Here is a 115,343-nt window from a genome sequence, read left to right on the forward strand (position 1 = left end):
GAAATCGAAAGATTGAGTCATGTGTCACTCCTGTTTTCTTAATAATACTGAAATGACACAGATTTCTAAACACTACCAAGTAAATACTTATGCTCTTTTATTTATTTTTGTTTCATCACATAAAAAATTATTGATTTAGTTTTTCTTTCGCTTCTTTTACTTTTTCAAAATCTAAACCAAGTTCGTCAGTCGCTTCTTTAATAAGGTGCGGTTGAGTCATTACGACTGCCATTAGTTGCTGTAGTTTTTCTGGCGGAATACCAAGCTCTTGAACAAGCGCCATTGCCATCATTGGGTTTTGAGTAAACGCTTCAAACAATGCTTTTACTTTTTCGTCGCTTACATTGTGCTCTTTAAGTATTGCTAGTATTGGATTCATTATTAAACCTTAAGTGTTTTTTATAGGGCTTAGTATATGGGCTAAACCCTAAAATTAAAGAGTTACTCTACAAGTAAAACAACTTTACCAGCATTTTCATTACGCTCTAAAATAGCATGAGCTTCGTTTGCGTCGCTCCAAGGCAATGTTTTATACAGGTTAAAGTCGTACTTTTTAGTGGCAATATCATTGTAAAAACGCGCTACAAAGTCGTCGCGCACCTGGCGTTTAAACTCAATACTACGATTTCTAAGCGTTGAGGCATGAAACGAAATACGTTTGCGTAAAAGCGCGGCAAAATCAACTTCTGCAAAACGTCCATCTAAAAATGCAAGCATTACAATTTGGCAATCCATCGCTGCAATAGCGGCATTTTTATTTAAGTAACTCCCCGAAACAGGATCTACAATTGCATTCGCTGTTAACTCATTTGCTTTCATGTATTCTACAAAGTCAGTGGTTTTGTAGTTAATTGCATGATCGGCACCGAGTTCCTTTGCGTGTTGGCATTTATCATCCGTACCGGCAGTAATAACAACGGTTGCACCTGCGCTTTTAGCCATTTGAATTGCTGCACCGCCCACACCACTAGCACCTGCATGAATAAGTGCTGTTTGCCCTTTTTGCAATTTACCAAGCTCAAATAAAGCGCCAAATGCTGTTAGGTACACTTCGCTTATTGCAGCCCCCTCTGCCATTGTTACATCATCGGGTAATTCCATAAGCTGCTTTGCATCAACGGCTACATATTCACTGTAAGCGCCGCCTGAGCACAAGGTAAAAACACGTTTATTAAGCCAAACTCTATCAACTTTACCGCCAATATCACTAACTACACCAGCGCATTCTAAACCTAAAATTGGACTATCTCCCGCAGGAGCCGGGTATTTTCCTTGACGCTGCATGCTATCTGCACGGTTCACACCTATAGCTTCTACTTTTACGAGTACTTCATGGCTCTTTAAAACCGGTTTTTCGGTTTCATTAAATGCAAGATTGCCATCTTCATGAGAAATATATTTCATTGTCGCTCCAAGTTTAAAAACTGTAATAACATATAGATGGGGATGAACACAGATTCAAACAACCTCAAAATCGCCAACTTTGTTTATAAGGATAAACATCGGGTAGATAGCCATTATGTATTTGTTGCTGGCAGCCTTGCCAAAATGGCGCTAAAAACAAGTTACTGTGCTCGTTATTAAAATAGTTAAACGCAAGTTCGTTAGCACTAAAAAACACCTTAAATTGGCTCGGAAATATATCATTTTCGGCTATATCAAAATACGAGTGACTACCTAGCTCTTCAAGTGCATTTTGGGTTTGTGGCACCTCTCTAAAGTTGCAATCGGTCAGTGGGCAAATTTCGTCAAAGTCGTAAAATACCACTCGCCCCCATCGCGTTACGCCAAAATTTTTCATTAGCATGTCGCCCGGAAATATATTAGCGCCGGCTAACTCTTTAATTGCTTTACCGTAATCATGCATCACTCTTTCTAAGGTTTTGTTATCGCATTGGTTAATATACAAATTAAGTGGGGTCATTTTACGCTCAACGTAAACGTGCTTTAAAATAAGTGCCTTGCCCGATATAACCATACTGCTACCAATTTGGCTTTTCATCTGCTCAAGCAGCTCGTCGCTAAAACGGCTTAAATCAAACGCTAAATATCTAAATTCGTGTGTGTCTACCAAACGACCAACCCTATCGGCTTGTTTTACAAAGTTATACTTTTCTTTCACTTGTGCTTTGGTGGCTGTTTTTGGCGCACTAAATTTGTCTTTAATTACTTTATAAACGTAATCTAGCCCTTCAATAGTAAATACCAGCATTACCATACCTGGCGTCCCTGGTGCTGTAACATACTTAAAGTTGGCTGGACTATTTTTAGTCGTATCAACCTTGTGTCGATAAAACTCAGTTTTGGCGTGCTTTATAAAACCAATGGCGTTAAATAACTCAAAGCGTTGTTTATGTGGCATTAACACACTTAAGTAATCTACATAACGAGCGGGCTTATCGGTATCAACCATAAAATAGGTGCGTGCAAAACCAAATAATAAACTTAATTGATCGGCGCCCATCATTACAGCATCAAGCTTTAGTCCCTCATCGGTATTTAAAATAGCAATGGCAAAAGGCATGTTGTCGCCATTTTTAGCAATGCAGCGCCCAATTAAATAACAGGCTTTGTTTCTAAAAAATAATGAGTTGGCGTATTCAATATAACCGTCGTTTAAATTTATAAGTTCGTACACCTGTTTGCATTGCTGCTTAGCGCCTTGCATTAACGTACTTTGTAATGTGGCTACATCGCGTTCTAAATTACTAAACAGCACTCTAAATACTTGATTAGTGATAAGCGTTTTAACGGCGTTATTAAACCCATTATGTAGCGATACCCTACTCACTAAGCTTTCATAAGAGCGTGGCTCACTACGATACTTTGCTTTTAATACAAACAAATGCACAGTACGAATCTTTTTATCGTCCCAAATTGCCCCAAACGTTGAGTTAAAAAAGGTATGGGCAATGGGTTTATTTTCGTGATTTTGTACCATATCGCCGTAAATATTTTTAGCTAATTGCCACATTTGCGGGCAAGTAAGTTCAGCGTAAGCAATAACTCTCACGGCTTCACTCACGTTTTTTACTTCGCGCTCATATACCTGTAAACGTTCACGCATAGCACTTTGTACACTGTGATACTGTTGTTGCTCAAACCGGCTTTGTGCACCCAGTGTAATATTTAAAAATTGCGAAAACATCGCCTCAAATCCAGCAAAAACAGATCGTGCAAGCTTACTGGCTACTACGTGTTGTAGCGCATTATTAGATTGATTTGTTAGCCTATTTTGCATAAATACAGCACTTATATTGATGCCAGTTATGGCGGTTATTTTTTATTAATGGTTTACACCTTAGCAAGCAGGCTTTAATTTAGATAATTAATAAAGTATATAAATAGCATTTATTGGGCGTATTAACCTTTCGAGGTTAATTTTGCAGCCGTGTATTTGGTTTTTAAGCAAGGCAAAGTACATGCAGTGTGGTTACTCCCCATAAATGTACTTTAACGCTGCATAAAGGCCAAATACACACTGCCCATAGGGTTCTTTCTAGGGACGATTAACTCTTTGTTGCCTACATGGATGTCGGTAAGGGCCGTGAGCAGGACGCGGAAGCTTTGCTCGATTTTTACTTAGTCCACTAGGTGGCAAACCTCGCGCCGCGATTAAATCGCCCCTACATTGAACAAATTTCAACCCTGAAAGGCCAACACGCCCATATGAATATAAGAAATGTCGATCTTAACCTTCTCGTTTATTTAAATGTGTTAATAGATGAAAAAAGTGTGTCAAAAGCTGCAAATAAACTTGCTCTTACGCAACCGGCTATGAGTAATGCGCTAAAACGTTTGCGCGATTTATTTGACGACCCGCTACTTGTGCGTGCCGCAGGCTCTATGACGCCAACGGCAAAGGCACTTGCATTAAAGCCTGAAGTTGAGGCCCTATTAAAAATGGCTGAAGCTATTACGCAGCCTAGTGAGCAGTTTAACCCTACAACCGCTGAAGTTACCTTTAGAATAATGGCAAACGACTATATAGAGTCGACCTTAATAGCCCCTTTTATAACGGCGCAGCTTAGTAAAAACCCCGGTATTAATTTTGATGTATTGAGCCCAAGCGACGTAAACCTACAAGACATGGAAAAAGGCACTATAGATTTAGCTATAAACCGCTTTAACGGTCTCCCTCGCTCGTTTCATCAGGCCAGTGTTTGGCGCGATAACTACTGTTGTTTAACGCATCCTAAAAATACATTTTTACAACATTCAGGGTTAGACGACTACTTACAAAAAGAACATATTTGGGTAAACCGTGCAGGCTGGGGACCAGAGGCCGCTGTTACTAATAAATCAGGTAAGCAAAAATTAGGCTGGGTAGACGAAGCGCTTTGGCAACTAGAGCAAACCCGTAAAATACGTGTTTTTACTCGCCACTACATGGTCGCAAGCCTGCTTTGCCAATCAGAGCAACTTATTGCCACCCTACCGCGCAGGCAAGCTAAGTTATTAACTTCTCATACTGATTTAGTAATCAGCCCTGTGCCATTTCAAATAGTGCCTATTGAGGTAAAAATGATATGGAGCCCGCTACTACACCACGCGCCTGCACACCAATGGTTAAGGCGTGAATTATTAGCGTTTGCTAAAACGATTGCAGATAGGTAATTAAGAGCAAACCTTTGATTAGTACTCAAGAGCCTAATGAGAGTGCCTGTGCTATGTACTGAATCATCTTATTTTGAGCTAATAGCTTGGTTAGCATTTTAAATACATTGAGTTAAAAACTACCTAATGAAAAAGCTAGAACTCAAATACAATGTTCGCTGAAGAATTGAATCAAAATAGGTACTGCGTTATTCTTAATTAGTAATATAAAGTCAATAACTTTAGATACTCGTTATCAATAACCTAAGACATATTAAAAAATGGAATTTTATGTACCAATACCTATATTTGAAGTGTTCACTTATAATGAGCAAGGTCACCAAAATTAGCTTTCTTCCTTTCTCTAAAGTTGAAACTGATAATTTAAAAACCCTCTTATTTACTGCACGACTTTTTGTTTATATAGCTCTTGCATACTTTTTGAATGGGTTAGGTACTTTTTTATATGATGTTCATGAAGTTGTTAATTTATACAACTTTGAACAAACTTGGAGCGTAATATTTACAAATATTCATCAGACTCTACTGTTGAAAAAATTATTATGGGAGATGTTATTTAGCGCTGCTATATTAGCGACTGGAGGTATATTGGCTGCAATAGTTTCATTCGAGTTTAAATATGAAAGTAAAAGTGACTAACCTCAAGTCTTTGCTACATTAAAATAAACTTAATCGGATTATAAAAATACCATTAAATAACAACAATTTAAAAACCTTGCTGTGTAAGTGTTATTTAAGAGCCTTTTAAGGAAGATTATTATAAATATTGATTACTCTGCTTATTCACTTAGTGAATTAAACGAAGCAATTGAAAGTATTGACTCACATAAATATCCAGAGAACTACAAACGCCTTAAAGATGAATTAGCTAAACCAAGTCGTACTGAGCCAAAAGCTGCGCAACAAATAGTAATAGCTAAAAAGAACACTAAGAAAACAAGTAAAGCGCTCCTGTGTATTGTTCTAGGTTTGTTTATTCTTTTGCGCAGCTATTTTAATTACGAAAGTGGTGTTATTTATAAGAGATACAATGAGCCGGCAGTGGCATCTTTAGAAAATAACCCGAAAAAGTTTTATTTATTTCTTTTTTTCACAATTAGTGCCGGAGGTTTTATTACGGCATATGGTATTCATGCTTTATTTTCTAAAAAAGAAGACAATGATAAACAAACTTAATAATAAGAATAACGATACTGCAAATAAAATTTTTGCTGTCTTTCAAAAATCCTATGCTATTGAGGCTAAACTGATCGGCGCGCATAACTTCCCTCCTTTAACACGTAATACTGAAGATATTAAAAAATCAGAAACAACCTTTTATGGCTACAGCGAAAATGAATGTTTAGTAGCTGTTATTGAAGTAGATACAAACAACGAGCGTTTAGATATTTGTAGTTTAACCGTTGATCCTAGCTATTTTAAAAAAGGTATCGCAAGTAAGCTAATAAATTATGTTCTAGCAATCGGTGATTTATCTCATGCAAGAGTTGAGACTGCAGTTGCTAATACTCCTGCAATAAGTTTATATAAAAAGCATGGTTTCGTGGAATTCAAAAGATGGACTCCTTCACATGGTATTGAAAAACTGGCTATGTCGGTCGTAATTTAAATCAGTATTTCAAAATAGGTAATTTATAAATGGATAGTGCATCAATAATTACGTGGAGTGTTTTGTTTGGCGGCATAGGTATTGGCTACCTTACTTACGGGCGAAGAAAAAAAGCCGTAGTGCCACTTTGTATTGGTTTGTCATTATTGGTTTTTCCGTACTTTATGACCAGTGTTAGCATGCTGTTGATTGTAGGCGCTATTTTAGTGGCTATTCCCTACTTTATTAAAATTTAACATTGTTATTGCTATTGTGACGGCTAAATAAAATACACGCGAAAAATAAAAAAGCGCCACGGTATTCAACTTTGGGAAAATACCGTGGCGCTTTTGGAAATCGTCGATATAGGAATCTACCTACAGCGTATTATTAGCAAGCTTAGTACCAACTTCATAAAATAATTAAAATTCAATAAAAACAATTAACTAAAATTCCTTCTTTATTCCTTAACTCCTCCCCTTGTTCCAGTTTTGTGCACACTTTCACCGCATTGCACCAAATTAATTAGTATTATTTAGATATGTTTTCTATTTTTTATTTAGTTTTAAAACTTACTATTGATAAAATCAATATCAGTTATTGAAAACAACAATTTTATTAATAATACACTTAGCGCTAGAGTGAAGTTAAGCCAACAAACTAAGAGTAATTATTATGACAACAACTTCTTTCACACGCCAAGACGGATTATTCATCGATGTTAACTTGCATCAGTTCATTGAAGAGCAGTTATGCACTAAGGCTAACACCACTGAAACTTACCAAGCGTTAGCTACTTTAGTTGACGAGTTTGGTTGTAAATGCCGTAAAACAAAGCATCAACCAGATGATGTATTAGAAGTTGATACATTATTAAATGCATACCAACTTAAAAATCATCCACTTTGCCATGTTGATGCACAAACTACGGAAGCCGTTTTAGACGAGTATTGCTGCCAGGTTCCTGCAATTATTGTTGTTGCGTTAATGGATACGCTTAGTGGTACACAGTGCGATGAACCCCAAGCACACGAGATTTACCATCGTGCAGCGCAGTTAACCAACCGCCCTTGTATGCACAGAGTAAAAACTGCCTCAGCAGCTTAATAATGGATGTATTTAAAAGTGCTCGATAACCTTCTTTGCAAAGCCAGTACAAGTTAAGGTTGTTGAGTTATCGCTCTGCTCTTGCGCTAAATCAAAGGTTACTTCACCGCTTTTAAATGTTTGCTCTAACGCATTTTCTATGAGTAATGCGGCTTCGTCCCACCCCATAAATTTAAGCATTAATACCGCACTTAAAATACTACTGCTGGGGTTTGCTTTATTTTGCCCTGCTATACGTTCAAACGTGCCGTGTGTAGGCTCAAAAAATGCGACATCGTTATTTAAATTTGCAGCAGGCATTATGCCAACACCACCAACTTGTGCACTGAGCATATCCGCTAAAAAGTCACCATTTTGATTAGTCGTCACCACTACATCAAATTGCTCTGGATGCATTAAACATTGTTGCAGCATGTTGTCAGCTATGACTTCTTTAATAATTAAGGGCGATTGGTGTGCTCGCTCTATTTGCAACCAACGCCCATTTTCATGTGCAGTGGCATTAAACTCGTTTTGTGCAAGTGCAAACCCCCAACGCTTAAATGCCCCATCGGTAAATTTAAGTACATTACCTTTGTGTACTAGCGTTAATGATTCACTATCGTTTTTAAGTGCATAGTTAATTGCAAAACACATTAGTCGCTCAGAGCCTTCTTTAGATATATTTTTAATACCAATTCCGCACTCTTGTGAAAACCTTAAGCGGGTTACCCCCATTTCCTCACATAAAAAGTCGAGCATTTTTTCGCTTTCTACACTGCCTGCTTGCCACTCAATACCTGAGTACACGTCTTCGCTGCTATCACGAAGCACTGTTATGTTTGTTAAAAATGGATTTTTTAAAGGAGAAGGGAGCGCACTAAAGCCTTTTATAGTGCGCATATTTACAAACAAATCCATTTCTTGCCTGAGGGCTACATTAAGCGATCGAAAACCACCACCCAGTGGTGTGGTTAACGGCCCTTTTATGGCGATTTTACAGGCACGTACTGCGTTAATTGTTTCTTGTGGAAACCAGTCACCGTCATACAGCTTTGCGGCCTGCTCGCCATTATAAACCTGCATCCAATGAATTTTCCGTCCGCTTTTATAACAATGATCAATTGCACTATTAACAACATGGCGCATTACCGGCATAACATCTAGACCCACGCCATCGCCATCAATAAAGGCAATGATAGGTTCTAACGGTATTTGCCAGTGTCCTTGTGCATCAATAGTGATATTTTGGCCGTGCTCAGGAACTTGAATATGCTGATACGTCATGGCTAAAACCTAACTTAAAATAACGATTAATTGATTAGACCATGCTTAGCTAGAAGTGTCTGTATTTGTACTTTTATAGTTACTATCATTTTAAAAAATAAAGAATTAGGCGTGATTATTTATCCATTTAGTTGGTCTTGTATATTAGAATTTTCGTACCAGTTATTAATTACAGCGGAGCACTTTAATGAAATTATTTTTTGTACTGCTACTATCAATCAGCTCTTTTAACTCGTTAGCCGTTGAAGTGGTAATACATAACCTTAACTCACTCTCAAGTAATGCTCAAAAAACAGTGTCTACATGGGTTAATCAAAGTGTTGAAAAAACACAAAATACACTGGGGCCTTTAAAACAAACCACATTGCCTATTTACTTAAAACCACAATACGTTGCTTTTGAGCCTGTACCTTGGGCTACAGTTAAACGCAATAACCCCGATGGGCTTGAGCTACATATAGATCGCTACGCCAGTTTAAATGCATTCACTAAAGATTGGACGCTATACCATGAACTTTCGCATTTATACTTGCCGCTACTTCCCTACTCCGGTTTTTGGCTAAGTGAGGGTTTTGCCAGTTATATGCAAAATGTAATAATGCGTAACAGCGGTATAATTACCCAGCCGCAGTTTGTACAACGTTTAAATGCAGGATTTGATCGTGCCCGCCTGCAAACTAAAACTAAAACACAGCCACTTAATAAGCTCTCTGCCGATATGTGGAAGCAACGCGCCCAACAACGTGTTTATTGGACTGGTGCAGCTTTTTTTGCCCAGGCTGATTTAGAGCTACAAAAACAAGGTTTAACTGTGGCGGGTATAGTAAAACAGTATCAAGTATGCTGCAGACCCGCTCGCTCAAATGCTAAAACATTTATAAAAGAGTTAGATAAGCTATCCGGTAGTAGCGTTTTTACAACGCTATATGCAAAATATAATACTCGTACTGATTTTCCTGATATTAGTAAAGAGCAGTTAAACACGCTTTAACGGCTGCTCTGTTTTATATAGTTACTATATTCAACCAGCCCTTGCGCATTAAAATTGGTTGAGTACTCGTTCATAAAACCATGCAAAAAATTGGTTTTATAGCACTTAACATCCGCTTTGGTGCTTAAAGCTTTAATAACTTCATCAACATTAAAGTGACTCTCACTTGCTGGAAATATGAACTCACAGGGTACTTTTGCACTTAAATTTAAGTTATGTCTAATTTGCGACGGATAAAAGCCAATTAACTTTCTAAGGTGTGTATTGCCTGTTAATAACTGTGCCCGCCATGCTGCACTTGCCCCTGCACTAAAAGCAATACACGTCGTTGGCAATTTTAAACTCTCAAAGCATTTTTGAAGTTTGTCGGTGTATTTATCATGGCCACACTGCTGTATAAAATTGTTGTAACTATCTTGTTCACTTTCAATGGCTTGATACTTGTTATTGTAAGGGTCAACAATAACTAAATTTGAACTAATTGCCTGTGATAACCTCCTTAAAGCAGGGGTTAAACCATAAATATCACTCACTATTAGGTAATTCATACTTATCCTTTGGTAACTAAAAACGGGCTTTGTAAGCAATTGATAAGATTTATTATAAATATTTTTACAAAAATAGCTTGCACACAATTTATATATAAGTTACCTTCCCTCTCTGGTTTAAAGAAACCGCCGCGGTTAACCATTTACCCTGATCCAGTAAGCCCCGCAAAACGTATATTTGAAAGCTAAGTTATTGTACGGCGAGAACCCCTTGAATAATACCGAGATGATTTTTTACTATCATCGCAAAAGTGTCATAAAGATCGTCAACACTGTAATGAAGCTAAACACAACATCGTTAATTTATTAACTGCAATTTGCTATAAAAATATAGCGCAGAATAAATAACAAGAATAAAGTGAGTTTTATTATGTCTTATAAATATAATGGGTCTATGATCCAAATCGCACATCCAGTGCAATCAATTTCAGTAAACAAACATCGTGTAATCTTTAGTGATACACAAGGTTTAAAAAATGCATTGTTTCAAAAAGCGAGTGATGCACGCCAGTTTGTTAAGTGGCTAAAAGCTAACTAAGCAACACATAACTTTAATTGCCCTTTTATTATTGCAATTATTGATAAGATATTATGCCAGCCTCGTTGCTGGCATTTTACTTTTTAGCTCTTTATTGGTTACAATAGTTTTACAATAATAATTACTGGCAGCTGTTGTAATGCTCCGTATATTTTTAACTTTCTTACTTTTTTTCTGTCTGACCTCAATAGGCAATGCTAGAACCATAAACTGGCTAGCGCACGACTTTGCACCCTATTATATTTTAAATGGTCAATATCAACACCAAGGCCGTGACGAAAGCATAATTTATTTACTTGAAAAACAACTTCCTAATATTACCTTTAACCGCATGCTTATCCCCTCAGGTAAGGTAATCCAAGAGCTGTCTAATACTTCAAATAATGTTTGTGCGTTATCGCTTTATAAAAATGATTACAGAAAAGAGCATATTTATTTTACAGACGAAAGCTCAACAACGGGCCTCTCGCCTTCAATAGCAATGCACAAAAGGCTCGCCAAAGCGCTAAATATAGCGGAATCAAAAGAAGTATCACTATTAGATTTAATACAAGATAAAAAACTAACTCTTGGGATCTCTATGAGCCGCTCTTATGGCCAAGAGATAGATACATTGATAAACAGTACGCCTAATATAGATTTAGTAATTAGACCCACTCGCGATAGCCTAGCGAGCCTCACATATATGCTTAACCTAAAACGAATTGATATTTTGCTGGGTTACCCAAGCGAGCATTACTATTTAGCTAAATCAATGCACTTTGAAGAGAACTTAACGCAGCGTCCATTAACCGAATCACCTGCGTTAAGTTATGGTTTTATTGGCTGTACTAAAAACGAGCAAGGCGCAGAAAACATTGCTACTCTTAATAAGCAGCTTAAAGTTATTAAAAAAACGCAGGCTTATAATGATTTACTCATGCGCTGGTTGCCCGAGCATTTAAGGCCGCTATTACAGTCACGTATTAATAGCGCAAAATAAGCAAATTCGAAGTCGCTTAATTTGAGTTTCTGTTAAGCAAAAAAAACGCCACAGTAAGTGGCGTTTTTATATTTAATAATGCTATTACTGACGAACACCTTCTATTGATAAAATAATATCAACATGAGTAGATGCAGGTCCTAAGTTGTAATCAATACCGTAATCGGTAAGTTTAAGGCTGGTTTCGCCCTCAAAACCTACGCGGTAGCCGCCCCACGGATCTTTACCTTCGCCCACTTTATCTATTTCAAAGGTAATAGTGTTAGTTACGCCGTGCAGCGTAAACTCACCGGTTACATCAGCCTCTTCGCCGTCTTCATCAAATTTAATACTCGTGCTTTTAAATGTCGCTTTTGGGTATTTATCTACATTTAAAAAATCTTTACCATGTAAATGCTTATCGCGCTCTGCATGGTTAGAGTCAAGACTTGTGGTATCAATGTTTACCATAATTTTTGACGTATTAGGGTTTTTAGCATCGTAGCTAAATGTGCCGTCAAAAGTATTAAAACGACCATATAACCAGCTGTAACCTAAGTGTTTAATTTTAAAGTTAACAGATGCATGCCCGCCTTTTGTATCAATTACATAATCAGCTGCATTGGCGGCTGTTGCCGATAACATCATTGCAGCCGAAACGGCTGTGCTTACTAATAATTTTTTCATTTTAATCATCCTTTAATGGTTTGATCATTCTAATTAAGGTTTTATCTTTATCGATAAAGTGATGTTTTAACGCCCCTAGTGCATGCAATACTGCAAACCCGATTAATGTGCACGCGCCGTAATAATGTACTTTTCCTGCAATATCGGCTTGGTCATCAAAGGCAAAATCAAGCGCTGATACGTTAAATAAAGTAAATACTTCTATTGGACGCCCGTCTGCGGTTGATATTAAATACCCTGCAACAACAATAACAGCCAAAATAATATACATAGCAATATGCGCCGTATGCGCTAATTGGTTCATGCCTTTACTCTCACCTAATGGTTTAGGTTGTGTAGATAAAGCACGCCATAAAATTCTAAATAAAAATACGGCCACAAGCGTAATACCAATACTCTTATGTAAATCGAGTGAACCTTTATACCAGCTATCGTAATAAGTAAGCTCAACCATATATAAACCTAAACCAAACAGGCCAAAAATAGTCAGCGCCATGAGCCAATGTAAAATAATGGCGACAAGTCCGTAAGATGAAGGTGTATTTTTAAACATGTGTAAGTTCCTATAATGCTATGACGTTACAATATAGTGCACAGCCGTAAATGAAAATAACATTTACAAACACTTTACGTGCGTATACGCACAGAACTTTATAATTTAAAGTCAGTTTTGCAAAAATGGAGGGGGAAACAGATAATTTTATAAGGTGGATTGCTCACTTAAGCTGACATAAATTAAGCTCTCAGGGCTTACTTGCAAACAGGTAACAAGCCCTTCTTTAATGAGCTCAAGCATAGCTATAAAACTAACCACTACACCACTTCGCCCTTCATTTGGGGTAAAAAGCGCATTAAATACCACTGCCGAGTTTGCTTGCGATAGTTGCTGTAATATTTGGCTCATTCTCTCTCGGGTTGAGAGTACTTCAGCAGTAATTTGATGATGCTCAAACGTTTTTGCTCGCGCCATTACATCACTCAGCGCCAGCATTAAGTCTTTAAGTTCAATATCGGGGAGATTTTGACTTGTATCTTCACTTATTGGCATAGCAGCATGCGCTATAAAAATATCACGACCAACACGAGGAATATCGTCGAGGTTTTCGGCGGCTTGTTTAAACAGCTCATACTCTTGCAAACGTTTAATAAGCTCTGCGCGAGGATCTTCTTCCTCTTCAAGCTCTTCGTGTACAGGTAGTAGTAAGCGCGACTTTATTTGCGCAAGTAACGCAGCCATAACTAAATATTCGCCAGCAAGTTCGAGTTGAAACTCGGTCATCATTTCTACATAACTTACGTACTGCTCTGTAATACTAAAAATAGAAAGCTCGAGTACATCAAGCTTATGCTTTTTAATTAAATAGAGCAGTAAATCGAGCGGGCCTTCAAAGGTTTCTAATATTATTTCGAGCGCGTCAGGTGGAATGTATAAATCTTCTGGTTTGTCTACAACCGCTTTACCATGCAAAAAAGCCAGTGGCAGCTTTTGCTGCACTGGCTTTTCACTATTTTTTGTATTCGCAGTACTTTCGCTCATTACTTATTATTCAAATGGGCTTGTATCACCACAGCCAACACGCAAAATCTTGACTTCATCTTCCGACAAATCGATTACCGTGGTTGCTTGCTCAGCTAAGTGGCCACCGTGAATAATTAAATCAACGTGTTTATCTAATCGCTCTAATATTTCATCAGGATCTGATTCTGTAAACTGCTCACCTGGTAAAATTAAAGAACACGACATTAACGGCTCACCAAGTTCGGCAAGTAACGCACAGGCTATTGGGTGCTCAATTACACGCATGCCAATAGTTTTTTTCTTGTCGTTTAATAAACGTTTAGGGACTTCTTTTGTGCCTTTAAAAATAAAGGTATATGGCCCTGGCGTATTATTTTTAATGAGTCTAAATAGCTGGTTATCTACGCGTGCATAAGTAGATAACTCCGATAAATCACGGCAAACTAGCGTAAAATTATCGTTTTTTTCAATACCACGAATACGCTCTATGCGCTCTTTGGCTTGCTTATTACCAATGTTACAACCGATGGCGTAGCCCGAATCTGTTGGGTAAACAACAACGCCGCCTTGTTTAATAATATCAACGGCTTGACTAATTAGTCTCGGTTGCGGGTTATCAGGATGAATATGAAATAATTGACTCATGTTAATGCCCCTTCTTCTCCTTCCCAAGCTTGCCAAACACCTTGGCAATCTTTTGGTAGGTATAAATTTTTGCCAAGCTCTAAATAGCTTGTCGGAAAATGAAAATCAGACCCTTGCGAGCAAAGTAGTTCGTACTCACGGCTGAGTTCACCTAAAAATTGACGTTCGCTTGGCGCCTGTTGAGGTTGTGCAACTTCCATTGCGTCACCTCCTACACTTTTAAATTCTACTAATAATTTGCGTAGCCACTTGTTTGACATTTGATAGCTACTTGGATGCGCTAGTACAGCAACACCACCAGCGGCATGTATGGCCTCAATAGCGGTTTGCATGGTGCACCAGCAACTTGGTACGTAGCCTGTTTTGCCACGCCCTAAGTACTTTTTAAAAACACCCGGGAAATTTTTAGCAACACCGCGCTCAATAAGGGCGCGTGCAAAATGTGCACGCGTTATTTGCGCGTCTTTTGCCAGCTCTTTAGCTTGCTCGTAAATGCCATCAAAGCCATTTTTTGCAAGGCGAACACCAATCTCTAGTGCACGCTCTTCTCGCTTTTGCTGCTGAGCTGATAATAAAGAGGTAAGGTCAATATTATTAATATCAATATTTAAACCTACAATATGAATTTCGAAGCTTTCCCATTTGGTAGACACTTCGGTACCCGTTATTAATGAAAGCGGTAAGTTTTCGGTTTTAATAAATTGCTGCGCAGGCTTAATAGCCGCCACAGTGTCATGATCGGTAATAGCAAACACATCAATATTTTTATCAACAGCGCGATGCAATAATTCTTCAACCGTTAAACGCCCGTCTGAATGTGTGGTATGGCTATGTAAATCATATTTTATCAAAAGAAAACTGCTTAAAATTAAGGGTTACTGGTGTTTATGTAAGTATAACAACTTTTTTGACTAAATTGTTTTAAATAAACACTTGACACAAAAGCATAAGATACGTTTTACTGTAGCCACTTTCAGACACATTAAGAATTAACAATAATGATCAATTCAAACTTAAACACTATTTGGTGGTGGCACTCGTAATTATCGGGTGATGAATTGTCGTGTCTAACAAAAATTCAAAACCCGCAACTATGCGGGTTTTTTTATAACTAAATTTTACGAAACGAATACGTTAAAAATATTTAATAAATTTTGAGGCAGAAAAACATGAATAACGGTCTTACTCTTACACATCGTTGGTGGTGGCGCCTGATATAGCGGGACGGTAATGATCTGTTTGTAATTTAGATATCGTTATTCAAACCCCGCATTGCTAAAGCATTGCGGGGTTTAATTTTTTGAGGGAATGAGGTTTGATTTTTAGTCATATAACTACCACACCAGGCGAAGTAACAAGCATTACGCAAGTACGCGACTATATTAGTAGTCCTCTTGCATTATACGCGGCACTTGATAAGCCTAACTCACTACTGCTTGAATCGGCTGAGATTGATTCTAAAGACAGTGTAAAAAGTTTAATTTTAGTCGACTGTGCACTGCGCATTGTATGCCAAGGTAAAACAGTTACTATTACTGCTCAATCTAATAATGGGCAACAGCTTCTAAGCTACTTGCAGGCAAATGTTAAAAGCTGTGACGCTACTTTAGACGGCGCAACACTTACCCTGTGTTATTTAGACACTAGCGGCGATACTGACGAAGCGAGTAAACTAATTGCAGATAACGCATTTAGCGCTCTGCGCACTTGTATTAACAGTATAAAAAGCACAACTAACAATCCATTTTCGTTGTTTTTAGGCGGTGTATTTGCCTACGATATGGTAGCAAACTTTGAGCAGTTAAGTGATGTACCTGATGGCGAAAACACCTGCCCAGATTACGTATTTTATTTAGCCGAAACCTTAGTTGTTATTGATCATCAAAAACAAACAACCGAACTCATTGGTAATGTATTTAACGGCCCAGACGTACACGCTAACTGCTTTGAAGTAGGTAAAGAGCTAGAGCGCTTAAATACGCTGTGCGATAACGCTTCAGAATTTAGTGCGGATATGCAAAGTGGCGAATGTGAGGTAAGCGTTGATATAGACGATGACACATACTGCGAGCAAGTGGTTAAGCTTAAAAAGAATATTGTAGACGGTGATATTTTTCAGGTAGTGCCGTCGCGTACATTTTCACTACCTTGTCCTGATCCTCTGCACGCTTATAGCCAGCTTAAAAAGCAAAACCCAAGTCCGTATATGTTTTATATGCGCGATGAAGACTTTGCTTTATTTGGCGCATCGCCTGAATCAGCACTTAAATACACAGTGCAATCTCAGCAAGTTGAAGTATACCCAATTGCTGGCACTCGCCCACGTGGCAAATTTGCTAATGGGCAAATAAACCCAGACCTAGACAGCCGCATTGAACTTGAACTTAGAAACGATCAAAAAGAGCGCGCCGAGCATTTAATGCTTGTCGATTTAGCCCGTAACGACGTAGCACGTATTAGTGTTGCAGGTACTCGTTTTGCCAAAGAGCTATTAAAAGTAGACCGTTATTCACAGGTAATGCATTTAGTGTCACGCGTTGTTGGCACACTAAAACCCGAGCTTGATGCACTGCACGCTTACCAAGCATGTATGAACATGGGCACGCTTGTTGGTGCACCAAAGGTTCGTGCTGCTGAGCTTGTTCGTCAAACTGAAGGGAAACGCCGTGGCAGCTATGGCGGCGCAGTTGGTTACTTAACCGGTGATGGCGCAATGGATAGCTGTATTGTTATTCGCTCAGCTTTTGTTAAAAATAATAAAGCGTATGTGCAAGCAGGTGCCGGTGTGGTGTTTGACTCAGATCCTATTTCAGAAGCAAACGAAACTCGCGCTAAAGCACAAGCGGTTATCACCGCCATAAAATCTACGTATAAGGCGGTATAAAATGAGTAAAGCGAATCCTATTAAAATCTATTTTTTAGATAACTTTGACTCATTTACATATAACTTAGTTGATGAGCTAACGATGCTTGGCTGCGAACTGGTTGTTTACAGAAACAACATTAGCGCTGAGGTTATTTTTAACAAAATGCGCCAAGAGCAAGGCCAAGTGCTATTAGTACTTTCGCCAGGCCCCGGAACACCAAGCGATGCAGGCTGTTTAATGGAGCTTATTGAACTCTCTAAAGGCCACTTCCCTATGCTGGGTATTTGTTTGGGTCAACAAGCGTTAACCCAAAGCTATGGCGGAGTAATCGGTCACGCGGGTGAAACCGTACATGGTAAGTCTTCAATTATTAATTTAGGCGAGCATCCTGTATTTGATGGTATGGGCAATACAATGCCTGTAGCACGTTACCATTCATTAATGGCAACAAAGGTGCCTGATAATATTGAGGTTATTGCCCAATACGAAGATATCCCTATGGCTATTTATCATCATGATGACAACGCATTGGGTTACCAGTTTCATCCAGAATCAATACTAACGCCAAACGGCGCAATGCTACTTCAGCAAAGTGTCGCTTACTTAACACGCGCTAAATAAAAGAGGACATTATGAGTACACAACCAGAACAACCCATAAATGTTCAACACGCGATTGAGCAACTAATTACTGGGCAATCATTAAGCTACGCAGACGCCAAAGCGCTGTTTGATGAAATAATGCAAGGTAATATGAGTGAAATTGAGCTAACCGCCCTACTTATAAGCCTTAAAATTAAAGGCGAAGTAAGCGACGAGATTGCAGGCGCTGCAGCCTCAATGCGCGAAAACGCCGTTGCTTTTACTACCAGCAGTACGCAACTTGCCGATAGCTGTGGCACTGGTGGCGATGGCTCAAACACAATTAATATAAGTACAACGGCTGCAATTGTTGCCGCTGCTGCCGGTATTAACATGGTAAAACATGGTAATCGCAGTGTATCGAGTAATTCAGGCTCAGCCGATTTACTCAAAGCCCTGGGCATTAATATAGATATGAGCCCAGAGCAAGCAGCAAAATGTCTTGAGCAAACCAATTTTACCTTTTTGTTTGCACCACACTATCACAGTGGCGTACGCCATGCGATGGGCGTACGAACATCGCTTAAAACACGCACTATTTTCAATATTTTAGGTCCGCTTGCTAACCCTGCTGCACCTGAAGTGCAATTACTCGGCGTCTATAACGAAGCGTTGTGTATGCCAATGGCACAAACACTTAAAACCCTTGGCACAAAGCGCGCTATGATTGTTCACGGCTCGGGCACTGACGAAATAGCCCTACACGGCCCAACAACGGTAGTTGAGCTAAATAATGGCGAGATTACGCAGTACACACTAAACCCAAGCGACTTCGACCTTGCAAACTATTCACTTGAACAACTCGCTGGTGAAGGCCCACAATACAACGCAAATGCTAGCCTCGCCATCTTGCAAGGCAAAGGCACAGATGCACATAATGCTGCTATTGTGGTTAACGTAGCTGCCCTTTTATACCTAACAGGTAAAGCAGAAACGTTAAAAGAAGGAGCAAAACAAGTACAAACATTATTAAGTTCAGGGCAAGCCATGAACACACTAAGTGCAATTATTGAGGTAAGTAATGGCTAATGTATTAGACAAAATTGTTGCTGATAAAAAATTAGAACTAATTGAGAGAAAAGCTGCACGTCCGCTTGAAAGCTTTAAGCATCTTGCAGTGCCTACAAGTCGTAGCTTTTATAAAGCACTTGCAGCACCTGGCACTCAGTTTATTTTAGAGTGTAAAAAAGCATCGCCTTCAAAAGGGTTAATTAGAAACCCATTTGATTTAACTGAAATTACTTCAGTTTATAAAAAATATGCTACCTGCATGAGTGTGTTAACTGATGCTAAATATTTTCAAGGCAGCTTTGACTATCTTGAATTTGTTCGCAGCCAAGTAGAACAACCGCTTATCTGTAAAGACTTTTTTATAGACGAGTACCAAGTGTATATGGCACGTATTTATGGTGGTGACGCTATATTACTGATGCTTTCGGTACTCGATGACGAAAGCTATAAAGCACTGCATGCTGTTGCCGATTCACTTAATATGTCGGTGTTAACCGAAGTAAGTAATGAAGAAGAAGTACACCGCGCACTTGCGCTTGATGCACAAATTATTGGTATTAATAACCGCGATTTACGCGATTTAAGCACCGATTTAGCCACTACCGAAAAGCTACGCAAACTTATCCCAGCAGATAAAGTGGTTATTTCGGAATCGGGTATTTACACCCATCAAGACGTAAAACGTTTAGCTCCTCTATGCGATGGCTTTTTAATTGGCAGCTCACTTATGAGCGAGCGTGATTTAGAGCAAGCATGTCGCCGTGTTATTTTAGGCGACAATAAAGTATGTGGTTTAACACGTAGCCAAGATGCACAAGCGGCATATCAAAACGGTGCTGTTTACGGTGGTTTAATTTTTCACCCTAAATCGCCGCGTTATGTTGATTTAGATTGCGCAAGAGAGCTTAGCCAAAGTGCTCCGCTTAATTTTGTAGGTGTATTTGTAGATGCCCCCATTGAGCAAGTTGCTCAATACGCAAGTGTGCTAAAATTAGCGGCAGTTCAATTACATGGCCAAGAAAGTGACGATTACATTGCTGACTTGCGTACACAGTTACCAACTAATTGCGAAATTTGGAAAGCCCAAGCAATAAAAGATGCATTGCCAACGCCTGTAAATGGGGTTGATCGACACCTTTACGATACACACAGCGATACACAAGCTGGCGGTACAGGTAAAGCATTTGATTGGTCGGTGCTTAGCGGCGCAACTACACCGTTTATGCTCGCTGGAGGCTTAAATCCAGACAATATTAAAGATGCGCTTTTTAAAGGTGCCTTAGGCCTTGATTTAAACTCAGGCGTTGAAGAATCTGCGGGTAAAAAGTGCCCTAACAAATTACATAATGCTTTCACAAGCATCAGAAATTATTGAGGTTAAAATGCAAAATCCAGCTTATTTTGGCGAGTTTGGCGGTATGTTTGTACCTGAGTTACTTGTCCCTGCGCTTAAGCAGTTAGAAAATGAATTTAACAAAGCACAAAAAGATCCTGAGTTTCAGGCAGAGCTAAGTAAATTATTAAACGAGTATGCGGGTCGTCCTACCCCACTTACTTTAACGCGCAATTTAGTTAAAAACCCAAAAGTAAAACTGTATCTAAAGCGTGAAGACTTATTACACGGCGGCGCACACAAAACGAACCAAGTACTTGGCCAAGCGTTACTTACTAAGCGTATGGGTAAAAAACAAGTCATTGCTGAAACTGGTGCCGGTCAACACGGCGTTGCAACCGCGCTTGCATGTGCACTACTGGGTTTAAAATGTCGTATTTATATGGGTGCAAAAGACGTTGAACGTCAGCAACCTAACGTATTTAGAATGAAGTTAATGGGTGCAGAGGTTATTCCGGTAACAGCGGGTTCTGGCACATTAAAAGATGCAGTAAATGAAGCGCTGCGTGACTGGTCAGCAAATTACCAAGACGCACACTACCTACTAGGTACAGCTGCGGGTCCTCACCCATTCCCAACAATTGTACGCGAGTATCAAAAAATTATTGGTGAAGAAGCTAAGCAACAAGTACTTAAAGCAGAAGGTCGTTTACCTGACGCCGTTATTGCCTGTGTTGGTGGTGGTTCAAACGCAATTGGTATGTTTACTGACTTCATTGACGAGCCAGGCGTTAAATTAATTGGTGTTGAGCCTGCTGGTAAAGGGCTTGATACAAATGAGCACGGTGCAACAATTTGTAAAGGCACAAAAGGCATATTGCACGGTACTTATACGTACATTATGCAAAATGATGATGGCCAAATTGAAGAGTCTTACTCTGTATCAGCGGGTCTTGATTACCCAGCTGTTGGTCCTCAACATGCATTTTTACACGAAACTGGTCGCGCTCAATACGTGGGTATTACCGATACAGAAGCGCTTGATGCGTTTCAGTCGCTTGCTAAAAATGAAGGGATTATTCCGGCGCTTGAATCAAGCCATGCGTTAGCTTATGCGCTTAAGTACGCAGAGGAGCTAACCGAGGAAAGTGTTATAGTGATTAATTTAAGTGGTCGTGGCGATAAAGATTTAGCACACGTTCACAATGTACTAACTGAAAGAGGTCAGCTATGAGCCAAGTAAAAACGGATCGTTACGGCAAAATGTTTGCAGCGCTTAACGAGCAAAAACAAGGTGCTTTTGTACCATTTGTAACGATTGGCGACCCAGGTAAAGAGCAAAGTATTGCGATTATTAAAAGTCTAATTGACGGCGGAGCAGATGCGCTTGAGCTTGGTATTCCGTTTTCTGACCCAATTGCAGATGGTCCAGTAATTCAAAAAGCTAATATTCGCGCCCTCGATGTGCACATTAACACACAAGATTGCTTTGATATTATTAAAGAAATACGTGAGTATAACGCCGATATTCCAATTGGCTTATTATTGTATTCAAACCTTGTGTTTAAACGCGGTATAGAAGCATTTTATAAAGATGCAAAAGCGGTAGGCGTAGACTCAATTTTAGTGGCTGATGTGCCTTTACATGAATCTAAAATGTTTAGAAAATCAGCTATGGATAACGGTGTAGACCCAATTTTTATTGCAACACCAAATGCAGATGACGACACACTTCGCCAGTGCGCCTCTTACGGTCGTGGTTACACGTATTTACTATCGCGCGCTGGTGTTACCGGTACCGATACTAAAGCACAAATGCCAGCGGGTAATATTGTTACTAAATTAAAAGAATACCATGCAGCCCCTGCTCTTTTAGGGTTTGGCATTTCAACGCCAGATGATGTAAAAGCGGCTCTTAATGCAGGTGCAGCCGGTGCTATTTCAGGCTCTGCTGTGGTTAAAATTATTGAAGCTAACCTTAATGATTTACCAACAATGACCGCGCAACTAAAAGCATTTGTAGCCGATATGAAAGCAGCTACATCGCTTTAAGCCATCGCTATAAGCTAACTAGGGCGTGTTTTATACGCATTAAAAAAAGGGCATTTAAAATGCCCTTTTTTGTTTTTTAAAATCAAACGCTGTATCAATAACCAAACGTTTTAAAAAAGAAAATTAGTGAGCTTGGTGTTTACCCTCTAAAATCTCTTCAATAAATTTAGCATTAAATGCTTCTAAATCAGCTGGGCTTCGGCTCGTTACTAAGCCTTTATCTACACATACTTCTTGGTCAACCCAATTGGCACCTGCATTAATTAAATCACTTTTAATACTTGGAAAAGAGGTAATGGTACGGTCACGCAGTTTATTAATTTCAGCTAACAACCACGGAGCATGGCAAATTGCTGCAACGGGTTTATTTTTTTCTGCGCCAAAAAAGCCATCAATAAAGGCTTTAGCATCTTTATCTTGGCGTAAACTGTCTGGGTTAAATAAACCACCAGGTAGCATAAGCGCGTCGTAATCAGCGGGGTCTGCGTTTGTGACTAGTTTATCTACTGTTACTTTATCGCCCCACTTGTCTTCATCCCAGCCCGTAATTTGGCCTTCTTTAATTGATACTATTTCGATGTTTGCACCGGCATCAAGTAATGCGCTGCGTGGAGATAAAAGCTCACTTTGCTCAAACCCATCAGTGGCTAAAATTGCAATTTTTTTGCCTTGTAAACGCGTGCTTGTTTGTAATGTACTCATTGAGATCTCCTTATTTGATACCAACCTGCATAAATCTTTGAGCAATTTAACGAATTAAATCGCACTATAACGTCGTTAAAAACCTTTCATTTAGAACAACTAAATACGAAAAATTTTTGCCTAGTTCTAGCGTAATTTTCTTAACGTTCAATAGACCCCATATATAAGCGGACTGGTATTATTTAAAAATATGTTCGAAACACACAGTTAAACAGCATAATGCATGCCGATGGCAAGCAATTGAAAATAAAGGATTTAATGTAAGTGGGATTTATAATACCATGTAAATCATTTAGAGATTATGAATAATCTACATAGGTGCGAATTTATTTCCAGCTCATATAATTTAAAGCCACCAAACGCGAGGTGTAAAACCTCACCTACAACATATACCCGTAGGTGCGAATTTACTTCGCGCTCATGTAACTTATCTATCAATACGGGGTTTAAAACCTTAAATAGAATTAAAGTAGATCTTTTAACGCTTTAGCAGGCTTAAAAACCGCTTTATTAGCGCCTTCTATTTCAATTGCAGCACCTGTTTGCGGGTTACGTCCAGTACGCGCTGGGTAATAACTTAGTGCAAACGTACCAAAGCCATTTATTTGAACCTGATCACCCTCAGAAAGCGATTTAGTAATTACTTTTTGCAAGCTTGAAAGCGCCGCTTGAGAATCTTTTTTTGTTAATTCACTTTTGTGTGCAATGGCAGCAACGAGTTCTGCTTTATTCATTTTAGGCTCCTAAATACACGCCAAATCAGTGTTGGTTAAGCGTGGGAATATGATGATATAAAAAATACCAAACCAAATTGGCAATAAAGCCACGCAGGCTAAGGGTTACAGGGCAACAAGTCAACCTTGTAGTTGTTAAGCTTTATGTGGTAAAAAGCCTTTGACTCTTTTTTGTATAATTTAGGTAAGCTATGCACGCATTAATTGAATACATCCCACTCATACTGTTTTTTGCAGTTTTTAAGCTAGTCGATATTTACTGGGCTACCGGTTTATTAATGGCAACTACACTCATTCAAGTTGCTTATAGCTACTTTAAACATGGCTCTGTGCCAACTCGTCAGTGGATATTTTTTGGCATTGCTGCCGTGTTTGGTACGTTAACGCTGGTACTTCATGATGAGCAATACATAAAATGGAAAGCAACACTCATATACGCAGGTTTAAGCTTAACGTTACTTGTTAGCCGTTATGTACTTAAGAAAAATCTCGTTAAAAAAGCGCTTAGCTCAATCCTCGAAAATGCTAATGATACAAAACAAGCCATTGTAGTCCCAGAACCATTATGGGATAAGCTTAACCTAATGTGGGTTGCTATAACTGCTGGCATCGCAGCACTAAACATTTATATTGCATATAATTTCTCGCTCGACTTTTGGGTTAATTTTAAAGTGTTTGGTTTAATGGGTATTACCTTTGTGAGTATTTTTGCCACTATTATTGCCTTGTACAAATACCTCCCTAGTGAAGAAGAACCTGCAAAATAATTTTATAGATCACTTTGTAGATTACTAATCTCGTCATAAAAATGTCGTCTTAGCTTGATAGCTTATTAAAAAAACAAGTTGAGACGACCTTGAACGCCAATCAATATCGCTGGTTTGAATTTACCCTCATTTTTGTGTTACTACCCTTATTGGGTTTTGTATTACGCGAGTATTTAGCTAACTGGCTTATTCCTGCGCTTATTATTTTAATGAGCGTGTGTTGTATGTTGCTACTGGGCGATCCCCACTTTAAACGTTTTAGGCTTACAAGCCTTGGGCAATTTTCTGCTGTTAAAAAACGTGTGTTTAGCTTCTTTTTTTTAGGTGCACTGTTCTCAGGTATGTTTTACGGGATTATTCATCAGGGCAACTGGTTTACCCTTCCCCGCAACTCGTTTAATGATTGGCTTTTACTGTTGCTACTCTACCCAATACTGTCGGTTATTCCTCAAGAGTTAATATTCAGAACGTATTTTTTTCATCGTTATAAACGCATCATGCCCAAAAAAGCAGTGCGTATTGTAGTTAGTGCGAGTGTATTTGCGTTGGCGCATATTGTGTATGCAAATTGGATTGCAGTAGCCTTAGCCTTTTTAGGTGGCTTACTGTTTGCTTATACCTATGCACAAAGCCGCTCAACCGTCGTGTGTGTTATTGAGCATAGTTTATGGGGGATATGGATGTTTACACTCGGGATCGGCAGCTACCTTGATTCAGGCGCATTTAACTAATATAACAAGCATTAAAAAATCCGATACTAGAAAACTAATATCGGATTTTGAATATTTCTAAAACTACTTAACTAATGGTTAAAATAACGATTCAAACTCACCATTTGGAAATAAAACACCAGGAATACCACGTACTGCAGTAACATCAGCTAGTTTAGTATCACCAAAATATAAACCGCCACTGTAATTACGGCCCTTTTGCTTTACATCTAACCAACGTCCATTTTCGCCTTTCGCTATTAGATTAATGTTGCCACTAACATCACGAATACGTAAATCTAACGCACGGTTTTTTATGCTAACAAATATATCTGTAGAGGTAAGTTCTGATAAGTTTTCAACATCGCCCACGTAAGCAAACTTAAAATCGCTTGCACCACTCAACGGAAAATCTAATTCAAAAGTAAATGCTAAATCGTCATTATCTTCACCAATAAAAGGCGAAGCCTCTACTGCAGTGATATGAAATGCAGTGTCTTGAATGTCACTTACGTAATCACCATTAAAATCAAAAGTAGATAACGTCGTAGACTCTTCACCTAATGAATTAACAAAGCGATTTAAGTTTAGTGATAAGTCACCTTCAAGTTTACCAGCGGCTTTATTGATAATTACATTGGTAGTTACCTGTGTAATACCTGTGTCGGCTTCTAGATTTAATTCACTTTGAGCATCTATACCATCAAACTGAATTAGCAACTCACTTACATCTACACTTAAAACCGTAGCACCATTTGTGACTGTTGCGCTCATTACACCTTCAATTTTATTACCTAATACACCACTTACTCTAAATGTTGGAATTGATAAATCAATTGTTATAGGTAAATCATCATATGTGCCAGTTATAGCCCAAGTATAAGGTGATTGGCTGTAATCAATATCTAAGTCACGAAGTTTATATTGTCCTGATGGTGTAGAGCCATCAGCTAGTGGTGAATAATTTGTAATAACTTCGTTTAAAGCATTAGTAAGTGCATCAAGTGTTCTTTGTGTGTCTTCATCAAACGCACCTTCAAGCTCAGCAAATTTTACGTCTAATTCATCTGAATAGCTTTTTTCTTGAAGTCTTGCAGCACCTATAATATTTCGTGTATCAACAAGTAACTCTCTTGAATCTAAGCTTTGCACTTCTGCTGAGCGAGCCTGCCAATTTGTAAATGTAGTTACACTTGCAATTGTTTGCTTAACTTGACCAGCTACATTTTGCAGCAAAGCATTACCTTGGTCGCTAAATAAATTATCTGTAACATACTGCGCTGCTAAATCGCTATAATCTTGCCATGCTTGCTGGTCAGTCTCTAAGTTAGTAAATGCATTAAAAGCACTTTCAACACTAAACGAACTATCAGCAACACCAGCTAAAATTGCCGCGTAAGTAAATGCATTAGTAACCATTTCTGCTTCAACACTTGCATTTAAATTGCTGTGCGTTAAATGATAAAAAGGCGTGGCTGATAAACTAGCTTGCGTAGCACTAAAGCCTTCATCTGTAATTGCTTTACTCAATGGCGATAAATAAACCGTATTTACACCCGGCGCACTAAATGCATCCGCTTTGTAATTAAGAGTAACGGCTGTCAATTCTTGGTAGTCTATTAAACGGTTTGCGTTTAAGTCATTTACATCACCACGGACTGTTCTGCCACAACCTGTAAAGCGCGGACAAGGTAGAGCAGTATCACTCGGTATAAACTCAAAACTATTAAAAGTAAGTGGAGTTACACTTACACTCGCAGTATTGATGTTTTCAACTTCAATTGATTCTTGCACCACACCATCGCTATCTAAAACATTAAGCGTGCCCTGTGGTGATTGCCAATTAGATACATAAAAACTCACAGAAGAAGATGTAGCAACCTCACTCACTGCAACAGATTCTGAACTGTCACTGTCTGATGAAGAACCACAACCTACTAATGCAATAGCTACCCCTAAAGGTATAATTTGTTTTAACATCTTCATTCCTTAAAACTTAATGTTCACGTACCAATTCACATTAGCATAATAGGCTTTATCTAAATCTAGACTATCAGTTTGTAAATTAAGACCAAAATACTCGTTTTCTATACCAACTAAAAATGCTTCACTTTTTGTCTCGTAGCCTGCCTGTACTTTCCAATGATCCCAAAAGTGTATACGGCCTTTTAATTGGCTGAACGTGTCTTTGTCGTAACGTTTTAAAGTTAACTGAGTCGAAAATCGGTCGTTTATTCTGTAATCGGCAAATGCTTGTAGTCGCATTTCCATTTCTAAATCATGAGATACCGTATTTCCAAATGCAGATGTTTTTAATGAAACTGTTGGCTGAGTAATAATATCGCCGTTGTCATCTTCGCTAAATGGGATTTCAGTAGTTTGACCCTTTACAGAGCCGCTGTCTTCGTACTCTGTTTTATAGAGCAAATCTTTTACGCTAAAACCAACTTGAAGCTCATCATTTACTTGCCAATCAGCAAAAATATCGAGGCTATAGCCAAGCCCTTCAGGTTTTTGTGAAGGTGAAAACTTTTTAAATAATATGTCTTTTGAAAAGTTGTAATCGACAGTTACAGCGCCTTCAACTTCATCACTATAAATTTCACCATTTACAGTGGCATCTTGATAGTGTGAGCTGGCAAAAACAGAAAGTTTAGGTGTTATTGTTAATGCATTTTTATCTAAAAATTTAAAATCATAAGATACGAATACACCGTTAGACGTTGCTTGTTTAGCATCGAGGTAATAAGTATAAAATCTATCTTCAAACTCTAGATCATTTTTTTCGGTATGAGTATATTTGGCTGTATCAGGATCAAAGTTAAGGACATAGTCGTAACGACTTTGTAAACCTACCTTAAAATTACCGTAGCCAACACCTACTTCAAATATATTATAGGTAAATGCACTGTCACCAGATTTTAATGGAGCATCAAAATCATCTACAAAAGCTTGTACTGGTTGTGCTTCTGTATAAATTTCTGCGTCAAAGTGGGTAAAAATTTGAAATTGGTTATCTGCGGAAGCAAGAGGAGAAATAAAAGCTGTTGAAAATCCTAACAAGAGAATTTTTTTTTTCATAATTTAATCGCTTTCTATAAAAAAAGGGAAAAGCGCTGCTTTCCCCTTTTATAGTTTAAATATTACTTAGATGAATCAATTAAATCAACATCAGTGTAATCAACTACGTCACCATCAATGTAAGTAATTGAAAGACCGTTTGTTGTTTTAGCTGCAGTACCAAAAGACATCATCATCTCATTGTACATAGCCATAACGTCACCAGTGTAACCTGCACTTTCATTACCAGTAATAGACAACGTGTAACCCATTGCATTATTTACTGTAATAGTTAAAGCACTTGCTTCTTCCATGTCGCTGTCAAGGTATGTAGTCATTACTTTAAAGTCTACATCACCAGAAACACCCTCTAATGTAATAGAGCCTGAATCTGTTGCATCATCAGCTGTAATACTTAACATACCAGTGAAGCCAGAATCACCATCCATGATTTCAACATGGTTAGCCGTTTCAGTCATTATGATTTCTGCATCATCTACATTGTCAGCAGTTACTGCGCCATCAAAAGTAAATACTAAACATGAATCGATTTGAGTAGCATCAATTGTACCGGCTGCAAAATCAACACAATCTGTAAGTGCTTGTGTTTGTGTAGCAGCAGTAACAAGCTCAACAGATACGTCATTCTCACCTTTTAATGTAGCGCCCCAAGCAACAACAAGCTTGTCGCCTTCATAAGAAGCCGCTGCATTAATCATCTCACCTGTAGTAGCATTGCTAAGCATTAGCGTAAGATCATCTAAGCTGTAAGTATAATCCCAATCTGCATTGCGAGTTGATGTGCCTGTACCTGAGTTATTACCCATTTCAGCTAATTCATCAATTACGTCTGCAAGAATGTCTGCTGCATCAGCAACTGCATCAGCACCAGTGCCTGTAAGCACAGTCATAGTCGATAATGACTCTGATGTAGCTTTAACAGAAGTTAGTACTTCAAGTTTTGCAACTGCAGTTTCAGCAGCAAGCTGTAGATTATAAGCTGTTACAAATTGCTCGCTAGCTAGTTCACCTTGAGCTACAGCAGCTGTTTGCATAGCTGTAAGCGCATCAATCATTGCTTGTGCGCCTTCGCCTTCAAGTTCTAGGTAGGCATTAGCAGCAACAAGTGCTTGCTCAATAGCAATTTCAAGTGCATCAACAGCAGCAGCAAAATCAGACGCAGCAGTAACGGCAGTCATTGCAAGCTCAAGAGCTTCTGTTGCGTTTGCAGCTGTATCTACCATTGCATTTTCTGCGTTAGCAAGTGCGCTAGTAGAAGCCGCTTCAGCTGTGTCTGCTACTGATTTTTTCTCATCAGCAACGTCTGCAGTGTCTTCAGCAACTAGTTTTGCAGCAGCAAGAGCCACATCAAACTCTGTAATCGCTGCTTCAGCTTCAGCTACTAGTGCAGCTAGTGCCGCGTCGTATGCAGCGGTGTCAGTTACAGCAACAGATGCATCTGTTTGCAACGATGTTGCAGAATCAAGAACTTGTTGGTAATCAGAGCTTTGAGTAACTAACGCTTTTGCTGCAGTTACATAGCCTTGTGATTTAACAAAAATAGAACCCGCTTTAGCTGTTAAACCAGCTGTAGCAGCTTCATTTTTCAGTAATGTAACAGCGCTTACAAATGCAGCTGCGTTATCAGCTGTAAGAGCATCGCCACCCATTGCTTGAACATCTGCAAGTGAGCTTTGAGCTGTTTCAATACTCATTTCTAATGCAGTAAGTGCAGTTTGAGAAGCAGTAACTTCTACTGTTAAAGCAGCTGCTAGAGCTGTATAAAAGTCATCTCCAACTGTACATTCTGCGCCAGTACAACCAATTACTTCTAGTGCTTTTTTAATTTTCACTGCAGCGGCTGCAAGACCAGCATCAGTTGCTGCACCATTTTTAACAGCTTTATCTTTAGCAGCTTTTGCTTTTTTGGCAATACCTACTGAATTAGCGGAAAACGCATCAATTTGTGCCTGTGTTGCGCTAGGGTTGTTAGCAGTGAATGCCGCTTTTAAAGCGTCTTCAATTGCTGTTTCATCGCCCGTTGCTATAGCAACAAAAATGTTTGCAGTGTTTGTAATAGCTGTTTGTAACATTGTAGCTATTGCAGCAATACCAGCATCAGTATTACCTTTAAACTGGCCTGATTTAATACCAGCTTTAATGCTGCTCATTACATCACCAATTGAAGGTAAACCTTGAATTGAAGATGAAAGCTGTGCAATTGCTAAAATACCGTCAGAAAGCTCTTCTTCGCCATCAACATCACTTAAATCTACAGCGCCGCCGTTAGATAAATCACCAATAATAGCTGAAAGTAAAAGTGCAGCGTCTTGACCCATTACTTGTACAACAGTATCTAAGCTTGCTTTAGCAATTGCGTCTTCATCTACACTTGAACCTGAGTCAAGAAGAAGAGCCGCCACTAACGATGTTAAGAAAGTAACATTAGCCTTATAAGAAGCTTCTACATTAAGATCGCCAGCTGCACCACTTACTCCAGATGTATCTGCTTCAACAGCTGGAACAAATTTAACAACTGAAAGCTCTAGGTCAGTTTTGTACCATTCGCCAAACTCAATCGCAGTATCGCCATCATTTACGTCATCTTCTTCTGGCGCTACATCGTAATCGCCACAACCTACGTAAGCATCACAACGTAAAAAGCTATCATCGCCTTCTGCAGACGTTTTAACAGTAATGTAAACTGGTCCAGTAAAGTCATCATCTAAGTAGATGCTGTAACGGCCGCTTTCATCAGTTAATACTTCAGGGTTAGCAGCAATTTTACTTGCTTCTACTGCAGCATCAGCAGCACTTTGTGATAGTGCTTCTTCAGAAAAAGACTCTGCTTCTGCTGAAGCAGCTGAGCGAAACGCAACAGGAACGCTTTGACCAGATGCATCTAAAGTCATTACAGTTACTACTGCACTTTTCATTGAACCTTTAACTGCTTTACCAGTAACTTCAATGTTGAACTGTGCATCACCTGTTGCAGTAAAAGATTCTACAGGTGTAACAGGAATGTTTCTGTCATTGTCCGAACCACATGCTGTTAAGCCTAATGTAAGTGCAACTGAAGCTGCAATAGGTGTAAATTTGATCGTACGCTTTACCATTTATTTCTCCTTGATAGCCTGGAATGAGTATCAGAAATTAGTTTAGTTGATAGTGGCTTGTGTAAGCTTTTATGTTTAAAAAGCATTAAAAAAGTACACAATCATAACCTTTGTTACCAGAACATTAAAAATACCATTAAGCTATATAGTTATGCTACATATTTATACGTTTTATAGAAGTATTTATCTTTATTCTATGAGCTACTTCTTTATCAGCATCTCTATTATTCAATAACCTATAGACACTCATAAAGAACCAGCACATATTGATACAATATATTCACTTTATTAAATGAATATTACATACAATCTAGTTTGTTAATTATATTCTTCAAGTAAATGCGATGGATGAGAGCTAAAAAAGAGGATAATTCGAAAAATTAATGAAAAAGGATTGTTTATAACGAATGTTAGTAGGTTTTACTTTAGCTAAGCAAACGTTTATAAAACTTGTTTACTTACCTAAAGTAAATGTTTAGTAATTACTGAGGGACTCTTACAACCCCTTCCATTAATACCCGTGCACTTCGGCTCATACTTGCTTTGGTAACTAGCCAGTTGCCAGCATTATTTTTAGCCTCAGCACCTACTTTTAGCGTGCCCGACGGATGACCAAAGTTAACTTCACTCAATGCGCCTCCACCAGCGGCTATATTTACGAGTGTGCCTTCGATTGCTGCAGCCGTGCCAATAGCAACAGCAGCTGTGCCCATCATGGCATGGTGCAGTTTACCCATCGACATAGCGCGTACTAATAAGTTAATGTTTGTAGCTTCAATAAGCTTTCCGCTAGACGCTTTGTAATCTAAAGGCGATGCAACAAACGCAACCTTTGGCGTATGTTGGCGAGCTTGCGCTTCACTAATGTTAGTAATTAAACCCATTTTAACAGCGCCATAAGCACGAATGGTTTCAAGCTTTTTAAGCGCTGCAACATCGTTATTTATATCGTCTTGCAGCTCTGTGCCGGTATAACCAATATCAGTGGCGTTAATAAATATGGTAGGAATACCTGCATTTATCATTGTTGCTTTTAAAGTACCAACACCTGGAACCTCTAAGTCATCAACTACGTTACCTGTTGGAAATAACGCGCCATCGCCATCAGCAGGGTCAATAAATTCAAGTTTTACTTCAGCTGCTGCAAATGTAACGCCATCGAGCTCAAAGTCGCCGGTTTCTTGAACTTCGCCATTTGTCATAGGGACATGCACTAATATGCTTTTTTTAATATTAGCCTGCCACACACGCACGATAGCAACACCGTTATTAGGTACTCTGCTTTTATCGACCAAACCATTACTAATGGCAAAAGCACCCACTGCTGACGTTAAGTTGCCGCAGTTACCGCTCCAATCTACAAAAGGTTTATCTATCGCCACTTGACCAAACAAGTAATCAACATCGTGGTCAGTTTGCTCACTTTTACTTAAGATTACGGTTTTACTGGTACTTGATGTAGCACCGCCCATGCCATCCGTTTGCTTAGCATACGGATCGGGGCTGCCAATAACGCGCAGTAATAAATTATCGCGCGCCTCGCCTGCTACTTGAGCAGGCTTTGGCAAGTCAGTTAAATTAAAAAACACACCTTTACTGGTGCCGCCACGCATATAGGTTGCAGGCACTTTAATTTGCGGTTTAAACATAATGCTTGCCCTTATGCAGATTGCGTTGCTTCTAAAAAGTCTTGTGCAAAGCGTTGTAACACACCACCAGCCGCGTAAATAGAAAGCTCTTCTTGCGTATCAATACGGCACTTCATAGGCACAGTGAGTACTTCACCATCTTTACGGGTAATACTTAAATTAACGGTGGCACCTGGTTTTAAATCGCCCGCTACATCGTACGTTTCACTGCCATCCAGCTTTAGAGTTTTACGCGTTGTGCCTGCTTTAAACTCAAGCGGTAAAACACCCATACCAATTAGGTTAGTACGGTGAATACGCTCAAAACCTTCAGCTGCTATTACTTCAACGCCTGCAAGTCTTACGCCTTTTGCAGCCCAATCGCGCGACGAACCTTGCCCGTAATCGGCACCAGCTACAATAATAAGCGGTTGCTTACGCTCCATGTAGGCTTCGATTGCTTCCCACATACGGGTATTAGTACCTTGTGGCTCTAACCGTGCGTAAGAACCTTGTTTAACTGCGCCGTTTTCGTCAAGTACCATTTCATTAAGTAGTTTTGGGTTTGCAAATGTTGCGCGCTGCGCTGTTAAATGATCGCCTCGGTGCGTTGCATACGAATTGTAATCTTCCTCTGGTACGTTCATTTTAGTTAGGTATTCGCCAGCGGCACTGCTTGCCATAATCGCGTTCGAAGGAGATAGGTGATCGGTTGTAATGTTGTCGCCAAGTACTGCAAGCGCACGCATACCGGTCATTGTGCGCTCACCCGCAAGTGCACCTTCCCAATAAGGAGGGCGACGAATATACGTACTTTCTGGGCGCCAGTTGTAAAGTGGGTCGTTATCTTCACCGTAATCTACGGTTAAATTAAACATCGGCTCGTACACTTTTCTAAACTGCTCTGGCTTAACGCTTTGCTTAATAACCGCATCAATCTCTTCGTCAGATGGCCATAAATCTTTAAGCGTAATATCGTTGCCTTGTTGATCTTGCCCTAGTATTCCTTTTTCAATATCAAAGCGAATAGTACCTGCAATGGCGTACGCAACAACTAAAGGAGGTGACGCTAAAAATGCTTGCTTAGCATAAGGGTGAATTCGTCCATCAAAGTTACGATTGCCCGAAAGCACCGCTGTAGTGTATAAATCGCGATCGATTACTTCTTTTTGAATAATAGGGTCAAGCGCCCCGCTCATACCATTACAGGTAGTACACGCAAAACCAACAATGCCAAAGCCAAGTTGCTCAAGCTCTGTTAATAGGTTTGCATCTTCAAGGTACGATTGCACCGCTTTTGAGCCCGGTGCTAATGAGGTTTTAACCCAAGGTTTGCGCATTAAACCCTTAGCATTTGCGTTACGGGCAAGGAGTGCAGCGGCAATTACATTACGTGGGTTACTGGTATTGGTACAACTAGTAATCGCGGCAATAATACATGCGCCGTCTGGCATTAAGCCTTCTTCATTTTCAACAACACCCGAAATACCTTCTTTAGCTAAATCGCTTGTTGATACTCGGCGGTGTGGATTAGATGGACCTGCAATATTGCGCCCCACGCTTGATAAATCAAACTTAAGTACACGCTCATACTTTGCGGTTTTTAAGCTATCGCTCCAAAGGCCTGCTGTTTTTGCGTAGTTTTCTACAAGGGCAATTTGTTCTTCTTCGCGACCTGTTAAACGCAAGTAATCTATTGTTTTATCATCGATATAAAACATGGCTGCAGTTGCGCCAAATTCAGGTGTCATGTTTGAAATGGTTGCTCTGTCGCCAAGTGTAAGCGCGTCGGCACCTTCACCGTAAAACTCTAAATAAGTAGATACAACACGTTGCTCACGTAAAAATTCAGTAATGGCCAACACAATATCGGTTGCGGTAATACCTGGTTGGCGCTTACCTGTTAGCTCAACACCGACAATATCGGGCAAGCGAATATAAGAAGCACGGCCCAGCATTACGCTTTCAGCTTCAAGCCCACCTACGCCCACGGCAATAACGCCCAGTGCATCAACATGTGGTGTGTGGCTGTCGGTACCAACTAAAGTATCTGGAAATGCAATGCCATCTCGGTTTTGAATAACCGGCGACATTTTTTCAAGATTAATTTGATGCATAATGCCGTTACCCGGTGGAATAACGTCAATATTTTTAAAGGCAGTTTTTGTCCAATTTATAAAGTGAAAACGGTCGTCATTTCGTCTGTCTTCAATGGCGCGATTTTTTTCAAATGCGTCAGGATCAAAACCGGCATGCTCTACCGCTAACGAATGATCAACTATTAACTGCGTAGGAACTACCGGATTCACTTTTGCCGGATCGCCGCCTTTAGCTGCAATTGCATCACGAAGCCCTGCTAAATCAACAAGTGCCGTTTGGCCTAAAATATCGTGGCATACTACGCGCGCCGGATACCAAGGGAAATCTAAATCTTGCTTGCGCTCAATTAGCTGATTAAGTGCATCGGTTAACATGGCAGGGTCGCATCGGCGTACTAGGTTTTCGGCAAATACACGTGATGAATAAGGTAGCGTGGCGTATGCACCTGGCTTAATTGCATCTACGGCTTCTTGGGTATCGTAGTAGTCGACATTTGAGCCCGGTAAGGGTTTACGGTATTGGGTGTTATTAATTATGGTCATGGTAAGGGTTCGCTAATTTGGTGACGGTGTTTGCTCACAGCTAGCGTGTTTAATGAAAAGTTTGAGAAAAACTGCTCGCTAGTGGCTATGTGCAATAAAAAAGTGAGCACATACGTGCTCACCCATTTTTTAACGTGACTCTATTGGTGTGTAACTACGTGCATCAGGCCCTGTGTAATCGGCACTTGGGCGAATAATACGGTTGTTAGCGCGTTGCTCTTTTACATGCGCAGTCCAACCCGTAACACGGCTCATTACAAATATTGGCGTAAATAACTTAGTCGGAATATCCATAAAGTGATAAGCAGATGCATGGAAAAAATCGGCATTACAAAACAATTTTTTCTCTCGCCACATAATCTCTTCACAACGAACAGATACAGGGTAAAGTACTGTGTCGCCAACTTCATCAGCTAGCTTTTCAGACCACTTTTTAATAATTACATTACGTGGGTCCGATTCGCGATAAATCGCATGGCCAAAGCCCATAATTTTGTCTTTACGTTCAAGCATACCCATAACTTCTTGCTCGGCATGCTCTGCGCTTGTAAAACCTTGAATCATATCCATAGCTGCTTCGTTAGCACCACCATGAAGTGGGCCACGCAACGTACCAATCGCGCCAGTTACACAAGAATGAATATCAGAGAGCGTTGACGCACACACACGACCCGTAAAGGTAGAGGCGTTAAACTCGTGCTCTGCGTATAAAATTAGTGATACGTTCATCACTTGTGCAAATAACTCGCTTGGGGCTTTATCGTGTAATAGCGTTAAAAAGTGTGCACCGACAGAGTCATCGTCTGTTTGTGTCTCAATGCGTACACCATCGTGTGTAAAGCGGTACCAGTAACAAATAATACTTGGGAACACAGCTACCATACGGTCGATTGCATCATTAGCTTGGCTAAAATCAAGCTCCGTTTCAAGGTTACCCAACATTGAGCAGCCTGTGCGCATTACATCCATTGGATGCGCGTCTTTTGGGATATTTTCAAGCACGGTTTTAAGCGCATCTGGTAAGCCGCGTAAGCTTTTAAGTTTAGCTTTATACTCAGCCAATTCGCTTGTTGTAGGTAACTCACCGCGTGAAAGTAAAAAAGACACTTCTTCAAACTGCGCTTTTTCGGCAAGTTCGCTAATATCGTAACCACAATATGTTAAACCAGAACCACTTTGCCCTACAGTACACAATGCTGTTTGACCAGCCACTTGTCCGCGTAAACCCGCGCCGCCTAATGCTTTATCTACCATGATTTTCTCCTATCTTAAATTTGTGTGTGATTTTATTATTTGTCAGATTTTGATGAAAAAAGTGTGTCGAGTGTGTTCTCGTACGTGTGGTAATCTAAAAAGTCGTAAAGCTCTGAACGCGTTTGCATATTTTCAATTTGGCTTTGTTGCGAGCCTTCATTTAAAATTGCTGAATACACGTTGAGTGCTGCTTTGTTCATGGCTCTAAATGCACTTAGTGGGTAAAGCACCATTTCAACACCTACGTCACTTAACTGCTCTTTAGTGTAGATAGGTGTTTGGCCAAACTCAGTAATGTTTGCCAAAATTGGAACATTAATTGCTTTTGCAAATGCTTGGTAATCAGCAAGGTCGTGTACGGCTTCAGCAAAAATAGCGTCAGCGCCAGCTTCAACACAGGCAGCTGCACGGTCAATAGCGGCATTTAAACCTTCTTTTTGAAATGCATCGGTACGCGCCATAATGTAAAAATCGCTATCGGTTTTTGCATCAACCGCCGCTTTAATACGGTCAACCATTTCACCTTGGCTTACAATTTCTTTATTAGGCCGATGGCCACAGCGCTTTTGCGCTACTTGGTCTTCTATATGAAAACCCGCTGCACCAGCTTTAGTCATTTCTTTTACTGTGCGTGCAATATTAAACGCGCCACCCCAACCGGTGTCAGCATCCACAAGTAGTGGTAAATCGCTAGCACCTGTAATACGGCGAATATCTTCAAGCACGTTATCAAGGCTTGTCATACCTAAATCAGGCATACCAAAAGAGGCGTTTGCAACACCGGCACCTGAGAGGTAAATAGCTTGATGGCCCATCTTTTCTGCCATCATCGCTGTGTATGCGTTAATAGTGCCTACAACTTGTAACGGGCGGTTATTGGCAATAGCCTGTTTAAATTTCAATCCTGCTGACATTACTTTCTCCTCACTTTGAACGGTTGCTACGTGGAGTAACTTATTTTTTAATCTGTAATTATGACTGTTTAACTGCTCTGCTTAACTTTTAGCTTTTAGCTTTTAGCAGCTTATACATTTTGCTTAACTAATAAGTCGAATTTGGTTTGAATATTTGCTTGCGATGCGCTTATGTGGCGCTTCATTAGCATTTCGGCCAGTTCGCCGTCATGGTTTTCTATCGCGTTAATAATAGCTAAGTGCTCATCAAACGCTTTAGATACACGCGGCCCCACCATACCCATTTGCACACGGTACATGCGTATTAGTTGATAGAGCTCATTACACAACAAATGAATTAAATGCGCGTTTTTACTGCCTTGAATAATACGGTAATGAAAATCTAAATCGCCAGCCTCTTGATAATAAGACTCGCCCTCTTTAACACGCTGTGTTTGTAGGTGCTGATTAAGTAATTGCTTTAAGCCTTTTACTTCTTCGGGTTCCATATTGTCGGCAGCCAACCTACATGCCAAGCCTTCAAGTGAGCTGCGAACTTGATAAACTTCAATCAAACGCTCAGCGGTAAGGGCAACTACTCGGCAACCTACGTTAGCTTTACGCTCAACAAGGTAGCAACTCTCTAAGCGATTTAACGCTTCTCTAAGCGTTGCACGGCTTACGCCATAACGTTTTGCAAGTTCTGGCTCTGATATTTTACTACCTTGAACTATACTGCCTTCAACAATCTCACGGCGCATATCTACAAATACTTGATCTGATGCGGTAGTTATAGGCGCTTCGTTTAAAAATGTGTGTGTCATAAGTTATTTTTTAGATTGTCGACAATTCATGTGATCACTATGTGCTTATTAAAAAAACATGTCAACCCTTAAACCTATCTAAATGGCTAAAAAGCACTCCAATTGTCGACACTATTAATCTAAAGTCGTATATAACTGGTTTTAAAATAAGCTGTCGCAGTAAAGTGTCGACATAAATTCAAAGTAGTTAATATGGTTTTAGCACTGAAAACACCTTATATAAATGTTATTATCGCGCTTTATTTTTATAGTATGAGCTAACGCGTGAACGCCAACACTTTTATTCCTGAGCACTTTATTGATGACGTAAAAACCTATTTACCAGCGCATCTAAACTTAGATGACTTTTTAAATGCGTGTCGCAGGCCGCTCAGAAAATCTATCCGCGTTAATACATTAAAAATTAGCATTGAAGAATTTGTAAAACGTGCCACTAAAAAAAATTGGCTACTAACCCCAATCCCATGGTGCAGCGAAGGTTTTTGGTTAGAACGCCCAAGCGATGAAGAGCAAAACCTAGCCCTAGGTAATACCGACTTACATCTAAGCGGTGCTATGTACGTACAAGAAGCAAGTTCAATGTTGCCCCCTATGGCATTAAAGCAAAGCATTGAACTCGCAGACTCTCAAAATAATTATGTGCTTGATATGGCATCTGCGCCGGGTTCTAAAACATCGCAACTGGCTGCACTTATGAATAACCAAGGTGTATTAGTTGCTAACGAGCTTTCGTCTTCACGTTTAAAAGTACTTAGCGCCACACTTAAACGTATGGGGGTTGGTAACTGTGCGCTCTCGCACTTTGATGGCGTTATATTTGGCAACTACATGTTTGAATGTTTTGATAGCATATTGTTAGATGCACCCTGCTCTGGCGAAGGCACAGTACGTAAAGACGCCGATGCACTCAAAAATTGGTCAATAGAATCAAACATACAAATAGCCCAAGTACAAAAAGACTTAATTAAAAGCGCTTTTTACGCATTAAAGCCAGGTGGTACCTTAGTGTATTCAACCTGCACACTTACCCCGCTCGAAAACCAACAAGTGTGCGATTATTTACTCAGTGAATTTGGCGACTATATTGCGCCTGAATCACTAAGTGATTTATTTGAAGGTGCAAGCAAAGCCATCACAAATGAAGGCTATTTACATGTATGGCCGCAAACATTCGATAGCGAAGGCTTTTTTATTGCTAAATTTAAAAAGCACGCAAGTTGCGATAACCCAAATCAAACTGTTAAAAAAGGCGCATTCCCGTTTAACGAGTTTGATAAAAAGCAAAGTGCCGCGTTTATGCAATCGCTTAAAAAACACTTTGGGATAACTACCCTGCCAGGCAACTTAATGCAGCGCGACAAAGAACTGTGGTTATTTCCTGAGGGGTTTGAAGCCGTACAAAATAAAATTAAATATGCTCGTTTAGGTATTCAGATTGGCGTTATTCATAAAAATGGCGTGAGACTAACGCACGAATTTGCAACCGTATTTGGCAATGAGTGTAAAACTAATATTTACGCGTTAAATAACGAGCAAGCAAATGATTATTTTCAAGGGAAAGATATTCGCTTAGCTGAGGCAACCCAAACAATAGGTGAAGTAGTATTAACATTGTGTGGTTGCCCTATCGGGCTCGGGAAATGGCAAAAAAATAAGATCAAAAATTCATTACCACGAGATCTAGTGCAAAATACGCAGTTAATAAGCTGGGGTTAAACTAATTTTATCTTTGCTTCTTATGCATCGGTTATATAATACATATACAAAAGGATTTTAAGGATTAACATGAATAAAAGATTTGAAGCTTTAGATGCGTTTAGAGGAATATGTGCAATATCTGTAGTTATATTTCATATGCATTTTATTGACTCTATAACTGAGTTAAGTTTTTTTAGAGGCAGTGCTATATTTGTAGAGTTTTTCTTTATATTAAGTGGATTTGTTCTAGCCCATGGATATGGCTCTCGCGAAGGACTTAAATTTAAAACATTCATAAAAGCACGCTTCTTTCGCATTTACCCCCTTCACCTGTTTATGCTAATTGTGTTCTTAGCCTTGGAAGGAGGAAAATTATTGGCTTATGAGTTTGGTGGGCTTTCATTTAACAGTTTACCGTTCACTAATGACTTTGCACCAAATGAAATAATACCTAACTTATTATTAATCCAATCATGGTCCTCATACACTAACCCACTGAGCTTTAACTACCCATCATGGAGTATTAGCATTGAATTTTATATGTATTCGTTATTATTTTGTTCAATTGTTTTTTTTAAGAAACAAAAAAAATCTGTATGGCTTTTAGTTTCAGTAATTGCTTTTATTCTTTTATATCTCAAATCCGACTTTTTAGTAGAAAGCGTATTAAAAGGTCTTTCTTGCTTTTTTGGTGGTGCATTCACTTACGTGATTTATAAAAAACTATCTCATTTAAAACCATCATTTTTAATTGCGACTCTCATAGAAACTTCACTATTAATTTTAATCGTGCTGGTGGTGAACAATAAATTCGAATATAAACCTTTGGCCGCCCCGCTACTGTTCTTCGCAACCGTTTTATTTTTTGCATTTGAAGTTGGGCTTTGTTCAAGAATTCTAAAACTAAGGTTTTTTCAGTTCACTGGCAAGCTTTCTTATTCTATATATATGACCCATGCTGCAATATTATTTTGCGTGACTTCTCTTGGAATAATACTTGAAAAGATACTTAGTCAAGAGATAGCACCAATGATTGAAACACAAAGATACTTAAATTTTGGGGGAGCTATAGTTAATAATATCTCTATATTTATAACATTAATTACAATCATTTTTATATCACACATGACATATAACTATATTGAACTTAAAGGCTTGTCTTTAAACAAAAAACGATGGTAATAATTACATAATAAACATTATGATTCAGCCATTTATCATTAATAATAAATAAATGTTTTTTATAGTGAGCATAACTAAACTACTTAGCTATACTTTAAGAACTTTCTTCTCCCTTGTAGAACCAAGAAAGTGTTTTAGTTAACGCTAGGCTCAATTTAGAGTCAATTTATAGCCCAGAGTTTCACTTGATTACTCTGGGCACTTTTTTGCCTATGCAAATTTAATAGGTAATAAGGTGCGCTTTTAGAGAAGTGATAAGTCAGTCGTTGAATGGCTTACTTGGTGTCTGCTCATTTATCCCTCATTCACTTCTCTTTGTGCAATTGGTTTATCACATTTAACTTTAACGTGATTAAGCTCAGCGATCACAAGTAAGCACAAAACTCTTGTAGGGATACAATACGAGCTGCTTGCTGCCGTTTAAAGCAACGCTTTTACCAATAAAACAAGTATTCACAAAGAGGTTATGAGGCGCTGCGCTTTTAGAGAAGTGATAAATCAATTCGTAAATAGGTTACTTGGTGTCTTCTCATTAACTCCTCATTCCCTTCTCTTTGTGCAATTGGTTTTTCAGATTTAACTTTAACGTGACCCGCTTCACGATTATAAGTAAGCAGCACGTCTTGTAGGGATACAATACGAGCTGCTTGCTGCCGTTTAAAGCAACGCTTTTACCAATAAAACAAGTATTCACAAAGAGGTTTTGAGACGCTGCGCTTTTAGAGAAGTGATAAATCAGTTAGTTGAGTAGATCACTTGGTGTCTTCTCATTTACTCCTCATTCTCTTCTCTTTGTGCAATTGGTTTTTAACATTTCGCTTTAACGTAAACAGGCTAAACACTTTCAAAACCAACCTAATTACAATGTTTTTTAAAGATCCACCTTCTTCTAACAGCTTCAAAGTTGGCGCCAAATTTAAGCGATAAACATAAAATAGGCAAAGCATCAACTTGCTTAGCCACATCAAAAACTTGATAAAATTTATAACCATATTTAACGGCTAAATTTAGTTCAGCAACATATAAAGCTTTATATTTAGGTGGAAGTTGCTGCCAGTTCATTAGCGCTATTTGAATAATACCAAGCTGCACATCAAGCTTGTATGGGCCGAATTTTTTAGCCTGCTGAATATACTCGTATACGCGCTCTGTCGGCCCTTCTTGATAACTAACTACTTGTGCCAGTGCAATCCACGTTTCTGACCATGTTTGCCTTAACTCTAATGACTTTAATAGATCTTTTTCTGCTTGTTGATAAACCAAATGCTTATTGTTATTTGTCTCGCTAGTTACAGCTAGATTGAGCATTTTTAAATAAGCACTTAACTGCCAGTAATGAGGCTGTGAAGGGTCTTGGCTTGTTGCATATGTAATTGCCCTATTTGCAAGCTCTAGCTCTTCAGGAGTAATTGTGCTTTCAGGCTGCTTTAAAATATTGAGTGCATTAAAATACCATGTATTTGCACGCATACTTTGTAAGCTTTGATAACCTATTACTAATGTAATAACTGCAAGTATGGCAATTTGTGCGAGGCGGTTTGTATTTATATTACTCATTAAACAACGACTCAGTTAAACGCTTAGGGTTAGTAAAAAACAAATCATGTGCATCATTTTTGCCTATCAACTCGCTCACTATTTGCTTAGCTTTACTCAAAATAGGCGGCCTACGCTTAACTGAATGGGCATCAGATGCAATATAAGTTACTAAACCCTTTTTTAGCATATCTATACTAATATTTTTTGCAGTTTCGCCCCATGCACCTTCAATGCTTGAAGCCGTTAATTGAAACTCACAACCTAATTGCTTTAAGCGATCAATATAAAAAAGATTTGCTTGAATATCGCGATTACGCTCAGGGTGAGGAATAATTACTTTTATATTTTGTTTAGCTAGCCAATTTATAAACTTATCGTAACCTTGCGGTACATGCGAGTGCGGGAGTTCTAATAATAAATAATTTACTGAATTAAGTGTACCAATAAACGGGAGTTTATTACTAAGCACTAAACTCATTAGCTCTACATCAAGCCTAACTTCAGCGGCCACAGCTAGTTTAATACCAATATTATTTACTAATGTCTGTGCTTTTAAATTAGCAAGCTCGCTATACAATTGCGAGGCCGAGTTATTAAATCGCCCAATATGTATATGTGGCGTGGCAACCATATGAGTTATTCCATCATTTTGCGCAATAGTTAATAGTGCTAAAGATTCATTTAAATCTTTAGCACCATCATCAATTCCTGGCAAAATATGGGAATGAATATCAATCATAGATTTGCATTTAACTATGCATTAGGTTGTTCAGGTTTTTGCGAGTAATCATAATAATCGTAATAACCATGGCTATGCTCGTCTTTACTTTTACTCATATCTACTTGGTTAAGCACAATACCTGCAACATGAGCTTTAGATTCAAACAAGCGCTCAATACCCGCTTTAATAGGTTTAATTCGCGTAATATCCGACTTAACAACATAAATTACCGAGTCTGTACTTTGCGCAACAACTAACGCATCACTCACGGCTTGTGTTGGCGGTGTATCTATAATTATGTGGTCATATTGAGCTTTCAAGCCATCAATTACTTCACTAAAGCGCGAGTTAGATAAAAGCTCTAACGGGTTACTAGGAATTTGGCCGCTAGGCATAATAGTTACGCCTGACTGCACATCAACATGTATACACTCACTTAACTGTTCTGTGCCTACAATTAAATTACTTAACCCTGGGTGAAATACTGGTATATCAAAGCGCTTTGCAATACTTGGTTTACGTAAATCTGCATCAATTAATAATACTTTACCCATTTGTGCAAGCGACATAGCTAAATTAGCTGAGGTCGTTGTTTTACCTTCACCTGGAGCACTTGATGTAACAGCGATTACTTTATGGTCACGCTCTAACTGAGTTAATAACAAGCTAGTTCTGAACGTACGTACTGATTCAGCAAAACGCCTATAATTATCATCAAGATAGGCGTGAATCGGAAAAACACTCTTCTTAGGCATTGGTACATGTGGTAATAAACCAATCATACGCTGGGCAAGCTTACTTTCAACGTCATTTTTGGTTTTAACAGTGTCGTTAAGGGCGTCAAATATAAAGCTCATTACTACTGCAAAACCAAAACTTGCCACAAAAGCTAAAATAACAATAAGCTTTTTATTCGGCTTCGCTGGTTTGTTTGGAGCATAGGCACGATCCGTAAAGCGTGCAGCCGCCGAGCTAAAATCGCTTGTTACTTCGGTCTCTTTTGAGCGAGATAAAAACGTATTAAAAATATTTCGATTAGTCTCAACTTCGCGTTTTAGTTGGTTATATTGGGTTTCTTTACGAGTAATATCTTGATATTCAGCACGAATTTTAACTAGGTCACGCTCAAGCGCACTTACAGTGCGTGTTATACGGTTTAGCTCTTTTTCAATGCCAGTAATAAGACCCTTAATTTGCTTATTTAAATTATTTTTTACAGTAGCAAGCTCAGCTTTAGCTGAGATAATTTTCGGGTGTTTAGGCCCATACACTTCACCTAAGTCACTTAATTTGCGTTCTACTATAACGACTTCACGCTTTACGTTTTGTATAACTTGGTGTGATGTAATTTCAGGCATGCTACCTAAAAGTTCTATATTATTGTTACCGTACTCACTAATAACTCGATTAATGCTTTCAAGGTTGTTTTTTTCGTTACGTGCAACAATTAACTGCTGCGATATCTGTTCAAGCTCCTGCGTAGCAAGCCCTGCTATACCTTCAATATCTACTAGCTTTTGCTGTTCTCGGTAAGCTTGCAGGCGCACTTCTGAGTCATCAAGCTGAATTCGCAATTGCGATAAGCGTGTATTTAGCCAACTAGATGCTTGTTGAGTAATACCCATTTTTGCGCGCATTTGGCTATTAATATAAACCTCACCAACTGTGTTAGCTACAAGTGCAGCTAACTTAGGATCGCTTGATTCAAAACTAACCATAACTAACTGTGTATTACGAATAGGCGAGACTGATAGACGAGATTTAAAAGCGCCTAACAAGCCAAGCATTTCACGATCGGCTTGATCCTCAGGTGAATATACAGTTTTTTCTTTTTTATTTAAAAAAGGGAGTTGCTCTTTTATAGCTGTTTTCAGTTCACCTAAAACAGATGGTTTCCCAATGAAGTCTGGATGTGCTTTTAAATTAAGTTTGGTAATTACCTCACGGGCAATACTGTCAGACTTCATTACTTCAAACTGAGTAAGGTAATACTCCTTTTTAGTAGAGTCTAAACCATATATTTCTTGAAAGCTTACAGCCTTAGTTTGCTCTGCCTCAATAAGTAAAGTAGCCGTTGCAATATATTTAGGTGCTAAGGTTAAAGCAACCATAATAGTTAGTAATGTAACAACGATCGAAAAACCCAAAATACGCCATTTGGCGCGTTTAATTACATTAATATATGCACTTAAATCAATAATGTCTTCATTATTGGTTAGAGTTTCATTTATTTGGTTCATTAATTACTGCCTTGTAAACTGCTTAAAACAAGCGTTGTTCTATTTTTATGGTATCGCCCGCTGCAATCTGGCTATTTAAATTACCTTTTTGTTGCTGCTGTTTAGTTTGCTCTTTAAAAATATAAATTTTATCTACCGAGGCACGCTCAGTTAATCCCCCCGCTAGTGCAATAGCTTGGTTAACTGTCATAGCAGGCTGATAAGAATAAGCACCAGGGTTTTTTACTTCACCGTGAATATAAAAAGGACGGTATTCAATAACCTGAACGTATACGTTGGGGTTTATAAGATAATCAGGTTGTAGGCCTTGTATTATAACTTGTTCAACCTCTGAAATATTAAGCCCAGCTAGTTTAACTTTACCTAAAAATGGGTAATTAACCTCACCACTATTACCTAAAAGTGCAGTAACCTCTAAATCAGGTTGGCCAAACACTTTTATTTCAACCTTATCGCCAGCACCTAAAATATAACTTTGTGCTGTTTGAGCAAAGCAAACGCTGCTTAAAACTAGCAGCGTTAAACTAAAAATAAACTTCATTAATTAGCCTTTAAAGCAAATGTAAAATTAACACCTACAATAACACGATCAAACTCTATTGCGCTTTGAGTAGAATCTTTATCAATAAAATCGACGTAAGTAGAAACCATACCAAAATTACTAGCAACGTAGTTTAAACCTAAACGAGCACTTTTAGATTTATCTTTACGGCCTACATCTCCAGTGTATTGTTCGTTAGTGTAATTAATACCAGCAAGTGAGCTTAAATAGTCACTCCAGTTGTGAGTCCAATTAACACCATATGTACTTTCTTTAATGTAATCCCCCTGGACTAAAGGATCTTTAGCCGCGCGGCTAGTTGTAAATTGCACGGTAGAATAACTAAGTGGTTGCCAGTTAACTCCTGCTTCCCAGCTTAAACCGCTAAAATTCTGGCGCTCATTAGCGCTAAAGTCTTTATTTTGATAACCTAATTTAAATGAGCCAGATGTAACCGCTGTTGCCTCCCACTCCATACCAAGTAGTATTTTCACATCATCACTATTACGTGAAATACCATTAGTTTGTAAAAAATCGTAACGGTAGTTTTCTTGCTTAACTTCTAAAAATGTACGAGTAGATGCTTGGGTGTTATAGTAACCAGTTACACTAATTAACGATTTATCGTAATCACGATATTGCGATACTTCTCTAAAATTTTGATATTTTTTACTAAAAAAACCAGCTTTTAAAGCAACTTGAGCTTTTGAGCTTTGTGCACCGTATTCGTAGCGCACTAAAACATTTTGTTGCTGATATTTTACAAGCTCATTTACTGCATCACCTAAGCCTTCGGTTAAACCGCTACCACGCGGCTCGTATAACCAATCTGCATCACCGTTAATATCTAAACGATGTTGACTAGTAAATTCTTTATGTACACCAGCACCAATATTAATTTGGGTAAAATTGTCAGCACTATCTTTATTATGTAAAGAGCTGCTCGTACCTAAATCAAGTTTGTAACTGTCAGGGCCATCTTCAATAACGGCTTTTATATTAGGCTTAATAGTCCAAATTAAACGCGACTCTTTGTTTCCAGGTGTGGTAAAAAAGTTATTATTACTACTAATGCCTGTTTGTAAGGTAGGTGTAATTTCGGCGCCATCCTTAGTCATAACGCTACCTGGCTTTAAATTTGCAGCTACGGGAGCTGCAAACCCAACACTTAACATAGCAAAAATAGGGGCTAGTGTTTTAGTATGCATTTGCATTCTTAAATCCTTTAAAAATTGTCATAAAAATAATTTTTATATCAAACCATAACGACCAGTGTTTAATATAATGTAAATCAAATTCTACACGTTTTTCCATTTTATCAAGAGTGTCGGTTTCGCCGCGCCAGCCGTTAATTTGCGCCCAACCTGTAATTCCTGGCTTAGCTTTATGGCGTAACATGTAAAACTCTACCTTTTTACGGTACTCCTCATTATGGGCTACAGCGTGCGGGCGTGGACCTACAATAGACATATCGCCTTTTAAAACATTTATAAACTGCGGTAACTCATCAAGGCTTGTGCGGCGTAAAAAACCACCCAGTGGTGTAATGCGCGCATCATTTTTTTTGGCTTGTGTAACCACTGCACTGTTTTCGGTAACAGTCATTGAGCGAAATTTCCAAACCTTAATTTTTCGCCCATCTAATCCGTACCTATCTTGTTTAAAAATCACAGGGCCTTTAGAGGTGAATTTAACAGCAAATGCAATTGCAATAAGAATAGGCGATATCATCATTAAAATAATAAAGGCTACTATTATATCTTCAGTACGCTTTATAAACTCACGCGCGCCTATAAATGGCGATTCAAATACACTTAAAGTATCAAGCTCACCCACATGCTCAATACGGGCATGTATTAAATTAGACATTAAAAAATCAGGTATAATATGTACATCAACAGTGGTGTCACCAAGCTGCACTAATATATCAGCTATACGTTTATCTGCCTTCATAGGGAGTGCAATATATAAAACGCCTATCTCCCCGTTTCGAGCAGCATTTACAGCATCTTGAACTTTACCGGCAACATCATGTTTTGTTGAATTTTCAAATAAACGCTCGGGCTTACGGTCATCATAAAAGCCTAAAAACTTAAAACCTAATTCATCATTTTTATTAATTTCATTATATAAATGTACTGCAGATTCTGTAGCGCCAACAATTGCAACATTGCGTAAATTTATTCCTAACTTTCTTCTGTTTCGTTTAAATAAATAGGTAACTACCCTCCAGCTATACATGAAGGCAAAACTTAGTAAAAACCATAAACCTAAACCAATACGAGAAAGCTCATCAGTAAATTTAAAAGCGAATGACACAAAAAATAAAACAGCAAACGCGGCGAATAAAGAGCCCCAAGCACATAGGACCATGGTTCTAAACTTACCTGCACGCCAAGAGCGATAAGCGGAGAATATTTCCGCACAATACAAAAAACTTAAAGCAACGGTTAAAACTGCAACCATGTAAGTGGGTGTAAGCTCAAAGCTATAAAATAAAGCAGAACATTGAAAGGCTATAAACAATGCAAAAATATCGAATAAACGGTAAAAATTAGCATCAGACGAACCTGTAGGCTTAAACGTCCTTGAAGATGTCATACTATGTATCCCTATAGATATCTTAATGAGTGAATTAAGCTCCACAAAACTGTAGTTAAATATTACAGCATCGTATTGGAGTATACAATAATAGGTTAAGGAATATATGCAATAATACTAAGTAGAAAAGCATCATTAATCAAATGACAGAAACCAATTTAAACAAAATAAACATTTATTAACAAAGTAAACATTTCCACTCCCCACCCACCTTCATTCTCGTCAAAGCTACAACCATTTTTGACCTAAATACGACACAGACTTAGGTAAAATAAATAGAGGTCTGATAAAGGGCTTAAACGTAATAATGAAGATTAAACATACAAATATTGGGATTGTTATGGAAAGTAAAAAATGGGTAACATAGCCAAAACTTTCCAAACTATAATAGTTAAAAAATAAAGCTATGAAAAACTGGTGTAAAATAAAAAATTCAAGGGAATTATTGCCAATATTAACGAACAAATGATTTACAAACCCTATTTTAGAAACAAATACCACAAAGCCTACAAAAAACAAAGTCATCGGAATATACTTAACAAGCAAAACTAAGTACCCCACCGCACCTATTATATTATCTTTGGAAGCAAGCATAAAAAGTAAAGATAAGGCCATAACAACCACAACTACTTTTTGGTTATCTAACATCTCTACTATAAAAGTCTTAAATAAAAACCCAGCCACAAAAAAAGGTATTCCTTGATAAGCAAGATTATAAAAAAGCATATTACTTATTTCAAATTCAAAACTATATAAGTCTAAGAATAGATGAATAGCAAAGGATGTTAATAGAGTAAAAACTAACTGTACAGGTAAGGAAAATCGACTAATAACGACAGCATAAGCACTTAATGCAAGTAAAGCATAAACAAACCAAAGATTACCAAAAGGTACTGGAAAGATATACCCTCGAGGAAAAGATGGGTAATTACTCCAAGGGTACAAATTAAAACCAATTATTTCAAAAGTTAATGAAATAACTGTCCATAATATTATCACCCACAACATGAGCGGCAATCTCTTAGTTAAAAACCACTTAGATTTGCTACCTGTTATAGATGCCATAACTAGGCCAGCTGCTAAAAAAAAAGCCGGTATCCTTGCAAAACTAAGTATATAGTTAACTTTGTCTACTAAGGTAAAAACAATATGTGTTGAAGAACCGTACAATGCGGTAAATGACAGCAACGCATGATGAAAAGCAACCAATAAAACAGTAATTCCTTTTAAAGCATCAACCCAAATTATTCTTTTTTTAAATGTAACTTCCATTGTAACATTCCTAATTAGTATAAACTTATTGCATATTTTAACTCACAGTTTAATTTAAAAAACTATCGTATTTAAACTGTATAACGAGAGTATAAAGCCATGGGAAGTCCACTATTCGCTATAAAATATAATAGCAACACTACAAACTATTTTAAATGTATAGTATTCTCATTGATAACTTTTTAATGCTGGTTAAAATTAATTGAACCTCGAGCGCATCCCTTTCACTTCACCTTTTAAATAAACATTAAATTTACACAATAGATAAAAAAACAAAAATATAAAAAAGAATCGGACAGGCGTAAAGCTAAAGTTTTGATAAATGATATACAAAAAGCTGTTTCCATAACAGAAAAGGATTAAAGATGACTTACTCAAAGTAAGAAAAGGCTGAAAATACCGTTTAGCCATATACTTAGCAGTAAAAAGCGAAAGCTCAATTATTAATATTGATGTGATGCTTCCATATATAAAATATTCTAAAAAATTTTTGTTTCGTAACTCCATAGTGGCAAGCTCTTTTAAGCTTACCGGTAAATAAAAGAATAAGGACAATAGAAATACAAATATTGCGAGAATGTGAGAGTTAGATCCAAACAAACTATCACCATTAAAGTTCTTTGCTAATAAAATACCAATGAAGACAAAGAAAAGTGAATGCAATACAGAAGGACCAGCAATTACATCACTACCGCCATATAGCATTGCTGAGATATATTCTCCGTATGGTAGAAAGCTCAAACTAGGTAATAATCCATAAAAAGTTAATATATGAGGAGTTAAAATAATGAATGCCAACAAGATATAACGCTCGGACCTCAAAAGCATTAATAAATAGGGAGATACAAATAAAACTACCGCATAAAACTTCAATATATCCGTAAAGGGAGTCCCACTAAGCAGAAGCCCTAATCTGAAAAAATATAATAAACTGAAATCACTGAAAAAGACCCATACTGCACATGAGAATAAATAATACAAATAGCATTTTAAAGCTTTCTCCCACAACTTACCTCTGACAAATTTAAACCCTTTCCTATCTATTTTTGCGAAATATGAAAAGTACAAAAAAAAGCCTAAAACAACAATAAATAGAGGTGTAGCACTTCGAAATAGTAGATTTATTTCCATAATTGGATAAAAGTTAAGACTAGTAAATGTATGCGACGTCATTGCGAGGAAAATCGCAATACCTCTAGCTAAATCTATACCAAAAATCCTTTTTTGATTTTTTACTTCACTCATCGTTAGCTCAAACCCTTAGTACTATCGAAATAACAAAAAACAATAAAATTACTTAAAAAAGTAAAATACAATAAAAACAAAGATCAACTGATATTAGATAACGTATAAACTAGATATAAATTTTTAAAGAGAATTAACATAGTATGCGTTCATCAAAAACTTCCACTTCCCTGCATTCACTTTTCTAACCTCAAAATGGTACGAAGTAAACTTCAATTTAAAAAGTAAGTCATCTGCCATCAAATTGGAAGGATACAATTAAAAACTTTGAATTCACTTCCAAAACAATAGCCTTTGCTTAAGTGTGAGCATAAGCAATAAAGCACTTGATATATTACTAACCATGTTAAGAGCTGCAGACAATTCTAAGTCAGATAAATGATATTCCCTGATAAACTTTTTATCGAAGTTCAATAATTTATCAATATGTTCTATTTCTAATTTACTTGAAATTGACCCGTCTCGTACAGTGTAAACATAGCCGGCCTCATTAAGGACCTCTGCATTTGCCCCCTTGCTAAACAGCTTGCTAAAAAATAATAATCTTCGCCAATTTTTACTTCTGGCCAGTATTTAACCCCATGATTTTTAACAAACTCATTTTTGAATAGAGGTTTAATGTAACCTGTCGATTTCACTTTGGTGAAGACTAAATTAGTTTTTATAAGAAAAGATAAATTTAATTTACCTAATGGTAGTTCAGTGCTCGAGTAAAAAGGACCTGAAATAGCACCATCACTGCTTAATTCACAAAAGTTGTCGATTAAAACATCTGCTCCAGTGGACGCCTTGCTTAGCATGTTTTTCAATCTGTTTTGGTTCATATAATCATCAGAATCTAACACAGCAATCCATTTACCTTTAGCTGTAGAAAATCCAATATTTCTCGCCGCGCCTGGCCGCCATTTATTCTTGAGCGCAGTAACTTAACACGTGTGATCTTATTGATTCAATCTGATCACACGTATTATCCGTTGATGCGTCATCAACGACTATAACCTCTACCTAACCCCCTTTTAGCGACAAAGCAAAGTTAATAGAGGTTAATATAAAATTTTGAGCATTCCATGCTGCAATAATAACCGAAACATCAATAGTGTTTGACATTATAAATCCTAAATAAATTATGTATATTTGCGAACTAGGCCTTTGCTGAATAAGCCGTAAAAAGCTTACTCCATCTGATAAATCACATAAAGAATTAAGTGCTGGACTTTTAGATGAAATCGCAAAGTAAAAAACGTGCCTAACTAAGCCCAATTAACCTATAAATGACTTTTGGCTATATACTCACGAACAATACCCGGTACGCTCCATATAAACTTACCACCTGATTTGTTAACTAGTACAATAACTCAGCATCATTACCCCCATTTAATACTTCAGGCTTAAATTCAAACTTTTTACTACCTTAAAACTAACATCAATTAAAGTGTAGTTAGCAACCCATTTTATTGCTGAACCATTTGCTATTGCACGCTCATGACATACAGCTACATTTTGATAGAATGAGATCCTAGACTCAGAAAGTATCGCTAATTGATGCCCAAATGCTACATTATTACTTTATAGACTTAATATATAAGTCTAATCATATTTGTATTAGTCTTTGCATTCTAGCTAGGAGGTGATTATATGCCTCATTAAAATCACCTGTGCTCGAAGTGAAAACAACTTTTTACAACTTTAGTTCACTGCCAATTATTTTTGTAATATCTTTCTATTCATAGAAGCCCTAATAAAGCGAAATGGTACGAGAAACATCGCTCCTGGAAATCTTTTTAAAATAGATACTGCTAATCCTCTGTTAAAACCTACTCTGGTAATAAAGTGCTTCAACATTAAATAAGAATAAAGATTTAAATGCTGATCTGCAGATTGCTTAATCAAAGCATATTCGCTTTTTTGTAACGGAAATGAAGAAAGTATCATTTTATACAAAATAAAATGATACCCTTGCTGAGTCGAAGATGAGAGTTTATTCCAATCGAATGAATCAAAATAAATGTTTACTCCTGCACCGCAGTGAACATTTTTATTTAATGAAAAAATAACTTTTTCGCAGCTACGCACTAAATGTAGCCAAAGAAAAAAATCCTCTCCAGCACTTACTAATGAAGGATCAAAACGCTTATCTGGCAGTGATTTAAAATCGTAAACAATACAAGATGTTTGACTTAAATATTCTCTAATAAATAGTTTAAAACAATTAGCTCCTGATAATTCAGCTAAATTCTTATCTGAACTAAATTTAATATTATATTCAATCAGCATATCGTTCCACTCTTTGAAACAATTCAATGATTCAAACCATGATAGAGCTGTATTAAAGCGGCTATGATTACAAAAATAAAAACCTGCTCCAGCTGACAATGCTGATAAGGCTTCGGAAACATGATGCTTGTTCCAAACATCGTCCGAATCTAAAAATGCAACGGTATCTATTTTATTTTTTTGCAAATAATCTAACGCAGTATTCCTCGCAACTGCTGGCCCCGCATTTTTTTGTTTGATTAATTCTATTTGACAATTATCTGGCAATTGAACTGAAGCAAGCTCTTTGTCTGCTGGTACTGGCGAGCCATCATCAACAACCACAATCGTAAATTTTGTCTTTTTAACCTCTTGCGCCGCTATTGAAAGCAATGCTTTAGCTAATATACCTGATTCCCGTTGATAAAAAGGTATAACTACTCCAACATGATACTTAAACATAATACTTTCCTATTTTACATTTATATTGCAAAAAGCCTATTTCCATTCTTTAACAACAACGTTATACATAAATTCGGGTCATTTAATTACTATAAACTGTTGATTTTACAATACTGAGATAATTTTTCTAACGCCATCTCTGACCTATCTATAAAGGTATTATCGCTACTCATTTGCCCGTGATTTTTAGCAAGCATTAAAAGCTTTTCAGCAGCATTATCTATAAAGTACGAATCAGTAAAATTTAATAATTTACCCAGTTGAACACTTCGATTTCCCATACCTTGGTTACCTGTTTTATGTGACCAAAAATCCTTAATTGAAGAACTTGGTGCGGTATTAAATTTAAGATCAATTGACATTGATTCTGACCAATCAAACCATTTATTTCTATGTAGTGGAAAGATGGGCTCTAATGCTAGCCATGGCACTCGAAGCGTATCTGCTAAAATAGCCCCATGCATCGCCTCTGTTACAAGTAATTCAGTTTGTTGTATCGCTTGTAACGAACGCATTACATTTGGATCTGTTGGGTCTATATAGTTAATTCCCGCTTGTTTACATACACTCTGCCAGTTTCCACGGGGAATACTTTCCCAATGAGGCATAAAGCTTACTTTGTATTTTTTGGCTTGAGCTGGTAGATTCATAAATCGTGTTAAAATAGCTGCATCAGTAATAGCTAAGTTAGGGTCTAAGTTAAGTGCCTTGGCTGTTCTTGGGCCGCGAACAAAAGCAACATCCCAACTTCCGTCGTGTACATTTGGTTTTCCTGAATAACCGCCGTACCCAGAACCCATAACAATTTTTTTAGGTTTTTTAGGTAAAAAGTCCCATAAAATAGAGCCAACGCCTAAAAAAAGTTCGTCTTCATTGTCATCAAGAAAGCCTGGAGCGAGTAATGCATTCCACATAATGTTATTTAAGTCATCACCGAAATTGGGAATATCGCCTTTGTAAAAAGTAAGTTTCATGTTATTGAAGTTCCTGATTATTAATGTTTTTTGCAAGCTTGTTTAAATGCTGATTATTTGGCAATAATACTAAGCCAATGCTGACTATTTTTTTTCTATCGAATAAGAGCATTTGAGTCAGATAAATTATAAAAAAGATGGTGGCAGATATCGTAATATCTACCAATATAAATTTTAATGGGGGAATAAACTGAGTTATTAGTGAGGTTGTAATTGCCGTAACAATGCAACAAATTAAGGGTACTATAAAACTAACTATATACTTTTTGACATCAAGCGATAATATCTGACATGACTTCCACAGCGATAATGAACAGTACAAACACTTACCAAGTATAAGCATGATAAGTAATGCATTTAATCCCAAAAATGCGCTTGCTGCTGTTAGGGGGACAATAATAAACGAGAGTTTAACCTGCAGTTGAAACCACCACTTAGCGTGATTACTTAGTACAATTACATTCTTTTGTGGTATGCCTAAAATAATGAAAGCAAAGATGATGCAAAAAGCTTGAAAAGCCACCGATGCATTTAGCCATTTTTCGGTAAATAGTAGTAAAAATATTTTTTCGCTATTAATAAAACAAAAGGTAAATAGAGGAAATAAAATCAGCACCGAAAAGTAAACAGAGTTCATAAAAGCCTTACGAAACTCTATCATTTCTTCTTGTTTTTTAGCCAAAAGAGGAAAACTAATTTCGCTTACAGTACCAATAAAGATATCACTAATAATATTAGAAAACCGTTTAGCGACATTATAAAAACCAAGCTCTCGCTTACCTAGCACAGCACCAATTATCACTGATTCATAATGATCTAATATTGAAGTAACCCCATTCGTAAGCGTGGAATAAGCAGCAAAGCTATTGAGCTTCACTATGCTTGCAAGTGAGAACTGAAAAGTAACCAGCTTTCTTGTAGGTAAGTATACAGCAAAAAAGTTAGCAATAGATAAAATTGCTTGTGCCCAAATTAAAGCCCAAACGCCAAAATCTAGTAACAGCAGTCCAATAATAATAGCTGCAGATATCACCGCTGAGAAAATTGTGCGCAGCGCAATTAGGGAATATAACTGCTGCTTTAATAAAACTATATTTAATGTATAGAATAATCCATCAAAAATTAGTTTTAAACAAAATATAGTAAGAGCTAAATTAAAGGTTCGGGTTTGAAATTCAAAGAATGAAAAAAAAGAAAAGCCGATAATAATAGCTGATATAAGCAAAGAAACAGCCAAATTTAACCAAAAAATACTGCTGATTATAAGTTTATCTTCAATTTGATATTTAATAATAGAATCACGCCAACCCGATGGCATAAAGCTACTCGCAATAAAAATAATTGCTAATGCCATAGCTACTAAACCAAAGTCTTCAGGTGCAAGTATGCGCGCCGTATAGGCAAAAACACTAAAATTTATTATAGGGGGGAACAATTTACTAAGAAAGAGCCACAAAACCCCTTTAACTGAGCCTTTTATCACTTTCCGCTGCTTCTTTTTAAAATACGAATAGCAAATTGCTCTTTTAAATTTTTTAAAATAAATTTGAATGCAGAATAAGAGTTAAAAAATGACTTTATTACCATCTTACAATTTCTACTTTTTACTGAGGAGTAAAAATCAATCCACTGGATTTTTATATTGATACTATCTGCATGCTGTATCATTAACTTTTTTTCTTGAGGTTCTAGAGGCATTCTGTTTATTATTTCATAATTGCAGTCACGTAATTGGATCAAATCTTGTTTACTATGGGAACCTGACAGCGACGCTTCCCGTACAACAGCAACATACCCTGAAGCCTCAATTAATTTTAATTTAGCGCCTAGTGCAAGGCATCTGCAGTATAGTTCATAATCCTCACCTAACCGCATAGTTTCCTGATAAGTCAGCCGATGTTTTAATAAAAAATCTAGTTTAATTATAGGTTTGATGAAACCAAGTTCTTTTCTATATTGGCCTTCTTTTGTAATATTTGATTCAATAAACTCTGCTAATGAAATAGTTACGGGAAAGCACTGTTTCGCCCCTAACATTTCAGTTTTTTCAGTAGTTTTATCATGTTCATATACACGGTATTGATCATCTGCAATTAGCTCATACCCATCACTGTAAGAAAGTAATTTTTTAAAACGGCCACTTTCTATATAGTCATCTGAATCTAAGACCGTAACCCAATCGCACGTCGCTTTGTTTAGCGCTATATTTCTTGCTTTTGAAGGTCCACTATTCGTAGATGTTGAGTACACAGAAACCTTATCGTTCTGGTTTTTATAACATTTAGCAATTTCAAATGTATTATCGCTTGAGCAATCATCAACAATTATTATTTGTTTAACATTACCTTCGTTAATGACAGACTCAATTGCCCTGCCTATTGTATTCTCAGAATTATAAGCAGCTATAATCACTGCAATGGAATTATTATTTAACAAAGCACTTCCTTATTAATTAAAACAGAGCTAAATTTTAGATCGCATTGTTAGCGTGTAGAATCAGCTTTTTTCCATGTTACCGTTTTCTTACCTGAAATAGACTGCAGTATACCAATGCCAGCTGCCACATTAGCCATAGTAAAATACTCAGCTATTGCTGCTAATTTTGAAATTACCGGAATATTGGGGAGTTTATTTAGCCAAGATAAAGCTGCCATAATATAGAAAAGAACGTGTAATATTAAAACACTTGTGAATATATAACCCTCCTCACTGATAGCTATAAATAGATTAGAAACTAAAGCAGATACCATAAAAAACAGGCTGTACCAACGCAGTACTTTATGTGAATACAACTTCCATAAATCAAATAGTGAAAGTGTTTTAAAACATTCAGCTCTTAAATGTTTATAGCTGTTGTAAGAACGATTACTAATTCTAACTTTTCGCGGAAATTCTTCTGCGGTCGACTCTGCTCCTTTTTCATAAGCTGTGATAGTGTCATCAAATTTCAACTTATAACCTTGATTTATAACACCCATAGAAGAGCAAAAATCATCAAGCACATGCACAGGTAACTCTCTTAACAATCTTCTTTTTATAGAAAAAATTGATCCATCGGCCCCCATCATTGAGCCTGAAAGAGATTCTGATTTCTTTATCATTTCTTCATATTTCCAATACAACCCATTACTTTGAGCAGCACCTTCAACATCGTTATTTGTGTAAATTAATTGACCAGCTACGCCTCCAACATTTTTGTCTTCATAACATTTTGATATTTGTAGGAGAGCATCGCTTTTTAAATAAACATTCGCGTCTGAAAAAACTAAAATATCGCAATCAATATTAACTAAAGCTTGGTTAATTGCATTAGTTTTCCCCAAACCATCGTTTACTTCAAATAGCTCGACTCTTTCTGGATACTGATCTACGTAGATATTAGTTATCTCGACTGTTTTATCGGAAGAAGTGTCTGATATCACGAGTATTTTGTAATTATTTTGCTCATAATCCAAAGCTAAATGATTCTCAATTTTTTTACTGATAACAGCCTCTTCATTGTGAGCAGGTACAACAATGACAATAGTTTTATCTGTGTTGGAAACATCTTGTTTCACACTATCTTTTTTAAGCGCACCACAAATATATATAATTAAAGGGAACAAAAAATATATATAAATTAAAATAAATATTGAAATAGAAAAAATTGTAACCACTGATCACCATCCATTGTTATGCCTTATTCAAGGACTTAAAAAATAACTCTTTATCAACTTTGTCTATTGATAAACCCTGACATAATCTATTAAAAACTTTTGTGGAAAAATTGCATCGTCAACACCATACTTCCCTCCCCAAGAGCCACCTATCGCCAAGTTTATTATTAAATACATAGGCTTATTAAAAGGCCAATAAGCTTCAGAATTCCCCTCTTTTTTGTAACTAAGTAGCAATTCATTATCAACAAAAAAATCAATCTTGTTTGGATGTTTTTCTACTGCATACGTATAAAATGATTTGTCTAAATCATTTAGCTCAAATTGCCGATTAACAGCTTTTTTATTTTGATGGTTTCTCATTTTTGTATGCAAAGCTACATGTACTTTATTTTGTTGGTAACCAACATACTCCATAATGTCTATCTCACCTTTAGCTGGCCAGCCTTTATGTTCTTTATCTAAACCTAGTAACCAAATAGCAGGCCAAACACCTTTACCTTGAGGTACTTTAGCTCTTACTTCTACCCGGCCATATACCCATGAGTTCAAGTTGCGAGTTGTTAAACTTGCTGAAGTGTATAGCTGTGGTCTAGTTGCAAACAGCTCTTGCAAAAAACCAAGCTTTTTAGGCGTAGTTTTTTTAGCCTCAATTACGAGCATTCCATTCTGAACTCTCGAGTTTTCACTGTTTTTCACAACATATAACTGTTTTTCACCATTTCGAACGTAGCCTTCTTCATAGCTCCATTTTCTATCGTCAGGGAGTCCAGCGTAGTTAAATTCATCACTCCACACCAACTTCGTATACTCTTGAGCATATAAGCATGATGGTAAAAATAAAATAACTAATGCTTTTGGTTTCATGCATAACTCCTAACCTTACCACCTGAAAAGATCCCATAAAAAAAGCCTATTCCATGCGACAAATCACATAAGCTATCTAAGTGTGTACGCTTAGGACTAATCAAGAATGGTAAAAATGATAGTAAGCCCTTAACTATATATGCAACACCTTTAAAAGCGCATGTACTCAACACCTTGAAAAAAGACTTATTGCAGCTTTCAATTTTAAAACCTGTCGCTCCCATCCTAAAACAACGCCTTAATGCCCACTTAGTAGTTAAACGTTCATATACTATATGCTCTTGAACTATCGCACTTTGCACCCAAATAATTTTGCCACCGGATGCTGTAAGCCTTAAAAAAAGCTCTTTATCTTCACCACCATGGATAAGTGACTCATTAAATTTAAGATTGGATTTTTTCATTGTGTTGACGTCAATTAAAATATTATTAGTCGCCGCCCATTTAACAACTACCCCTTCGTTTACTTTACGCTCATGATATAAACTTGCTAAATAGAAATATTTAGCTGTATTAGCTGGAAAGATAGCTTTTTGAGGTCCTGCGACGACGTCAAAACCATTCACTTTAGAGCAAAGTGATTGAAGCCAGTTTTGTTGCGCAAAAGCATCGTCATCAATAAAAGCTAGATAATCGTAGTTTTTTTTTGTAGCAAACGTTAAAGCGTTATTCCGTGCATATGGGATCCCTTTTTTTGTTTCGAGAGCATGAATGATTTTTACATCACTTTCATTTGAAAGCTTACTTAAACTACCACCAACCAACTGACTATGTTCAACATTATTTTCAACAACCAATATACTCAATTCGATATTACTATCGAGCTTTTGCTCAATAATACTCAATAAGCATTGCTCAAAGGTCGAGCTTCTACTTCCTGTTGTTAACACTGCAACTAGTACTTTCAAAGAAATCTCCATATTAATTTAATAATCTTTTTCTTATTGGTAACCACAACAAACTGCACGCTCTTGGGTTCGCTGCTATAATACAAAGTGACTTTAAAACTTTTTTATTTTTAATTGACTCAACAAGTGAAATATAGCTTTTAGTTTTAGATAAGTTTCTACTTCTGAGTTTAAAAGCTTTATATTCCACAAATTGAAGGGGATACATTTCTGCAAACTTTTTATCTCCCCATTGAAACTTAGCGATATGCTCTTGACTAAGCTTCCCTGAAATAGAGTCCCCCCTGATGTTATATACATAACCACAAACTTCGACCACCTTAGCTTTCGCTTTCGCTGCTAAACATGATGCTAAGAAATAGTAGTCTTCCCCAATGCGAACCTCAGGCCAATACTGCACATTATTAGTTATTAAAAACGACTTTAAAAAAATAGGTTTCACATAACCGGTCGTCTTTTTACCCATAAAATCTGAATTTCCAGCAATAAACTCCGCAAGCGATAAATTGCCCGTTTTGAGTTCGTTATTAGTATAAAATGGCTTAAGTTGGTTAGGTTCCCCTAGACACATGTAAAAATCATCGATTAAAATATCTGCTGTTCCATCATCTGAATTAATCATCGTATTTAATCTGTTAGGTAAAAAGTAATCATCTGAATCTAAAACAGCTATCCACTTCCCTTTTGCAGCTGAAAACCCAATATTTCGAGCAGCTCCTGGACCACCATTTCCACTAGAACGAATTAACCTGACACGTTCATCTTTATAACTTTCAACTACTCTACAAGTATTATCATTTGAAAAGTCATCTACCACTATTACCTCAAGGCTTATATCTTGCTGCAAAGCCGAGTCTATCGCCTTACTGATAAATTTTTCAGAGTTCCATGCCGCGATAACAACTGAAACTTCTAATTCAACTTTCATTTGATTCCTTGTTGATATAATCGACTGAATTCTCGATCATTTTAAAGTCCTTAGTACTGAATTATCTCGTTTTTACCTAAAAGCTTTGCAAGTACTCCAAAATGAAGAGTTCCTCTTAGTAACCATTTATATTTTTTATCACTACCCAACATTGATAAAAGGCACATAAATAAGCAGAACGTAAATTTACAAATTGCTAAAGCACTATATTTTATTTTGTTTTTAAAACTAAACTTATGTTTGAGTAATCGGGCACCACATGTTTGTCCAAATCTAAATTTTCGCTTTAATAACCACATTAAATTTGCCCTTTCTAACGGGACAGGTTCTGTTACTAATGCATCAGGCGCAAAAGTAATATTGCCCCCATTAGAATAAACAGATGAAAAATAACTACTATCCTCCCCCCCCGATTTACCTAAAGAATAGTCAAAACGTAGATCAGCACAGGCAGGGTGCTTTAAATGAATTAGAGCGTTTGCCGTTGATGTAGTTTGTATTACACCTTTTACATAAACTGGATATTGGGAATGAAAATCACATTTTTTCATCCATGTTGGTGCATTTTCTTGATAAATAGCTTTAACTGGTCCGCAAACAACAGCAGCTTTTTCTAATTGTGCTTTTCTGTATAAGTTTGAAAGCCAGTAGACTGAAGCAATCTCATCATCATCAATAGATGCCATCCAATCGCAATCAACATTATCTAAACATGCATTCCTTGCAATTGAAATATTTTGAGAAGGTGCATGCACATACTTTAGATTCAAGCCAAACTCTTCAGCCCAAGCTTCAATTGTATCTTTTGCTTTATTTGTTTTATCGTTATCAGCGACTAATACCTTTAGCGTTATATCCTCTGATAAAGACTGTTTTGTTAAAGACTCTAGCGTATCCCTGAGGCTGCTTCGCTGGTATGTACATATCGCAACACAAATTTCCATGTATTAACCTTATCTAATTAAACTTTCCATTTGTAGCAGATGACCATTTGCTTAATGCAAGCTCAACTCCGCCATCAAATTTTTTACCTTTTGATACTAACCAGCCTGGGTAAACATCTGTAGATTTCACTAATTTCATTACTCTATCTGGATGGATCCCAATATTGAACGCATTAAACAAACGCAAAGTTTTTGCTACTCCAAGAACAATAGCTTTTGGTAACATGACTGTTTTCACATTATCAAAATGATTAGACTGAAAAGTTATTATTATATCTTCTAGAGTGTAGCCATGATGGTAAGCACCATTAAACGTAACTAGTGTTTGGTTTTGTTCTTCAGCAAAATTAATAGCCTCCAGCAAATCATCTACGTATATACACGCTTTAATTGTGTTCTTTCTTCCTGGATAAATAAAGATGCCTTTGCTAAGTAATGTTGCCAACCTAGTAAAATTACCACCTTCGCCAGGACCGAATACAACTGCAGGTCTCACTATTACTAAATGTTTATTTATTGAATCTTTGTTGAGCCATTCTTTATGGATTTTCTCTGCAATCATCTTAGAATAGCCGTAAGATGACTCTGGTTGTAATACGGTTTCTTCAGTTTTTTGCTCTTCGCTGGGCCCATAGACTGAAATCGAACTAGTAAAAACTATATGCTCAATACCTGCTCTTTCTGCGTATTTACAAACTTCTATTGCACCACAAATATTTGTTTCATAGTACTCATGGTGTTCATGCCCAGGTGTAGTGTGGATAGCCGCAAAATTGTAAATTTTTTCGATCCCATCAAATAAATCTAAAGAAGATAAGTCACGTACGTCAGCTAAAATGTATTTAACACCTTCTCTTTTTATTTTTGGTTTTCTTATATCTATCGAAATAACTTTTTTGCAGCCTTGCATTTTAAGTTTGTCAATCAGGTGTGACCCAATAAAACCAGACCCGCCAAATATCACAACACCATTATGTATTTCATTAGTCATTACTTTCATCTCCCTTTAAATAAACCCAAGCCATACACATAAATAGATGGATGATTGTAAATTGTTCAAACCATACAGCCTCTAAAAAAGCCTGAAAAAATAAATAGCTCAACATTAAAATTGAAAAAAAGTGAGAGCTTCCAATAGTTATTTTTTTTAAGCTAAAAATCCTTCTAATGAACACCATTATTAAATAAATATATGAAAAAAGCCCAATCAAGCCTAACTCCACAGCTATATCTATATACATATTGTGAAAATTAAAACCAGCCCCTGATGGCACATGATGGATCGCCCAAATATCTTCAGCTACATTATTACCTACATAAAACAAACTTTGGAAGCCGACACCAAACAATGGCTTATCTGCTATTAAGTTGATTCCTCTTTCCCATAAGTATGTGCGGCCCGTTAGAGTTGGATCTTTACCAATGCTAAACATAAACTCATTAAAGCTGTGATTAGCAAGCGAATAAACCAAAAAGAACAAAGCAAATAGGCATATAAATGATATCAGGTAATTAAATTTACTACGTGTAAATTTATCTAGAGACATATTTTGGTAAATAACAATCGACAAACTAATTAAAATACTTCCTACAATAAACACTATCGCCCCGAGGGATTTTGCTTTAATAAGTACTAAAGCTGAGATAGCTAATAATATAAAACCTAATACACGGCTAGCAGTATCTATTTTTTTATTTAGCAATAGAGTAATCGCTACAACAATACACATTGAAGTATTGGTAGCAAGATAGTTTTTACTGCCAAAAATTCCTATTAAACTTATTTCACCGGTCATCCCGTTAAGGGCAGTTCTAGATGAAAATAAACTCATAGCCATTGCGAGCAACATTATAATAGCTGCTGCTCTAAGGAATAAGTTCATATTTAGACGGCTAGCTATGACAACAGCAAAAATTGTTGTTAGCAATAGTTGAATACTACCTCTTATTACAGTAATTGGGATATCGGACCAAACCGCAGATAAAAAACATAAAGCAGGTACTACAAACAACTCCCAATTTTTTCTACAAACTCTATTTGTGTAAATAAGATTAGAAGCTGCATAAGCTGTACCAGCAATCAAGAAGGTTAATGCTGCAAGTGCGCCAAACATCGTATTAAACAATAGCGAACCAATCGCTAACGAAGCCCATATTGAAGCATATAAATGATCTTTTTTTATTAACATTATCACCTAGCTTGATTAATTATCTATTAAGTGAACTCCTACAGGTACAGACTCAAAATAACGCTTTAACCTGCCTCGTAAACTCTTCACCCATATGGCTTGATTGCATTGCATATTCTACATTGGCCAACATGTAACCTAATTTAGAACCACAATCATGAGATTTACCTTTTAGATGGTAGGCTTCAAGCGTTTCTAGGTGGCGCAATTGCAATAAAGCATCAGTAAGTTGTATTTCGCCGCCTGCGCCTGGTGGGGTGTATTCTAGTAAATCCCAAATTGCTGTAGATACAACATAACGCCCTGTAATAGCTAAATTACTCGGTGCTTCATCGTTATTTGGTTTTTCGACCATGTTTTTAATTGCAGCATTTTCGCCGGCATTTATTTTCTTACCTGCTAAATCAACCACACCATATTGATGCACTTGCTCTTGAGGCACTGGCTCTACCATTACTTGGTTGTAGCCCGTTTTGTCGAATCGGTCGATCATTTGACTTAAATTGTCAGTTTTTGAATTTGATTTATATTTATCAATAATTACGTCAGGTAACATTACTGCAAATGGGTTATTACCGACAATTGGGCGCGCTGCTAAAACAGCATGGCCTAAACCTAGTGGTGCTGATTGACGAACAGAAATTACCGTTACATCTTTTGGTACTATTGAGCGAACCTCTTCTAGTAAACTACGCTTTACGCGCGCCTCTAGTGTGGCTTCTAGCTCAAAGCTTGTATCAAAATGGTTTTCAATTGAGTTTTTTGAAGCGTGTGTGACAAGCACAATTTCTTTAATACCAGCTGCTACGGCTTCGTTAACTACGTATTGAATTAAAGGTTTATCTACCAGAGGAAGCATTTCTTTAGGGATGGCTTTTGTGGCTGGTAACATACGCGTACCAAGGCCAGCTACAGGCAATACTGCTTTTAAAACTTTCACTTTAATTCCTTTCATTATTTTTGTTAAACCACAAAAAAAGGAACTGCTAAGCTAAAATCCCTTTTCAAGCGCTTCACATGCCGTGTGAGATTGCTATTATACACAACACAATAATGCACTCAATAATTAAAGAGTACTTTTTGATTGTTTTTTTGTTAATAATATGTTGCACCATACTGGGTTGCATCGCACTATTTTAGTGCTCTCATACTTTTTAGTGATCTACCTTTCCAAAGCTACCAATACTATACTAGGCTTGTTTGGTTATTATGGAACACAGACTTGAAGGAACATTTGTGCGTTTAGGGTTTTACATTTTATTATTAGTGTCTTTTTTTGTATGCGCACAAGATATGCTTTTGTATTTACGCAATAGCGATATAATTGCGCGCGCTCAAAAACAATATGGTAATGAAGGGCATAAACGCATTAAAAACTGGCTCAGTTTTATAGATGAATCGGCTGACAAAAGTGAATGGCAAAAAATCCATTTGGTGAATGACTTTTTTAATAAGCACATTAAATACAAAACCGATGATGAGCTTTGGCACCAAAAAGATTATTGGGCCACCCCGCTTGAAAGCTTAGGCGTGGGTATGGGTGATTGTGAAGACTACGTAATTGCCAAATACTTTACATTAATAGCACTTGGCGTACCCGAAGATAAAGTACGTTTAATGTATGTACGTCAAAAAACAGTTAATCAACCTCATATGGTGCTGATATATATTGAAACTCCTAATCAAATCCCCTTTGTTTTAGGTAACTTTAATACTAAACTACTGCCCGCTAATAAACGCCCTGATTTAACACCTATATATAGTTTTAATGGCCAAGGTTTATGGTTAGCCAAATCAAAAGGGTTAGGCAATAAAGTAAAAAATAGCCGTGGTGTTTCTGCCTGGAACACCATGCTAGAGCGAATTGAACAAGGTGAGCTTGCGCCCGCCAAAAGTGATAAAGGAACACCGAGTTATGTCTCGACTTTTTAAAAATGGATTGAGTTTAAAAACCCAAGTATATGGCCTTATTATATTGATTTCGGTACTTTCGTTTTTTGTACGCGTAATTACTGACGTTGATACCACTCGCCAATACTTACAAACGCAAATGGGTAGCCACGCGCAAGATACAGCAACAAGCTTAGGGCTTTCTATTTCACCCTACCTTGAAGAAGATAGCTTAATGATTGCCCAAACCATGGCAACCGCTATTTTCGACTCGGGTTATTACAAACAAATAAAATTTACTAACGCCGATAGTAACGTGGTATTTAACCTAACAAGCCCAAAACGCGTTGAGTCTGTACCTAATTGGTTTATTACAGCAGTAAAGCTCAACGCCCCTACTATGCAATCAGAATTAAACAATGGCTGGATCATGGCGGGAGTGCTTGAAGTAACAAGCCATGTTGGCCAATCGTATTTAACGCTATGGGAACATACTAAACGTAGCTTTTATGGTTCTTTATTATTATTACTAGCGTCGCTTGCTGTAGCATATTTAATATTACGTGCTGTATTTAAACCTTTAAAAGCAGTAGAAAACCAAGCACATTTGGTTACGCGTAAACGCTTTACATTAAACGACGAAATACCTGTTGCGCGCGAGCTACGTACTGTGACTAAAGCCATTAATAATATGGTAATGAACCTACAAAGCACCTTCGACTCCTTAACAAAGCAAACACAAGCACTTACCGATGAAGTATATGTAGACTCACTCACTGGGCTGGGTAACCGCCGTTCGTTTGAGAACCACTTTAACTCAGTGGTTGACACCATTACTAGCGACACTCCAATCACTGCAATGATGGTTACTCTCCCCTCACTTGCTAATATTAACCAAACTGTAAGTTACCAAGATGGTGACGAGCACGTACATGATGTAAGCGTTACTTTGCAAAATGTGTTTGGTGCTTTAACTAATTCTAAAATATTTAGACTTAACGGCAGTACTTTTATTGCTTTAGTCCCATTCGATATGCAATTTTTAAGTAGAACACGCCTCGATATAAATGATGCCTTTAGTAAAAAGAAAAACAGCTTACACGTAAATGGTTTTGCTAACTTAGCGTTAGTAAGTGTTGATAATGGCTCATCTATTGGGAGTGTGCTTTCGGCGCTTGATACTGGCTGTACTATTGGCGATTCGGCTGTAAATAAAGTAGATAAAGATACTTTGTTTAGTGTTAAAGAGTGGCGTTCGCTTATTCAATCAATTATTGCTACTGGTGAAGTTAGCTTTTCGGTGCAGCCAGTCAAGCGCACTAACTCACAAAACAAGCAGTGCTACTTTGAGGTGTTTGCTCATTTTACGCATGAAGGCGAAAAGGTTAATAATGGCCATTTATTTGCTATGGCCGAAAAGCTTAACTTAACCGAAGAGTTAGACAAAAAAATAATTCGTAACTTTGTAAACGTTAAAGAGCAACACCCAGACGATACATTTGCGTTAAATATTAGTAAAGCTTCGTTGTATTCAACTGACTTTATTGAATGGCTTACTCTTTATGCTCACACTAAACCAATTATTAAAACAAACTTGGTTTTTGAATTGCATGAAATTAGCTTGCTTTACAACGTACATGTTGCCTCTTTACATATAGATACAATAAAAGATATTGGCATAAGTGTGTGTGTTGAACACTTTGGCACTAGTTTAACCTCGTTTAGATACTTACAAGGGTTAGATATTGAATATATAAAAATAGATGGTAGCTATATTCAAGATTTATTAGATAACACCCAAAGCCAATTTTTTATTCAAACAGTTAATAATATTTGTCATGGCTTTGGTATTAAAGTTTTAGCTTGTTTAATTGAAAAACCTGAAACTTTAAAGGTACTTGAAGGTTTAGGTTGCGATGGCGTACAGGGCAATTTAATAATGCCGCCAACCAAGATAATAAAAACTAATGATAATGGCGAAAATAAAGAGTTTACTTTTTGCACCGATGCGCTAAGATTTTGTAATTAATACTCTACCAAGGGACAAGAGATGAAATCATTTATATTGGCCAGCTTAATCGCTGGTGCATCTGCACTTACAGTTTTACCAAGTTATGCACAAACGGATACTGATGCAGTCGTACAAACTGAAGGCATGACTAATTTAGTCAACGTTTTAAATAGCGTAACCGCTGAAACAGCTCCAGATCAGCTTAAAGCAGACTTAGTAGCGGCTATTAACGGCGTATGTACAAATTGTACTGCTGCCCAAGTTGATTCTATGATGACTGTAGTTGTAGACGCTATTGGTGCTGATAGCCCACTTATTGCTGATTTTTTAGCTGCACTTGTAGCCGCTGGCGTTGACAGCGATACCATTACACTTGCTGCTATTACCGCTGGCGTTGATGCCACTGTTGCCTCTGAAGCAACAGCAGCTGGCCCAGGTGGCGCTCCAACTCCTGTAGCCCCGGTAATTGTTACTTTACCAACAACTCCAGTACCACAAGGTGCCGGCGGCACAGGTGGCGATGAAGGTATATCTGAAGTCGGTAACTAACCGTTAATAAAATAATAAAAACGCAGCCTTTTGGCTGCGTTTTACTTTATATGGCTTATTTTTTTAGCCCTTCTTTTTAGGCTCTTAGTTTAGAGAATCCTGTGAATCGTTTTATATTTTTTTTACTCTGCGCAATTTTATTTTTGCTGCCCTTACCATTAGGTAGTTACCGCCCTTGGGCAATTTTAGCAATGGGGATATTAATTAGTGCTACCTTTTTCACCCATTTAGTTTACAGCAGTATTAATAACGAGCACCCTTTATACCCTCCTTTATATTCTTGGCCTTTATTTACTGTACTCGGTATAGTTGCGGGCGTATGCGCAGTACAAATATTTACCGTAAGTGTTGACCCGTTTCAAACTAAACAAATGCTTATTAAAACAAGTTTTATGATTTTATTTTGTTGGCTTGTGCTTATTTATTGCAATAGTGAAAAGCATATTAAAAATTTAATATACGCAATTATAAGTGCAGGCGTATTTCAGGCTTTATATGCGACTTATTTAAATTTATCGCCAGATATAATTAGCCCGTTATTTGGCTATAAACATACCGACCGTGCTATTGGCACGTTTACTTACTCTAACTTTTTGGCTAACTTTTTAGCTTTATGTTTATGTCTAGGTATTGGTGTTTTAGTTAGCGAATTAAAGCGATCTACTAGCGATTACAAACAAACATTAAAGCAAACGCTTCGTGCGTGGGCTGAAATACTTTTAAGCTCAAAAATAATTTTACGTATTTCGTTAATTATTATTATTGTTGCGTTAATTTTAACGCGTAGCCGTATGGGTAACTCGGCATTTTTTATTGCATTAATGGTTGTTAGCTTACTCGCGTTTTTTATTTACAGGCAAAAACCTAAAGCGTTTAAACTACTTATAGTTAGTTTTTTTATAATCGATTTAATTATTATTGGCGCTATATTTGATGTAGAAAAAGTTAAACAGCGTATTAGCGAAACCAGTATTTCATCAGAAACCCGTGACGAAGTTGTACGCGATTCTATACCGCTTATTTTGGATAAGCCTTTGTTGGGCTCTGGTGGTGGTACATTTTATACTGCGTTTCCGGCGTATCAGTCTGAGCCTTATTCTGGTTACTACGATAATGCCCATAACGATTACGTACAGTTTGCAGTGGAGCTGGGTATACCTACTACAGCCGCACTGGGCTCACTTATACTTTATTGTTTATGGTTATGTATAGCGACTATGCGAAAACGTAAAACAGCGCTGTTTCAGGGTGTTGCTTTTGGCTGTGCCATTGCAATTATAGATATGCTGCTGCACTCGTTGGTAGATTATTCTTTGCAAGCCGGTGCAAACTCAATGTTGTTTATGACTATTTTATGTTTGGCAATATTAAGCAGTAAATTACCCGCGTCTAAACGAAGCCGAAAAGAGCATGGTTAAATACAAAGCTAAGTAATTACCTAATATAGTGATTAGAGGCTGCGCTTCTCACGCGAGCAAGCTCAGCTTCTACCGCCAAGGTTCAATTTACGGTTAACTTGTTAGCGTAACAAGCAAAGCCTGTAATAAGTAATTTATGCACTAAGAGGTTATGAGGCGCTGCTCTTTTAGAGAAGGGAATGGACACAAAATGCAGTTTTGCTGGTATTATGCCTTTTCATCTACCCCCTCTTTGTGCAAATAGACCTTTGATTGATTTTATTAGTAAATAGATTAAGCGTTGCTTTCGTAACAAGCGTACCCGTTATAAGTGATTTATTCACTAAGAGGCTAAGAGACGCTGCGCTTTTAGAGAAGAAATAAAACCGATAATATATCCTGATTGGCATTATGTCTTCTCATTTACTCCTCTTTCGCTTCTCTTTGTGCAAATAGGTTTTTAGCTGGTTTTTAAATAAATTAAGCGTTGCTTTCTTAACAACCTTACTCCGTAATTAGTAATTTATTCACAAAGAGGTTATGAGGCGCTGCGCTTTTAGAGAAGGGAATGAACACCGAAACTGTATTCTGATTGGCATTGTGTCTTCTCATTTACTCCTCTTTCGCTTCTCTTTGTGCAAATAGACCTTTAATTTATTTAATTATTGATTAAGAATTACTGTTCTTCTAAATCAAACTCGGTTAAATGCCCTTCACCATGTATGAGTTGGTAGCGGGCTAAATTTCCTTGCTCTAGTGTTATTAAACTAATAGCTGAGTCGCTTACTAAGTATTTTTGCCCTTCACCTATAGTTTGGTGTTTATCTACTTCCATGTGCCAGCGTTTGGTAAAAAAGTTTAAAGGACTTTTTGGGCCGTATAAAATTGAATCTAGTTTATCGAGTATGTTTATTAATTTACGCGGGAACTCGTTTTTAATACCGCTGGCGGTAAGTTGCCAAATTCGATTAGGGTGATCGCCAAAACGCTTTTGCACTGAAAAGCAAAATGAGTAATGTACATCACCAGATAAAATAAGGGTTTCGTTTGGGGTGTCGGTTCGTCTAAATGTATCGAGTAGCTTTTTGGCTGAGCCTTCGTGCGCCATCCAGTTTTCTACGTCAACCATGAGTGGTTGGCCACATATGTTAAACATGGCTTGAATGGCTTCTATTGATTTAACACCAAACACGGGAGCTGGCGATACAATAATAACTTGGTCGTGGCTTAATAGGCTTTCCTCAAGCTCAGTGAGACGTTCCCAATCAAGTAGACCTGACGGCTCGTTAAAGTTTTGCTCATTTCGCCAGCGGTGCGTACGCGTATCTAGCACCACTACTTTGGGTATTGTCGTTAACTCGTAATGCCAAAAACTAAAATCGTTTAGTGGTTTATCAAATGCTTTAAACTGCCATAAATTATTAGCAGTACGGCTTTGCTTGAAAGGTGTAAGTAGCTCGCCTGTTTTATTTAGTGCATCGTTCCCCATCCCTTGGAAAAGCCAATAACTAATTAAACCGTTATTAATGATCCGTTTACTACTTGGGTTTTCATTTATAGCTTGCTCCCACCCAGCGGTGAGGTTCCAATCATCGGTTACATCGTGATCGTCAAACATCATTAGCGTCGATACATTGGCAAACAACCGCTCTACTTCACTTAAGCCTTTTGCATAATCAATCAGTGCTGTTTTTTCAGCGTCAAAAATAGTTTTTTTTTGCTCGCTTTGACCTGAATATGTTGTGTTTTGTATATCAACGCATTGCCAAGCAGCAGCACTAAAATTTAATAAATAAAGTGCTATATATTCTTCAAAGTGGATGAGGTGGTTATACGCTTTTACACTTGAGAAATGAGGTTCGTCTTTTTTTAGCCAGTAACCCACACCTAACTTTGAGCGTTTTTGCCAAGGCGTTTTTGGTAAAAACAAATGGCGATTATAAAGTTGCTCATTTATGTCGGCGGGTAGCTCAATGGCAAGTGGTTGCTCTTTATAAATACCTAAGGCTTTAATTAACTGATGAACAGCTAATAACATGGGCCCTGCTACGTCATCGGCATAAACCTGATCACCGCTCAGTAATAACAATTGTGCGCCTTGATTATTATTAGCGCGCTGAGTATTTTGCCAGTGACTTGCAGACACTAAGCTGTCTTTTGCTGGATGATGTGCATTACGGCACGAGCCATGCAAAATATCACTCAGTTCATTAGGAATTACAAATGCAGGCGTTGTTTGATTGCTATAGCACCAAGGCGATAAATCCATTGCTGTATCGTCAATTACAAGCTTATAGCTTAATAAGCTATCGACAGGGAGTTTGTTATTTATTGGCTTTATAATGACGAAATGCAGATACAAATGTTCCCCTAAAGAAACAGTGTGTTGATCGCTATAACATTCATGATTTATAAGTGTAATTTGGCAATTTGCAGGTCTGGAGGTAGCAAACTGAATACAGACTCCAGTTTGCTCTGCACGGCGCACCATTGGCCCCATTAGTAAAATAGGAAGGTTTACCGTGTGAGTAATCATGTATTTAGCCTTTAGCTGCTAATTTAAATAAAGAATAAAAGTTCTCGGTAGTCGCTTTAGCCAGTTCATTAAAGCTAATGCCTTTAAGTTCGCTAATGTAATAAGCAACATCTTCTACGTACGCTGGCTGGTTTGTTTGCCCACGATACGGTACTGGTGCTAAATAAGGCGAGTCGGTTTCTATTAGTAATCTATCTAGCGGTATTTGTTTTACTACTTCTTTTAGCTCAATAGCATTTTTAAAGGTAACAATGCCCGAAATAGAAATATAAAAGCCCATGTCTATGGCTTTTTTAGCCATATCCCAGTCTTCAGTAAAGCAATGTAGCACACCACCGCAGTTTTCGGCCTTGTGCTCGCGCATTAAATTAATGGTGTCGGCGCGGGCATCACGAGTATGAATAATTAACGGTTTTTGTAATTCGTTAGCTACTTCAATATGCCCAACAAAGCTTGCTTGCTGCACTGCGTGAGTATCTTTTGAATAGTAGTAATCAAGGCCCGTTTCGCCAATAGCAACGACTTTTTCGTGTGAGGCTAAGTCAATTAGTTGCTGTTTATTAAGGGCGTCTTTTTGATCAAGTGGATGTACACCGCATGAGGCTGAGACATCGTCGTAATGCTTAATTTTATCAAGCATGCTTGGAAACTGATCAAGCGTTACGCTTACACATAAAAAGTGCTCTATTTGCTTTGCACGCGCTTTATCAAGAACTTGGTCAAGGTTTAAGTCTAGTTTATCAAAATCAAGACGATCTAAATGGCAATGAGAATCTACAATCACTATAAGGCCTGTATTATGTTCAGGGTTTAAATTTGTTCGTTTAATTTATTATGTTAATAATTAAAAGAACCCAATATAGGGCGGCGTTAATCTCAATGAAAAACCGACCCTATAACTACATGGTATATGTTTGATCGCCTGAGTTTAACATAGTCCCAAGTAGCTTTTCGATTTTAGCGTTTAGGTTTGTTTTATCGTCTAAAAAGCTAATACCAATACCTGGAGGGTTAGAGCTTTGTGCCCCTTGTGGCGTGATCCACGACACTTTACCTGTTACTACATCATCTTCTAAGGCATCGGGCAAGGTAACTCTAAGTGCTAATGAATGCCCTGCTTCGTAACGCATATTAGTACGTACAAATAAGCCACCTTTTTTTAAGTAAGGCATATAACAACGGTATAACTCGTCTAAATCGTCTATGTCTACTAGTAGTTCTTGCATGATTAATCCTTTTAAGAATTTCGCAATGTGTATGCTAATCGCGATACAGCAAGCGATAAATTAAGGCCAAGTACTTGTGTGTTATTTTGTAAAAACTCGCCTAATGCATTTTGAGCACTTTTATAAGCGTCAAAACTCATACCTTGCAGTAATTGCTGCTTTAGTTGCACACTTAAAAACAAAGTAAATATACGAACAAGTTCAGGCTGTTTATTTATTATATCGACTAACACTTTGAAATTATGGCTTTGTTTAAACTCAGTTGCAAACTTATACAGTGTATCAATATTTTTTAGTTGGTCTTGCTGTTGCCAATGCTTTACTTGCAGCGGTTGGTTATAAAAAAGTGCTAACCAACTATAGTTGGGTATATCTAATGTCTCTAGCCATTGCTGAGCAAGTGCTGTATTTGTTATTTTTACATCGCTTTTAGCGCATCGACTTAAAATAGTTGCAGGGAGCTGTGCTGGTTGACTTGTAGTTAATATTAAAAAGCGGCTATTAGTTGGCTCTTCAAGTGTTTTTAATAATGCGTTAGCTGCTGCAGTAGTCATTTTTTCGCAATTTTCGATTATCGCTACTTTATTACCATTTTGCGCTGCTGAGTGATTCATAAAATCACTAATGCCGCGTATATCATCTACGCCTATGCTTTGCCCATCAACTTGCGTTAAACGCTTGTCGGGATGAGTACCCGCAAGAGTAAGTAAACAGCTTTTACAATGCCCGCAAGGTTTTAGCATACTGTTTTGCGCAGCTACCTGCTTAGCTATATTTTGGCATAACAAAGCATTACCAAGCTCATCACTTAACTCAAATTTACCTACGCCAACAGGCCCACAAAATAATTGCGCATGATGAAAACGCTCTGCGCGATAACTTTGCGCTAAACGTGCTTGGGTATCATGTAGCCACGGCAATGGCATATTATTTTAGGCCTTCAAAAAATGAATGCAGTACATTGGTTATATCGCGATGTACTTTATCAATACTTTGGTTTGCATCAACCGTTTTAATTGTGTTGTCGTCATTAGCAAGTTCAACATAACGCATACGTGTACGCTGAAAAAACTCAATGGCTTCTTGTTCAATACGGTCAAGCTCACCACGTCCTTTTGCACGTTCAAGGCCTATCACTGGATCAATATCAAGGTAAATAGTTAAATCAGGCTTTAAGCCCTTTAATACCATTGACGAAAGTGAAGCTAATGTATTTGAGCTAATACCACGCCCACCACCTTGATACGCCTGAGACGATAAGTCATGACGATCGGCAAGTACCCATTGGCCTTTATCAAGCGCTGGGGTAATAACATTGTGCATTAATTGCGAACGTGCTGCGTACATAATAAGCAACTCGGTTTCAAAGGCAATTTCTTCTTCGTGCTCTGCTTTTACAAGCGTACGAAGCGATTCAGCAAGCGGTGTGCCGCCAGGTTCGCGGACGTTAATGAAGTCTATTTTTTGTTTGTTTAAAAAGTCTTGGCATAACGAAATAGCGGTTGATTTACCCGCGCCTTCTAGCCCTTCTATTACTATAAATTTTGGTTTCATAAACAATTAATTCTTTTTATTTAATATATACGTTTTAACCGCCGCATTATGCTGCTTTAACGTGGTTGAAAATTGGTGGCTACCGGTACCATCGCCTTTTGCTACAAAGTAAACGTATTCACTTTGAGGCGGATTAACTGCAGCTAAAATAGCGGCTTTTGAAGGCATTGCAATCGGTGTTGGTGGTAAACCATTAATACGATACGTATTGTAAGGCGTATAATCGCGTAAATCTTTGCGTTTAATATCGCCATCAAAATCAGCGCCTAATCCGTATATTACGGTTGGATCGGTCTGTAAGCGCATATTGGTGTTTAATCGATTAACAAACGCTGATGCAATTAACGGACGTTCGCTAGCAAGGCCTGTTTCTTTTTCAATAATTGAGGCCATTATAAGTGCTTCGTATGCTGTTTTGTAAGGGAGATCAACTGCGCGCTGCTGCCAAGCATCGTCTAACGTTTGCTGCATTTTTTGTGCGGCACGTTTTAATACACCGCTTGCGGTATCGTTATTATGATAATGGTAAGTGTCGGGAAATAACCAACCTTCTAAGTGCGTATTATTACCCAGTATTTGGGTACTTAGTTCATCACTTTTTAGATCGTTTTGTAAATTATTGGCCTTTTTAATAGCACTTAGTACTTCACGTAAGTTTTGCCCTTCAATAATGGTAAAACTAAAATTGATTTGCTGGCCTTGGTTAATTTTTTTTACGTTGTTGATAACGCTATCGGCTGTTAACTCGTAAAGCCCTGCTTTTAAATCGGTAAGTGTTGGGTCTAATTTTGCAATTACCTGATAACGCCAGCAACTCTCTACCCAGTTATTAGCTTGCCACTGCTGACATAACTTATTAAAGCCAGTGCCATGCTTAACTTCAAATTGTGTGTTTTCAGTTACTTTTAGCGGGCTATTTATTGTTGCTTGTAATTGCTGGTAACCAATAGCAGTGGTTATAACAGCTAAAAAAAGTACCGATAAAATAACTTTTAACACTCAGCCTCCTTGGCTAATAATTTAGTTAGTAATGCGTTGCTGTCGTCTGTATTAAATACCTGTTGCTCAATACGTTTAACGGGTACTGCTCCCATTAAGCTATTACACACAAATACGGCGTCTGCTTGGGTTAAATCTTCTACTTTCACGCGTTTAAATTCAACAGGCAATTTATCACATAACGATTGTAGATAAACGCCCTTTATTCCGCACTCATCAAGCAATGGCGTAAACACACACTTATTTTTAATCGCAAAAATATTAGCTGCTGAAGCTTCAATTACATTGTTATTGTAATCAAGCACTAACACATCGTCGCAGTCTTGTGTTTGCATTGCTTTTTTAATTAGCACTTGCTCGAGCCTGTTTAATGTTTTGAGGCCTGCTAAATAAGGCTGTGTCGCTAACTTAATGGGGCTTATTTCGAGATTTACACCCTTTTTAGCAAGCTCACTGTAATTACTCGGGTAATCTAATACACTCAATAAAATAGTGACATTACACTCACTTGGCAGCCCATAACCACGCCCGCCTTCGCCTCGCGTTACAAGTATTTTAAGCACGTTTAGTGGTGCAGCGTTTATATGCAAAGCAATTCGATTTTCAAGGCTATTAAAGTCTAACTCAGGAAAACCCAAGCGCTGTGCGCATTCAATCAAACGCGCTTTATGATGAGCCCAATACTGTACTTTCCCATCAACAACCTTAGCGGTTGTAAAAAAGCCATCACCGTAATTTAAGCCCCTGTCACGCGTGCTTAAAGTGCTGTTTTGATCTACTGCTATTATTGTTTGCATTTTGTTTGGCATATAAAAAAAGCCCAGTTAAACAACTGAGCTCTTATAATTTGATTCGTTGTTAAAAAAGATTATACCTTTTTAAATAGCAACGAGCCATTAGTACCACCAAAACCGAACGAGTTACACAGTGCAAAGTCTAACTTTGCATCACGTGCAGTGTGAGCAATATAATCTAAGTCACACCCTTCGTCTGGGTTATCAAGGTTGATAGTTGGCGACACTTTTTGATCTGTCAGTGATAAAATCGAAATAATCGATTCAACTGAACCTGCAGCACCTAACAAGTGACCCATCATCGATTTAGACGAGCCTACCATTACATCTTTAGCTGCATTACCAAAAATAGACTTAACAGCGGCAGTTTCTGCTTTATCGCCTGCATTTGTAGATGTACCGTGTGCGTTAATGTAACCAATTTGCTCAGCGTTTACTTGCGCATCGTTTAGTGCGTTTTGCATTGCAAGTGCAGCACCCGCACCATCTTCTGGTGGTGACGTCATGTGATACGCGTCGCCGCTCATACCAAAGCCTACTAGCTCAGCATAAATTTTAGCGCCACGAGCTTTAGCATGTTCGTACTCTTCAACTACAACAACACCTGCACCGTCAGAAAGCACAAAGCCATCGCGGTCTTTATCCCAAGGGCGAGAAGCCGCTTGTGGATCGTCGTTACGAGTTGAAAGTGCACGCGCAGCATTAAAGCCACCCATACCAATTGGGGTACACGCTTTTTCTGCACCGCCAGCAACCATTGCATCTGCATCACCGTAGGCAATCATGCGCGCTGCATGGCCAATATTATGCAAACCAGTAGTACAGGCAGTTACAATTGAAATATTTGGACCACGAAGTCCATGCATCATTGATAAATGACCTGAGATCATATTAATAATGGTAGACGGCACATAAAATGGCGATAACTTGCGCGGACCACTATTTAATAGCTTAATGTGGTTTTCTTCAATTAACGTAAGCCCACCAATACCTGAACCTACAGCTACACCAATGCGTGCTGCGTTTTGCTCAGTGATTTCAAGGCCTGAATCTTTAAAGGCTTGAACACCCGCTGCAATGCCGTACTGAATAAACAAGTCCATTTTTTTAGTATCTTTCGCTGACATGTATGCAGTTGCATCAAAGTCATTTATTAAACCAGCGAATTTAGTACCAAATTTTGATGTATCAAAGTGCGTTATTGTTTGAATGCCACTTTTACCATCTAATAAGCCTTGCCAGGTTGATTGAACATCATTACCTAGCGGCGTCAACATTCCTAAGCCAGTTACGACGACTCGACGTTTAGCCACGGTTTGCCTCCAATAAGGGATATTTTACAAGGGGATGATCATACCCAAGCTACCTCAAAGTGCTAGTCCCAAAATAGATTAAAAACGCATAACACTATCAAAATTAATTTTTAGCTAAAATTGAGCATAGAGATTTAAGTTTTGAATCACGAACTTTGAGGTGGTTTGGATATAAAAAATTAAAGGCAGCGGATGCTGCCTTTAACGTGCGATTAATTACTCAGCGTGTGCTGTAACGTAATCGATAGCAGTTTGTACTGTAGTGATCTTCTCAGCTTCTTCATCTGGGATCTCAGTATCAAACTCTTCTTCAAGAGCCATTACTAGTTCAACAGTATCAAGAGAATCTGCACCTAGGTCATCTACGAAAGAAGATTCATTTTTAACTTCTTCTTCTTTAACACCTAGTTGTTCAATGATAATTTTCTTTACGCGTTCTTGGATATCGCTCATTCTTCTTTCCTTTATTAAAAACGCCAATGCGTTATTTTCAGATTGCGGCGTAGTTTACGCCGCATAATTCTCTGATTCAATGATTTGACCATAAATAATTGTCTGGTCAAACCTCTGAGTGTGTGTTTTGTCTTTTATCGCTTATTTTCGCAGCGATTTCAAGTATGTTTAAAGCAAGTTCACAAATAATTCAATGTTTTTGAGGTAACTTAGTTAACTTTATCAAGTAGCAATCTAGGTACAATGGCGATTAAACCATGTACATCGCGCCATTTACATGCAAAGTTTCGCCTGATACATACGCAGCCGCGTCAGATGCTAAATAACATACTGCAGCAGCAATTTCGTCTGGTTGGCCTAAACGCCCTGCTGGAACATTTGCAAGTGTTGCTGCTTTTTGCTCATCAGTTAAATTATCAGTCATGTCTGTTTGAATAAAACCAGGTGCGATTACGTTAACTGTAATACCACGTGATGCAACTTCGCGCGCAAGTGACTTAGAAAAACCAATTACACCCGCTTTAGCCGCTGCATAATTAGCTTGACCTGCATTGCCCATAGTACCCACTACTGAGCCAATGTTAATAATACGGCCTTTCTTTTTCTTCATCATTGGACGAAGTACCGCTTTAGATAAACGGAAAACTGAGCTTAAATTAGTGTCGATAATATCGTCCCACTCAGCCTCTTTCATACGCATTAATAAGTTATCGCGTGTAATACCTGCGTTATTTACAAGTACGTCAATATCGCCTAAATCCGCTTTTATTGCAGCAAGTGTTGCTTCAATAGATGCAGGATCGGTTACGTTTAATGCATAACCTTTACCATTGTCACCTAGGTATTCACTGATTTTAGCAGCGCCCGACTCACTTGTCGCAGTACCTGCAACTTTTGCACCTTGTGCAACTAATGTTGTTGCAATTGCTTTACCAATACCACGGCTGGCGCCAGTAATTAGGACAATTTTGCCCTCTAATGAAAATAAATTAGACATTTTATATACTCTTATTTAGCTGCATCAATTGAAGCGGCGTCGTTTACTGAGCCACAGATCATTGCTTTATCAATTCGTTTAGCAAGTCCTGTTAATACTTTACCAGGACCAAATTCGTAGCTTTGTGTTACATCTTGCGCAACCAAGGCTTGTACTGTTTCTGTCCAGCGAACTGGGCTGTATAGCTGACGTACTAATGCGTCTTTAATTGCATCAGCTGACGTTTCAGCTTTTACATCAACATTATTAATTACATCACACTTAGGTGTATTAAATGTTAAAGCGGCTAAGTCTGCTGCTAGCTTGTCAGCTGCTGGCTTCATTAACTCACAATGTGAAGGTACGCTAACAGAAAGTGGTAATGCACGTTTAGCACCGGCATCTTTACATGCTTGCGATGCTCTATCTACTGCCGCTTTATGGCCTGCGATAACAACTTGACCAGGAGAGTTGTAGTTAACTGGAGACACAACCTCACCTTGCGCTGAGGCAGCACACGCCGCTTTAATTTCTTCATCGCCTAAGCCAATAATAGCAGCCATCGAACCTACGCCTGCTGGCACGGCTTCTTGCATGTATAAACCACGGTTTTCAACAAGCTTTACGGCTTCGCTCAAGCTTAATACATCGCTACATACTAACGCTGAGTATTCACCTAAGCTGTGACCCGCCATAACAACGTCTGCATCAGGGTTAGCTGCTAACCAATCACGGTAAATAGCAACACTTGCAGTTAGTAATGCAGGTTGTGTGCGGTGGGTTTGATTTAATTTTTCTTCTGGGCCATTAAGAACTAGCTCTGCTAAGTCGTAACCCAGTGCATTTGACGCTTCTGCAAATGTTGCTTTAACAATGTCAGAACTCTCTAGTAGTTCTTGTAACATACCAACGCTTTGCGAGCCTTGACCTGGGAATAGAAGTGCAATTTTTTGTGCCATACTTTGCTCTTTTTAATTAAACAAATAAATAATGAAATACACGGCACATCAATTATTGATTAACCGCCGTGTCTTTAGAATGTGTTTTTTCGAAAATAGCGGCTATTTTATCAGGAAGTTGACGTTCAACCTCTTTTACCGCTTCATCAATTGCTGCTTGAAATGCTTTAGCTGACGCATTTCCATGACTTTTAACGACAATACCGCGCAATCCTACCAGAGAAGCACCGTTATACTGGTCGGGGTTCACCCTTTTATAGAGTTTTTTTATTATTGGGCGCAATATAAACGCCATACATTTATATAAAAGGTGCTTTTCGAGCGCGGTTGTAAACTTATTCATAATAAGCTTGGCAATGCCTTCACATGTTTTAAGTGCTACGTTGCCAACAAACCCTTCGCATACAATGACATCAGCCTTACCCGAAAAAATATCACTTCCTTCGCTGTAACCAATATAATTTATATGTGGGCTTTGCTGCATTAATTGTGCAGCTTGTTTAATGTCGTCGTGACCTTTAATGTCCTCAGCACCAATATTTAATAAACTAACGCGAGGATTATCCAAACCAAGTGCTTGTCCTGCAACAATAGAGCCCATAATGCCAAACTGATAGAGCATTTGCGCATCACAATGCACATTAGCACCTAAGTCGAGTAAATATACTGGGTTTTTAAGCTCTGTAGGAACAGATGAAATGAGTGCGGCACGTTTAACACCTGGCAGCATTTTTAATACATAGTGAGCCATAAAAAATAAAGCGCCGGTATTACCTGAGCTAACACATGCTTGAGCCTCGCCCGATTTAACTAAATCTAGGGCAACACGCATAGATGAATCTTTTTTTGAACGCACAGCAATTGCAGGTTCACATGCATTGGTGACTATTTCACTACAGTGACGAATTATGAGTCTAGGATGAGGTAGAGAATCGAGGGATTCGAGTTCTTTAGATATAACGTGTTCATTGCCACATAAAATGAGAGTTAAATTGGCATGAGCATTTACTGCACAAACGGCAGCAGGAATAGATGAACGGGGGCCGTAATCGCCCCCCATCATATCTAACGCTATGGTTAGATCTTTCAGCATATAAGTAATCTCTTATTTAGAAATTACTTGAACGCCTTTGTAGTAACCATCTGCAGTCACATGGTGACGACGATGAGTCTCACCAGATGTTTGATCTACAGTTAAAGTTGGACCACTGATCGCATCGTGTGAACGGCGCATGCCGCGTCTTGCACGAGACTTTTTGCTTTTTTGTACAGCCATAGTCTTCTCCTAAGAATCTTTCTTAAGTTGTTTCAAAATATCAAATGGATTAGGTTTATCATCTTCCGCCTTTAATACACCAAAGCTGGCAGGCTTTGCTGAATAACTGCATGAAGCTTCGTTGTGGGTAGCCACTAATGGAATTGCTAAAATTAGTTCGTCTTCAATTAAATTAAAAACGTTAACTTCACCATTTTCATCAAGCGCTACTTCATCGTAGTCTTCTGGAAAAATATCTAACTCTGTATCTTCACCTACTGGTGAATATGCAAAGTCTTGAACCAAATCCAACCCTAAATCACCATTACAACGTTGACAAATGACAGTAACGTGTGTGGACAAATTGCCTCTAATCACAGCGAAACCTTGATCATCGTTTTTGCAATGTATTTTTACCGCTATTTCACCTACTTCTTCCTGCACAACTTTCTCTAAACGAGTAAGTTTTTCAAGCGGTACAATTCCGTCATACTTTAAACGGTGCTGCGCTGCTTTGCCTGGATGAAGAGTGATGGGAATTTTCACCTTTTGCATAGGGGCTGCATCATATAGATAGTTAGTTTGTTAGTCAAAGTAAAAAACCATTTTTACTTGGTTTTTAACGTGTTTTACTCTCGGATCTGATTTATCCTAACTCAATCTGAATTATCGTAGGAAAACAGTCCGTGAAGCATCCACTCATTTTAGCGTCAAGCTCGCCTTTTAGGCAGTCTTTATTACAAAAATTTAATTTACCATTTGATACGTTTTCACCAGATGTTGACGAATCAGCACTTGAAGCCGAAACACCTACCGAACTGGTTAAGCGTTTAAGTGAATTAAAAGCCTCAGCAGCTAATAAACACTTTAACAAAGGGTTAGCTATTGGATCAGACCAAGTCGCTGTATTTAACAATCAAATTTTAGGTAAACCACATAATAAACAAAATGCCGTAAAACAACTAAATTTATTTAGCGGCAATACTGTAACATTTTTAACAGGGCTTTGTGTTTACGATATTGTAACTGGCACTAAAAAAACGTGTGTTGAACCCTTTGATGTTACTTTTAAAATACTTAGTGATGCACAAATTAGTGCTTATTGCGACGCAGAGCAGCCTTATAACTGTGCTGGTAGCTTTAAAAGCGAAGGGTTAGGTATTTGTTTATTTGAAAAACTAACGGGTGACGATCCTAATAGCTTAATTGGATTACCATTAATTAAACTCAGCCAATTACTGGCTGAGTTTGGTATTGATGTACTTAATGCTCAAAACAAGTTCTAGTTAAATAAATTAGCCAAGCAAAACCTGTTGCAGCTGCAGATAGTTATCTACAGTGGCAATAGGGCTAAGCTCATTTAGTTGCTGAGCGTTGTGTACACCCATTGTTACGCCGATTCTATCCATGCCAGCAGCTTTTGCCATAGTCATGTCTATTTGAGTGTCGCCAATCATTACAGCGTCTTGAGCACTTATGCCAAGTTCTTCAAGTAATTGATACAACATATCTGGAGAGGGCTTTGATTGCGCGTCATCGCTTGTACGTGTTGCACTAAAAAAATGTCGCAATTGACTTTGATCAAGTAAGCGCTCTAACCCACCCCTACCTTTACCTGTTGCAACCGCTAAAACAGTGCCCTGCTCTTTTAAGGCACCTAAAACGCTGACAACATTGGCAAATACAGGCGTGGGAGTAGTATCCACACTGTATTGATATTTATAACCTGAAATTAACGCTTGGTGCTGCGCTACATTATCGGGAAATAAAACGTCAATTGCTTTTTCAAGCGACATACCAATAATATTTTTAATGGCTTCGTCACTAGGTGGCACTAAATTAAGTGACTCGGTGCTACTACGAATACAGTTAACTATTTTAGTGACTGAATCCATAACAGTGCCGTCCCAATCAAAAATGACGAGCTTATATTTTTTAATTGGGGCTACTTTTATCACAGTTTTGCATCTCGTAATTTTAGTAATGTATTTTTAAGCGTTTTATCTAGCGGTGCTTCAATACGCATAGTTGTTTCGTTTTTAGGGTGATAAAAACTTAAATCATGTGCGTGTAAAAACAATCGGTTTAACCCAACTTTACGCATAGAATCGTCAAAACCCTGATCGCCATATTTATCGTCGCACGCTATTGGGTGACCTTTACATTGCGTATGCACACGAATTTGGTGCGTACGCCCTGTAACAGGCGATGCTTGTACCAATGAGCAATCGTTAAAACGTTCAAGTACTTTAAAACGAGTATGTGAAGGTTTACCCTCAGTGTTATCTACGCGTACTACGCGCTCGCCCGATTTAAGTGTATTTTTACGCAGCCCTTCGGTTACGTTTTTAGTTTTAGAATCCCACTGCCCTTCTACAAGTGCCCAGTAATTTTTTTCCATTGTTTTTTCGCGAAGTTGTTCATGCAATGCTGTTAACACCGAACGACGCTTTGCTATAAGTAAACAACCTGATGTATCACGGTCAAGCCTATGAACTAGCTCAAGGCTACGTTCCTCTGGGCGAAGTGCTCGCAAAGCTTCAATTAAGCCATAACTTAAACCACTGCCGCCATGCACAGCCATACCTGATGGTTTATTTATTACGATAAGGTATTTATCTTCAAATAAAATATCGTTTTCAAGGCGAGTTACTTTGTCTAATTTTGAAGGAACAAATTCTTCACGCTCAGCAACCCTGATAGGTGCAATACGAAGTACATCTTCAAGCTGTAGTTTATATACAGGCTTAATACGCTTTTTATTAACGCGTACCTCACCTTTGCGCAAAAGTTTATAAATAGCGCTTTTAGGCACCCCTTTTAAATGGGTAATAAGAAAGTTATCAATACGCTGACCTAAATGGTCTTCGTTGATCGTGACATAAGTTACTTGTAAGTCGTTTTTTTCTGACATTGCCTAATCACTAATTTAAGTAAAATAATTTAGTTGCTAACACTGTAATAATAGTGGGATAATCAGCAGCGCAAATATTTAGTATTTGCAAATAACAACGGTGCTTTTTAACACATTAAAACATTCGTGATGCACATTCTGGGTAGCCGATCATACAGATCCGAGTTAAGTTTTCCAAAGCTTTTATGCCTCCTCAGTTAACACGTGCGATCAATTAACGGCAATGCGCGTAATATATTGCTGGTTAAGTTTGAACATGAAGCGATTTTTAACGTGCTAGAGAAAGCAATGAACAGATAATTTGTCTGATAGTGACGACGTAAAAAACGTCGTTCAGCACTAGCTCAATTATTGTAGTACCGTATAGCAGCTTATTTAGAACTAAAAAAATCTAATAAATAAGCGTTCATTAACATCGGCAGCGATTTTTGCTCTTAAAACGGATATTAGCGATACATCAGTATGTATTGCTCACCAACTTAATGAGCCCTACGCGCCTAATATGAATGATATTTAGTAAGATTAATATGACAGGCCGACTTCTGGGTAAAACTTGTAAACGTAGCTGAAAAGCCGACAGTTTTAGCACCATTAAGAATTTAATAGCGATAATAATTGCTATTGTTTGCCAGCATTTAAAATACTGCATACGAGAAACAGAGCCGTTCCGTTAAAGACCCAGTCGTGAGGCTGCACATTCTAAAAATAGGGACAACTGAACAGGCGAGAAAAACATCGTCATGTCAGCGACATAAATAAGTAGAGTAACAATATGAAACGTATGCTAATCAATGCAACGCAGCAAGAAGAAATGCGCGTAGCACTGGTTGATGGCCAGCGCCTTTATGATTTAGATATCGAAAGCCCAGGTCACGAACAGAAAAAAGCCAATATTTATAAAGGCAAAATCACTCGCATTGAACCATCTCTTGAAGCAGCATTTGTTGATTACGGTGCTGACCGCCATGGTTTCCTTCCTTTAAAAGAAATTGCACGTACTTACTTCCCTGCAGGTTACACTTTTCATGGTCGCCCTAACATTCGCGACGTGATCAAAGAAGGTCAAGAAGTTATAGTACAAGTTGATAAAGAAGAGCGTGGCCAAAAAGGCGCTGCGTTAACTACTTTTATCAGTGTTGCTGGTAGCTACTTAGTGCTTATGCCTAACAACCCTCGTGCTGGCGGTATTTCTCGTCGCATTGAAGGTGATGAACGTACTGAACTTAAAGAAGCATTGGGTCGTTTAGAACTTCCTAAAGGTATGGGCTTAATTGTTCGTACAGCGGGTGTTGGTAAATCGTTTGAAGAATTAAACTACGATTTAAAAGCATTATTAGTACATTGGGAAGCAATTAGACAAGCAGCCGATAGTGCTAAAGCGCCATTTTTAATACACCAAGAAAGCAATGTAATATTCCGTGCGATACGCGATTATTTACGTCGTGATATTGGCGAAATTTTAATTGATAAACCACGTGTTTTTGAAGAAGCTAAAGCGCACATTGAGCGTTTTCGTCCTGACTTTATGAGCCGTGTTAAGCTTTATCAAGGTGACACTCCTTTATTTACGCATTACCAAATTGAAAGCCAAATTGAGTCTGCGTTCCAGCGTGAAGTACGCTTGCCTTCTGGTGGTTCAATTGTAATTGACCCAACTGAAGCACTAACGTCTATCGATATCAACTCGTCTAAAGCAACTAAAGGCGGCGATATTGAAGAAACAGCACTTAATACTAACTTAGAAGCAGCCGATGAGATTGCACGTCAATTACGTCTTCGTGACTTAGGTGGTTTAATTGTTATCGACTTTATCGATATGACGCCTCCACGTCATCAACGTGAAGTAGAAAATCGTTTAAAAGATGCTGCTCGTCCAGATCGTGCTCGTGTTCAAATTGGTAAAATTTCACGCTTTGGTTTACTTGAAATGTCGCGTCAGCGTTTGCGTCCTTCATTAGGTGAAGCAAGCCAAGGCCCATGCCCACGTTGTAGTGGACAAGGTACTATTCGTTCAAACGAATCAATTGCGCTTTCTATTCTTCGTTTAATTGAAGAAGAAGCAATTAAAGACAACACAGCACAAGTAAATGCACAAGTGCCTGTTGCCGTTGCTGCTTATTTGTTAAATGAGCAACGTCGAAGTGTTCACCGTATTGAAAAGCATCACAAATGTGACGTAGTGATTATTCCTAATCAACATATGGAAACACCACATTACGAAGTTATGCGTTTACGTAAAGACGAAACACTTGAAACGGTAAGTTACGGACAAGTTGTTGCGCCAGAACCTGAAGCATTTGAGATGTCAAAATCACCAAGTGCACCAGTACGTGAAGAGCCAATGCTAAAAGGTGTTGTAATGCCTTCTACACCGGCTCCACAAGCAGCGCCTACACCAGTAGCTCAGCCTGTAGTAACAGAGACTAAAACTGAAGGTGGCTTGTTTGAAGCAATCACTAAATGGTTTAAATCGTTATTTGCAAGCGAAACAGTAGAAGAGAAAAAAGAAGCTGTAGAAAAAGAGCAGCAAGAAGCGCGTAATAACGCTCGCCGTGGTAACGATAATCGTCGTCGTAATAACAACCAACGTCGTCGTAATAATAACCCGCGCACTAATAAACCACGCAATGAGCGCCCTGCAGCTGAAGAGGAAGTTAAAACAGACTCACCAGCAGCAACAAGCACCGAGACGCAAGAGAGAAACGAGAACCGCAATAAGCGTCGTCGTAACCCTAACTCTCGTAAGCGCCCAGAGCATAAAAGCGAAGAAAAAGATCAAGTTAAAACTGAAGCCCCTGTAAAAGCAGAAGTAGAAACTGATTCTAAGCCAGCTCAAGCTGTAGAGCCTAAAGAGCAAAAGCCTAAGGTTCGCCGTCAACGTCGTAACATACGTAAAAAAGTACGTCTGCAAGATGAAAACGCTGAGCAAGCAAACTCAACAGAGCAAACACCTGAACAAGCGGTAGTGACTGACACTCCACAAGTTCAAGAGCAAGCACCTGTTGTAGAAAAGCAAACACAAGCTCCGGCAGAAAAAACAGCTCACATTAAAGAAGAGAAAGTTGACGTTGTTGATTCTAACGATGAAGCAGCAACTACTGAAGACGAGCAAGAGCAAACACGTACGCGTTCACGCCGTTCTCCTCGTCATCTTCGTGCATCAGGTCAACGTCGTCGACGTCCTGAAGGTGAAGCAGAAGTTAAATCTGACGAAGCCCCTGCATTTGTTCCAGTTGCTGATCAAGCAGCTGCAGAATATGAAGCAGAACTGAAAGCGAAATCTGAAGAAACACCTGTGGATGCAGCGCAGCAAATTGAACAAGCCGTTGCCGTTGAAGACTTAGCAAAAGTTGAAGCTGTAGAAGAGCCAGCTAAAGTTGAAGCGCCTGTAGTAACTCAAGAGCCAGCTAAAGTTGAAACTCCAGTAGCAACTGAAGAGCCAACTAAAGTTGAAACTCCAGTAGCAACTGAAGAGCCAGCTAAAGTTGAAGCGCCAGTAGTAACTGAAGAGCCAGCTAAAGTTGAAGCGCCAGTAGTAACTGAAGAGCCAGCTAAAGTTGAAACTCCAGTAGTGACTGAAGAGCCAGCTAAAGTTGAAGCGCCAGTAGTAACTGAAGAACCAACTAAAGTTGAAACGCCAGTAGTAACTGAAGAGCCAGCTAAAGTTGAAGCAAAAGTGAAAACTGAAAAATCAGCACCGCATGTTAAAACAGCGGTAACTCAAGGGTCTGCAAGTGCGCCAATGGCACAACCTACTCCTGTAGCTGATAGCGAAGTAAAACATACATCTGTAGCAATGGCTCACGATAAACGTGAACTAGTGCCAGACAGTGGTTTACGTGCAGGTTCTATCAAACCTGCTGGTCGTGCAAGCTCTGCAACGACTAGAACAATGAGTGTTGATTAATAACTAACACTTATTAAAAAGCCCCGCTATTTGATAAATAGCGGGGCTTTTTTGTTTACATGCTTTGAATAATTATTAAAGTTTCTTCACGCCCATAATAAGCGATTTGTTCACAAAGAGGTTAAGAGACGCTGCGCTTTTAGAGGTAACAATAAAGCTAAGTCTTGCTAATAAAGCATGGCTTGTGTTTTCTAATTTACTCCTTCTTTGTTCAATAGATCTTTAAGTGGTTTTGTTAACAAAGAAATTAAATAAACAGAAGCGGTGCTTCTCGCGTAAGCAAGCTTCACGCCTACAGCCGAAATTTAACACCGTGAATAAGATTAACGAGTAGACGCACCATTTGTTGGCGTGACGGGCAAAGCCCGTAAAAAGTAATTTGTTCACAAAGAGGTTAAAAGACGCTGCGCTTTTAGAGGTAACAATAAAGCTAAATTGAAAAAGCTCCGCAAATAAACCATCGCTTGTGTTTTCTCATTTACTCCTCTTTCACTTCTCTTTGTGAAATAGATCTTTAAGTGGTTTTGTTAGCAAAGAAATTAAGTAAACAGAAGCGGTGCTTTTGCGTAAGCAAACTTCACGCCTACAGCCGAAATTAAATATCAAGTACAAATTAACCTGTAGAAGCACAACTTATTGTCGTGACGAGTAACGTCCGTAATAAGCGACTTATTCACAAAGAGGTTAAGAGACGCTGCGCTTTTAGAGGTAGTAATAAGGCTAAGTCTTGCTAATAAAGCATGGCTTGTGTTTTCTCACTTACTCTTCTTTCACTTCTATTTTTGCAATAGATATTTTAGTAGCTTTGTTCCGATGCAACAAATTTAGATACCGGTATAAAAAAGCGCGATATAAATATCGCGCTCTTAAATCAACTTTCAACTCGCTCAAATGAGTTTACTCTTTTTCATTTTCCATAAAACGTTGTAGCTGATCTTTTAAGTTTGGCGGAATGCCTTTAATCACTAGTGTATCGGTTGCTTCGTTGTACGTTACGCGCTCACCTAAGTGTTTACGTTCAAAACTTACACTTACACCCCCACCAAGGCCTGAAAACTTAACCATACTGGTTACGGTTTTTTTATCAACGGGGAAAGTTTCTTCCAAGTCATAGCTTTGCTCTTTGCAAAAACTATCAAACGGGCTGTCATCGCCTTTTGTAAGCGTTGCAGATAGATCGCTCACACTTGCATCTTCGCCTGTGGTTACGCAATCATTACAGTAATCAAATACTTGTTTACGTAAATCGTCTTTTTCTGATTTATCAAACTGTTGCTCTGATAAATAATCCTCTACTGCGCTAAGCATTACTTGGCTTTGCTGTTTTGAATCAATACCCTCTTCACAGCCTAAAAAGTCTAAGAAAAAGTCAGCAACTTTACGACCCGCACGTCCTTTGATAAACGAAATATAACGATTATCTTCTGCTTGCGTATCCCATGCTGTTAAATCGATACGAGCAGCGAGTTGCATGCGAGATATATCTAAATGGCGAGAAGCCGCTAAATCAAGCTCAGAGGTCATAGAGTAATGCTCTTTAATGTTAATCATCGCAATTAACATGTAATCGGTAGCAACATACTGATAATGACAAAATACTAAATAGCCTGTTTCACTAAATGCATACTTATCAAGTTCTTCTTTTAAAACCGTTGAGGCTTGCTCGGTCATATGCCAAAAGCCTAGCTCATCGTTACGGTAGCTTTGCATTGCAGATGCTACAACGCTGTTTTTATCACCACTGAATGCACAGTAACCTTTACCGGGTTTACCATTGTATGCATGATGTAATTGTTCGATAAAAACGGCCACTTTATCGTTGATGATCATCTCATCATTTCGAAGGTGAATTTGCGTATCGTCGTCTTTTTTGTCTACATAATGAACGACTAATTTTTTAACGTCTGTTGTCATCTTTGTTTTTCACGCCTCTAGTGTTAAAATACGAGAATATAACTATTTTATTGAACCAACTGATGCCAATCTTATCAAAATACTCTAATGAAGAAGTAGAACAAATCGTCGATCAGCTTATTGATGTGCTAACTAAACACAATGCGCCGGTAGATTTAAGCCTTATGTGTTTAGGAAATTCTATCACGCATATCTTAAAAGAGCATGTACCAACAGGGAAAAGACAAGCCGTAACTGAGAACTTTGCAAAAGCTCTATCACAGTCGGTTAAATAAACTCTATGAATTTATCGCAGCACAATCAGTTTTCATCAAAAGCGAGTCAGCTATTAAGCTGGGGCCATTGGTTTACTTTTGCCAATATTGGCTTGGCGCTATTTATTAGCTTAAGCTACTTATTTGCCGACTCGCCACCAACAAGCTTTATGGGCATTACTTATATGCTAGTAACGTGGTTAAGCCACACTAGTTTTATCGCCTTTTTAGCGTTTGTGCTGACGGTATTTCCGCTTAGTTTAATATTCCCCTACCCACGACATATACGAGGCATGGCGGCTGTTATAGCCACACTAGGCGCTTCACTGCTTACCCTTGATGCTTATGTTTACGTTAATTTGGGTTATCATCTAAGTATATCTGCCTTGCCTGAAATCATTTCATTGTTGTGGCATCGTTTAACCAGTTCACCTGCTTTAACAACCATTTTAGCCAGTGGGATTGTATTACTTATTTTAGGCTTTCAGCTACTTGTGAGTAATTACACATGGCAACACCTTGAGCGCTTAAAACAATATAAATTTGCACGTTACGCAATTTCATTTTTAATAGTGTGTTTTTCACTTAGTCACAGTATTCATATTTGGGCTGACGCAAATTTAAACTTTGACGTAACGAAGCAAGATAATGTACTACCACTGTCATACCCTACTACCGCTAAAAGTTTATTAGCTAAAAATGACCTGCTTGATATAGAAAGCTATAAGCAAGCACATAACGTAAAAATTAATAACCAAAACATTAGTTATCAAATGCCAAGCCCGCTTGATAAGTGCGAGGACTACACACAAGCCAATGTAGATATTTTTGTATTTGAAACCCAGCAACAACTCGCTAAATTTGTTGCCGATAATAAAAACTTACACAAAACAGAGCAGTTTTTACAGCCAACTAATCACGACGATATGCTATTTAGCTTAGTGTATGGTTTGCCAGCTTTTTATAAAGCAGCAATTTTAAGAGATCAAACTCTTCCCGCATGGCAAAGTCAGCGCCGCAGCATTGAAGTAACCGGCGTGGAAGAACTTAGTTTTATAAATGATCAAGCACATAGTTCTAGCGCAATTAGAGTTATTAAAAGTAGCGATAACGCCGTTGTACGAGATGATAAAACACAGGTTTTTGCTTTTAGTCTTGCCAATAACAAGCAAGAAGTAGTAACAACATCAACTTTATATAGCTCCGACAAACGTATTTCTAAAGTAGATGGACTTATTCAACCTAGCGATTTAATTGCAACAAGTGTTGGCCAATATTTAAATTGTAAAGCCATTGCTAAGCAAACAATGCTGGGCGTTAATTTATACAAGAAAAAAGATGATATGGGCGTTAACTACTCTCAGGGTGTCGTTATAGCCTATAAAAAAGATAGGATTACCTTAATAGATTCAGATGGTAACTTTAAAAACATCTCTGCCGCTGAAGGTTTTTCTATTGAACAAGGTTTAGATATACCATTTTTAGTACAGAGTATTAAAAAGCTCAAAACCTTTACCCAATAACAGTTATCCTAACCTAGCTTGATATACCACCAAGCTAGGTTATAGTTTTATATTGTTGTTAGATATAAAAACCAAGGATGACACGTATGTTTAAAACTTCTCGTTATATTCTCCATTCTAGCTTTTTACTTATCAGTTTTTTTAGCTTTAGCGATACCACTTACTACAAATGTGTAACAGAAAAAGGCACAATCTTCTCTCAACTGCCGTGTGACGACGAAGCAACGACTTATAAAGTTAACACGACGGGTAATCAGTATTCTGGTCCTAAGGTTGACTACACTAAACAACTGAATGAGCTTGAACGTGAAAGGCTTCTATCTGGCTTACAGGCAGAGCTTCGCAGTAATAACCATAAACTAACAATACTTGATCGTAATAAGCAGCGTACCGAATATAAACAACAAGAACGATTAAATCATATTCTAGCCGTTGAAGATAAAAAGCGTATTACCAAAGACATTACTAAAAAACTAAAAATAATTAATAAAGAGTACAAAAAAGATGTATTGGTTATTACTAAACAAATTAAAATTCTCGAAAAAAAGATAGCTCAATACCAATAAATCACTGTTAATTAGCAAGTAATATTTATCTTGGTTTTAAACTTAAAATAACATACCCTTAACACAATAGAGTATAAGCTCTAGGGACTATTAAGGAGTGCAAATGCAGCCTCGCCATATTGCTGAATTAATTTTAACGGGTTTTAAAAGGCACTATCAGCTATTTCAAAAAACAACGGCCAAAGCCCCTCTCGCCTTTGCAAAAAAAGATTGGCAAGCAATTAATGATATCAGCCGTTTGCGTATCAGCTATTATGATGATCGTGTTAACGAAACCACACAAGCGCTAAAAAAAGAAACCCCAACAGAGCAATTAGATGAAAGCCTATGGCTCGAAGTTAAAAAGATATATCAGCACTTTTTATGTTTCCACCCTCAAGCAGAACTCGCCGAAACCTTTTATAATTCTGTATTTTGCCGGCTGTACCATAGGCGCTATTTTCATAATGACTTTATATTTGTAGAAGCAACCTTAAAAGATGCTCCTTCAATACCTGTAGAAGCAGAATATAGGACATATTTTCCAGTAGTTGATGGCCTAAAGCCAACAATAAAGCGCATTATTAATCATTTTGATTTTAAAGCCCCATTTGTAAATTTAGAGCGTGATATTCGCCTTCTTGTTAAAGCTTTTTATAAACAAGCCCCCGATACACATCATCAACCTTGGCAAATGCGCTTTGATATTTTGCACACACCTTTTTACCGTAATAAAGCAGCTTATATAGTAGGACGTGTTGTTTCAAAAAGTGGTGTTCAGCCTTTTATAATCGCCGTATTACACGATGAAGATAACGGATTATATTTAGATGCACTTTTAACTAAATCGTCTCAAATGCGTGTCATTTTTGGCTTTGCCCGCGCCTACTTTATGGTAGAGACTCATGCGCCTTCAGCACTTGTCCGGTTTTTGAATCAGCTTATGCCAAACAAAACACTTGCTGAGCTCTATAACGCAGTGGGTTTTCATAAGCAGGGTAAAACTGAGTTTTATCGAGAGTTTTTAAATCACTTATCTCACTCTAATGATGAGTTTACAATTGCACCGGGTACTCCCGGTATGGTGATGATGGTATTTACCCTTCCCTCATTTGGTTATGTTTTTAAAGTAATAAAAGACAAATTTGGTGAAAGTAAGCCCTTCGGCCGTGATACCGTATTAAAGCGTTATCAACTAGTAAAAAACCATGATCGCGTTGGCAGAATGGCCGATACCATAGAGTATTCTAACGTCGTATTTCCTTTGGCACGTTTTGATAGTAATTTACTTGCGCAATTACATAAAACAATTGGCTCATCAATGGTAATTGAAGGCGAATGGTTGATCATCAAGCATTTATATATTGAACGGCGCATGACACCACTCAATTTATTTTTAGAAAATGCTGATGAAGAAAGTGCCGCAGACGCGATTGAAGAATACGGGCAAGCTCTAAAAGAAATGATTGCCGTTAATATATTTCCTGGCGATATGCTCTTAAAAAACTTTGGTGTAAGTAAGCACAAACGTATTATTTTTTACGATTACGATGAAGTTCAATACCTAACAGATATGAACTTTAGAGCATTACCAAAAGCAAAGAGCTACGACGATTATTTAATGGATGAACAAAGTTACTCTGTTGCACCACAAGATGTATTCCCAGAGCAGTTATGTACATTTGTAATGCCTAATCCTATGTATAAAAAGTTTTTCCTCAGCACTCATCCAGAGCTTATAGATGTTAGCTTTTGGAAGCAGGCGCAACAAAATATAAAAAATGGGCAGGTAAGTCATATTTACCCATACCCGACAGCACAGCGGTTTATCCATCACTGGTAGACGCAAAGGACACACAATGAATATAAGTAAAATAGATTTAAATTTACTCGTTTATCTCGATACATTGCTTCGAGAATGCAATGTAACACGCGCTGCTAATCAATTGAGTATTACGCAGCCCGCAATGAGTAATGGCCTTAAACGTCTTCGTAACTTATTTAACGACCCTATTTTAGTTCGTACCAGCGATGGTATGGTCCCGACAGAGCGCGCTTTAGAGTTACAACCCGTTATTCGTGGCATATTAATGACGCTTGAAGAAACCCTAGCACCCAATAGAGAATTTGAGGCAAGCCAGAGTAAACGTGTATTTAGAATAATGGCCAGTGATTACGCTGCAAGTACGTTAGCGCCAAAGCTCTTAAGTAAACTACACGAAGAAGCCCCCGATACTACTTTAGATATACTCACACCAAGTGATGTAACCTTTCATGACGTAGAAAACGGCAAAGTAGATATGGCAATCAACCGCTTTGAAAACTTACCTCAGTCTTTTCATCATAAACGTATTTGGAAAGACAGTTTTTGCTGCTTAGTTAAGGCCGACAACCCTATTATTGAAAACTTTAGCCTCGACAGCTACTTAAAAGCGCGCCATATATGGGTGAGTAAAACAGGTTTTGGTGTAGGCGTGGGCATGGACCCTAAAGATGTGCAAAAACTTGGTTGGGTTGACGAAGCACTTGCCCACTTTGGTAAACATCGCAACATTGCCACTTTTACGCGTAACTACCATGTAGCGATTCATTTAGCTAAAGAGAAAAATTTGATTGCGACCCTTCCTTCAAAAGCCGCAAATATATACTTAGATGATCCGGGGCTTAAAATTTTAGAGCCACCGTTTCCAATTCCTCCTTTTGAGCTTGATATGATTTGGAGCCCACTGTTACATCGCGATGCGAGCCACATCTGGTTACGCCAAAAAGTCGCTGAAGTAGCTGAAGAGCTAAAATAACTTTATTACACAATATAATGTAAAAATTGCTAGGTTAATACTTTCCTCATTAACTTAGCCCCTTTCTGAAATGAAATTAAACCAATAAAATCAAATGACTACATAAAAATAAAAACGTGGAACGTACATTGCTTTTATTAAATTGAACTATACATTCATTTAATAAAAGAGGTCATTATGAACACCCATCAAGGATCAGAAGTAAATCATATTACTGACATCATTCAAGTTATGAACAGCGGCATCGACTTTTATCAAAAAGCACAGGAAAAAGTTGAAGACCCTGCTATCGGCGCACTTTTTCAGCGTATGATAGATGCCCGAAAAGTGAGTGTTGAGCGTTTGCAGCCATATGCAATTAATGAAAAAGGCGAACGCGAAGATGGTTCATCTTTCGCAGTTGAAGCACGTCGTGCATACACAGCCTTACTTACTACATTCACCTCACATAACGACAGCACGTATGTAAAAGAGCTTGAAGAAGTAGAAGATAAAACGCTTGTAGAAATTAAAGCCGCTATGGATAAACCACAACCGGCTGATTGCGAAGCTGCTCTGGCTAAAACATTATTAACGATGCAAAGCTGCCATGCAGAAATGAGCCGCATGCAAAAAAATTAAGTATAAAATGGCTTAGTTATTTCAACTAAGCCATATTTAAATTAATCCTCTAAGGTCACAGCTAAAGCTGCATATTGCCTGAACCAGGTGATGTTACTCACTGCATGCCTCATAATATTATTTGAACGATTTATGATTGAAGGTTCAAACTTAGATAATTCACGCCAATCATATGAGAATGCAATTTGTTCACCTTTACTGCTAATACCTTCTCCGGTTACAAATTGTGGAATAGGCCCTGGACCAATGGCAATGCGTTCAACGGCTGTTTTAGCTAAGCAATTCATAATATCCAAGTTGTTAAAATACCCCTCTTCATCAGCTACAATAAATAAGCCAACATCAATATGTCCATGATTAATATCTTCATATTTCTCGTATGATGGACCACGACGATCCCAATTATAATTCCACGTACACGCGCCATCATCTTGGTATTCTAGATTTTCAGTAAAAAAATCTATAATACCCATTATTTTAGATTTATAGAAATCAGGTCTATCACTCCATTTATCTAGATACAGCATCGCTGTTGCCATTGTCAGGTTATGATTATGAGCTAAAGGATTACTATATAAACCAGAGTCACCATAGTTATCGTTATAAAGATTAACGTAATAAAAACTTCCTTTAATCGAAGAGTTTTTACTAATGCTATACGAGCTGTCATGGCTATCTACTATCTTTTGGGCGGCTAATATAGAAATGTCCGCAAAGTTATAATAATCAGATAATTTTTGAGTTTTTATTATATCAACTATACGCATAACACCGTTTAAAATCATACCATCCGTCAAAACAGTTATACTCGAATCAGAGAGTGATCTTTTCCAGCCAGGGGCAATTTCATCTCTTTCATTTAAAAATAATTTAGGTGCCCGCTTATAGCTATTTGTTTCAGAAAATCCATTTGTACTTCTCACCAAATCCGTATCACTAAGCATTTTGTTAGCTAATTCAATAGCCATATCTAAATACTTGAGCTTATTGGTTACATTATAGAAATGCAGATAAGTACGTAACCAATAATACCCATTCCAAGCATATTCATTGCCAGTATTAGACTCATTATTAATCATTGGATTGCCCGGATACTCTGCAAATATCAGTTCAGCTAAACTTGAAACATTATCTACATCAGAAACTTTAGGATTAGGAACGTCTAAACCGCTTATTAAATCAGCAGATGTAATGTTATGTAATTCAAAGAATGAGTTCTGGTTTGCGGAAATAAGTTGTGGCTCTCCTCTGTCACTTATTCCAAAATTACGGCTATTTTCAATGTTATTCAGGTCTATTAAGCCTAGTCCCTGAAGAGCTCCGTCAGAAAATTTATTTGACCTCCTAAATAACCAATTAAATGATACGTCAGTAGGAACAATAAAGTCTTTTTTAACTGAAACACTTTTTAATCCGTCTGAAGCAATTAACTCTCCATTTTTTACTGTAACTTCTAAAAAACGTGTTTGATAAAAGTTTAACTTATTCCAGACGCCGGGGTATTTGTCTCCAAATTTCATTTGTATACTTGACTGATTAAATAGTAAAAACTCTTTTGTATTTGAGTTAGAAAGTAAATAGGTTTTCTTGGAAGGGTCATTGGGTGTTTCCCCTAGCCACACTACAATTTTGAATGGACCGGTGGGTTGCCAAACATCAAAGCTAGCAAAGCTATTGACGCCGTTAAACTTTATAGCGGTATCAGCTAAAACAGTTTTAATACTAAACGAAAATATTAGTAAAAGGGTAAGTATTAATTTGATCTTCATCATACTCATACGATCTCCAAGTGAGATGGCATGACGCTTTACTGCACACAATATATATGTATGAGGCGATCCCGCTATCATAGGCTGAGCCCTTAGACCGGAGACTTTGCGTCTTCACCTTTCAGTGAATTTGCCGAAATTAATGTTAATAAACTTATTCAACATGTTTAAAAAACAATCAGAACAAGTGAAATTCTAACCCTTTAGTGCTTGATGTCAACTATAGAAAGTCATAAATCATTAGTAAAAAAGTAATTCATTTCTAAATTAGTAAGTTACGAAACCAAAAAAAGGACCTTACGGCCCTTTGAGTTAAATAACGAAAGGGAGTGTTATTAATTAAAAACGGTATTCTGCGCCTACGTAGTAGTAAGCACCGTTAAATCCAAATGGTGCCGAACGACGTGAGTAGTCAAACACACCTGAGCTACTTATTACTGTGTTGCCACTAGCATCCACAATAGTACCTGAGCGAGAGTTACCTATTTCGTTTTTATCTGGGTAAACGTCAAACAAGTTGTTTGCACCAATGTTTACCGACAAATCTTCAGTAACGAAGTAGTTAACTTTAACGTCAGTTAAAATCTCTGCACCATACGTTTGACGACCACCATCTTCTACTGTGTACTCACCAAAGCGATTAAGTGACAGGTTAACTGTCCAATCATCACGTTGATAAAGTGCACTTAAGTTAATACGATCCTCTGGTTGCCACTCTTCAATAATAGAGATGTCTTCAGCTGAAAATATATCGTCTACATTTACTGTCTCAAGGCTTGAGCCAGCAGGCGAAAATAACGATACAACATCTGTTTTAGTAAAGTTAGCTGCAAGTGTAAAATCAAGCGTGCCGCCTAAACCTTCAGTGTTCCACGTTGCTACAAAATCAACACCGCGAGTTTCTGTATCTGCACCATTTAAGAAAAACTGACCTACGCCTGCCCCCGCACTATTTAATGCAGCATCAAGGCTTGTAGATAAACCTTTACCTAAGCGGTCACTAATTACAATACGGTCGTCAATATCAATTGAGTAGTAATCAACGGTTACGTTAATATTATCGGTAACGTTATAAACAATACCTAAACTACGGTTTTGTGATTTTTCTTCTTTAAGCTTTGGAATACCTAAGCTTTGCGCAAGTGTTGAATCGTTTCTAAATGTCCCAACCTCTTCTGCCACTAAGTTACCATTAGCACCAACAACAAATTGCGTACTTACATTGTTGAAGTAAAGCTGCTGCATTGAAGGCGCTCTAAAACCTGAGCTTAATGCACCGCGTAATGAAATATCGTCGGTTACAGACCAGTTACCAGCAAGTTTAAAGTTTACTGTGTCGCCAAAGCCTTTGTAGTTATCGTAGCGAAGTGCACCCGATAAAATCACATCTTCAATTACATAAGCTTCTGCATCTACGTAAAATGAAATTACATCACGCGATTCATCAACCGATGATGCAGGAGACGAGCCACCAAAACCTTGCGAACCACCCGATGCGTCTTCAGAGCCAACACCGCCACTTAAACCATTGTAAATACTTACACCATTTAATGTGTCGTAATCGCGGTATGCGTACTCATTACCTTCTAAAATACGGTATTCGTCAGTACGGATTTCAGCACCCATTGCTAAAGAATAATCATCAAAGTTTTGCGTAAAATCAATATTGATTGTTTGCAGTGATAATTCCATGCCATAAGCGTATGCTTCACGTGGGATAGTTGTACGAATATCAGCAGCACTTAAACCTTGGTCATAACGTAAAAAGTTAGCGTATGAGGCATTGATAGTGTCACTTGTCGTGTAATCAATGCTGTTTTCACCATAGGTGTAAGATAAATCAAGGCTTGCATCGTTATCAAACTCAGTTTTATAACCAAAGTTGTACGAGATATCGTCGATAGTTGTATTAATTTTTGGTAAGAAACCTAATGGAACCGTCGCATCGTTATCTTGTAGTACTGGGTTACCACCTGCATTTGCATTATGACGGAAAAATGCAGCCGACTCATTTTCACGTGTTGAGTAAGTAATAAAGCCGTAAAGCTCGCCATCACCTAACTCGTAACCGGTATTAATTGTTAAACCAAACTGCTGAGAATCAGCATCACCAATTCTGAATGTATCACGATCGGCTGTCAGTTCACGCGGATCGCCAGCAAGTAAAGTACCGTCACTTAGTTCTGTACAACCATAAAACTGACAAGAGCCATGTAAACCTGCACGGTTAGTCGGTGCACGGTCACGGTAATTGATAGTTGTATTTAAATAGCCGTCATCACCTAGCGCAAAGCCCTTATTAAAATCAAGGTTAATGGTTTCGCCATCGCCTTCAGAATATTGACCGTAGTTAATAGCCGCTTTGCCACCTTCGCTACCATCTTTAAGTACAATATTAATAACACCTGCAATTGCATCAGAACCATACTGAGCAGCAGCGCCATCACGTAGCACTTCAATGCGTTTAATTGCAGAGGCTGGTATTGCATTCATATCAGTGCCTGCGGTACCACGCCCAACAGAGCCATTAATATGAATAATACTTGCTTGGTGACGACGTTTGCCGTTAATTAACACCAATGTTTGATCGGGACCCAAACCGCGAAGTGTCGCAGGTCTTAAAGCATCAGTACCGTCACTAATTGCAGAGCTTGAAAAGTTAAATGAAGGGGCGATAGACTGTAGCATACGACCAACTTCTGTTTGGCCTGTATTTTCAAGCGCTTCTGCACTTAAGATATCTACTGGAACGGGTAAATCTTCAACTGAACGTCCTGCTACACGGCTACCGACAATAGCAATTTTTTCAATTTTTTCTTGAGCGACTTCTTCTGCTGCGTTTACACCTTGCGAATTTACTGCAAGTAAAGCTGGTAATACTGCTGCACTGACCGCTGAAAGCTTCATCATGTTGTTATCATTCCTGTTGATTTGTTTGAGTTTTATACTCAGTAAACCATTTTGATCAACAACCGCATCGAGCTCAGTCCCACCTAATAATGCCTCAAGAGCATCTAGCTGAGTGTAAAATCCATACACTGAATTTGCATCATACTGCTTTGCCAACTCATAAGAAAACACCACGGTTTGCTCTGTTTGTTTAGCATATTCAATTAAGGCTTTGTCTGCTCGCTGCGCTTTTATATCAAATTGCACCATTTGCCCAGTGGTTTGAGTTGCGGCTTGTACACTCAAGCTAAAAATAGCCGGTGCAAGTACACTCAATCCACTCAATAAATGCGTTTGGTTACTGCGCAACTTACATAAACAGCTGACAAACAAAAATCCTCTATTGTTTTGTTTCTTTTTTTTAATGTTTTTTTTACGTTCAATCTTTATTGATGCAACTTTATCTAACATTAGTTTGATTTGCATAACGTCTACTTATGATTCTGTATGGTGTTTTAGCGTTACTACATGCTCACCTAAACGCTCATGATCAATAGAAAAATTAGTCTGTAAACTCTCTAGTAAACCTTCAACGTCACCTGCTTTAAATACCCCAGCTACTTTAATACTGGCGAGCTCGGCTGATGAAAGCTCAAAACGTGTGGCGGTATAGCGACTTACTTCATTTAAAGCATCGCTTAACTCTTCTCCATTAAAAATAAGCATGCCATTTTGCCATGCCAAATCGCGTTGTACGTCGTTCATTGAAAGCTGGGTAATTGGCTTTGTAACGCTTTGCTCTATAATTACTTTTTCGCCTGAGGTAACAATATTGGCATTAATTTGACGAATTTTTTGCGTGCTGTTATCTGCAAGTTGATAATCTTTAAAGTCATTTGCATCAACCGCTACACTAGGGTCGGTGATCATCACTTTGCCTTCGGTAACAACAAGCTCTAAATCTGACGAAGTATTGCGCTGTACATTAAAAACAGTACCCAGAGCGGTAAAACTTTTATCTCCCGCCATAACACTAAACGGGCGCGTAGCATCTTTTGCTACATTAAAACGCCCTTCTCCACGGCTTAGCAGTAACTGCCTACGACCTTTGCTGTACGCAACTTCTAGTAAGCTATTAGTATTAAGCTGCACTATAGTGCCGTCTGGCAATACATAGGTTGCTTGCTCGCCTACTTTTGTTTTGTAAATTTTAGTGTAGTTAACTTTTGCAAGCTCTTGGTTATAGCCGTTTTCTAAATTAATTAATAAGTAGCTGCATACCATTAGTGCCGCAAATAAACTCGCTGCAATTGAGTAAGAAAACATCCACTTATTTTTTGATGCTTTAGTATTGTTACGCTGAGGAAATAAATGACTTAATTCATTTAATACCGAAAGCTCATCCCAAAGTTGAGCAAGCTCGTATATAGAGTCTTGATGGGCGATGCTTTGCATCATCCATAATTTAAATTGCTCTTTTTCATCATCAGTTAAACCACGATCAATCGCGCTTATCCAATCACATGACTTTTCTAAAATTAAATCTTTTGAATTAAATTGATGAACATTACTCATTCTGCGACCCTCTTAACTGATATAGGGTGTGCTTGAGCTTTAGGATGCGTTTGAGAGCCTTGCTCATGTTCACGCATGTACAACATGGTTTGTAACAACCCTTTGGCAATGTGTTTTTCAACAGTGCTTTGGCTTAACTGCATTTGGTCTGCGATCTCTTTTTGGCTCATGCCGTAAACTTTTTTTAATATAAAGCATTTACGGATCGATGAGCTTAGTTGCTCAGTAGCTCTACAAAAAAGTAAAAAGCGCTCTTTAGATGTGTATTCATCTTCAAGCTTCATTGATTTAAGTAATACGGGTAATTCGTTATCGTTTTCTAACGAATCATTAAATTTGTTGTCCCACTTAGCTATATGGTTAAGTGCTAGGTGTTTTGCTGTTTTAAGCATGTAACTGCGGGTAAACTGGATGTCTTGTTTTAAATCAGCTTCATAGCTTTTTACAAAGGTTTCTTGCACAATATCTTCTACATCGTCGGGTTGAACAATGCGCGATACAAAACGTTTGAGCTGTTTAGATATATCAACAAATGTTGACGTGAATTTTACTTTTTTCGTCATCCTTAACATCCACCTGTTGTTATTTTTGTTGTTATTTTTATTACCAATAGATTACGAGTTTTTGATATAAAAACAAGCTCAAATGTTAATTCTGGGTTATTTAAATGGATAGGAAGATAAATGAGTAAATTTTTAGATTATATCCGACTTAGTTTCTTTGCATTCGGTTTACTACTTGGAGTGCAAATCCCTGCATTTATAAGCGATTTTGGCCAAGCATTATCAGCCCAATTAATTGAAGCTAATAGTGCCATTGCACCTTTTAAAAACGATGCAGCTAAGTATTTTAATAATGATTTAAATAAGCTAATTAAACACTATAAAAATATTGATGATGGGATTGTGAATAAAGGTGCAAGTAATATCAGTACACTTTACACACGACAACAAGACTTACAAATCGCTGTAAATAGGTTTGCGCAATCTCCATATATTTTTACTATGATCAGTGGCATGAGCGATGTAAAGCAACAAGTGTGGCAACGCTTTGAAGGTCAAATCATTTTAAAAAAAGACTCTATTATAGCCGCCATTGTTGCAGCTATTATAGTTGCCTTACTTGCCGAGCTTACTGGTTATTTGTTTTTAACTGGAGTAAAACGCTCATTTAAACGCTTATTCGCAGCTCAAAAATAGTGATTTCATAAAGTCATAAAATACATCGGTTTTGCGGGTAGTTAAGCTATTTTGCGGACGCAAAAACCAAACTGGTGCATCATCTTGTGCCATTACACCGGGCATAACTTCAACTAAAATGCCATTTTTAATATCTTCATGAATAGCTATCATTGATTTAATTGCAATGCCATGACCTGCAATGGCTGCTTGAGTCATATTGTCGGAATTAGAAATAGTAAAGCGTGTTCTTGCATTAAAAGTATGTGTTTTACCTTGTTCATCAAAAAGCTTTAATTGGCGCTGCCACGGCAGGCAAACCCAATAGTGTTCGCTCAATTGAGCTAAGCTTTTAGGCATGCCATATTTTTTTATGTAACTAGGAGCTGCGCAAAGTATACGTTTGTTGTTTACTATTTTCCGTGACAGTAAACCGGAATCATTTAATTGTCCTACACGAATTGCCACATCTTGTGCGTCATCAACCACATTTACAAAATGATCAGTAATTAAAAAATCAAGTTTTAGTTCAGGATAGGCCTGCTCTAACTCATTGAGTCTTGGCATTACGTATTTTGAAAAAATCCAAGGGGGCATAGTCACGCGTAATAAACCACTCACAGATGAACTACGCGCACCAATACTATGCTCAGCGTCGTGCAGCGCCTCCATTATAGCGCCAACTCGCGTATAAAATATTTCACCTGCGGGAGATAACCGTACTCGTCGGCTATCTCTAAAAACAAGTACTGTTGCAAGCTCACGTTCTAATTTACTTAAGCGATGGCTTACCGTTGCAGGCGATAAACGCTGCTCACGCGCAGCAGCAAGCACCCCTTTATTTTCAACTACTGCTATAAATGTTTCTAGGTCGCTTAAATTATACATAAAGATGCCATTGTGCACTTTTTAATGTTTAACATTTTCGAATGAAGCTTTCAGTTTTGCAATGTTTATTTAAATATGTAAAACACTATAATTGCAAATAGTCTAATTATTGAGGTTCAATCATGAGTTTAAAAGCGCAAATAGATGCCTATAACGTACAAAAAGATGCCAAGTTACCGGCTGACGTTTTAGCATTAATGAACACTACAAACGAAGAGCTTATTGCACAGCATATTAAAGACAATGCGTTGCAAATTGGTCAAAAAGTAGAAAACTTCAGCCTAGCCAATCATAAAGGCGAAAAGATTGAGCTTGCGGATTTATTAAAAAAAGGCCCGGTAATTATTAGCTTTTATCGTGGTGGCTGGTGCCCATATTGTAATTTAGAGCTAAAAGCACTTAATGACTACTTACCGCAATTTAAAACTCAAAATGCTCAGTTAGTCGCAATATCACCACAACTGCCTGATGAAACTCTCTCAACTGCACAAAAAAACGACCTTGAGTTTGATGTGCTTTCAGATGTTAGTAATAAAGTAGCTGAGCAATTTGGTTTATTGTTTACACTCGATGAGCGTATTCAAGCGTTATACACACAATTTGGTATTGATTTTGAACACTACTACGGCGATAAAAGCTTTAAATTGCCGCTACCGGCTACTTATGTGATAAACCAAGAAGGTATTATTACATACGCATTTTTAAACGAAGACTACACCCTACGCGCAGAACCTACTGATGTTATGGCAGCACTTGAATCGGAGAATAACTAATGTCTATTTTAAAATCGTTAAAAACACTTACTCTTTCACTACTTGTTGGCACAAGCCTTGTGTCAGGTTATGCAGTCGCTGATGAACCAAAAGAACAAACAAAGCCCAAAGTGCTTATTTTTGATGTAAACGAAACCCTACTTGATTTAACGTCAATGCGTACCTCTATTGGTAAAGCACTAGGCGGGCGTGAAGATTTATTACCACTGTGGTTTTCGACTATGCTGCACCATTCATTAGTAGATACAGTAAGCGGTAGTTATCACGACTTTGGGCAAATCGGGGTGGCGTCACTCCTTATGGTTGCTCAAAACAACAATATTGATATTACTAGTGAACAAGCTAAAACAGCTATTGTTACGCCTCTTTTAACGCTTCCTCCACACAGCGATGTTAAAGAAGGACTGGCAAAACTTAGAGCACAGGGCTATAAATTAGTAAGCCTTACAAATTCTTCAAACAAAGGTGTAAAGGCACAGTTTGAAAGCGCTGGTTTAATGTCTTACTTTGATGCACGTTACAGCATTGAAGATATTAAAATTTACAAACCAGACTTACGTGCTTATGAATGGGTACTTAAAAAGCTAAATGTAGCACCAAATGAAGCAATGATGGTTGCAGCCCATGGCTGGGATGTTGCTGGCGCAAAAGAAGCGGGCTTACAAACCACTTTCATTGCACGCCCAGGTAAAGCACTTTATCCATTAGCTAAAAAACCAGATCACGTTGTGAAAGATTTACATGAATTAGCCGCTCTACTTAAATAAGTATGCGCTGATGAATCAATACCCAAGCGGCCAATGTTAGGATGACATTGGCCGCTTTTTTATACCTAACCCTAATAATTTAGAATTTTAGTGTATTTATTTTCATAAAAAACATGTTAAAAAATTGAATGTAAACAAAGCATTTAGCCCGCTATGAGTTACTTTATCTGCTAGCAATTTAGTACTCACAACGCTACTATTAAATAAATACGTGGTGGAGAACATAATGAATAGTGAAAGATTAGGTGAGTTTGAGCAGTACTTTCAAATTAATGAAAGTATAAGAGTGAATTTATTCGCCGTATCGAACGGACAAGTTCCTAAATCGCAGCTTGAGCTAGAAGACGATATCCCCCCACTATTTAGATTAGCAAATGAAGTAAGTGAACTTGAGCAAAGCTCGTTACGACCCCTGCGTAACCTAGGCGATATAGCACAAGAGCTAGCTACATTTTTACAAGCGCAGTCACGTAAAATAGATTTAATAATGAGCCATATTTTGGCCTCAGAACAAGCCCAAGATAATGCAATACAATGTGATAGCTACGGCGGTGGCGGTATTCGCTTTACATCACCCGAAGTACACTCAATTGGCCAAGCATTTAGAACAAAACTGTTTTTGCACCACGAAGCCTCTGCGGTTTATTGTTACACCGAAGTTGTGACAGTAGAAAAACAAGATAGCGAACATTATCAATACACCCTACTCTTTACCGCAATTAGAACCACTGACCAAGAACTTATTGTTAGAGCAAGTTTACATGCTCAAACCCGCCAACTTAAAAAACGTCAAGAACTTGATCAAAACCAAGCCGATCTAAACAGTGATAATTAGCTGACATCTTTATGTAAAATGCTAAACTAGCGTCATCTTAATTAGTATATAATATTCATGAACTTTAGACTTTTACCAGAATGGGCCGAGCAAGACGCTGTTATGCTTACATGGCCTCATAAAGACACAGATTGGGCTGATAATTTAGCACGTGTAGAACCTGTATATATTGAGCTTGCTAAACATATAACAACGCAGCAACAGCTTGTTATTGTGGCGCATAACAGTGCCTTAAAAATGCATATTACAGCATTGCTAAATAGCGCTAACATCTCTCTTAATCGTGTTCATTTTGTAGTAACGCCTACCAACGATACCTGGGCGCGCGATCATGGCCCGCTTACTTGCGCCGCTATTGATTCACCAGAGCAACTAAAAGTATATGATTTTACTTTCAATGGTTGGGGCAATAAATTTGAAAGCGCATTAGACAATCAAATTAATCGTACTTTGGTAAAAGAGCTAAGTAGCACAAACAACCAATATCAAGCGCTCGATATGGTACTTGAAGGTGGCGGTATTGAAATAAACGAGCATGGTGTGTTGCTAACAACCAGCGAATGTTTGCTTAACAAAAACCGTAACTCAGATTTAAACCCTGCTGACATAGAAGTACTTTTAAAAGAGCACTTGGGCGCAACACATTTTTTATGGGTTGATCATGGCTATTTAGCCGGTGATGACACCGACAGCCACATTGATACCTTAGTGCGCTTTGCTCCAAATAATACCCTTGTATATGTGCAGTGTGACGATAAAACTGATGAGCACTTTAGCGCACTTGATGCAATGGAAAAACAACTAAGAACCTTTAAAACTGCCGATAACACCCCATATAACTTAATTGAGTTACCGTGGCCAAAAGCCGCGTATGACGATGAGCAAACACGCTTACCGGCTACCTACGCTAACTACTTAATTATTAATAATGCTGTGCTTGTGCCAACGTATAATGATGCCAATGATGAACGTGCTCTAGCACAAGTTCAAAAAGCATACCCACAACACACTATTATTGGCGTTAATTGCCAACCAATAATTAAACAATTTGGCAGCCTGCACTGTATTACAATGCAATTACCTCGTGGATTTTTAGCTGGAGCAGCACAATGACAAGCCCTGCAAAATTAACCGTTGCGTTAGTGCAACAAAGCAATACCGATAACGCTCAGCACAATATGGCAAAATCAATGAGTGCCATTCGTGAAGCCGCTCAAAAAGGTGCAAAACTGGTTGTACTTCAAGAGCTACACCGAAGCCTCTATTTTTGCCAAACCGAAAATGTTGACGTATTTGATTTAGCCGAAACCATTCCAGGCCCTAGCAGTAACGCCTTAGGTGGGCTTGCTAAAGAGCTAAGCATTGTTATTGTGGCCTCTTTATTTGAAAAACGCGCTACGGGCCTTTATCACAACACCGCGGTTGTATTAGAACAAGATGGCAGTATTGCGGGTAAATACCGCAAAATGCATATTCCTGATGACCCTGGTTTTTACGAAAAATTCTACTTTACCCCAGGTGATATCGGTTTTGAGCCTATTCAAACCTCGGTGGGTAAATTAGGCGTGCTAGTATGTTGGGATCAATGGTTTCCTGAAGCTGCCCGCTTAATGGCAATGGCAGGCGCTGAAGTGTTAATTTACCCAACCGCTATTGGTTGGGATCCTAACGACGACATTGCTGAGCAAACTCGTCAAAAAGATGCGTGGGTTATTAGTCAGCGTGCCCATGCTGTTGCCAATGGTGTACCAGTAATTAGCTGTAATCGTGTCGGCCATGAAAGTGACCCAAGTGCGCAAAGCGATGGTATTGCGTTTTGGGGGAATTCGTTCATTGCAGGCCCACAAGGTGAATTATTAGCAGAGGCTAATAATACTGATGAGCAAATTTTAGTGGTTGAAATTGATCAAAAACGCTCAGAAAACGTAAGACGTATTTGGCCGTTCCTACGTGACCGACGAATTGATCACTATAAAGACCTAACAAAAATATACCGAGACTAGGTAATCTTAACTCAAGATGGCTCTTACTTGCTAAGAGCCAACTATAAATGGAGTAATAAATGGCGTTTGAGCAATGGGCAGCCTTGCCTTGGGTAAAATCTCAAAAAGATAAAATTCAATGGGGCCAGCTAAGCGGAAGTGGTTTAAGTATTGCCATTGCTGAAGGCGTTAAACAACAAGACAACTTAGTCTTGATTGTTACGCCTGATACACCAAGCGCACTGCGCCTTGAAACAGAATTAGAATATTTATTACCCGATAACCCAGTAATGGTATTTCCTGATTGGGAAACTCTGCCATACGATCACTTTTCTCCCCATCAAGATATTATTTCAGCCCGTTTAGCCACTTTAAACACCTTAAAAAAAGAACAACAAAGTGTGTTAATTGTGCCTGTATCTACCTTAATGTTGCGCACAGCCCCGGCCTCGTTTATTTACGGTTCAACAATAAACTTTAAAGTGGGCGACAAGCTAGACACACATAACTTTCGTGACAACCTAGAGCAAGCTGGTTATTTAAATGTTCAACAAGTAATGGAGCACGGCGAATACGCTATACGCGGCTCTATCGTTGACTTATATCCAATGGGCAGCCCGCATCCATTTAGACTCGATTTTTTTGATGACGAACTCGACACAATTCGCTTATTTGATGTAGAAACGCAGCGTTCTGATGAAAAAGTAGATAAAATTGAGCTACTTCCAGCGCATGAATTTCCTACTAACGACGCTGATATTGAACGTTTTAGAATAAGCTACCGCGAAAAATTTGGTGCAAGCTCGCAGCAAGACTCTGTATACATGCAAGTAAGCAAAGGTAACTGGCCTGCCGGTATCGAATACTACATGCCGTTGTTTTTTGAAAAGCTAGCGACTATTTTTGACTACTTGCCAGATACGACAACTGTTATGCAGCTGGGTGATTTAGAGCACGCGGCAGATAACTTTTGGCACGATGTAAATGTACGCTATGAGAACCGCAGAGTTGACCCACTTCGTCCATTACTTGAACCCAATGCGCTTTATCAGCCTATTGAAGAGCTGTTTTCTAATTTAGGCAATTTTGCACGTATTCGTTTATCTCTTGCAAAGCTTGGTACTAAAGCGGGCAATAAAAACTTAAGCGTTAGCGAGCTACCAGCGATTAGAATTGATCATAAGCAGCATGAACCTTATGCCGCGTTTATAAATTATGTAGCAGAGCAAAAAAAGAAAAAAGGCCGCATATTACTCAGTGTTGAATCCGATGGTCGTCGCGAATCATTACTGAGCATTTTAAAACCAAGCGGTTTAAAATTTAAAGAATTTGAAACACTTGAGCAATTTACAAAAAGCGCGAGTGACGTAGGTTTAATAGTAAGTCCGCTCGAGCAAAGTGTAGTACTGGGCACTAAACCCAGCCTTTCTATTATTACCGAACAAGAACTGCTAGGCATTAAAGTCTCTCAGCGCAGACGCCGCAAGCACAAGTACGAAGCCAGCCAAGATGCGCTCATTCGTAACTTAGCCGAGCTTAAGGAAGGTCAGCCTGTTGTGCATCTCGATCATGGTGTTGGTCGCTATCAGGGTTTGCAAACAATTGATGCTGCAGGTGTAATTACTGAGTTTGTTACCATCACATATGCAAGTGAAGCTAAATTGTACGTGCCAGTATCGGCGCTACATATGCTAAGCCGCTACTCGGGTGGTGAAGAAGCCAGCGCCCCGCTGCATAAGCTTGGCTCAGATGCATGGGAAAAAGCTAAAAAGCGAGCGGCTGAAAAAGTCCGCGATGTTGCCGCCGAATTGCTCGACATTTATGCACAACGCCAAGCAAAACCAGGTAATAAATTTACTTTAGACGCACCAGCATATCGCCAATTTAGCGATAGCTTCCCATTTGAGGAAACTGACGATCAGCGAAGCGCCATAGAAGCAGTGTTAGGTGATATGCAATCAAAGCAAGCCATGGACCGATTAGTGTGTGGTGACGTAGGCTTTGGTAAAACAGAAGTAGCCATGCGCGCTGCTTTTGTAGCGGTTAACGATGATAAACAAGTGGCAATTTTAGTGCCTACCACTTTGCTGGCTCAACAACACTTTGAAAACTTTAAAGACCGTTTTGCTGATTTTCCTATTGAAGTTGGTGTACTTTCGCGTTTTAACTCCACTAAAGAACAAAAAGACACGCTTGAGAAAATGGCCAACGGTAAGCTCGATATTGTTATTGGTACACATAAACTTATTCAGCAAGACATTAAGTTTAACGACTTAGGTTTACTCATTGTTGATGAAGAACATCGCTTTGGTGTACGCCAAAAAGAGAAAATTAAAGCACTACGTGCCGATGTAGACATACTTACACTCACTGCAACGCCAATACCGCGTACACTTAATATGGCTATGAGTGGCATGCGTGATTTATCAATTATCGCGACCCCGCCTGCTAAACGTTTAGCGGTTAAAACCTTTGTACGCCAACGCGATGTAGAACTAATACGCGAAGCGGTACTGCGTGAAATTAAACGCGGTGGCCAAGTTTACTTTTTACATAACAATGTAGAAACTATTGAGCGTGTTGCACAAGAGATCAGTGAATGGGTGCCTGAAGCAAGCGTCACCTCAGCTCACGGTCAAATGCGCGAGCAAGAACTTGAGCAAATAATGACTGACTTCTATCATCAAAAATACAACGTGTTGGTATGTACCACGATTATCGAAACCGGTATCGATGTACCTACAGCCAACACCATTATTATGGATAGAGCAGATAAACTCGGCCTTGCACAGTTACACCAATTACGTGGGCGAGTTGGCCGAAGCCATCATCAAGCGTATGCCTATTTACTAACAGGTGACCCAAAAGCCCTTTCTAAAGATGCGAGTAAACGCTTACAAGCGATCGAATCGTTAGAAGATTTAGGTGCAGGTTTTGCCCTAGCAACACACGATTTAGAAATTCGTGGTGCGGGTGAGTTACTTGGCGACGATCAATCTGGTCAAATGCAAACTATCGGTTTTAGCTTGTACATGGAAATGCTCGAGCAAGCTGTAAATGCGCTACGTGAAGGTAAAGAACCAACACTTGAAAACCTACTTAAAAAGCAAACCGAAGTGGATTTAAAACTGGCTGCACTATTGCCTGATGATTACATACACGATGTAAATGCACGTTTAGGTATGTACAAGCGCGTTGCAAGTTGTGCTAACCTTGATGACATGGATGAACTGCAAGTTGAGTTGATAGACCGTTTTGGTTTGCTGCCAGATGCTGCTAAAAACTTGTTTAGCTTACAACAGCTTAAAATGCAGGCCAGTAACTTGGGTATAACAAAGATTGAAGCAAACCCTAAGGGCGGTTACTTTGAGTTTAGCCAAGATACCAAGGTTAACCCTAGCTTCATTATAGGTTTGATACAAAGTGCGCCTAAGGTGTACAAAATGGATGGCGCGAATAAACTGCGCTTTGCAATTAGTGAGGCTAATGCCCGCGAACGCTTAAAAATGGTCACTGCAATGATTGCAGATTTCGAAAAAAAGGTTAGCCATTAATGTTGCTAAAAAAATCGCTTGTTATTTTATGCTGCTTATTTAGTAGCACTGCATTTGCAGAGCGTTGGTTTGAGGTTGAGGTGCTGGTATTTAAACAGCGCCCTGCTCCATATTTACAAGAAGACTTTACCCTTAAGCACAAAGCTATTGAGGATAAAAATTCTCTAGATTTAATGACGCCACTTTACACAGAGCAAGCAATGCAAGCCTGTATAGATGGCGATGAGCGTTTTCAAAAACGCTCTTTTACCGATTCCTTAGTTAATTCAAACCCGCAATCGGGTGTATGCGGTGACAGTACAAACTACCTACAAAGCTATGATGAGCTACCTATTACACCTCTAGCCCCCGCTAAAGATGATATGCAGCAAACTTATTTATTAGCGCCAGAACAACTGCAATTTAAAGCGCAGTACCAACAGCTAGATCGCAAAGGGTTAACACCTATACTGCATACTGGTTGGCGCTTTGAAGGCGCAAGTAAGTCGCGTGCTCCAAGTATGCATTTAATAGCAGGTAAACACCTTAAAAGTGATTCTAACGTAACCCCTAGCTATTCAAATCCTGATTTTGTAAGTTTATTAAATTCACAACCTGAACTATTTAACGACCCAGACCAATCAAAAGCAGAATGGGAACTAGATGGCTTATTTAAAATACACTTACGACATTATTTATACATTACAGCTAATTTTGATATTAGCCAAAAGCTAGAAAATGGCGACATAGAGTCAGCCCGCTTTTCTCAGTTTAGACGTGTAATAAGTGGTGAAGTACATTACTTTGACCACCCACGAATGGGCATGATCGTCCAAATCAGAAAATTCAAACATTAATACTAAGTAGGATATAACAATGAAAAAACTCCTTATCATCGCAGCTACATTAAGCCTTGCGGCTTGTTCTAAAGTAAGCCTTGAAAGCTACGAAAAAATTAAAGTAGGTATGGATAAGACTGAAGTTGAAACCATTTTAGGCAGTGCAGATAACTGTGTTGAAAAAACACTGCATACTAATTGTGTGTGGGGCGATGAAGCGAAAAATATCGAGATCACGCTAGTATCAAACAAAGTAACTTTATACAGCAAACATGGTTTAGCTAAATAAAATTTAAAAAAGGGACTGATTTTACCAGTCCCTTTTTTACTCATAAGCTTACTTTTTAGAGTAAATAAGCTCAATATTAACGATTTTACTGCGATTTAACGTTATTTTATAGCGTTGGTAAAGTGTTCTATCTTCCTCAGTCAGCACAAGCACCATGTTAAGTTGGTAGCGCCGTTCAACCGCCTGCTTAGAAATTTTATTACTATCTAAATGATATAACTTCCCTTCACCACGCTTTAAATAACGCGCAAATGGTGCAAGACTAAATTGCAGTGTTTGTTGCAGTGTATCGTAACCGGGTAAAAATTCTTTTGCACTAACACGTGTCTCACTTGCAAAGTGTAACCACTGCGCGGCTTGTTTATTTTGCTGACGACGCTTTGAAAAAATAGATCTAACTTCTTTAGGTATTTTTTTAAAGCGTGTGTATTCAAGCCAAATTAGCTGACTCGCTATTTTGTCTTTGGTAATACTATTTTTAAAACTAAATCGCCACTTAGGTCGCCCTTGTACAATAGCTCGCCAGATCATACGTGTAATGTCTTCTTTAAATATTTCACGTAGTCCGTAAATGACCCCCAAAATTAAAATAAGCGTCGCGGTGACTTCAGTAAACGTTGAGCGGGCATTAAGTATCACAACCATCACAAATGCCATGATAACAGCTGTTACAGTGCCTTTAACTAATCGTTTAAGGTAGCTGTTAAGAAAACGCGT

At 38.2% G+C, this 115,343-nt stretch carries 103 protein-coding genes, 1 pseudogene and 1 riboswitch (1 of these 105 running past the window's edge); of the genes and pseudogenes, 40 read left to right on the forward strand and 64 right to left on the reverse strand.

Annotation, left to right across the window (positions count from 1 at the left end; genetic code table 11):
* Positions 1–127: 127 nt before the first annotated feature.
* The 3 genes from I6F50_RS05500 to aceK (I6F50_RS05510) all read right to left on the reverse strand — a co-directional run bounded on the left by I6F50_RS05500 (position 128) and on the right by aceK (I6F50_RS05510) (position 3,241).
* On the reverse strand, positions 128–379 hold the full coding sequence (locus I6F50_RS05500) for a DUF2999 family protein (RefSeq protein WP_007582532.1): 252 nt from the start codon (positions 377–379) through the stop codon (positions 128–130).
* 62 nt (positions 380–441) lie between these two features.
* Positions 442–1,404: a zinc-binding dehydrogenase gene (locus tag I6F50_RS05505; RefSeq protein ID WP_197139497.1), complete on the reverse strand. Its 963-nt coding sequence runs from the start codon at positions 1,402–1,404 to the stop codon at positions 442–444.
* Positions 1,405–1,468: 64 nt separating this feature from the next.
* Entirely contained in the window at positions 1,469–3,241 is a 1,773-nt protein-coding gene (gene aceK / locus I6F50_RS05510; RefSeq protein ID WP_197175511.1) for a bifunctional isocitrate dehydrogenase kinase/phosphatase, read from the reverse strand.
* A 428-nt stretch (positions 3,242–3,669) separates the two neighbouring features.
* Here aceK (I6F50_RS05510) and I6F50_RS05515 point away from each other — a divergent pair, with 428 nt between their 5' ends.
* The 6 genes from I6F50_RS05515 to I6F50_RS05540 all read left to right on the forward strand — a co-directional run bounded on the left by I6F50_RS05515 (position 3,670) and on the right by I6F50_RS05540 (position 7,312).
* Positions 3,670–4,617: a LysR family transcriptional regulator gene (locus I6F50_RS05515; RefSeq protein ID WP_101216732.1), complete on the forward strand. Its 948-nt coding sequence runs from the start codon at positions 3,670–3,672 to the stop codon at positions 4,615–4,617.
* A 306-nt stretch (positions 4,618–4,923) separates the two neighbouring features.
* The gene (locus I6F50_RS05520) at positions 4,924–5,256 is read left to right on the forward strand and encodes a hypothetical protein (RefSeq protein WP_139016249.1); all 333 of its coding nucleotides are present in this window, start codon (positions 4,924–4,926) and stop codon (positions 5,254–5,256) included.
* Positions 5,257–5,343: 87 nt separating this feature from the next.
* Complete coding sequence (locus I6F50_RS05525) at positions 5,344–5,793, forward strand: hypothetical protein (RefSeq protein WP_101163613.1); 450 nt, start codon at positions 5,344–5,346, stop codon at positions 5,791–5,793.
* Positions 5,777–6,226, forward strand: coding sequence for an N-acetyltransferase (locus I6F50_RS05530; protein ID WP_197175512.1), 450 nt, complete (start codon positions 5,777–5,779; stop codon positions 6,224–6,226). The genes I6F50_RS05525 and I6F50_RS05530 overlap by 17 nt, the downstream gene beginning before the upstream one ends.
* A 29-nt stretch (positions 6,227–6,255) precedes the next feature.
* Complete coding sequence (locus tag I6F50_RS05535) at positions 6,256–6,462, forward strand: hypothetical protein (RefSeq protein WP_197175514.1); 207 nt, start codon at positions 6,256–6,258, stop codon at positions 6,460–6,462.
* 418 nt (positions 6,463–6,880) lie between these two features.
* Entirely contained in the window at positions 6,881–7,312 is a 432-nt protein-coding gene (locus I6F50_RS05540; RefSeq protein WP_024593381.1) for a hypothetical protein, read from the forward strand.
* 12 nt (positions 7,313–7,324) lie between these two features.
* On the opposite strand, the gene icd is transcribed toward I6F50_RS05540, so the two are convergent.
* Positions 7,325–8,578, reverse strand: a complete 1,254-nt coding sequence (gene icd / locus I6F50_RS05545) for an NADP-dependent isocitrate dehydrogenase (RefSeq protein ID WP_197175515.1) — start codon at positions 8,576–8,578, stop codon at positions 7,325–7,327.
* A gap of 187 nt (positions 8,579–8,765) precedes the next feature.
* Here icd and I6F50_RS05550 point away from each other — a divergent pair, with 187 nt between their 5' ends.
* Positions 8,766–9,569: a hypothetical protein gene (locus I6F50_RS05550; RefSeq protein WP_197175516.1), complete on the forward strand. Its 804-nt coding sequence runs from the start codon at positions 8,766–8,768 to the stop codon at positions 9,567–9,569.
* Here the strand turns inward: I6F50_RS05550 and I6F50_RS05555 are convergent.
* Entirely contained in the window at positions 9,566–10,117 is a 552-nt protein-coding gene (locus I6F50_RS05555) for a hypothetical protein (protein WP_197175517.1), read from the reverse strand. The two genes, I6F50_RS05550 and I6F50_RS05555, sit on opposite strands and share 4 nt — an antisense overlap.
* Positions 10,118–10,487: 370 nt before the next feature.
* Between I6F50_RS05555 and I6F50_RS05560 the strand changes: the two genes are divergently transcribed.
* On the forward strand, positions 10,488–10,655 hold the full coding sequence (locus I6F50_RS05560) for a hypothetical protein (protein ID WP_002961566.1): 168 nt from the start codon (positions 10,488–10,490) through the stop codon (positions 10,653–10,655).
* A 139-nt stretch (positions 10,656–10,794) separates the two neighbouring features.
* Positions 10,795–11,637: a transporter substrate-binding domain-containing protein gene (locus tag I6F50_RS05565; protein ID WP_197119741.1), complete on the forward strand. Its 843-nt coding sequence runs from the start codon at positions 10,795–10,797 to the stop codon at positions 11,635–11,637.
* An 84-nt stretch (positions 11,638–11,721) separates the two neighbouring features.
* On the opposite strand, the gene I6F50_RS05570 is transcribed toward I6F50_RS05565, so the two are convergent.
* From I6F50_RS05570 to I6F50_RS05590, 5 genes are all read right to left on the reverse strand, one after another.
* Complete coding sequence (locus tag I6F50_RS05570; protein WP_165741701.1) at positions 11,722–12,303, reverse strand: YceI family protein; 582 nt, start codon at positions 12,301–12,303, stop codon at positions 11,722–11,724.
* A 1-nt stretch (position 12,304) separates the two neighbouring features.
* Positions 12,305–12,856, reverse strand: a complete 552-nt coding sequence (locus I6F50_RS05575) for a cytochrome b (protein WP_002961572.1) — start codon at positions 12,854–12,856, stop codon at positions 12,305–12,307.
* A 147-nt stretch (positions 12,857–13,003) separates the two neighbouring features.
* On the reverse strand, positions 13,004–13,840 hold the full coding sequence (locus tag I6F50_RS05580; protein WP_010554218.1) for a ScpA family protein: 837 nt from the start codon (positions 13,838–13,840) through the stop codon (positions 13,004–13,006).
* Positions 13,841–13,846: 6 nt separating this feature from the next.
* A complete protein-coding gene (locus I6F50_RS05585; RefSeq protein ID WP_024590418.1) occupies positions 13,847–14,467 on the reverse strand; it encodes an L-threonylcarbamoyladenylate synthase in 621 nt (206 codons plus the stop codon).
* Positions 14,464–15,318, reverse strand: coding sequence for a PHP domain-containing protein (locus tag I6F50_RS05590; RefSeq protein ID WP_024590417.1), 855 nt, complete (start codon positions 15,316–15,318; stop codon positions 14,464–14,466). The genes I6F50_RS05585 and I6F50_RS05590 overlap by 4 nt, the downstream gene beginning before the upstream one ends.
* Positions 15,319–15,782: 464 nt before the next feature.
* Between I6F50_RS05590 and I6F50_RS05595 the strand changes: the two genes are divergently transcribed.
* Genes I6F50_RS05595 through trpA form a run of 6 tightly spaced genes read left to right on the forward strand, consistent with a single transcriptional unit; the run spans position 15,783 to position 22,371 of the window.
* A complete protein-coding gene (locus I6F50_RS05595; RefSeq protein ID WP_024590416.1) occupies positions 15,783–17,351 on the forward strand; it encodes an anthranilate synthase component 1 in 1,569 nt (522 codons plus the stop codon).
* 1 nt (position 17,352) lies between these two features.
* On the forward strand, positions 17,353–17,955 hold the full coding sequence (locus I6F50_RS05600; RefSeq protein ID WP_007582498.1) for an aminodeoxychorismate/anthranilate synthase component II: 603 nt from the start codon (positions 17,353–17,355) through the stop codon (positions 17,953–17,955).
* An 11-nt stretch (positions 17,956–17,966) separates the two neighbouring features.
* Positions 17,967–19,004, forward strand: coding sequence for an anthranilate phosphoribosyltransferase (trpD, locus tag I6F50_RS05605; RefSeq protein WP_007582496.1), 1,038 nt, complete (start codon positions 17,967–17,969; stop codon positions 19,002–19,004).
* Positions 18,997–20,361 (forward strand): bifunctional indole-3-glycerol-phosphate synthase TrpC/phosphoribosylanthranilate isomerase TrpF, encoded by a 1,365-nt coding sequence (gene trpCF / locus I6F50_RS05610; protein WP_165727363.1) that lies wholly within the window; start codon positions 18,997–18,999, stop codon positions 20,359–20,361. Before trpD ends, trpCF begins: the two co-directional genes overlap by 8 nt.
* Before the next feature lie 7 nt (positions 20,362–20,368).
* On the forward strand, positions 20,369–21,553 hold the full coding sequence (trpB, locus tag I6F50_RS05615; RefSeq protein ID WP_010554212.1) for a tryptophan synthase subunit beta: 1,185 nt from the start codon (positions 20,369–20,371) through the stop codon (positions 21,551–21,553).
* Entirely contained in the window at positions 21,550–22,371 is an 822-nt protein-coding gene (gene trpA, locus I6F50_RS05620) for a tryptophan synthase subunit alpha (RefSeq protein WP_024590411.1), read from the forward strand. The genes trpB and trpA overlap by 4 nt, the downstream gene beginning before the upstream one ends.
* A 123-nt stretch (positions 22,372–22,494) precedes the next feature.
* On the opposite strand, the gene I6F50_RS05625 is transcribed toward trpA, so the two are convergent.
* Together I6F50_RS05625 and I6F50_RS05630 are read right to left on the reverse strand one after the other, a co-directional pair.
* Positions 22,495–23,073: a type 1 glutamine amidotransferase domain-containing protein gene (locus I6F50_RS05625; protein ID WP_007582489.1), complete on the reverse strand. Its 579-nt coding sequence runs from the start codon at positions 23,071–23,073 to the stop codon at positions 22,495–22,497.
* A gap of 464 nt (positions 23,074–23,537) precedes the next feature.
* On the reverse strand, positions 23,538–23,807 hold the full coding sequence (locus I6F50_RS05630) for an HU family DNA-binding protein (RefSeq protein WP_007375441.1): 270 nt from the start codon (positions 23,805–23,807) through the stop codon (positions 23,538–23,540).
* A gap of 191 nt (positions 23,808–23,998) precedes the next feature.
* On the opposite strand from I6F50_RS05630, the gene I6F50_RS05635 reads away from it, so the two are divergent.
* Positions 23,999–24,574 (forward strand): inner membrane-spanning protein YciB, encoded by a 576-nt coding sequence (locus tag I6F50_RS05635; RefSeq protein ID WP_165726114.1) that lies wholly within the window; start codon positions 23,999–24,001, stop codon positions 24,572–24,574.
* An 89-nt stretch (positions 24,575–24,663) separates the two neighbouring features.
* Positions 24,664–25,305: a CPBP family intramembrane glutamic endopeptidase gene (locus tag I6F50_RS05640; protein WP_165727361.1), complete on the forward strand. Its 642-nt coding sequence runs from the start codon at positions 24,664–24,666 to the stop codon at positions 25,303–25,305.
* A gap of 78 nt (positions 25,306–25,383) precedes the next feature.
* On the opposite strand, the gene I6F50_RS05645 is transcribed toward I6F50_RS05640, so the two are convergent.
* The 8 genes from I6F50_RS05645 to I6F50_RS05680 all read right to left on the reverse strand — a co-directional run bounded on the left by I6F50_RS05645 (position 25,384) and on the right by I6F50_RS05680 (position 38,701).
* Entirely contained in the window at positions 25,384–27,264 is a 1,881-nt protein-coding gene (locus I6F50_RS05645) for a hypothetical protein (protein ID WP_197175518.1), read from the reverse strand.
* Between the two features lie 9 nt (positions 27,265–27,273).
* Positions 27,274–28,365: a hypothetical protein gene (locus tag I6F50_RS05650; RefSeq protein WP_024607186.1), complete on the reverse strand. Its 1,092-nt coding sequence runs from the start codon at positions 28,363–28,365 to the stop codon at positions 27,274–27,276.
* Between the two features lie 62 nt (positions 28,366–28,427).
* Positions 28,428–31,460 (reverse strand): hypothetical protein, encoded by a 3,033-nt coding sequence (locus I6F50_RS05655; protein ID WP_197175519.1) that lies wholly within the window; start codon positions 31,458–31,460, stop codon positions 28,428–28,430.
* Between the two features lie 482 nt (positions 31,461–31,942).
* On the reverse strand, positions 31,943–33,109 hold the full coding sequence (prpF, locus tag I6F50_RS05660; protein ID WP_197175520.1) for a 2-methylaconitate cis-trans isomerase PrpF: 1,167 nt from the start codon (positions 33,107–33,109) through the stop codon (positions 31,943–31,945).
* Positions 33,110–33,120: 11 nt separating this feature from the next.
* Entirely contained in the window at positions 33,121–35,730 is a 2,610-nt protein-coding gene (acnD, locus tag I6F50_RS05665) for a Fe/S-dependent 2-methylisocitrate dehydratase AcnD (RefSeq protein ID WP_197175522.1), read from the reverse strand.
* A gap of 129 nt (positions 35,731–35,859) precedes the next feature.
* Positions 35,860–36,984: a 2-methylcitrate synthase gene (prpC, locus tag I6F50_RS05670; protein WP_197175524.1), complete on the reverse strand. Its 1,125-nt coding sequence runs from the start codon at positions 36,982–36,984 to the stop codon at positions 35,860–35,862.
* 35 nt (positions 36,985–37,019) lie between these two features.
* A complete protein-coding gene (gene prpB, locus I6F50_RS05675) occupies positions 37,020–37,898 on the reverse strand; it encodes a methylisocitrate lyase (RefSeq protein ID WP_166421428.1) in 879 nt (292 codons plus the stop codon).
* Between the two features lie 110 nt (positions 37,899–38,008).
* Positions 38,009–38,701: a GntR family transcriptional regulator gene (locus I6F50_RS05680; RefSeq protein WP_197175526.1), complete on the reverse strand. Its 693-nt coding sequence runs from the start codon at positions 38,699–38,701 to the stop codon at positions 38,009–38,011.
* Positions 38,702–38,965: 264 nt separating this feature from the next.
* Here I6F50_RS05680 and rsmF point away from each other — a divergent pair, with 264 nt between their 5' ends.
* Both rsmF and I6F50_RS05690 read left to right on the forward strand, forming a co-directional pair.
* Complete coding sequence (rsmF, locus tag I6F50_RS05685; protein ID WP_197175528.1) at positions 38,966–40,417, forward strand: 16S rRNA (cytosine(1407)-C(5))-methyltransferase RsmF; 1,452 nt, start codon at positions 38,966–38,968, stop codon at positions 40,415–40,417.
* A gap of 69 nt (positions 40,418–40,486) precedes the next feature.
* The gene (locus tag I6F50_RS05690) at positions 40,487–41,581 is read left to right on the forward strand and encodes an acyltransferase (protein ID WP_197175537.1); all 1,095 of its coding nucleotides are present in this window, start codon (positions 40,487–40,489) and stop codon (positions 41,579–41,581) included.
* A gap of 855 nt (positions 41,582–42,436) precedes the next feature.
* Here the strand turns inward: I6F50_RS05690 and I6F50_RS05695 are convergent.
* The 21 genes and pseudogenes from I6F50_RS05695 to galU all read right to left on the reverse strand — a co-directional run bounded on the left by I6F50_RS05695 (position 42,437) and on the right by galU (position 65,861).
* Positions 42,437–43,138, reverse strand: a complete 702-nt coding sequence (locus I6F50_RS05695; protein ID WP_197175539.1) for a VpsP family polysaccharide biosynthesis protein — start codon at positions 43,136–43,138, stop codon at positions 42,437–42,439.
* Entirely contained in the window at positions 43,131–43,859 is a 729-nt protein-coding gene (locus tag I6F50_RS05700) for a tyrosine-protein phosphatase (protein WP_197175540.1), read from the reverse strand. Before I6F50_RS05700 ends, I6F50_RS05695 begins: the two co-directional genes overlap by 8 nt.
* 14 nt (positions 43,860–43,873) lie before the next feature.
* Entirely contained in the window at positions 43,874–46,081 is a 2,208-nt protein-coding gene (locus tag I6F50_RS05705; protein ID WP_197175541.1) for a polysaccharide biosynthesis tyrosine autokinase, read from the reverse strand.
* 22 nt (positions 46,082–46,103) lie between these two features.
* Entirely contained in the window at positions 46,104–46,622 is a 519-nt protein-coding gene (locus I6F50_RS05710; protein WP_197175542.1) for a polysaccharide biosynthesis/export family protein, read from the reverse strand.
* Positions 46,622–47,836: an outer membrane beta-barrel protein gene (locus I6F50_RS05715; protein WP_197175543.1), complete on the reverse strand. Its 1,215-nt coding sequence runs from the start codon at positions 47,834–47,836 to the stop codon at positions 46,622–46,624. Before I6F50_RS05715 ends, I6F50_RS05710 begins: the two co-directional genes overlap by 1 nt.
* Positions 47,820–49,223, reverse strand: coding sequence for an undecaprenyl-phosphate glucose phosphotransferase (locus tag I6F50_RS05720; RefSeq protein ID WP_197175545.1), 1,404 nt, complete (start codon positions 49,221–49,223; stop codon positions 47,820–47,822). Before I6F50_RS05720 ends, I6F50_RS05715 begins: the two co-directional genes overlap by 17 nt.
* A 228-nt stretch (positions 49,224–49,451) precedes the next feature.
* Positions 49,452–50,495 (reverse strand): acyltransferase, encoded by a 1,044-nt coding sequence (locus I6F50_RS05725; RefSeq protein WP_197175546.1) that lies wholly within the window; start codon positions 50,493–50,495, stop codon positions 49,452–49,454.
* 198 nt (positions 50,496–50,693) lie between these two features.
* Positions 50,694–51,740: an OpgC domain-containing protein gene (gene opgC / locus I6F50_RS05730; RefSeq protein ID WP_197175552.1), complete on the reverse strand. Its 1,047-nt coding sequence runs from the start codon at positions 51,738–51,740 to the stop codon at positions 50,694–50,696.
* A 437-nt stretch (positions 51,741–52,177) separates the two neighbouring features.
* Positions 52,178–52,645, reverse strand: a pseudogene (locus I6F50_RS05735) (glycosyltransferase); the annotation flags it as partial.
* A gap of 796 nt (positions 52,646–53,441) precedes the next feature.
* Positions 53,442–54,455: a glycosyltransferase family A protein gene (locus I6F50_RS05740; RefSeq protein WP_197175554.1), complete on the reverse strand. Its 1,014-nt coding sequence runs from the start codon at positions 54,453–54,455 to the stop codon at positions 53,442–53,444.
* 89 nt (positions 54,456–54,544) lie between these two features.
* Positions 54,545–55,429, reverse strand: a complete 885-nt coding sequence (locus I6F50_RS05745) for a polysaccharide pyruvyl transferase family protein (RefSeq protein ID WP_197175563.1) — start codon at positions 55,427–55,429, stop codon at positions 54,545–54,547.
* A 1-nt stretch (position 55,430) separates the two neighbouring features.
* Complete coding sequence (locus tag I6F50_RS05750) at positions 55,431–56,912, reverse strand: oligosaccharide flippase family protein (protein WP_197175565.1); 1,482 nt, start codon at positions 56,910–56,912, stop codon at positions 55,431–55,433.
* Positions 56,909–57,865 (reverse strand): glycosyltransferase family 2 protein, encoded by a 957-nt coding sequence (locus tag I6F50_RS05755; RefSeq protein ID WP_197175567.1) that lies wholly within the window; start codon positions 57,863–57,865, stop codon positions 56,909–56,911. Before I6F50_RS05755 ends, I6F50_RS05750 begins: the two co-directional genes overlap by 4 nt.
* Before the next feature lie 47 nt (positions 57,866–57,912).
* On the reverse strand, positions 57,913–59,085 hold the full coding sequence (locus I6F50_RS05760; RefSeq protein ID WP_197175569.1) for a glycosyltransferase: 1,173 nt from the start codon (positions 59,083–59,085) through the stop codon (positions 57,913–57,915).
* A 63-nt stretch (positions 59,086–59,148) separates the two neighbouring features.
* On the reverse strand, positions 59,149–59,952 hold the full coding sequence (locus tag I6F50_RS05765) for a family 16 glycosylhydrolase (RefSeq protein ID WP_197175571.1): 804 nt from the start codon (positions 59,950–59,952) through the stop codon (positions 59,149–59,151).
* Positions 59,949–60,860, reverse strand: coding sequence for a glycosyltransferase family 2 protein (locus I6F50_RS05770; RefSeq protein WP_197175573.1), 912 nt, complete (start codon positions 60,858–60,860; stop codon positions 59,949–59,951). Before I6F50_RS05770 ends, I6F50_RS05765 begins: the two co-directional genes overlap by 4 nt.
* Before the next feature lie 13 nt (positions 60,861–60,873).
* Positions 60,874–61,788 (reverse strand): glycosyltransferase family 2 protein, encoded by a 915-nt coding sequence (locus I6F50_RS05775; RefSeq protein ID WP_197175575.1) that lies wholly within the window; start codon positions 61,786–61,788, stop codon positions 60,874–60,876.
* Between the two features lie 50 nt (positions 61,789–61,838).
* A complete protein-coding gene (locus tag I6F50_RS05780; RefSeq protein WP_197175577.1) occupies positions 61,839–62,732 on the reverse strand; it encodes a glycosyltransferase family 2 protein in 894 nt (297 codons plus the stop codon).
* Between the two features lie 13 nt (positions 62,733–62,745).
* Positions 62,746–63,723, reverse strand: coding sequence for an NAD(P)-dependent oxidoreductase (locus tag I6F50_RS05785; RefSeq protein ID WP_197175579.1), 978 nt, complete (start codon positions 63,721–63,723; stop codon positions 62,746–62,748).
* Positions 63,716–64,921 carry an O-antigen ligase gene (locus I6F50_RS05790; RefSeq protein WP_197175582.1) on the reverse strand — a complete coding sequence of 402 codons (1,206 nt, stop codon included), beginning with the start codon at positions 64,919–64,921 and terminating at the stop codon, positions 63,716–63,718. Before I6F50_RS05790 ends, I6F50_RS05785 begins: the two co-directional genes overlap by 8 nt.
* Positions 64,922–64,973: 52 nt before the next feature.
* Positions 64,974–65,861, reverse strand: a complete 888-nt coding sequence (galU, locus tag I6F50_RS05795; RefSeq protein WP_197175584.1) for a UTP--glucose-1-phosphate uridylyltransferase GalU — start codon at positions 65,859–65,861, stop codon at positions 64,974–64,976.
* 296 nt (positions 65,862–66,157) lie between these two features.
* On the opposite strand from galU, the gene I6F50_RS05800 reads away from it, so the two are divergent.
* The 4 genes from I6F50_RS05800 (at position 66,158) to I6F50_RS05815 (ending at position 70,789) form a co-directional block, all read left to right on the forward strand.
* Positions 66,158–66,853: a transglutaminase-like cysteine peptidase gene (locus I6F50_RS05800; protein ID WP_197175667.1), complete on the forward strand. Its 696-nt coding sequence runs from the start codon at positions 66,158–66,160 to the stop codon at positions 66,851–66,853.
* Complete coding sequence (locus tag I6F50_RS05805; RefSeq protein ID WP_197175587.1) at positions 66,837–68,840, forward strand: EAL domain-containing protein; 2,004 nt, start codon at positions 66,837–66,839, stop codon at positions 68,838–68,840. The genes I6F50_RS05800 and I6F50_RS05805 overlap by 17 nt, the downstream gene beginning before the upstream one ends.
* Positions 68,841–68,861: 21 nt before the next feature.
* Positions 68,862–69,371: a hypothetical protein gene (locus tag I6F50_RS05810; protein ID WP_197175588.1), complete on the forward strand. Its 510-nt coding sequence runs from the start codon at positions 68,862–68,864 to the stop codon at positions 69,369–69,371.
* A 101-nt stretch (positions 69,372–69,472) separates the two neighbouring features.
* Positions 69,473–70,789 (forward strand): O-antigen ligase, encoded by a 1,317-nt coding sequence (locus tag I6F50_RS05815; protein WP_197175589.1) that lies wholly within the window; start codon positions 69,473–69,475, stop codon positions 70,787–70,789.
* A gap of 655 nt (positions 70,790–71,444) precedes the next feature.
* On the opposite strand, the gene I6F50_RS05820 is transcribed toward I6F50_RS05815, so the two are convergent.
* The 14 genes from I6F50_RS05820 to yceD form a co-directional block, all read right to left on the reverse strand.
* On the reverse strand, positions 71,445–73,304 hold the full coding sequence (locus I6F50_RS05820; RefSeq protein ID WP_197175590.1) for an alkaline phosphatase D family protein: 1,860 nt from the start codon (positions 73,302–73,304) through the stop codon (positions 71,445–71,447).
* A gap of 4 nt (positions 73,305–73,308) precedes the next feature.
* Positions 73,309–74,088, reverse strand: a complete 780-nt coding sequence (locus I6F50_RS05825) for a TatD family hydrolase (protein ID WP_007585741.1) — start codon at positions 74,086–74,088, stop codon at positions 73,309–73,311.
* Between the two features lie 115 nt (positions 74,089–74,203).
* Entirely contained in the window at positions 74,204–74,530 is a 327-nt protein-coding gene (locus I6F50_RS05830) for a PilZ domain-containing protein (RefSeq protein WP_002962367.1), read from the reverse strand.
* A gap of 11 nt (positions 74,531–74,541) precedes the next feature.
* Positions 74,542–75,456: a DNA polymerase III subunit gene (locus I6F50_RS05835; RefSeq protein ID WP_197175591.1), complete on the reverse strand. Its 915-nt coding sequence runs from the start codon at positions 75,454–75,456 to the stop codon at positions 74,542–74,544.
* 1 nt (position 75,457) lies between these two features.
* Positions 75,458–76,084, reverse strand: a complete 627-nt coding sequence (gene tmk / locus I6F50_RS05840; RefSeq protein ID WP_002962371.1) for a dTMP kinase — start codon at positions 76,082–76,084, stop codon at positions 75,458–75,460.
* A 6-nt stretch (positions 76,085–76,090) separates the two neighbouring features.
* Positions 76,091–77,083 carry an endolytic transglycosylase MltG gene (gene mltG, locus I6F50_RS05845; RefSeq protein WP_165740133.1) on the reverse strand — a complete coding sequence of 331 codons (993 nt, stop codon included), beginning with the start codon at positions 77,081–77,083 and terminating at the stop codon, positions 76,091–76,093.
* On the reverse strand, positions 77,077–77,892 hold the full coding sequence (gene pabC, locus I6F50_RS05850) for an aminodeoxychorismate lyase (RefSeq protein WP_197175592.1): 816 nt from the start codon (positions 77,890–77,892) through the stop codon (positions 77,077–77,079). The genes mltG and pabC overlap by 7 nt, the downstream gene beginning before the upstream one ends.
* Positions 77,893–77,951: 59 nt before the next feature.
* Positions 77,952–79,190 carry a beta-ketoacyl-ACP synthase II gene (gene fabF, locus I6F50_RS05855; protein ID WP_007585731.1) on the reverse strand — a complete coding sequence of 413 codons (1,239 nt, stop codon included), beginning with the start codon at positions 79,188–79,190 and terminating at the stop codon, positions 77,952–77,954.
* 216 nt (positions 79,191–79,406) lie between these two features.
* Positions 79,407–79,643: an acyl carrier protein gene (gene acpP / locus I6F50_RS05860; RefSeq protein ID WP_002962377.1), complete on the reverse strand. Its 237-nt coding sequence runs from the start codon at positions 79,641–79,643 to the stop codon at positions 79,407–79,409.
* A gap of 250 nt (positions 79,644–79,893) precedes the next feature.
* Entirely contained in the window at positions 79,894–80,640 is a 747-nt protein-coding gene (gene fabG / locus I6F50_RS05865) for a 3-oxoacyl-ACP reductase FabG (protein WP_197175595.1), read from the reverse strand.
* A gap of 11 nt (positions 80,641–80,651) precedes the next feature.
* Positions 80,652–81,578 (reverse strand): ACP S-malonyltransferase, encoded by a 927-nt coding sequence (fabD, locus tag I6F50_RS05870; protein WP_007585729.1) that lies wholly within the window; start codon positions 81,576–81,578, stop codon positions 80,652–80,654.
* Positions 81,579–81,630: 52 nt separating this feature from the next.
* Positions 81,631–82,671 carry a phosphate acyltransferase PlsX gene (gene plsX, locus I6F50_RS05875; protein WP_007585728.1) on the reverse strand — a complete coding sequence of 347 codons (1,041 nt, stop codon included), beginning with the start codon at positions 82,669–82,671 and terminating at the stop codon, positions 81,631–81,633.
* Between the two features lie 12 nt (positions 82,672–82,683).
* Positions 82,684–82,854: a 50S ribosomal protein L32 gene (rpmF, locus tag I6F50_RS05880; protein WP_002962381.1), complete on the reverse strand. Its 171-nt coding sequence runs from the start codon at positions 82,852–82,854 to the stop codon at positions 82,684–82,686.
* Between the two features lie 9 nt (positions 82,855–82,863).
* On the reverse strand, positions 82,864–83,388 hold the full coding sequence (gene yceD / locus I6F50_RS05885; protein WP_007585727.1) for a 23S rRNA accumulation protein YceD: 525 nt from the start codon (positions 83,386–83,388) through the stop codon (positions 82,864–82,866).
* A 131-nt stretch (positions 83,389–83,519) separates the two neighbouring features.
* On the opposite strand from yceD, the gene I6F50_RS05890 reads away from it, so the two are divergent.
* Positions 83,520–84,119 carry a nucleoside triphosphate pyrophosphatase gene (locus I6F50_RS05890; RefSeq protein ID WP_197120177.1) on the forward strand — a complete coding sequence of 200 codons (600 nt, stop codon included), beginning with the start codon at positions 83,520–83,522 and terminating at the stop codon, positions 84,117–84,119.
* A 9-nt stretch (positions 84,120–84,128) separates the two neighbouring features.
* Here the strand turns inward: I6F50_RS05890 and I6F50_RS05895 are convergent, their stop codons facing one another.
* Together I6F50_RS05895 and rluC are read right to left on the reverse strand one after the other, a co-directional pair.
* The gene (locus I6F50_RS05895) at positions 84,129–84,791 is read right to left on the reverse strand and encodes an HAD-IA family hydrolase (protein WP_331458712.1); all 663 of its coding nucleotides are present in this window, start codon (positions 84,789–84,791) and stop codon (positions 84,129–84,131) included.
* Positions 84,788–85,747: a 23S rRNA pseudouridine(955/2504/2580) synthase RluC gene (rluC, locus tag I6F50_RS05900; RefSeq protein ID WP_010554171.1), complete on the reverse strand. Its 960-nt coding sequence runs from the start codon at positions 85,745–85,747 to the stop codon at positions 84,788–84,790. Before rluC ends, I6F50_RS05895 begins: the two co-directional genes overlap by 4 nt.
* Before the next feature lie 772 nt (positions 85,748–86,519).
* Between rluC and rne the strand changes: the two genes are divergently transcribed.
* Positions 86,520–89,654, forward strand: coding sequence for a ribonuclease E (gene rne / locus I6F50_RS05905; RefSeq protein WP_197175596.1), 3,135 nt, complete (start codon positions 86,520–86,522; stop codon positions 89,652–89,654).
* An 897-nt stretch (positions 89,655–90,551) separates the two neighbouring features.
* On the opposite strand, the gene yejK is transcribed toward rne, so the two are convergent.
* Complete coding sequence (yejK, locus tag I6F50_RS05910; RefSeq protein ID WP_197175597.1) at positions 90,552–91,568, reverse strand: nucleoid-associated protein YejK; 1,017 nt, start codon at positions 91,566–91,568, stop codon at positions 90,552–90,554.
* A 62-nt stretch (positions 91,569–91,630) separates the two neighbouring features.
* Here yejK and I6F50_RS05915 point away from each other — a divergent pair, with 62 nt between their 5' ends.
* From I6F50_RS05915 to I6F50_RS05940, 6 genes are all read left to right on the forward strand, one after another.
* Entirely contained in the window at positions 91,631–91,843 is a 213-nt protein-coding gene (locus I6F50_RS05915; RefSeq protein WP_007375276.1) for a DUF1414 domain-containing protein, read from the forward strand.
* Positions 91,844–91,848: 5 nt separating this feature from the next.
* The gene (locus tag I6F50_RS05920; RefSeq protein WP_007585701.1) at positions 91,849–93,345 is read left to right on the forward strand and encodes a DUF3413 domain-containing protein; all 1,497 of its coding nucleotides are present in this window, start codon (positions 91,849–91,851) and stop codon (positions 93,343–93,345) included.
* An 86-nt stretch (positions 93,346–93,431) separates the two neighbouring features.
* Positions 93,432–93,911, forward strand: a complete 480-nt coding sequence (locus tag I6F50_RS05925) for a DUF4124 domain-containing protein (protein ID WP_197175598.1) — start codon at positions 93,432–93,434, stop codon at positions 93,909–93,911.
* 103 nt (positions 93,912–94,014) lie between these two features.
* Entirely contained in the window at positions 94,015–95,733 is a 1,719-nt protein-coding gene (aceK, locus tag I6F50_RS05930) for a bifunctional isocitrate dehydrogenase kinase/phosphatase (RefSeq protein ID WP_197175599.1), read from the forward strand.
* 16 nt (positions 95,734–95,749) lie between these two features.
* Positions 95,750–96,688 (forward strand): LysR family transcriptional regulator, encoded by a 939-nt coding sequence (locus tag I6F50_RS05935; RefSeq protein WP_002961484.1) that lies wholly within the window; start codon positions 95,750–95,752, stop codon positions 96,686–96,688.
* A 177-nt stretch (positions 96,689–96,865) separates the two neighbouring features.
* On the forward strand, positions 96,866–97,309 hold the full coding sequence (locus I6F50_RS05940) for a PA2169 family four-helix-bundle protein (RefSeq protein WP_197175600.1): 444 nt from the start codon (positions 96,866–96,868) through the stop codon (positions 97,307–97,309).
* A gap of 41 nt (positions 97,310–97,350) precedes the next feature.
* Here I6F50_RS05940 and I6F50_RS05945 read toward each other — a convergent pair whose 3' ends face one another.
* The 4 genes from I6F50_RS05945 to I6F50_RS05960 all read right to left on the reverse strand — a co-directional run bounded on the left by I6F50_RS05945 (position 97,351) and on the right by I6F50_RS05960 (position 104,105).
* The gene (locus tag I6F50_RS05945; RefSeq protein WP_197175601.1) at positions 97,351–99,087 is read right to left on the reverse strand and encodes a hypothetical protein; all 1,737 of its coding nucleotides are present in this window, start codon (positions 99,085–99,087) and stop codon (positions 97,351–97,353) included.
* Between the two features lie 52 nt (positions 99,088–99,139).
* A riboswitch (cyclic di-GMP riboswitch) is annotated at positions 99,140–99,223 on the reverse strand.
* A 194-nt stretch (positions 99,224–99,417) separates the two neighbouring features.
* On the reverse strand, positions 99,418–102,453 hold the full coding sequence (locus tag I6F50_RS05950; RefSeq protein ID WP_197175602.1) for a TonB-dependent siderophore receptor: 3,036 nt from the start codon (positions 102,451–102,453) through the stop codon (positions 99,418–99,420).
* A 9-nt stretch (positions 102,454–102,462) separates the two neighbouring features.
* The gene (locus I6F50_RS05955; protein ID WP_007585689.1) at positions 102,463–103,542 is read right to left on the reverse strand and encodes a FecR family protein; all 1,080 of its coding nucleotides are present in this window, start codon (positions 103,540–103,542) and stop codon (positions 102,463–102,465) included.
* Positions 103,539–104,105, reverse strand: a complete 567-nt coding sequence (locus I6F50_RS05960) for an RNA polymerase sigma factor (RefSeq protein ID WP_024594383.1) — start codon at positions 104,103–104,105, stop codon at positions 103,539–103,541. Before I6F50_RS05960 ends, I6F50_RS05955 begins: the two co-directional genes overlap by 4 nt.
* 120 nt (positions 104,106–104,225) lie before the next feature.
* On the opposite strand from I6F50_RS05960, the gene I6F50_RS05965 reads away from it, so the two are divergent.
* Positions 104,226–104,741 (forward strand): DUF2937 family protein, encoded by a 516-nt coding sequence (locus I6F50_RS05965; protein ID WP_024594382.1) that lies wholly within the window; start codon positions 104,226–104,228, stop codon positions 104,739–104,741.
* Here the strand turns inward: I6F50_RS05965 and I6F50_RS05970 are convergent.
* Positions 104,721–105,608, reverse strand: a complete 888-nt coding sequence (locus I6F50_RS05970; protein WP_007585683.1) for a LysR family transcriptional regulator — start codon at positions 105,606–105,608, stop codon at positions 104,721–104,723. The two genes, I6F50_RS05965 and I6F50_RS05970, sit on opposite strands and share 21 nt — an antisense overlap.
* 122 nt (positions 105,609–105,730) lie before the next feature.
* Between I6F50_RS05970 and I6F50_RS05975 the strand changes: the two genes are divergently transcribed.
* The 8 genes from I6F50_RS05975 (at position 105,731) to I6F50_RS06010 (ending at position 114,626) form a co-directional block, all read left to right on the forward strand.
* A complete protein-coding gene (locus I6F50_RS05975; protein ID WP_024594381.1) occupies positions 105,731–106,381 on the forward strand; it encodes a peroxiredoxin-like family protein in 651 nt (216 codons plus the stop codon).
* Positions 106,381–107,148 (forward strand): haloacid dehalogenase type II, encoded by a 768-nt coding sequence (locus I6F50_RS05980; RefSeq protein ID WP_010554072.1) that lies wholly within the window; start codon positions 106,381–106,383, stop codon positions 107,146–107,148. The genes I6F50_RS05975 and I6F50_RS05980 overlap by 1 nt, the downstream gene beginning before the upstream one ends.
* Positions 107,149–107,374: 226 nt before the next feature.
* Positions 107,375–107,983, forward strand: coding sequence for a PilZ domain-containing protein (locus tag I6F50_RS05985; RefSeq protein ID WP_197175603.1), 609 nt, complete (start codon positions 107,375–107,377; stop codon positions 107,981–107,983).
* A 57-nt stretch (positions 107,984–108,040) separates the two neighbouring features.
* Positions 108,041–109,096, forward strand: coding sequence for an agmatine/peptidylarginine deiminase (locus I6F50_RS05990; RefSeq protein WP_197175605.1), 1,056 nt, complete (start codon positions 108,041–108,043; stop codon positions 109,094–109,096).
* On the forward strand, positions 109,093–109,986 hold the full coding sequence (locus tag I6F50_RS05995; protein WP_024594378.1) for a carbon-nitrogen hydrolase: 894 nt from the start codon (positions 109,093–109,095) through the stop codon (positions 109,984–109,986). The genes I6F50_RS05990 and I6F50_RS05995 overlap by 4 nt, the downstream gene beginning before the upstream one ends.
* A gap of 59 nt (positions 109,987–110,045) precedes the next feature.
* Positions 110,046–113,519: a transcription-repair coupling factor gene (mfd, locus tag I6F50_RS06000; RefSeq protein WP_197175607.1), complete on the forward strand. Its 3,474-nt coding sequence runs from the start codon at positions 110,046–110,048 to the stop codon at positions 113,517–113,519.
* The gene (locus tag I6F50_RS06005) at positions 113,519–114,355 is read left to right on the forward strand and encodes a peptidoglycan binding protein CsiV (RefSeq protein WP_197119467.1); all 837 of its coding nucleotides are present in this window, start codon (positions 113,519–113,521) and stop codon (positions 114,353–114,355) included. The genes mfd and I6F50_RS06005 overlap by 1 nt, the downstream gene beginning before the upstream one ends.
* 19 nt (positions 114,356–114,374) lie before the next feature.
* Complete coding sequence (locus tag I6F50_RS06010; protein WP_197119466.1) at positions 114,375–114,626, forward strand: DUF3862 domain-containing protein; 252 nt, start codon at positions 114,375–114,377, stop codon at positions 114,624–114,626.
* 48 nt (positions 114,627–114,674) lie between these two features.
* Here I6F50_RS06010 and I6F50_RS06015 read toward each other — a convergent pair whose 3' ends face one another.
* Positions 114,675–115,343 carry the 3' end of a hypothetical protein gene (locus I6F50_RS06015; RefSeq protein ID WP_007585662.1) on the reverse strand. The gene runs 684 nt beyond the window's last position, so the window shows 669 of its 1,353 coding nt (coding positions 685–1,353); its start codon lies beyond the right edge, outside the window; it ends in the stop codon at positions 114,675–114,677.

It is taken from the genome of Pseudoalteromonas sp. NZS127_1 (genome assembly GCF_015864295.1).
Lineage (GTDB): Bacteria > Pseudomonadota > Gammaproteobacteria > Enterobacterales > Alteromonadaceae > Pseudoalteromonas > Pseudoalteromonas arctica.

Coding starts and splice junctions, on each gene's coding strand:
- I6F50_RS05830 (WP_002962367.1), bottom strand. CDS start 74,530: ATGCAAGAACTACTAGTAGACATAGACGATTTAGACGAGTTATACCGT.
- I6F50_RS05650 (WP_024607186.1), bottom strand. CDS start 28,365: ATGAAAAAAAAAATTCTCTTGTTAGGATTTTCAACAGCTTTTATTTCT.
- I6F50_RS05785 (WP_197175579.1), bottom strand. CDS start 63,723: ATGACTAATGAAATACATAATGGTGTTGTGATATTTGGCGGGTCTGGT.
- I6F50_RS05950 (WP_197175602.1), bottom strand. CDS start 102,453: ATGCAAATCAAACTAATGTTAGATAAAGTTGCATCAATAAAGATTGAA.
- I6F50_RS05945 (WP_197175601.1), bottom strand. CDS start 99,087: ATGAGTATGATGAAGATCAAATTAATACTTACCCTTTTACTAATATTT.
- yceD (WP_007585727.1), bottom strand. CDS start 83,388: ATGCAAAAGGTGAAAATTCCCATCACTCTTCATCCAGGCAAAGCAGCG.
- I6F50_RS05575 (WP_002961572.1), bottom strand. CDS start 12,856: ATGTTTAAAAATACACCTTCATCTTACGGACTTGTCGCCATTATTTTA.
- I6F50_RS06010 (WP_197119466.1), top strand. CDS start 114,375: ATGAAAAAACTCCTTATCATCGCAGCTACATTAAGCCTTGCGGCTTGT.
- I6F50_RS05550 (WP_197175516.1), top strand. CDS start 8,766: ATGAAATTATTTTTTGTACTGCTACTATCAATCAGCTCTTTTAACTCG.
- prpC (WP_197175524.1), bottom strand. CDS start 36,984: ATGGTAGATAAAGCATTAGGCGGCGCGGGTTTACGCGGACAAGTGGCT.
- plsX (WP_007585728.1), bottom strand. CDS start 82,671: ATGCTGAAAGATCTAACCATAGCGTTAGATATGATGGGGGGCGATTAC.
- I6F50_RS05970 (WP_007585683.1), bottom strand. CDS start 105,608: ATGTATAATTTAAGCGACCTAGAAACATTTATAGCAGTAGTTGAAAAT.
- rne (WP_197175596.1), top strand. CDS start 86,520: ATGAAACGTATGCTAATCAATGCAACGCAGCAAGAAGAAATGCGCGTA.
- trpCF (WP_165727363.1), top strand. CDS start 18,997: ATGGCTAATGTATTAGACAAAATTGTTGCTGATAAAAAATTAGAACTA.
- prpF (WP_197175520.1), bottom strand. CDS start 33,109: ATGTTTAAACCGCAAATTAAAGTGCCTGCAACCTATATGCGTGGCGGC.
- I6F50_RS05975 (WP_024594381.1), top strand. CDS start 105,731: ATGAGTTTAAAAGCGCAAATAGATGCCTATAACGTACAAAAAGATGCC.
- I6F50_RS05765 (WP_197175571.1), bottom strand. CDS start 59,952: ATGAAACCAAAAGCATTAGTTATTTTATTTTTACCATCATGCTTATAT.
- prpB (WP_166421428.1), bottom strand. CDS start 37,898: ATGTCAGCAGGATTGAAATTTAAACAGGCTATTGCCAATAACCGCCCG.
- rpmF (WP_002962381.1), bottom strand. CDS start 82,854: ATGGCTGTACAAAAAAGCAAAAAGTCTCGTGCAAGACGCGGCATGCGC.
- I6F50_RS05635 (WP_165726114.1), top strand. CDS start 23,999: ATGCACGCATTAATTGAATACATCCCACTCATACTGTTTTTTGCAGTT.
- I6F50_RS05705 (WP_197175541.1), bottom strand. CDS start 46,081: ATGAACCAAATAAATGAAACTCTAACCAATAATGAAGACATTATTGAT.
- I6F50_RS05515 (WP_101216732.1), top strand. CDS start 3,670: ATGAATATAAGAAATGTCGATCTTAACCTTCTCGTTTATTTAAATGTG.
- I6F50_RS05560 (WP_002961566.1), top strand. CDS start 10,488: ATGTCTTATAAATATAATGGGTCTATGATCCAAATCGCACATCCAGTG.
- I6F50_RS05990 (WP_197175605.1), top strand. CDS start 108,041: ATGAACTTTAGACTTTTACCAGAATGGGCCGAGCAAGACGCTGTTATG.
- I6F50_RS05505 (WP_197139497.1), bottom strand. CDS start 1,404: ATGAAATATATTTCTCATGAAGATGGCAATCTTGCATTTAATGAAACC.
- I6F50_RS05630 (WP_007375441.1), bottom strand. CDS start 23,807: ATGAATAAAGCAGAACTCGTTGCTGCCATTGCACACAAAAGTGAATTA.
- I6F50_RS05710 (WP_197175542.1), bottom strand. CDS start 46,622: ATGAAGTTTATTTTTAGTTTAACGCTGCTAGTTTTAAGCAGCGTTTGC.
- I6F50_RS05835 (WP_197175591.1), bottom strand. CDS start 75,456: ATGCCATTGCCGTGGCTACATGATACCCAAGCACGTTTAGCGCAAAGT.
- I6F50_RS05520 (WP_139016249.1), top strand. CDS start 4,924: ATGAGCAAGGTCACCAAAATTAGCTTTCTTCCTTTCTCTAAAGTTGAA.
- I6F50_RS05810 (WP_197175588.1), top strand. CDS start 68,862: ATGAAATCATTTATATTGGCCAGCTTAATCGCTGGTGCATCTGCACTT.
- I6F50_RS05915 (WP_007375276.1), top strand. CDS start 91,631: ATGCCAATCTTATCAAAATACTCTAATGAAGAAGTAGAACAAATCGTC.
- I6F50_RS05775 (WP_197175575.1), bottom strand. CDS start 61,788: ATGAAAGTTGAATTAGAAGTTTCAGTTGTTATCGCGGCATGGAACTCT.
- I6F50_RS05585 (WP_024590418.1), bottom strand. CDS start 14,467: ATGAGTCAATTATTTCATATTCATCCTGATAACCCGCAACCGAGACTA.
- I6F50_RS05535 (WP_197175514.1), top strand. CDS start 6,256: ATGGATAGTGCATCAATAATTACGTGGAGTGTTTTGTTTGGCGGCATA.
- I6F50_RS05690 (WP_197175537.1), top strand. CDS start 40,487: ATGAATAAAAGATTTGAAGCTTTAGATGCGTTTAGAGGAATATGTGCA.
- aceK (WP_197175599.1), top strand. CDS start 94,015: ATGCAGCCTCGCCATATTGCTGAATTAATTTTAACGGGTTTTAAAAGG.
- trpB (WP_010554212.1), top strand. CDS start 20,369: ATGCAAAATCCAGCTTATTTTGGCGAGTTTGGCGGTATGTTTGTACCT.
- I6F50_RS05935 (WP_002961484.1), top strand. CDS start 95,750: ATGAATATAAGTAAAATAGATTTAAATTTACTCGTTTATCTCGATACA.
- trpD (WP_007582496.1), top strand. CDS start 17,967: ATGAGTACACAACCAGAACAACCCATAAATGTTCAACACGCGATTGAG.
- I6F50_RS05580 (WP_010554218.1), bottom strand. CDS start 13,840: ATGAGCGAAAGTACTGCGAATACAAAAAATAGTGAAAAGCCAGTGCAG.
- I6F50_RS05925 (WP_197175598.1), top strand. CDS start 93,432: ATGTTTAAAACTTCTCGTTATATTCTCCATTCTAGCTTTTTACTTATC.
- I6F50_RS05695 (WP_197175539.1), bottom strand. CDS start 43,138: ATGAGTAATATAAATACAAACCGCCTCGCACAAATTGCCATACTTGCA.
- opgC (WP_197175552.1), bottom strand. CDS start 51,740: ATGAGTGAAGTAAAAAATCAAAAAAGGATTTTTGGTATAGATTTAGCT.
- I6F50_RS05780 (WP_197175577.1), bottom strand. CDS start 62,732: ATGGAAATTTGTGTTGCGATATGTACATACCAGCGAAGCAGCCTCAGG.
- fabD (WP_007585729.1), bottom strand. CDS start 81,578: ATGGCACAAAAAATTGCACTTCTATTCCCAGGTCAAGGCTCGCAAAGC.
- I6F50_RS05565 (WP_197119741.1), top strand. CDS start 10,795: ATGCTCCGTATATTTTTAACTTTCTTACTTTTTTTCTGTCTGACCTCA.
- acpP (WP_002962377.1), bottom strand. CDS start 79,643: ATGAGCGATATCCAAGAACGCGTAAAGAAAATTATCATTGAACAACTA.
- tmk (WP_002962371.1), bottom strand. CDS start 76,084: ATGAAACCAAAATTTATAGTAATAGAAGGGCTAGAAGGCGCGGGTAAA.
- I6F50_RS06005 (WP_197119467.1), top strand. CDS start 113,519: ATGTTGCTAAAAAAATCGCTTGTTATTTTATGCTGCTTATTTAGTAGC.
- I6F50_RS05655 (WP_197175519.1), bottom strand. CDS start 31,460: ATGGTAAAGCGTACGATCAAATTTACACCTATTGCAGCTTCAGTTGCA.
- I6F50_RS05820 (WP_197175590.1), bottom strand. CDS start 73,304: ATGATTACTCACACGGTAAACCTTCCTATTTTACTAATGGGGCCAATG.
- I6F50_RS05995 (WP_024594378.1), top strand. CDS start 109,093: ATGACAAGCCCTGCAAAATTAACCGTTGCGTTAGTGCAACAAAGCAAT.
- rluC (WP_010554171.1), bottom strand. CDS start 85,747: ATGTCAGAAAAAAACGACTTACAAGTAACTTATGTCACGATCAACGAA.
- I6F50_RS05725 (WP_197175546.1), bottom strand. CDS start 50,495: ATGGAAGTTACATTTAAAAAAAGAATAATTTGGGTTGATGCTTTAAAA.
- I6F50_RS05570 (WP_165741701.1), bottom strand. CDS start 12,303: ATGAAAAAATTATTAGTAAGCACAGCCGTTTCGGCTGCAATGATGTTA.
- I6F50_RS05680 (WP_197175526.1), bottom strand. CDS start 38,701: ATGACACACACATTTTTAAACGAAGCGCCTATAACTACCGCATCAGAT.
- I6F50_RS05980 (WP_010554072.1), top strand. CDS start 106,381: ATGTCTATTTTAAAATCGTTAAAAACACTTACTCTTTCACTACTTGTT.
- fabG (WP_197175595.1), bottom strand. CDS start 80,640: ATGTCTAATTTATTTTCATTAGAGGGCAAAATTGTCCTAATTACTGGC.
- I6F50_RS05555 (WP_197175517.1), bottom strand. CDS start 10,117: ATGAATTACCTAATAGTGAGTGATATTTATGGTTTAACCCCTGCTTTA.
- I6F50_RS05530 (WP_197175512.1), top strand. CDS start 5,777: ATGATAAACAAACTTAATAATAAGAATAACGATACTGCAAATAAAATT.
- yejK (WP_197175597.1), bottom strand. CDS start 91,568: ATGACAACAGACGTTAAAAAATTAGTCGTTCATTATGTAGACAAAAAA.
- I6F50_RS05700 (WP_197175540.1), bottom strand. CDS start 43,859: ATGATTGATATTCATTCCCATATTTTGCCAGGAATTGATGATGGTGCT.
- icd (WP_197175515.1), bottom strand. CDS start 8,578: ATGACGTATCAGCATATTCAAGTTCCTGAGCACGGCCAAAATATCACT.
- I6F50_RS05715 (WP_197175543.1), bottom strand. CDS start 47,836: ATGCAAATGCATACTAAAACACTAGCCCCTATTTTTGCTATGTTAAGT.
- I6F50_RS05790 (WP_197175582.1), bottom strand. CDS start 64,921: ATGTTAATAAAAAAAGATCATTTATATGCTTCAATATGGGCTTCGTTA.
- I6F50_RS05745 (WP_197175563.1), bottom strand. CDS start 55,429: ATGAAACTTACTTTTTACAAAGGCGATATTCCCAATTTCGGTGATGAC.
- I6F50_RS05805 (WP_197175587.1), top strand. CDS start 66,837: ATGTCTCGACTTTTTAAAAATGGATTGAGTTTAAAAACCCAAGTATAT.
- aceK (WP_197175511.1), bottom strand. CDS start 3,241: ATGCAAAATAGGCTAACAAATCAATCTAATAATGCGCTACAACACGTA.
- I6F50_RS05955 (WP_007585689.1), bottom strand. CDS start 103,542: ATGAGTAATGTTCATCAATTTAATTCAAAAGATTTAATTTTAGAAAAG.
- I6F50_RS05920 (WP_007585701.1), top strand. CDS start 91,849: ATGAATTTATCGCAGCACAATCAGTTTTCATCAAAAGCGAGTCAGCTA.
- acnD (WP_197175522.1), bottom strand. CDS start 35,730: ATGACCATAATTAATAACACCCAATACCGTAAACCCTTACCGGGCTCA.
- I6F50_RS05500 (WP_007582532.1), bottom strand. CDS start 379: ATGAATCCAATACTAGCAATACTTAAAGAGCACAATGTAAGCGACGAA.
- I6F50_RS05960 (WP_024594383.1), bottom strand. CDS start 104,105: ATGACGAAAAAAGTAAAATTCACGTCAACATTTGTTGATATATCTAAA.
- I6F50_RS05940 (WP_197175600.1), top strand. CDS start 96,866: ATGAACACCCATCAAGGATCAGAAGTAAATCATATTACTGACATCATT.
- I6F50_RS05645 (WP_197175518.1), bottom strand. CDS start 27,264: ATGTTAAAACAAATTATACCTTTAGGGGTAGCTATTGCATTAGTAGGT.
- pabC (WP_197175592.1), bottom strand. CDS start 77,892: ATGCCAAACAAAATGCAAACAATAATAGCAGTAGATCAAAACAGCACT.
- mfd (WP_197175607.1), top strand. CDS start 110,046: ATGGCGTTTGAGCAATGGGCAGCCTTGCCTTGGGTAAAATCTCAAAAA.
- I6F50_RS05740 (WP_197175554.1), bottom strand. CDS start 54,455: ATGTTTAAGTATCATGTTGGAGTAGTTATACCTTTTTATCAACGGGAA.
- trpA (WP_024590411.1), top strand. CDS start 21,550: ATGAGCCAAGTAAAAACGGATCGTTACGGCAAAATGTTTGCAGCGCTT.
- I6F50_RS05965 (WP_024594382.1), top strand. CDS start 104,226: ATGAGTAAATTTTTAGATTATATCCGACTTAGTTTCTTTGCATTCGGT.
- I6F50_RS05985 (WP_197175603.1), top strand. CDS start 107,375: ATGAATAGTGAAAGATTAGGTGAGTTTGAGCAGTACTTTCAAATTAAT.
- I6F50_RS05625 (WP_007582489.1), bottom strand. CDS start 23,073: ATGAGTACATTACAAACAAGCACGCGTTTACAAGGCAAAAAAATTGCA.
- I6F50_RS05720 (WP_197175545.1), bottom strand. CDS start 49,223: ATGACATCTTCAAGGACGTTTAAGCCTACAGGTTCGTCTGATGCTAAT.
- I6F50_RS05540 (WP_024593381.1), top strand. CDS start 6,881: ATGACAACAACTTCTTTCACACGCCAAGACGGATTATTCATCGATGTT.
- I6F50_RS05600 (WP_007582498.1), top strand. CDS start 17,353: ATGAGTAAAGCGAATCCTATTAAAATCTATTTTTTAGATAACTTTGAC.